Below are 115,343 nucleotides of genomic sequence, written 5' to 3' on the forward strand. Positions count from 1 at the left end.
TCAGAAAACGTCATGCTTCCCTCTGCTTTATGTCTAAGACATTATGGGCGTTATTATACGCATAATGACCGGCATAGTGAATTAAATTTGTGGCGTGACATCGCTATCGCGCCTCATTTCAATCCAAATTTATCACTATAAAACAAAGTTTTTCAGCGTTATCATTGATTTTCAACATAAAAGAGCGTGTAAGGAAACTTACACGCTCTTATTTGGCTGGGGAGGAAGGATTCGAACCTTCGCATGCTGGAATCAAAATCCAGTGTCTTAACCGCTTGACGACTCCCCAATAAAGGGTGCTGGCTGGGGAGGAAGGATTCGAACCTTCGCATGCTGGAATCAAAATCCAGTGTCTTAACCGCTTGACGACTCCCCAACAAAGGGATTTGGCTGGGGAGGAAGGATTCGAACCTTCGCATGCTGGAATCAAAATCCAGTGTCTTAACCGCTTGACGACTCCCCAACTTTATCAAATCATTTGAAACAAAGGATGAACGTCTAAACCTTCAACACAATATGCTTCATATGATTGTGAAACTTGTTGGTATATATTGTTTGCTTCTTGCTGGCTATCCGTAGAGAGAAATATACACGCTCCAGATCCTGTCATTAATGCAGAACCATATTTGGATAATTCACAATAAGCTTTCCAAACTTTAGGATATTCCTCAAAAACAACAGCCTGCATATCATTTCTAAACGGCTGCAAAGAATGGAAAGTCGGCATTATGCTTGGTTTGGAATTTCGTGTCAAGTTTTCATGCGAGAAAATTTTGGGAGTGGAAACATGGGCCTTGGGTTTGATGACGACATACCATTGCTTCGGTATGTCAATAGGGGATAATTGCTCGCCTATGCCTTTGGCAAAGGCATTTTTGCCAAAAATGAAGAAGGGAATATCTGCCCCCAGGGTCGCACCTAAATCAATTAACTGTTGGCGGGATAATCCGCATTCCCACCAATGGTTCAATACGGTGAGTATGGTTGCTGCATCTGAGCTGCCCCCTCCCAAGCCGGCTCCTGTCGGGATTTTTTTATCCAACCAAATTTCAACACCTAATTTTGAGTTAGTGTGTTTTTGCAGTAAAGATGCGGCACGGTATGCCAGGTCTTGTTCCGGTGGAATATCGCCTGTCGGTGTGTGAAGTATGATAAGGTCGTCTGAGCGTGGTTTCAGATAAACGGTATCGCATAAGTCAATCAGGCAGAAAATGCTTTCTAGGTTGTGGTAGCCATCTGCGCGTTTTCCGGTGATTCTGAGATCTAGGTTGAGTTTGGCAGGAGCCGGGAAGGCTTGTGCTTCGTTTGGAATCATTTTGTTTACGGTTGTCTGGCAAGATAGTTATTTTCTGGCGGCACATTGGGTTTGGGTGTCGCCCTCGGGATGATCGTCGAGATTGTCAAATGCCAAGCGCAGAGTGAGTTTCGGGCTTTCCAATAGGAGGGTTTTGGGTTTGCCGTTGCTGTTGAGTGTGCGGGAAATTGTCCAGTCGAATTGTTGCAGGCGGCTGTCCGGGAGCAGTTGGTATGGTGCGCTGGCTACACGTTTTCCGCTTGCCCAAATGTGTAGGTATTGAATGGGGAGTTCGAATCCCAATAGGCGGTTGCTAAGTTCTTGTGCCGTGGAGGCTTCATATGTACGGCCTTTGTTATCGACAGCCAATACGCCTTGATTGTCTTGACACAACTGCCCTACGGTGCTGCCGATTGGGGTGTTGATGTTGATGGTTTGGACTTGGTTTTGGTATGTCCAATCGAAGTTGGCGTAAGAGCCTTTGCCTTCAAGTTTGACGGCAATTCGTCCTTCGGCAGAAAAATCGTTGACTGTTTCAGCCGGTTGCCAACCATTTTGCTGCGGGAGATCGGGGCGGGCGCAGGCGGTGATGAGGAGGGTTAGGGCGGCTGCAGATAATATGTTGGTCTGTTTCATGATAAATCCTGTGCAGGGGAAGGGTCGTCTGAAAAGTTTTCAGACGACCTGTTTTTATTTTGTTTTAGCGGAAGGGTGTTTTTTGCGCGGGGGAACGGGGATGTTGAATCTGCGCATGGTTTTTTTCAATAAACCGATGTCGCCTTCTTGTTTCAAACCTTCGGTCCAAACGGCTTTGGCATCTTCTTGCTTGCCGAGCTTCCACAAGACTTCGCCCAAATGCGAGGCGACTTCGGCGTCGGGATATTGCTCGAAGGCGTATTGCAGGTAGGGCAGGGCGGTTTCGGCATCACCTTTCAGATAATATGCCCAACCGAGACTGTCGTTGACGGCGGGATTTTCCGGCTCAACCTGATACGCGGTCTGAATCAGTTTGAATGCTTCGTTTAAATCATATTTCGGGGAAGAAAGCATGATGTAGCCTAGTGCGTTCATGCCGCTGGTGCTGTCGGGGGATATTTCCAACTGGCGGCGAAGGTCGGCAATGGCTTTGTCGCGCTCTCCAATTTTGTCGTAAACCATGGAGCGTTGATAGAGAATGTCGGGCAGCAATTGGTTGGCATCAGGCTGTTTGGAAGCTTTTACCATGAGTGTATTCAACTCTGATAGTGCTTTTTTTGGGTTGTCATGTTTGGCGATGGCGAACAGGGAAACACGTTGCAATTCGCGCGCACCGAAAAAGCGTCCTTGCTGCTCGGGCAGTTTGAGCGCACGTTGTACCAATTCCCACGCGGCTTTGCCGTTGCCTTGTTCGGCTTCGAGCGAGGCGCCGAGAACGGTTTTGTCGAAAATGTAATCCGCAGAATTGATTTTGCCGAGCCATTGTTTGGCCTTGACGTAATCTTTGGCATCGGCATAAGTCATGGCGCCGATCAGGGCGGCACGGCTTTGTTGTTGGCTTGTGCCGGATTGGTAGGCTTTTTCGAGGTAATGGTTGACAACGGATAAGTCATCTTTACGGCTGGAGGATAGTATCGCAGCCTGTATAAACAAATCGGGCGAGGGGTTGTCTTCCAGTAACGTTTTCAGACGACTGTATGCCTTGTCGGGACGGTGGTTGGCAACCAGGTTGGTGATTTCAAGCTCCTGCCATACGGATGACAGTTTGCGCGTGTCGGTTTGTTCGAAGAATCCGTTGAGGATTTCCGGACTGCGTTGCGCCATCAGGCGCAAGGTGAGCATGGTCGGGGGCAGGATTTCAGAATCCAGTTTGGCAAGTCTTTGCAGGGCGGCAATGGCATTTTTTTTCTTGCCGTCGTATGCGCTGTAAATGGCATCTGCAATCGCCGCTTCAGGCATTTCAGGGTATTTGAGTGTTTCTTTATGAACTTGTGCCGAGGCCTTTTCTGCCAAATCAGGCTGCTGGACGGCGGTTTGGGCGAGAAGCAGGAAAATACGGCGGTTTTGTTCTTCAGTAGCGCCTGCAAGGACTTCATCCAAGCCGCTGAGGTGTTTGTCGTTTTTTCCGAGCAGAAGGTCGCGCAGCCAGGTCATGCGTTTTTGTGCTGCACCCGGAACAGGTTCGATTTCCCGCCATTTTTGATAAATCAATTCGGCCTGTTCAAATGCATTGAGTGAAACCGCCATTTCCAATGCGCGTTCTGCTACGTCGGGTGATTTTGTGCGGTCGAGCATATGCATATAGGTGCCCAAGGCCATACCGGCATCCCCTTTTTGCAAAGCCATCTCGCCGCCTAAAAGCGTGAAAACTTTCCAAGCGCGATCGTTTGCAGCAATCAAGCGTTCTTGTTCGGCGAGCCTTGCTTCAGGCGTACGGCGGTTTTTTTTCTGAATGGTTTGGGATTGGATTTTGACTTCTGGTACAGATTCTTGTTTGGCGGCGATGGTTTGGGTAGAAAAAAGCAGCATGACGGCGGCTGTCAGTGTGCGGATATGGGACGGAGACAAAAACATGATAAGCCTTTATTCAAAAAAAACGGACTGAAGCGCAGATAATCCGTCGTGAAAACAGCCGATACTTTATCACAAGCGCTTGTCTTTGTAGATTCGTGAGCTTTAAGCAACCGTAAACCTAATGTAATATTCTTTTTTCAGACGACCTATCAATCATTGTTTTCGGAGTCTGTATATGGAGATGAGGCAGACCGATCTTGTGGATTTTTTCGGGCAGGCATTTCGTTATGCCAGCATAGCGCAAGAGGAACGAAACCGTTTTGTCCGGCAGAAAGGTAAAACAGCCGCCGTTTTGCTGGCTATCGTTCGGCGGGAAGGGCAGTGGCAAATTGTGCTGACGCGTCGCGCCGATACCCTGCGACACCATACCGGGCAGATTGCTTTTGCCGGCGGCAGGTCAGACGAAGGGGATAAAGACTTTATCGTGACGGCATTGCGTGAAACTGAAGAGGAGACAGGAATTACACCGCATTTTTGGCAGGTTTTTCCACTGTTGCCGCCTTATTACACGCCGTCCGGTTATGAAGTGCATCCGGTTTTGGCACTCTGTCCGGAAAATCCGCCAACTTGCGTCAATAGTGGTGAAGTGGCTGAAATCTTCTACTTGCCATTGGATTTTGCATTAGATATGGACAACTATGGCAGCCGCAGCTTCATCTATGAAGGCAATATGATCGCTACGCCTGTTTTGCCGTATTTGCATTACGATATTTGGGGATTAACTGCACTGATATTGTATGGGTTGGCAGAACGTTACCGGTATTATTGTGCCGGTCGGAAGGGCATAAAGTGAAAATACGGACACAGGATTTTGCTGTGCTTTACTGTTGGAGTTGTTACAGTGAAATTGTGTCATGATAAAATTAACACATTGATGATTATTACAAAATCATTTTTTTTGACAATGTGGTCTGGGAATGAAGCCGACGAATTATTGTGCGCCCGGATAGCTGGTACTTTGAAATATAAAGTAAGAGGAAAGTTTATGAGACCGATTAAAAAAGCCGTTTTCCCCGTAGCCGGTATGGGTACGCGCTTTCTGCCTGCCACCAAAGCCAGTCCGAAAGAAATGCTGCCTATCGTCGATAAGCCGTTGATTCAATACGCGGTAGAAGAAGCAGTAGAAGCCGGTTGCACAGAAATGGTGTTCATTACAGGCCGCAACAAACGCAGCATCGAAGACCATTTCGACAAAGCCTACGAGCTGGAAACCGAGCTGGAAATGCGTCAAAAAGATAAGCTGCTGGAACACGTCAAAGACATTCTGCCTTCTAACATTACCTGCCTTTACATTCGTCAAGCCGAGGCTTTGGGTTTAGGACACGCCGTATTGTGCGCCCGTGCCGCAGTGGGCGACGAACCCTTTGCCGTTATTCTCGCCGACGACCTGATTGATGCACCCAAAGGCGCACTGAAGCAAATGGTTGATATTTATAATCAAAGCGGTAACAGCGTTTTGGGCGTGGAAACCGTTGATCCGTCACAAACCGGCTCTTACGGCATTGTAGAAGTGGAAAAATTAAACAGCTTTCAACGGATTACCAATATTGTAGAGAAACCGAAACCTGAAGAAGCACCGTCCAATCTTGCCGTTGTCGGCCGTTATATCCTGACTCCTCGCATTTTCAGCCTTCTGGAAAACCTGCCGCGCGGTGCAGGCAACGAAATCCAACTGACCGACGGCATTGCCCGCCTGTTGGATCACGAGTTCGTTCTCGCACATGCCTTCGACGGCAAACGCTACGACTGCGGCAGCAAACTGGGTTATCTCGAAGCTACCGTTGCCTACGGCTTGAAACATCCGGAAACCGGCGTGCAGTTCCGCGAACTCTTAAAACAATATTCTTAAGCCTGATCTAGTCTTGAAAAGATAAGGTCGTCTGAAAGAGTCTCTTGATTTCTTTTCAGACGACCTTTCCTATTGCAGTGATATAATCCGTTTTCTCTTTTAAATTCAGACATATTATGGACAATACATCCGAAGAAACCATGCGTCTTTCCAAGCGTATGGCGCAATTAGGCTTATGCTCGCGCCGCGAGGCAGACAGCTACATCGAGCAAGGCTGGGTCAAGGTCAACGGGCAAACCGCCGTACTCGGTCAGAAAGTAACCGAACGCGACCGCATCGACCTCAACCGGCAGGCGCATGAAAGACAGGCAGAGCGCGTTACCATCCTGCTCAACAAGCCCGTCGGCTACGTCAGCGCGCAGGCGGAAAAAGGCTACAAATCCGCTGCCGAGCTGATTACTGCGGACAACCGTTGGGAAGGCGACGACAGCCGCATTCCGTTCAGCGAAAAACACAAATTCGGCTTGGCGCCCGCCGGACGGCTGGACATCGATTCCGTCGGATTGCTGGTGTTGACGCAGGACGGGCGCATCGCCAAGCAGCTTATCGGCGAAAACAGCGGCAGTGAAAAAGAATATTTGGTGCGCGTGCGCGGCAAATTGGACGAAAAAGGGCTTGCCCTGCTTAACCACGGATTGAGTTTGGACGGCGAGAAACTGCGCCCCGCCAAAGTAGAATGGCAAAACGAAGACCAGTTGCGTTTCGTGTTGAAACAAGGCAAAAAGCGGCAAATCCGCCGTATGTGCGAACTTGTCGGTTTGCGTGTCGTCGGGCTGAAGCGGATTCGGATGGGTAAAGTCAAACTGGGCAAACTGCCGCCCGGAAAATGGCGTTATCTGCGGGCGGATGAGTCGTTTTAAACGTGTTAACCGCTGCTGCTTGCAGTACAATAGGAATAGGTCGTCTGAAAATTGTGGCACATTTTCAGACGACCTTGTTTTTGGGAAAACCGATTATTTGTTTTGTAATAAAGAAGGATTTTTTCGTATTAAATGGATGATTTAGGTAAGTTGGGTATGTGGTAGAAGAGTGGTGCTTTTAAAGTGATTTCTTATTGGTTTTTGAGTATTTTATTTTAGATGTTTGTATTGTATTTTCTAGAATCATTCCCAGACTTCCAAATAGCACCCTGTTTAATTTTTGTCATAAATGTTTAAATTTAATCATCATTCTTGAAAATTAGCTTATAATAGGCAAGTTTCCGTTGAAACAGTTACAAAAATTTTAATAAGGTAACGGCAAAGTCTGAAAAGGGATGCGAGGTTTGTCCGGGTTTGCCATAGAATTTAAATTACCTACATGAAGATAAGACGTTTTCTCCTACATTTTCTCAACCGCCACGCCGTTGCCCGCATTTTGGTATACGGCAAGCTGATGCGCATCGACAAGCCCATTGGCACGTTGTTGCTGCTTTGGCCGACCTATTGGGCGTTATGGGTTGCTTCGGAAGGCATTCCGCAAGCGGATATTTTTTGGGCATTTACCGCCGGTACATTCTTTATGCGCAGCGCAGGCTGCGTGATCAATGACTTTGCCGACCGCAATTTTGACGGCTCGGTCGAGCGCACGAAAAACCGCCCCTTTGCCCGCGGGCTGGTTTCTAAAACCGAAGCGATTCTGCTGACGATCATTCTTTGTCTGCTCGCCGCCCTCTGCATGACACCGCTGAACCTGTTGACTTGGGTAATGAGCGTTCCCGCGCTGTTTCTGGCGATGACTTATCCTTTTACCAAGCGTTTTTTCCCGCTGCCGCAGTTTTATTTAGGGCTGGCGTTTTCTTTCGGGATTCCGATGGCGTTTGCCGCCGTCCGCAGCGGCGTGCCTTCTACGGCGTGGCTGATGTTTACCGCCAATGCTTTATGGACGCTTGCCTACGACACGATTTATGCGATGGCGGACAAGGAAGACGATTTGAAAATCGGGATCAAAACTTCGGCAATCACGTTCGGCGATCACGATATTTCCGCTTCCATGCTCTGTCATTTTTGGTTTACCGCGCTGATAGCGGTGTTGGGCGTGAAAATCGGTGCGACATGGCCGTATTGGATCATGCTGCCTGCGGTAGCGTGGCTGCAAATCGGTCAATACCATGCCATCAAAACCCGCGACCGCCAGACTTGTTTTAAAGTGTTTTTGGATAACAACCATATTGGTCTGCTCTGTTTCTTGGGTCTGTCGGGGCATTATTTGTGGACTGTGGCTGCTACACGATTGTAAGGCAATAGAATGGATAACACGTCGTCTGAAAAGGGTTTCAGACGACGTTTTGTGTTTTTAGGGAAGGGCGGATTGATGATGGCGCTGGGTTTTATAGTGGATTAACTTTAAACCAGTACGGCGTTGCCTCGCCTTAGCTCAAAGAGAACGATTCTCTAAGGTGCTGAAGCACCAAGTGAATCGGTTCCGTACTATCTGTACTGTCTGCGGCTTCGTCGCCTTGTCCTGATTTAAATTTAATCCACTATATCTGGTATCCGAACCCGTAATAAACCACTTGCCGCCGTTTTCAGACGACCTTGTGTATGGGTTAAGAAATATCAAAGAAGCAGCGTTTCTTGTTAGCAATCTGAGTGTAAATTGCGTGTTCAGGATTGAGGTTTGTACAGACAGTCGGTACAATTCCATTTCATTTTGCCACATCAAAAGAGATTTCTATGAGCCTTATCGGCGAAATTTTGCCTTTGTCCCATATCGTTTTAGACTTGGAAGTCGGCAGCAAAAAACGCTTGTTTGAAGAAGCGGGCCTGCTGCTTGAACATGAAGCAGAATTACCTCACGGCGATGTCTTCGATTGCCTGTTTGCCCGCGAAAAGCTGGGTTCGACCGGCTTGGGTCAGGGCGTCGCCATTCCGCACGGCCGTCATGCCTGCGTGAAAAAAGCTACCGGCGCGTTTATCCGCACGAAAGAACCGGTTGCTTTCGATGCGCCCGACGGCAAACCCGTATCCCTGATTTTCACTTTGCTGGTGCCGGAAAATGCGACCAGCGAGCATTTGGAAGTCTTGTCCAAACTGGCGGGCAGATTCTCGCAAAAAGCCGTCCGTGAAGCCTTGATGTCCGCAACCTCTGCCGAGGAGGTGCGCAAACTTCTGGCAGAAGAGTAAAAAATGCCCAGTATATCGGTCCGCCGCCTGTTTTCCGATAATCAGCACAAGCTCCAACTTGCTTGGGCGGCAGGCAATTCGGGTGCGGACAACCGCATCGGAGTAGAGGCCGACAAACCCGTTTTGGCGTTGGTCGGCCATTTGAATTTTATCCATCCCAATCAAATCCAAGTCGTCGGCGTTGCCGAAGCCGAATATCTCAAGCGCCTCGAATCGGGCGAGTTGAATTACGACTTCGGCGAACTCTTTGATATTCCCATGTCGCTGGTCATCGTTGCCAACGGTCTGGCGGTTTCGCCCAAATTGCGCGACTACTGCCATAAAAACGACATCCCGCTGCTGACTTCCAAGCTCGAAAGCCCGTATTTGATGGATGTGTTGCGGATTTATCTGCAACGCACGTTGGCGACTTCCATCGTCAAACACGGCGTATTCCTCGATGTATTTGAAGTCGGCGTGTTGATTACCGGTCATTCCGGCTTGGGTAAAAGCGAGTTGGCGTTAGAATTGATTTCGCGCGGACACAGTCTGATTGCCGATGATGCGGTCGAGCTGTTCCGTACCGGCCCCGAAACGCTCGAAGGCCGCTGCCCGCCGATGCTGCGCGATTTCCTTGAAGTGCGCGGTTTGGGCATACTCAACATTCGCCACATTTTCGGCGAAACTTCTATCCGTCCGAAAAAAATCCTCCAACTGATCATCAACCTTGCCGCTGCCGACGACGATTACATGAAGCAGCTTGACCGCTTGAGCATACGCACGGAAACCGAGTCCATCCTCAATGTGAACGTCCGTTCCGTCACCCTGCCAGTCGCCGTCGGTCGAAACCTTGCGGTATTGGTTGAAGCGGCGGTGCGCAACTACATCCTCCAGTTGCGCGGCAAAGACAGCACCAAAGAATTCCTCGAACGCCATCAAACACAACTCAAAGAAAACGAACAAAACCATGAAAATCGTCCTGATTAGCGGATTGTCCGGCTCGGGTAAGTCCGTTGCCCTCAAGCAGCTCGAAGACCTCGGCTATTTTTGCGTGGACAACCTGCCGCTGGAAATGCTGCCCTCGCTGGTGCTGCACCACATCGAACGTGCCGATGAAACCAAACTCGGCGTGAGCGTCGATGTCCGTTCCGGCATCAATATTCAGGAAGCGCAAGAGCAAATCCAATACCTGCGCGATGAAGGGCATCAGGTCGAAGTATTGTTTGTCGAAGCAGAAGAAAGCGTGCTGGTGCGCCGTTTTTCCGAAACGCGGCGCGGCCATCCGCTGTCCGGATTGAGCCTTACCCTGTTGGAAAGCCTGCAAAAAGAACGCGAATGGCTATTCCCGCTCAAAGACATTGCCTATTGCATCGACACATCCAAAATGAACGCGCAGCAACTGCGTTATGCCGTTCAACAATGGCTCAACATCGAACGCAGGGGGCTTTTGGTAATCCTTGAGTCTTTCGGTTTCAAATACGGCGTGCCGAACAACGCCGATTTCATGTTTGATATGCGCAGCCTGCCCAATCCCTATTACGATCCCGAGCTGCGCCCCTACACCGGCATGGACGCTCCCATTCAAGCGTATCTCGACCAACAGCCCTTGGTGCAGGAAATGGTGGACGACATCGACCACTTTATGAACCACTGGCTCCCGCGCCTGCAAAAAGAAAGCCGCAGCTACGTGACCATCGCCATCGGCTGTACCGGCGGGCAGCACCGTTCCGTCTATGTCGTCGAAAAACTCGCCCAACGCCTACAAGGGCATTACGAATTGCTGGTCCGTCACAGACAGGCGCAAAACCTGTCCGGACGCTGATTCCCCTTTTCAGACGACCTTTTCGATATATAGTGGATTAACAAAAATCAGGACAAGGCGGCGAAGCCGCAGACAGTACAAATAGTACGGCAAGGCGAGGCAACGCCGTACTGGTTTAAATTTAATCCACTATAAAAGGAGAAACCCATGAAACACATCCTCACCCTCGCACTCGCCTGCACGCTCGCCGCCTGCGCCGCAGAAATCCCCGCCTACCGTTGGCACCGCACCGGCGCGAGCGAATCCGAAGTTTCCCGCCAAATCAACGTTTGCAAATCACAAGCGCAACACGACGCCAAACATGGGCGCGAATCCAAATCCCTCGAACAATGTATGGACGAAGCCGGCTACTACCGCTACGAACGCGGCAACCTCTAAACCTTGAGCACCCTCAACAAAAAGGTCGTCTGAAAAACCGCGAAGGCTTTCAGACGACCTTTGCACAGAAAACGGACAAACCTCAAGGTCGTCTGAAAATCCCCCCCCCTAACCACTTTTCAGACGACCCCACCGCAAATCAGACAGAAAGAACAAAACATGGCAATCCAATGGTTTCCCGGCCACATGAACAAAGCAAAAAAAGCCATCGCTGAGCGCGCCAAAAGCGTCGACATGGTGATTGAAATGCTGGACGCGCGAATGCCTGCCTCCAGCGAAAATCCCCTGCTTGCCCAGCTTTCCAAAGGCAAACCCAAACTCAAAATCCTAAATAAACAAGACCTTGCCGACCCTGAGCGCACCAAAATCTGGCTCGAACACTACAACAGCCGCCCCGACACCCGCGCCATCGCCCTCGATTCCTCCGAAACCGGCGCACACGGCAAAATCACCCAAGCCTGCCGCGCCATGATTCCCCACCGCCAAGGCATAGACAAACCCCTGCGCGTCCTCATCTGCGGCATCCCCAATGTCGGCAAATCCACACTCATCAACGGCATGATAGGCAAAAAATCCGCCAAAACCGGCAACGAACCCGGCATCACCAAAGCCGAACAACGCCTTTTCCTCGCCGACGACTTCTGGCTCTACGACACACCCGGAATGCTGTGGCCGAAAATCATCGTCGAAGAAGGCGGCTACAACCTTGCCGCCGGCGGTGCAGTCGGACGCAATGCGCTGGACGAAGAAGAAGTCGCCCTCGAGCTCCTAGACTACCTCCGCCGCCACTACCTGCCCATGTTGCAAGAACGCTACCAAGCCGACAAAGACCCCAGCAGCCACTGGGACGACAATTCATGGCTCGAATGGATAGCCAAAAAACGCGGCGCAGTCTTGAGCGGCGGACGGGTCAACTACCAAAAAGCCGCCGAAAACATCCTCACCGACTTCCGCGAAGGCAAAATCGGCAGAATCACCCTAGAAACGCCGAACCAATGGGAAACATGGCTCAAAAAAGCCCGCCAAAAAGAAGCCGAACTCAAAGCCATACGCGAAGCCAGAAAAGCGGAACGCAAAGGGCAGAAGCCTGCGGACGAGTAGGGCGGTGTGGTGGGCTAAAATAGAAAATATTCCGTGTCTCCATTTCCGTATAGCAATGAATTCAAGCATCGGACGCTATATAATTTGCTATAAAAAGGTCGTCTGAAACCCGAAACTGATTTTCAGACGACCTGTTCCAAATATTCACAATCAACAAGAAAACCAAAAAATGACCGAAACCCAATCCCTAGAACTCGCCAAAGCGTTGATTTCCCGCCCGTCCGTTACCCCCGACGACCGAAATTGCCAAAAACTGCTTGCCGAACGCCTGCACAAAATCGGTTTTGCGGCTGAAGAACTCCATTTCGGCGACACCAAAAACATCTGGTTGCGACGCGGCACGAAAGCTCCTGTCGTCTGTTTTGCAGGGCATACCGACGTCGTGCCGACAGGCCCTGTTGAAAAATGGGATTCGCCCCCGTTCGAGCCGACCGAGCGCGACGGAAGATTATACGGGCGCGGCGCGGCGGACATGAAAACCAGCATCGCCTGCTTCGTTACCGCCTGCGAACGCTTTGTTGCCGAACATCCCGACCACCAAGGCAGCATTGCGCTCCTGATTACTTCCGACGAAGAGGGCGACGCGCTGGACGGTACGACCAAAGTCGTCGATGTATTGAAAGCGCGCGACGAGCTTATCGACTACTGCATCGTCGGCGAACCGACCGCCGTGGACAAATTGGGCGATATGATTAAAAACGGCCGACGCGGCTCGCTGTCGGGCAACCTGACCGTCAAAGGCAAGCAAGGCCATATCGCCTATCCCCATTTGGCAATCAACCCCGTCCACACTTTTGCCCCGGCCTTGTTAGAGCTGACGCAGGAAGTCTGGGACGAAGGCAACGAATACTTCCCACCGACCAGCTTTCAAATTTCCAATATCAACGGCGGCACAGGCGCGACCAACGTCATTCCGGGCGAGCTGAACGTCAAATTCAATTTCCGCTTCTCCACCGAGTCCACCGAAGCAGGGCTGAAACAACGCGTCCACGCCATTTTGGACAAACACGGCGTGCAATACGATTTGCAGTGGTCGTGCTCGGGGCAGCCCTTCCTGACCCACGCGGGCAAACTGACCGACGTGGCACGCGCAGCCATTGCCGAAACCTGCGGCGTAGAGACCGAATTGTCCACCACCGGCGGCACTTCGGACGGACGCTTCATCAAAGCCATTGCGAAAGAACTCATCGAATTAGGCCCGTCCAATGCCACCATCCACCAAATCAACGAAAACGTGCGGCTGGACGATATTCCGAAGCTGTCGGCGGTGTATGAGGGGATATTGGCGCGGTTGTTGGCTGAAAAGGCCGTCTGAAAAGAAGATGGGCTATCGGATATGGATGTCCGATAATTTGATTAGATCTAACGTGAGTTTGAGATAACGCATTGATTTTTATGTAGAGCGATTTATTTGAACGGCAATCCATTCCCTCTCCCGTGGGAGAGGGTTAGGGAGAGGGTATTAGGGCGGCAACGGAAATATTGTCTGTATCTGCCCCGTTTTACCCTCTCCCCGACCCTCCCCCGCAGGGGAGGGAGCCAAGTTGCAGGCACGCCGACGGAATTTGGCTTTGCATCAACTGCCTTATTTCGAACGCACGTCAAACTTAAATTTGTAAGGCCGTCTGAAAAGCAGATTGCTTGTCGGATATGGATGTCTGACAATTTGATTAGACCTAACGTGAGTTTGAGATAACGCATTGATTTTTATGTGGAGCGATTTATTTGAACGGCAATCCATTCCCTCTCCCGTGGGAGAGGGTTAGGGAGAGGGCATTGGGTCGGCAACGGAAATATTGTCTGTATCTGCCCCGTTTTACCCTCTCCCCAACCCTCCCCCACAGGGGAGGGAGCCAAGTTGCAGGCACGCCGACGGAATATGGTTGAAACCCGGCCCCTCAGGGCAGTAGAATTTTGTTTATTTTTTGGGAAGTAACCCCTTCCAAATCAGGGTAAACAGGGCTGCGCCTTATGTGCAGCCCTGTGTGTTGAAACATTGAGGAATATAACCGTGCCGTCAAATTACTTTCATACGCGTGAACGATTGGGTGCTTTAGGCGGCATCGTGCAACATCATACCGCCTTGTACCGCAGCGTGGCGGTACATGAACCGACCATGGTTATCGTGCGGCGCGGATGCAAGAAGCTGCGGTGGGCGGGGCGCGAATTGAGGATTGCGGCGGGTGAGGTTGTTGCGTTGGCAGGCGGGCAGACGTTTGACGTCATCAATATTCCTGATTCAGACGACCTCTATCAGGCGCAATGGATTGCTTTCGAACAGGAAGCCATAGAAAGGTTTGCCGCACAATACGGGACGGCGCAGGCAGTGTGCGATGCGGTGAAGCTGCCGCACCCCGGGCGGATGAACGCGGCGTTTGATTATGCGGCTGCGGTACTGGCGGATGAAGAAGTGCCGCACAATGCGGCGGAGGCCGCGCTTTGCGGCGTGTTGGCGTGGTTGCAGCATGACGGCATCGGTTTTGCCGTGTACGAAGGCTTCAACCTGATGCGGCAAATCCGCAAACTGATTACCGCCGATATGGCTGCGGACTGGTCGTCGGCGATGCTGGCGCAGCGGCTTAATTGCAGCGAGGCTGCGTTGCGGCGGCGGTTGGCGCGGCAGGACACGAATTTCCGTACGCTGCTGACGGATGTACGCATGATGCGCGCGCTGACGCTGTTGCAGGTTACGCAATGGCCGGTGGCGCAGATTGCCGGCGCGGTCGGCTATGACTGCCCGTCCCGTTTCAGCGCGCGCTTCAAAGAGCGGTTCGGTTGCGTACCGTCGGCGGTCTGATCGGAAGCGGAGCCGGCGGCATATCGGCGCACGGGGCAGGTCAGCGTTGGTGTTCGACCGTGAATTTCGCTTCGCCCAAGCTGTTTGCCCTAGTAAAGAAACCGACCAGCGCGGGTGTGGATTCGGCGGTGATGTTCGGCAGCTTGGCGACTTTCAGCGCGGTGAGTGTGAATTCGTAGCGGTGTTTCCTGCCTTCGGGGGGACATGCGCCGCCGTAGCCCGGAGTGCCGAAGTCTGTGCGGGTTTGCAGCGCGCCTTTGGGCAGCCTGCCGCCTTGCGCGGTAATGCCTGCGGGCAGGCGGCGGACATCGGCGGGGATGTCGGCGACCACCCAGTGCATCCAGCCCAGACCGGTCGGCGCGTCTTTATCGTAAACGGTCAGGACGAAACTTTTTGTCCCTGCGGGCGGATTTTTCCACGACAGCGCGGGCGAAGCATTGCCGCCCGAACAGCCGAAGCCGTAAGGCGCGCTCAAAAGCTGGTTTTGCGTGAAGCCGCCGTCTTTGGACGGGTTGTCGAATTGCAGCGTGAATGCGCCCTCGGCAAAGGCAGCGGTTGAAAAAGCCATCAGTACGGCGGAGAGGATGCGGGTTTGCATAGATGATTCCTTTGCTTGATGAATAAGTGGATTCATTATAGGCTGTCAATGGCGGCAGGAATGTGCCGAAACGGTTGGATGATGTGCCGAAATGCGCAAATGTAAAAATCCGTGGTTTCAGACGACCCTTTGCAGGTCGTCTGAAATCTTTAATTCCTTTCCCTGAGGCTTTAGAAATATCGAATATTTAGGAATCGCCGCAACCTGACCCACAAGATTTACGTCATAGCCCGTTCCTGCGCCGGCGTTCGGGAATGGTGAAAATTGGGGATTTTGCCGTCAAATCCATGATAGAGATACGGAGCAAACGAATGATTACCCTGCCTTCCTTAAACAACCTGCCGTCAAAATGGGATGAAATCCGCCATTGGCTCGAAACCCAAGTTTTTGAGTGTGAAGTCATGCCGTATCCCAATCTGACGGAACACGAGGCCAAACAGTTCGAGCAGGATTTTATCGACCGTATCGGCTGCGCGCCCGAAGAATATGTCCGTATCCGCCGCGCCATCTGTCTGTTGGAAGCGATTTATCCCGACAGCTTGAACGAACTGACCGCTGCCGCCATTGCCACGCCTTTGGGCGAGATGCTGGCGGTGTTCGGCGGTAAGGGCTTGTGTTTGCTGGAGTTTGTCGGGCAGAAACATATGGAGCAGGAAATTACCGCCGTCCAAAAAGCCTTGCACGGACGGTTTGTGTTTCGGGAAGATGAGCAAACGCAACTTCTGCGGCAGGAATTGGACTTATACTTCAAGGGTCGTCTGAAAACCTTTGCTACGCCTTTGGAGCAGATCGGTACCGAATTTCAAAAGCAGGCATGGGATGCGCTCTTGGCGATTCCTTACGGCGAAACGCGCAGCTACAAGGAGCAGGCGCAGCGTTTGGGCAATCCCAAAGCCGTCCGTGCCGTTGCCGCCGCCAACGGGCAGAACAAGGTTTCTATCCTGATTCCCTGCCACCGCGTCATCGGCAGCGACGGCAAGCTGACCGGCTACGCAGGCGGTCTGAACCGTAAACAGTCGCTGCTTGCTTTGGAACGCGGCGAAGTTCAGACGACCTTGTTTTGATTTCGGAGCAGGCTTCGCACTCTGAAAAACGGTCGGCAATGATGCCTGACAAAATCCGCATACAAAACAATATCGGGCATCAATGCCCGACCTGCCGGAAAGGAGAAATACGAATATGAACCTGAAAAACCGCCATTTCCTGAAACTTTTAGACTTTACGTCCGAAGAAATCACCGCCTACCTCGACCTTGCCGCCGAGTTGAAAGCCGCCAAAAAGGCAGGGCGCGAAGTGCAGCGGATGAAAGGGAAGAACATCGCCCTGATTTTTGAAAAAACATCGACCCGCACCCGCTGCGCGTTTGAAGTCGCCGCGCGCGACCAAGGGGCGGGGGTGACTTATCTGGAGCCGTCCGCCAGCCAAATCGGGCATAAGGAAAGCATCAAAGACACCGCCCGCGTGTTGGGCAGGATGTACGACGGCATCGAATATCGCGGCTTCGGGCAGGACGTGGTCGAAGAATTGGCGAAATACGCCGGCGTGCCCGTGTTCAACGGTCTGACCAACGAGTTCCACCCCACCCAAATGCTCGCCGACGCGCTGACCATGCGCGAACACAGCGGCAAACCCTTGAACCAAACCGCGTTTGCCTACGTCGGCGATGCACGTTACAACATGGCAAATTCGCTGCTGGTGTTGGGCGCGAAGCTCGGTATGGACGTGCGCATCGGCGCACCGAAAACCTTGTGGCCGTCTGAAAATATCGTTGCCCGCGCACGCGCCGTCGCCGAAGAAACCGGCGGAAAGATTTTGCTCACCGAAAACGCGGAAGAAGCCGTCAAAGGCGTCGATTTCATCCATACCGACGTGTGGGTCAGCATGGGCGAGCCGAAAGAGGCATGGCAGGAGCGTATTGATTTATTGAAAGATTACCGCGTTACCCCCAAACTGATGGCGGCATCGGGCAACCCTCAGGTCAAATTCATGCACTGCCTGCCCGCCTTCCACAACCGCGAAACCAAAGTCGGCGAATGGATTTACGAAACCTTCGGTTTAAACGGCGTGGAAGTAACGGAGGAAGTATTCGAAAGCCCCGCCAGCATCGTGTTCGACCAGGCGGAAAACCGGATGCACACGATTAAAGCGGTGATGGTGGCGGCGCTGGGGGATTAATCTCAACGTAATGCCGAAATAGAAAACGGTTAACCGCGGCTGTCCACACATAGATGGAGATGGCGGCAGAGGGTTATCCTATTTTTTATAGTGGATTAACTTTAAACCAGTACGGCGTTGCCTCGCCTTACCGTACTATCTGTACTGTCTGCGGCTTCGTCGCCTTGTCCTGATTTAAAGTTAATCCACTTCGTCGCCTTGTCCTGATTTAAAGTTAATCCACTATAGAATCACCATCATTCATTACATAGACAAAGGTCGTCTGAAAACTTTTCAGACGACCTTTGTCTATGGGGAATGACTTACATCACATCCAACACATCAATGCCCAGTAAATCCAAGCCTTGTTTCAGCGTGTCGCCGGTGAGCTTTGCCAGTTGCAGGCGGTTGTTGCGGGTTTCACCTTCGGCTTTGAGTATCGGGCAGGCTTCGTAGAAGCGGCTGAACAGGGTGGCGGTTTGGTAGAGGTAGGCGGCAAGGTAGTGCGGATATGCCGTGTCTGCCACGCTTTGCAATACGTCTTCGAATTTCAGCAGCTCGGCAGCAAGCTGTTTTTCCAGCGGTTCGGTCAAAATGGTTGGCGCGGTTGCGTCCCATTCGCCTGCTTTGCGGAACACGCTTTGCACGCGGGTGTAGGCGTATTGCAGGTAGGGGGCGGTGTTGCCTTCAAACGAGAGCATGGAGTCCCAGTCGAACACATAATCGCTGGTGCGGTTTTTGCTCAAATCGGCGTATTTGACCGCGCCGATGCCGACGGTTTTGCCGATTTTCGCCGCTTCGTCCGCGCCCAATTCGGGATTTTTTTCTTTCACCAAAGCAGTGGCGCGCTCAACGGCTTCGGTCAGCAGGTCAACCAGCTTCACGGTGTCGCCGCTGCGCGTTTTGAACGGTTTGCCGTCTTTGCCCATCATGGTGCCGAAGCCGATAAACTCGGCTTTTGCATCTTCCGGCAGATAGCCTGCCTTGCGGGAAGTGGTGAAAAGTTGTTCGAAGTGCAGGGCTTGGCGGTGGTCGACGACGTACAGCAGGCGGTCGGCTTTCAGACGACCTATGCGGTAGCGCAGGCATGCCAAATCGGTGGAGGCGTAGAGGAAGCCGCCGCCTTGTTTTTGCACGATAAATGCGGCGGGTTCGCCTTCTTTATTTTTAAACTCATCCAAGAACACGACTTTCGCGCCGTCGTCCTCAACCGCCAGACCTTTTTGAACCAAGTCATCGACCACGGGCTGCAAATCGTCGTTGTATTTCGATTCGCCCGCCACGTCCTCAGGGCGCAGTTTCAAGCCCAGCGTGTCGTAAACGGCTTGGGCGTGCGAGAGCGAAATATCGACAAACTGTTTCCACAAAGCCAACACGGTTTCATCGCCGCCTTGCAGCTTCACAACGTATTCGCGCGCGGTGTCGGCAAAGGCAGGGTCTTCGTCAAAGCGCACTTTGGCGGCGCGGTAAAACTGCTCCAAGTCCGCCAGCTCGAACGCGGCATTGTCTTTTTGCTGCTCAACCAAATAAGCGACCAACATGCCGAACTGCGTACCCCAGTCGCCGACGTGGTTTTGGCGGACGACGGTGTTGCCCATAAATTCCAACACGCGCGAAATGCTGTCGCCGATGATGCTGGAACGCAGATGGCCGACGTGCATCTCTTTTGCTAGATTGGGCGAGGAATAGTCGATAACGACGGTTTGCGGTTTGTCGGTTTCCGCTATGCCGAAACGCGCGTCGTTTAAAGCCGCATGAATGTTTTGGGCGAGAAATTCGGGGCGCAGGCGCAGGTTGATGAAGCCGGGACCGGCCACTTCTGCGCTTTCAATCACGGCGTTTTCCGCCAATGCTTCGGCGACCTTTTGCGCCAATTCGCGCGGATTTTGTTTGGCTTTTTTCGCCGCGCCCATCACGCCGTTGATTTGAAAATCGCCGTGTTCGGCGTTTTTGGTCGGCTGCAAGACAACGGGGCTGTCGGCGATGCCTGCGGCGGCAAAGGCGGCAGCGGCTTCGCGTTCGACGGTTTGATGTAGGTTCATGAAGTTCGGTCTTTCGGTTAAATTCAAATCAGGCGGTATTTTAAAAGAATTTGGGGTGTTGAAACAGGGCTAAGGTGAAAGGTCGTCTGAAAAAATGTGGATGGTTTCGGCGTAACCCGCCATGCCCGTTTTCAGACGACCTTTTAATGATGGCAGCTTTTGGAAAAATTCAACGGACAAGGTTCCAAGCCATTTTTATGGCAATCAGCAGCAGCATGATGCCGAAGGAGATTTTGAGCTGGCGGGCGGGGAGTTTGTGCGCGGTTTTGACGCCGAGCGGAGCAAAAATCATGGTGGCGATGCTGAGGATGGCGACGGCAGGCAGATAGAGGAAGCCGCCGGAACCGTGGGGCAGGTCGGGAACGTTCCAGCCGGTAACGAGATAACCGATTGTGCCTGCAAGCGCAATCGGCCAGGCGAGGCCGGAGGATGTGCCGATGGCGCGGTGGGCGGGGAAGTTGCAATACATCAGGAAGGGGACGGACAGTGAGCCGCCGCCGATGCCGACCCAGCTCGAAGCTGCGCCGAACAATGTGCCGACAGCACTTAGGCCGGGTAGGCCGGGCAGGTGGCGCGAGGCTTTCGGTTTGGAGTCGGTCAGGGTTTTGAGGGCGATAAGGGTCAGGAATACGATAAAGAAGATTTGCAGGGAGCGGGTAGGCATGTATTTGGCGGTTACTGCGCCAATCAGTACGCCGAATATCATGGAGGGGGTCATACGGCGGACGGTCTGCCAGTCGATGGCGCTTTTTTTATGCTGGGCGTACATGCTGGAGAAGGTCGTGAACACCATCACGGCGAAGGATGTGCCGATGGCGAGATGTTGGGCGTAGGGGTGGCTGCTGATGCCTTGCAGTTGCAACGTCCACAAGACGACGGGGACAATCAATGTGCCGCCGCCTACGCCGAACAATCCTGCAATAAAGCCCGCCGCGCTTCCGACGGCGAGCAGGGAGAAGATGATGTCCCAAGTCCACATTTTTCAGACGACCTTTTTGGTTTTACGGCGTTTTTTCAACCAACGCCATACTGCCATGATGTAGCCGGAGAGGCTGTAACCCAGGAAAAACAGGAAAAGTACAAGCGAAGGTTTCCAGTTGATGAGCAGCAATACCAACACGGCAAGCACCATGCCCATAAACGGGACTTGGCGGCGGATGTTGATTTCTTTGAAGCTCCAAAACGGGATTTGGACAATCATGGAAATACCGGCGAAAAGCGTGATGCCCAAAGCCCACCAATGCACGCCGGGGAAGCGTTCGATGCTGTGGTTGACCCAAATCAGGCCGACAATCAACGCGGCGGCGGTCGGACTGGGAACGCCGATGAACCAGCGTTTATCGACTTTGCCGATAAGCGTATTGAAGAGGGCGAGGCGCAGGGCGGCGCAGGCGCAGTAGATGAAGGCGACGGAATAACCGATTTTGCCAAACTGCCAAAGCTGCCATTTATAGGCAATCAAGGCGGGCGCAACGCCGAAACTGACCATGTCGGCAAGGCTGTCGAGCTGTTCGCCGAACGCGCTTTGGCTGTTGGTCAGCCGTGCCACGCGACCGTCCATGCCGTCGAGCAGCATGGAGAGGAATACTGCAATCGCTGCCGTCTCATAACGCCCGTGCATGGATTGGGTGATGGCGAAAAAGGCGCAGAACAACGCGGCGATGGTAAAGGAGTTGGGCAGCAGGTAAATACTGTTCCGACGCAGAGAATTGCGCGGCGGGATTGGCGGTTGGTTTTGCATGTTGTCCATAATCGTTTGATGATGCAGTACAAAGCAGATGGAGGGATTATACCGTATTGAGATGAAAATGATTCCGGAATGTGCAGGAGGTCGTCTGAAAATGTGTGAATACCGCTTGGTTTGTTCATTTTCAGACGACCTTTTTACCGAAATATGAGTTTTGCTGTCTTTCTAAAAACAGGAACAATCAGCCGTAAATTGCCGTATTTTTACCAAATCCGAACAACCGAAGAACAGCGTATAACGTAGGCTTAGCCCGCGAAAATCATCATCGGTCTGCTGGCTCGGCATTTGTGCCATATCGGAAAACTGGATTCGTGCGGGACGGGTCGTCTGAAAACAGGTGGATCAAATTTTGTCAAAGCAAATGTTCAAATAATAAGCGCAAAGAAAAAGCATCAGAACCATCATTCCCGCGCAGGCGGGAATTCAGATTTTTGGTTTTCGGAAGGATTCGGAACGCCATTATTCCAAATCTCCGGATTCACGCCTGCGTGAGAATGACGGCAAGAGCAGTTTCTATTTTAATCGACTCTGTTTTCAGACGACCTTCTTCAGTCAAGCCGACGATTAATCAAACAATTCCCGCTGCGCCTGCTCTTTGGTCACGCGCACGTCGGTTTCACCTTCGGCAAAAATAATGTGCAGTTTCTGCCCTTGTTTCAACGCGTTGGCGTTGCGGATGACTTGTCCGCGTGTGTTTTTGACGACGGAAAAGCCGCGCTCCAGAATCTGCTGCGGCGAGACAGCTTCGAGCAGGGCGGTTTGGGCGGTCAGGCTTTGACGGCGTTGGACGAGCAGTTGACGGAAGGCGTGCGATAAGGTCGTCTGAAAGCGGTCGATGTCTTGCCGGTAAACGGAAATATCGGGGCGGAAATGTTGCAGGGCTTGGGTTTGGCGTTCGAAACGGACGGTGTGGGCGCGGACGTTTTGCGTCATCGAGTAGGACAGGGTTTGCGCCAGTTTGTGGATGTAGGTGCGCTGTTCGTCGAGTTTTTGGCGCGGGTGGCGGATTTGCCGCGCGAGCCAGTCAAGCTTTTGGCTGGCATCGAAATAGCGTTGTTCCAAAACGGTTTTCAGACGACCTTTAGCTTGGGCGAGGCGGTGTAACGATTCTTGGCGGTTGGGGCTGACCAGTTCCGCCGCGCCGGTCGGCGTGGGCGCACGCACGTCGGCGACGAAATCGGCGAGCGTGAAATCGGTTTCGTGTCCCACGCCGCTGACGACCGGAATTGGGCAGACTTCGATGGCGCGCACGACAGGTTCTTCGTTAAACGCCCACAAGTCTTCAATGCTGCCGCCGCCACGACAGACAATCAACACATCGCATTCGGCGCGTTGCGATGCGGTTTTAATCGCTTGGGCAATCTGAAACTCGCTGCCCGCGCCCTGAACGGCGGTCGGATAAACGATGACGGGAATTTCGGGCGCGCGACGTTTCAAGGTGGTAACGACATCACGCAAAGCCGCCGCTGCCAGACTGGTTACGATGCCGATACATTGCGCTCGGGCGGGCAAAGGTTTCTTGCGTTCCGCCGCAAACGCGCCTTCCGCCTGCAACTGCGCCTTCAGCCGCTCGTAGGCTTCGTAAAGCTGCCCCAAGCCTTTGAGCCGCACCTCGTTCACGGTAATCTGAAATTCGCCCCGCGCCTCGTAAATACTGATTTTGCCCGCCACTTCGATATGGTCGCCTTCTTTCAAAGGTTTCGCCAAACGCGCCGCCGCACCCTTGAACATCGCGCAACGCACCTGCGCGCGGCTGTCTTTGAGCGAGAAATAATAATGCCCGCTGGCGGCACGGGTCAGATTGGACACTTCGCCCGCAATCCACAAGCCGGCAAGATGGTCTTCCAGCAAGGCTTTGGCGAGAGCGTTGAGTTCGGATACGGAAATGGAGGAGGGCGCGAAGAGTTCGGACATTGGGAGGCAGGAAGAATGGGGAAAGGTTGGATTATAAGGGGTTTCGGGCGGCATTTATAGCCGATAGGCTTGTGTTATATAATCTTCAGTCGAATATTTCAAGGTTGTCTGAATGCCCAAACTCCACCAAATCATCGAACGCCATTGGCAACGCCCCAATCCGTTTTTATCTTTACTGCTCAAACCCTTATCCATGCTATTTGCCAAAATTGCGGCGAAACGGCGCGATGATTTCGTTTCAGGTCGTCTGAAAAGCGAAAAGCTGCCCGTGCCTGTGGTCGTGGTCGGCAATATCCACGCGGGCGGGACGGGGAAAACGCCGATTGTCGCCGCGCTGGTGTCGGGTTTGCAGGAAAAAGGCATCAAGGTCGGCATCATCAGCCGGGGCTACGGGCGCAAGAGCAAGGCAGTTCATGTATTGAATGCCGCGAGCCGTGCGGAAGATGCGGGTGACGAGCCTTTGCTGCTGTTCCGCAAAACCGGCGCACCGACGGCGGTGGGCAGCAGCCGTGCGGAGGCAGGCAGGGCGTTGCTGGCGGCGCACCCTGACATCGGGCTGATTGTGGCAGACGACGGTTTGCAGCATTATGCCCTGCGGCGGGATGTGGAAATCGCGGTGTTTCCGGCGGCGGATACGGGGCGGACGGATTTGGATTTACTGCCCAACGGCGGTTTGCGCGAACCTTTGTCGCGTTTGGATTCGGTGGATGCGGTCGTCGTCAGCGGCGGTCAGGCGGATGCGTCGTTTGCGCCGTCTGAAAACATGTTTCACAGCAGTATCGAAACGGGACGGATTTACCGTTTGAACCAGCCGTCCGAAATACTGGATACAGGTCGTCTGAAAAACCAAACCGTCGCCGCCGTGGCAGGTATCGCCAAACCGGAGCGTTTTTTTGATTCGCTGCGGAACATGGGCATCACGTTGAACCAAACCGTCGCACTGCCCGACCATGCCGATATCGCTGCGACAGACTTGCCCAATGCGGACGCGGTCATTATTACGGAAAAGGATGCAGTCAAGTTTTTAGACGATCTCAATCTGAATCATGTATGGGTATTGCCTGTTTGTGCGATAATCGAACCTGATTTGGCGGAATTTGTGTTGGAGCAGTTAAGTCTTGCCGAAGAGGTCGTCTGAAAATATTCTGTAGGTCGGGCATTCATGCCCGACAAGCCGTCTTATTTGGGAAACATCGTCTGAACATTTGTATTTTTGTTTTTAGAAGGAGAGGAAGATGAAATTGAAAACCCTGTTGCTGCCCCTTACTGCCTTTGCATTGTGTGCCAACGCATTTGCCGCTACACCCAGCGACGCGTCGCTGGAGCGTCTGTTTGAAGTACAGAAGATGGATGCCTTGTTGGAACAGTCTTTCCAAAGCATGGAAGGCATCGTGCTTTCCGATCCGAATGTACAGAAATTTTTGAAAGATGCGCCGGAAGACAAACGTCCGCAGTTGGAAGCAGTCTTGAAAAAGTATGCAACCCGGTCGATTGCCGAAATCAACACGCCGCAAGTGCGCGCACAGTTGCGTAAAGCCGCTTTAGACGGCATGAAGACGGTTTATACGCAAGAAGAAGTCAACGCATTGATTGGCTTTTACAGCACGGCGGTAGGTCAATCGATAATGGACAAAACGCCGCGCTATCTTGAGGCGACGATGAAACCTATGATGGACATCCTTGCCGGCAAATACACCCAATCCAACGAAAGCGCAAACTTGAGGCGTGAAATCCGCCAAATCATGTGCGAAGGCAAAAATCCTGCCCAAGCCTGCGCCAAACAGCCTAACAAACCGGCACGGAAAAAATAATGCCGCTTGAGGTCGTCTGAAAACGAGCGAAGCAAGTTTCGCCAAAACGAGCGAAGCGAGCTTCGCTAAAACCATCAAACCCGAAAGAAACCCATGGAAAAAAAATTCTTAGACATCCTCGTCTGCCCCGTTACCAAAGGCAGGCTGGAATATCATCAGGACAAACAAGAGTTGTGGAGCCGTCAGGCGAAGCTGGCTTATCCGATTAAAGACGGCATTCCCTACATGCTGGAAAACGAAGCGCGAGCGTTGAGCGAAGAGGAACTCAAAGCATGACCGAATTCGTCGTATTGATTCCGGCGCGGCTGGATTCATCGCGCCTGCCCGGAAAAGCCTTGGCGGATATTCACGGCAAACCGATGGTCGTGCGCGTTGCCGAACAGGCGGCAAAAAGTAAAGCCGCGCGTGTCGTCGTTGCCACCGACCATCCCGATATTCAGACGGCCTGTCAGGCACACGGCGTCGAAGTCGTCATGACGTCAAACCGACACGAAAGCGGCACGACGCGCCTTGCCGAAGCCGCCGCCGCACTAAAACTGCCGCAACATCTGGTCGTCGTCAACGTACAGGGCGACGAGCCGCTGATTGCCCCCGAACTCATCGACCGCACCGCCGAAGTCTTGGTGGAAAACAACGTACAAATGGCGACCGCGGCACACGAATTGCACGATTTCGACGAATTTATGAATCCCAACGTCGTCAAAGTCGTCCTCGACAAAAACCGCAATGCCATCTACTTCAGCCGCGCTCCGATTCCCTATCCGCGCGATGCCATGCGCGCCGAAAAACGCGAATTGCCCGCCGAAACCGCCGTCCTGCGCCATATCGGCATCTACGCCTACCGCGCCGGTTTTCTGCAACGCTACGCCGAAATGAGCGTCTCGCCGCTGGAAACCATCGAATCGCTGGAGCAACTGCGCGTCCTGTGGCACGGCTACCCGATTGCCGTCGAAACCGCCAAACAAGCCCCCGCAGCCGGTGTGGATACGCAGGAAGATTTGGACAGGGTCCGAGCCGTCTTTGAGGCCGTCTGAAAGGAAAAACATGACCGATTTACGCCATTTGAGCCGCGAAGAGCAAAAACTGCTTGCCGATGTTGCCCTGCTGGTTCAAAACGACGACCAAGAGTTTAACTATGAGATGTTGAAAGCCGCCGCGCCGGATGAAGCCAGCGGCGAGTTTTGGTTCCGTATGGCGGAAACGCTCAGTACGCTGCCGCCGAACCGTTCGCTGGATTTGCGTTTGAACGGGGGCAGGCTGACAGTTGCCGTGTCGATTTTGTCGGTTTTGCTGCAAGACAGCCCTGAGATTCCGCAGCTTTGGGCGCAAAAGGTGATTGCACTCAACTACTTGGCACACGGGCATCAGACCCGCGCGCTCGGTTTGGCGCAGCAGGCGGACAAGGCGGCGGAAGCCAACGAGGAAGAGTATCTGGCGAAGACTTTATCGCAAAACCTGCTTTCCACTTTGAAAGACGCATTGGCGCGTTTCCCCGAAGACACATGGTTTGCCGAAATGCGCGATGACGCATGGAAACATTTCGGCGCGGAACAGGCCGTCTGAAGTTTTGAACGATAAACGCAAGCCGTGTAAAATCATTTGAATCACGTTTCAAATCTATATCACTTAATAAGAAGGAACACCCATGAAAGTATTATTGTTAGGCGCGCCGGGCGCGGGCAAAGGCACTCAGGCACAATTCATCACCGCTGCGTTCGGCATTCCGCAAATTTCTACCGGCGATATGCTCCGCGCTGCGATTAAAGCAGGCACGCCGCTGGGTTTGGAAGCGAAAAAAATCATTGACGAAGGCGGCTTGGTGCGCGACGACATCATCATCGGCATGGTCAAAGAGCGCATCGCGCAAGACGACTGCAAAAACGGTTTCCTGTTCGACGGCTTCCCGCGCACGCTGGCACAAGCCGAAGCGATGGTTGAAGCGGGTGTGGATTTGGACGCGGTCGTTGAAATCGACGTACCCGACAGCGTGATTGTCGACCGCATGAGCGGCCGCCGCGTCCACTTGGCTTCCGGCCGTACCTACCACGTTACCTACAATCCGCCCAAAGTCGAAGGTAAAGACGACGTAACCGGCGAAGATTTGATTCAGCGCGACGACGACAAAGAAGAAACCGTCAAAAAACGCCTTGCCGTGTACCACGAGCAAACCGAAGTGTTGGTTGATTTTTACAGCAAACTGGAAGGCGAACACGCGCCGAAATACATCAAGGTTGACGGCACTCAGCCGGTAGAAGCCGTAAAAGCCGAAGTATTGGGCGCATTGGGCAAATAAATCGAAAAGGTCGTCTGAAAACAGGAAATCAGGTTTCAGACGACCTATTTTTGATAAACAGCGTGTTGCAACCGAAAAATAATCATTCGGCGTCATTCCCGCGCAGGCGGGAATCCATTTCTGAATTTGGGCAATCGCTATTTAAATCTGATGAACTGAGTTTTATCAATGGATTCCTGCCTGCGCGGGAATGACGGCTGATGTACCGGTTCAAATTTATCCGAAACAGTTTGTCGGGGGCTTGAATCCGCTTAGGTCGGACATCAATGCCCGACCTACGGTTTGAATTTACGTTGTTATAGTGGATTAACAAAAATCAGGACAAGGCGACGAAGCCGCAGATAGTACAGATAGTACAGATAGTACAGATAGTACAGATAGTACAGATAGTACAGATAGTACAGATAGTACAGATAGTACGGCAAGGCGAGGCAACGCCGTACTGGTTTAAAGTTAATCCACTATACTGCGAAAAAGACGATAAAGGTCGTCTGAAAACCCGAAACGAAAACACCATGAATCCTTTAATCACCGACTTCCAAACTCCGCAACAACGCACCCCCGTCATCGTTGCCCTTGATTTTGCCAACGAAAAAGACACGCTCGGATTCGTTCGCAACCTGGATCCGGCGTTGTGCCAAATTAAAATCGGCAAAGAGCTGTTTACCGCGACGGGGCGCAGTTTAGCGGAAAGCCTGATTCATCAGGGTTTCAAACTCTTTCTCGATTTGAAATACCACGACATTCCCCACACCGTCGCGCAGGCGTGCAAAGTCGCCGCCGACATGGGCGTGTGGATGGTCGATATGCACGCATCGGGCGGCCGCCGCATGATGGAAGCCGCCGCCGAAGCCGTTGCCGGATACGGCACGAAGCCGCTCCTAATCGGCGTAACCGTGTTGACCAGTATGGAACAAAGCGATTTGGCGGAAATCGGTTTGAACATCGCCCCTGAAGAGCAAGTCATCCGTTTGGCGAAACTGGCGCAAAGTTCGGGCTTGGACGGCGTCGTCTGTTCCGCCCAAGAAGCCGCGCCGCTGCGCCGCGAATTGGGACAGGATTTTGTCTTGGTCACGCCGGGCATCCGCTTGGACGTTGCCGGCAACAACGACGATCAACGCCGCATCATGACGCCCGCCGAAGCATTGGCGGCAGGTTCGACTTATCTGGTAATGGGACGCCCTGTTACCCAAGCCGCCGATCCGGTAGCCGTATTGCGCGAAGTGAACCGCGTGGCGAACGCTTGAACATCAACAATTTTGATACCGTTCAAAGGAAACTACCTTACTTTGATACGATAGATAAATAACCAAAAAATTTCAGCTTAGAAAGGAAATTATTCGATGTCTCAATGTGGTTCAGATGTGAGCAATATTTTTGATCATGATGCATTTCCAGAAGATGATTTACTTGTAAAGGATACCCCTGTTGGATGGTATGCGATTGTGTCACATAAAATTGTTGAAGAGGGGCTTCCTATTAGATTTATGTATCGGGAACATCAAGGGGATTTACCATTTGATAGCGGATGGCGAGTATTTTCCGGAACAGAAGATGATGAATACATGAATAACTCTGAAAACTTCTCCTTTCAAAGCTTGACGCGACTTACTCATTATCAAGCAGATGTTGGGGAGCTGTTTTGGGCGGATATAGGTAGCGTTTTTGAAAAAAAAGAAGGAGAGGATTGTTTTTCTCCTGTTACCGATTGGTCTCCTTTCGATTTTGAAGAATAATAAAAAGTCAGATTTTATTTTTAATCAGTAGATCTGCAGGTGAGTGCGCTGAGAATACATTGAAGTTTTCACACACAAAAAATAACTTATTTTGGAGTGCAGAAAATGCCCACCAAGTTCCAACAAGAAACCCTCAAATCCCGTTTCGCGCAAGCCAAAGTCCTTGTTGTCGGCGACGTGATGCTCGACCGTTATTGGTTTGGCGATGTGTCCCGTATTTCGCCCGAAGCCCCCGTGCCGGTGGCGAAAATCGGACGAATCGACCAACGCGCGGGCGGGGCGGCTAATGTTGCGCGCAACATCGCTTCGTTGGGTGGCAAAGCTGGGCTGTTGTCCGTAACCGGCGACGACGAAGCCGCCAATGCGCTCGACGCGTTGATGGCGCAAGACGGCGTCGCCTCCTATCTGATGCGCGACAAACAAATCGCCACCACCGTCAAACTGCGTGTCGTCGCCCGCAACCAGCAGCTTATCCGCCTTGATTTTGAAGAGCATCCCAACCGTGAAGTGTTGGAACAAATCAAGCAGCGATACCGTGAAATCTTGCCCGAATACGATGCAATTATTTTTTCAGACTACGGCAAAGGCGGCCTGTCGCACATCTCCGATATGATAGATTGGGCGAAACACGCGGGCAAAACCGTCTTAATCGACCCCAAAGGCGACGATTACGAAAAATACGCCGGCGCTACGCTGATTACGCCCAACCGCACCGAATTGAAAGAAGTGGTCGGCAGTTGGAAAAACGAAAGCGAGCTGACCGAAAAAGCGCAAAACCTGCGCCGCCACCTCGACCTGACTGCCGTTTTACTGACCCGAAGCGAAGAGGGCATGACCCTGTTCAGCGAAGGCGAACCCATTTACCAGCCCACCCGCGCCCAAGAAGTTTATGACGTATCCGGCGCAGGCGACACCGTCATTGCCGGAGTGGGTTTGGGGCTGGCAGCAGGCTACACCATGCCCGAAGCCATGCACCTCGCCAATACCGCCGCCGGCGTCGTCGTCGCCAAACTCGGTACGGCGGTTTGCTCGTTTGCAGAGTTGAACAAAGCATTGGAAGAGCAGTAATTTCTTTTTCAGACGACCCCGTCTTTCCAAGGTCGTCTGAAACGAGTGCAACGAGTTTCGCCAAAACCAAAAAACAAAGGAAACCCAATATGACCATCATCGTAACAGGCGCGGCCGGCTTCATCGGCAGCAACATCGTCAAAGCCCTCAACCAACGCGGCATTACCGACATTATCGCCGTTGACAACCTGACCCGTGGCGAAAAATTCAAAAACCTTGCCGAGTGCGAAATCGCCCACTACCTCGACAAACACGAATTCATCCGCCAAGTGCGCGGTCATCTTCTGCCTTACGAAAATATCGAAGCCGTCTTCCACCAAGGCGCGTGTTCCGACACCATGAACCACGACGGCCTCTACATGATGGACAACAACTACCAGTACACGCTCGACCTTTTGGACTGGTGTCAGGACGAACGCATCCCCTTCCTCTACGCTTCCAGCGCCGCCGTGTACGGCAAAGGCGAAATCTTCCGCGAAGAGCGCGAACTCGAAAAACCGCTCAATGTGTACGGCTACTCCAAATTCCTGTTCGACCAAGTATTGCGCCGCCGCATGAAAGAAGGCCTGACCGCCCAAGTCGTCGGCTTCCGCTACTTCAACGTTTACGGACAACACGAACAACACAAAGGCCGCATGGCATCCGTCGCCTTCCACCATTTCAACCAATACCGCGAACACGGTTACGTCAACCTGTTCGGTGCCAATGACGGCTACGGCAACGGCGAACAAACCCGCGACTTCGTCAGCGTCGAAGACGTCGCCAAAGTCAACCTCTACTTCTACGACCATCCCAACTTCTCCGGTATCTACAACCTCGGCACCGGCCGCAGCCAACAGTTCAACGAACTCGCCGCCGCCACCGTCAACGCCTGCCGCGCCGCCGAAGGTAAGCCTGAAATGAGCTTGAAAGAGCTGGTAGAAGAAGAACTTATCCGCTACGTCCCCTTCCCCGACGCGCTCAAAGGCAAATACCAAAGCTTCACCCAAGCCGACATCACCAAACTGCGCGAAGCCGGATACAAGGAAGAATTTTTGGATGTCAAAGCAGGCGTAGCCCGCTACGTCAAATGGATGCTGGAAAATTTGGCTTGATTTGAAATGTCCATAACAAAGGTCGTCTGAAAACTCGGATTTGAGGTTTTCAGACGACCTTTTATTGAACTGCACCCTTGTTCAGCGATACAGGGAAACGATGGTTTCGGCGGCTTTGACGCAGCTGTCGACATCGGCGACCAAGGCGATGCGGACGTAGCCTTCGCCTGGGTTGCCCCATTCGGTATCGCGGGCGAGGAAGCGGCCGGGGAGGACTTGGATGGCGGCTTTTTGCCAGAGGTTTTTGGCAAATGCCAAATCGTCGCCGTCCGGTACTTTCAGCCAGATGTAGAACGATGCGTCGGGCAGTTTGACATCGAATGTCTGTTGCAAAATGGGGATGACGCGGTCGAATTTTTCCTGATACAGGCGGCGGTTGGCGATGACGTGTTCTTCGTCGTTCCATGCGGCGATGCTGGCGCGTTGGACGGGGATGCTCATTGCGCTGCCGTGGTAGGTGCGGTAGAGCAGGAAGTTTTTAAGCAATTCGGCATCGCCTGCGACAAAACCGGAGCGCAGTCCGGGGACGTTGGAGCGTTTGGAGAGGCTGGTGAACATGACGATATTGCGATTGCTGCGACCTAATTGCGCTGCTGCCTGTAAGCCGCCTATGGGTTTGTTGCCGTCGAAATAGATTTCGGAATAGCATTCGTCAGAAGCGATGATGAAACCGTATTTGTCTTGCAGATCAAAGATTTCTTTCCAGTCTTCCACTTGCAGGACGCTGCCGCTGGGGTTGTTGGGCGAGCAGACGAACATGACTTTGGTGCGTTGCCATACGTCTTCGGTGATGCTTTTCCAATCGGGCTTGAAGGACGGGGCAGGGCAGTTGGCAAAACGGATTTCGCCGCCGCCGAGGATGGCTGCGCCTTCGTAGATTTGGTAGAACGGATTGGGGCTGAGGACGACGGGTTTGAGGTCGTCTGAAACGGGGGTTAAGACGGTTTGAACGAAGGAAAACAAGGCTTCGCGGCTGCCGAGTACGGGTAGGACTTCTGTATCGGGGTTGACGGTCAGTCCGTCATAACGGCGGCGCATCCAGTCGGCACAGGCTTGACGCAGTTCGGGCAAGCCTGCGGTCAGGGGGTATTTTTCCAGTTCGTGCAGCGAGGCGGTTAGCGCATTGGTGATGACTTCGGGAGTGGGGTGTTTCGGCTCGCCGATGTGCAAAGGGACAGGCGCGACACCTTCGGGAGGGTTAATGCCCTGCATGGCTTCGCGCAGGCGGGCAAACGGATAGGGTTGGAGCTGGTCGAGTAGTGGGTTCATGGGTGTTCCAAATGTCTATCGAGACGGTCATCTTAGCATTTTTTATGCGGATTTTGTTGACAATGTGTCCATAGAAAGGGAGGTGGCGTTGGGAAAAGGTCGTCTGAATATCGGTTTCAGACGACCTTTTTAAGCATCACACTATTTGTAGGCACGATAAAAGGGCACATTGAAATATGCCCTTTTTTAGCGTTCATCTGCGGGTATGAATTATTTGGCTGCTGCGGGAAGAGCGCCGTTGAGCAGATATTGGATGGTTTCTTGCACCGTGCGGATGGCGTTGCCAAACGGCAGCGGGTCTTTACCTCGGAAAAACAAGCCTTTATCGACTTCGCCACGGAAGGCGGCGGAAAGTTGGATGTCGATGCAGAATTGTCCGGCTTTTGCCAAACCGTCGCGCAGGCCGCAGCTGGTCAGACAGTTCAAGCCTTGCGTACAGCGGCGCGGGTCGGCTTTGGCATTGGCTTGAAGCTTGGATTCGCGCTTGATGTAGCTGTCTAGAAATTTGGTGCGCACCCCGCGTGCGGGCAGTCCGGCGACGGACATAAATTCGACAACATGCTCGGTTTCCGCGCCTGCCAGCGTTTTTTTGAAGTTGATGTGGGCATCGCCTTCTTCGGTAACTGCAAACGCCGTGCCGATTTGGACGGCGGATGCGCCCCAGTTTTTCAGCGCGGTTTTGACTTTCTCAAAGTTCGCCATGCCGCCGGCGAGGATGAGTGGGATTTTTTCGCTTTCAAGGCCTAAGTTCTTGAATACTTCAAAAGTTTCTTCGATGACGCGTTTGAATTCAAACTTGGCATCGTTCACACCTGCCACGCTTGCCGCGCCCAAGTGTCCGGCAGCGTGCGCGGGATGCTCGATAACGATAGCATCGGGCAAAACGCCTTTTTTCATCCAGCGTTTCAATACGATACCGATACCGCGCGATTCGGACAAAATCGGGAACAGGGCGACATCTTTGTGATAACCCTCAGTCATTTCAGGCAAATCCAGCGGCAACCCCGCACCCATCACAATCGCGTCCGCACCCGATTCGCAGGCTTGGCGGACATAGGCGGCGTGGTCTTTGACGGCTTTCATGACGTTGACGGCAATCATGCCTTTGCCGTTTGCGTCGGCTTTGGCTTTTTGGATTTCACGGTCAAGCGCGGTACAGTTGAGTCGGGTGTATTTTTCTTCACTCGGGTTGATTTTGGATTCGGCGAGCAAGTCGTCGTGCAAGTGGCGCAAATCGACGCTGGCAATCGTGCCAACACCGTTTTCACGGGCGACTGCGCTGGAGAGTTTCGATGCGGAAACGCCCACGCCCATTCCGCCTTGAACGACGGGAATCAATGATTTGCCACGGATGAGCAATGGGTCGAAGTTGCTTTGCATGTATGGGTTCCTTGATGGTTGCGGGTGGTGTTTTTAATAGACGGGTATCTGTATCGAGGTTGCTTTTATCGGCTGAATGACGCCTGTTTTAAAATTTTAGGAATTATACTCTAATCAAATGGGAAATTAGAGTTTTAATACAGTTTCTTTGTTAAAATAATCTTAATATATTGTTAATTAAGAAATTATTATTTTGAGTGTTGGCGGTGTGCTGCGGCATTTTTGGGACGAATGTGTCGTTTAAAAATCAAAAAGGTCGTCTGAAAACCTGATTGGGCTTTTTCAGACAACCTATGCTTTGCCGGTGAAGATTCGGGTTGTTTATGGACGGTTGGCTGCTATATGGTAGCGCGTTTCAAATGCGGCTTCTTCTCCCGCGTCCAGCTTGATTAACCCTAAGCCGTTGTTGAAACAGTCGGGTGCGCCGCTGAGGTTTTCGATGGCGATGGAGTCGCGGGTCGGCGGGGTGAAGATTTGCAGGTAGGGATAGGATGCGTCAGGGTAAATGCTCAGGGTCAGTCCGTTGCCTGAAAGTGTGCAGGCGGCGGGTTTGCTGCGTGCCAAGACAAAGCTGTTGTCCAATTCGATGCCTGTCAGGCTTGAGGTCGTCTGAAAACGGGTATCGTCGATGATGCTGCCGTCAGGAACCAAATCGGCATCGAAGCCCAAGTGTTTGCTGCTGTCGATTTCCAGCGACCAATCGTCGGCTTTGCCGCCGAGCGTGAAATAGGGGTGCCAACCGTCTGCGAGCGGCATGGCGGTTGTGCCTTGGTTGTGTACGGTGGAGCGGATGCTTAAGCCGTCTGCACTGAGGCGGTAGCGGACGGTCAGGCTGAAGGGGAAGGGGTAGCCGCTGTCGTCTTGTGCGTAATCTGCGCGGATTTCGACTTCGGCGGATTGGTCGTCGGCATGGCTGTTGACGAGGGCAAACTCGCGGTCATACATCAAACCGTGTGCCGCGTGTTCGGCGAGTTTGAATTTGCCGCACTGATACGCTTTGCCGTCAAAGCTGTATTTGCCGTGGCGCAGGCGGCAGGCGTATGGGCTGAGTTTGCCGCTGCGGAACCATTCGGTCAGGCTCTCGCGGGCGTGTTGCGGGGTGTCGTAGGCTTTGACGATGTTGAACCATGTACCATCGGGGCGGCGGATTTCGTAGCGGTTGAGCAGTCCGCCGTAAAGATAAATTTCCGCGCGCAAATCGGGGGAGGCGAGCAGCAGGCGGTCGTTGTCGGTTTTGAGTGTGAACATGAGGCGGCTCCTGATTGGGGTTGGGGCAGGGTGTATAAAAGGTCGTCTGAAAAGTTTTCAGACGACCTTTGCGGTCAGGACTTCTTCCGGCGGCGTTCGCCCGGCAGTAGCATGTCCGCCCATTTGATGATGTTGGCGACTTCGGCGGGGTTGAGTTCGTAGAACTGTCCGCGTTTGAGGCGGTTGGGTAGGCCGATGGGGCCGAAGCCGACGCGCACGAGGCGGCTGACGGTGAGGCCTTGGCTTTCGAATATGCGGCGCACTTCGCGGTTGCGGCCTTCTTTAATCACGACGTTGTACCATTTGTTCGCGCCTTCGCCGCCTTGTTCGTAGATGCGTTCGACTTTTGCCAAGCCGTCTTCGAGCATCACGCCTTCTTCGGTGAGGCTGCGCATTTGTTCGGTGGTCAGCCCGCCCAGTACGCGCACGGCGTATTCGCGTTCGACTTCAAAGCTGGGATGGGCGAAACGTTGGACGAGTTCGCCGGAGGTGGTCAGGATGAGCAGGCCGCTGGTGTTGATGTCCAAGCGTCCGATGGCGACCCAGCGGCTGCTGGCGGCCTGCGGCAGGCGGTCGAAGATGCTGACGCGGCCTTGCGGGTCGTCGCGGGAAACGATTTCGCCTTCTTGTTTGTAATACAGGATGATGCGGGGCAGGCGGTCCGCCCATTTGAGCTTAATGATACTGCCTTTGACGGTAACGTGGTCGTCGGGGGTGACTTTGTCGCCCAACTGCGCGGTTTTGCCGTTGACCGTTACCCAGCCGTTGTTGATCCATTCTTCCATTTCGCGGCGGGAGCCGACGCCGGACGCGGCAAGCACTTTTTGCAGGCGTTCGGGTTCCATGCGCGACAGGTCGCTGCGGCGCTCTTTCAAATCGCGCGCGCGTTCCATGATTTTTTGGTTGGGATTGCGGACGACGAGTTTTCTGGCTTTGGCGGCGCGCTGTTTGGGGGCGTTTTGCGGCTTGAGGTCGTCTGAAACTTTTTGTCCGTAAGGTTGTGAAGCGGCTTTGCGCGTTTCGTCTTTGGGACGGGCTTTGTTTTTGAAAGGTTTGGCGGTTTTCTTGGCAGACGGGGCTGCGCCGTCTCGCCATTGGCGTTTGCTGGTGGGTTGCTTGGACATGGAGTTCTCCTAACGCGTTTGATGGCAGCGGGTTGAATTTGAAGCAGGACAAGGCAAGTCAAATTCAACCCGCTGCGGAAAACGGTTCTTCTGCGGCGGTGGCGGCAGGATAAGTTACGGATAAAAGGCCGCCTGAAAACGAATGAAACGAGTTTTGTTAAAACGTTTTTATATTTCAGACGACCTTTTGCTGGAGTCGGGATTTTACCCTATCGGCTTGAAGCTGTGGGAAGTTTAAGGCGACAGCCGCTCGCGTATCCAGTTGCCGTCAACCAAGCGGTATTGGATGCGGTCGTGCAGGCGGCTGGGGCGGCCCTGCCAGAATTCGATGCGGTCGGGAATGACGAGATAGCCGCCCCAATGCGGCGGACGCGGGACGTGCAGCGGGTGTTTCGCGCCTACGGCAGTGGCTTTGGCAACCAACATCGCTTTGCTCGACAACACTTCGCTTTGCGCGCTTGCCCATGCGCCGATGCGGCTGGTGTAGGGGCGGCTGTCGAAATATTCGTCCGAAGCGGCGGCATCCAGTTTTTCGATGCGTCCTTCAACGCGCACCTGCCGCTCCAGTTCCGGCCAGAAAAACGTCATGGCGGCAAACGGATGCGCGTCAAACGAACGTCCTTTGCGGCTTAAGTAATTGCTGAAAAAAACGAATCCCCGCGGATTGACCTCTTTCAGCAGCACCATGCGGCTGTTCGGCCTGCCGTCTTCGCCCACGGCGGCGACGTTGACAGCGGTCGGCTCGTTGACTTGCGAATGAATCGCCTCGTTCAGCCATTGCTCGAACTGGACAATCGGGTCGGCATGGCATTCCGATTCCGACAGTTCGCGCTTGCTGTAATCTTCGCGGATATTGTGCAAATCCATGATGTCCTCCGATACTCACGTTTGTTTGAATGAATCATACCCCGTTTTTTCAGACGACTCCAACGATAGGGAGGGGGAAAATGTGTATAATCCGCGTCAAATCAAATGAAACGGAAAAAATCATGCAAACCGAAGTCGAACTGAGAATCCTCAATCCGAAAATGGCGGACAAACTGCCCGCCTACGCCACGCCGGGTTCTGCCGGACTGGACCTGCGCGCTTGTTTGGACGAAGCCGTGACCCTGCAACCGGGCGATACCTACCTTGTTCCGACCGGTCTGGCGGTGCACCTTGCCAATCCCGACTACGCCGCCGTTTTGCTGCCGCGTTCCGGTCTGGGACACAAACACGGCATCGTCTTGGGCAACTTGGTCGGACTGATCGATTCGGACTATCAGGGCGAACTCAAAGTCTCCGTGTGGAACAGGGGCAAAGAAGCGTTCACCATCGAGCCGATGGAACGCATCGCGCAAATGGTCATCGTTCCCGTCATCCAAGCCTCGTTTAAAGTCGTGGACGAATTTGCCGCCAGCGAACGCGGCGAAGGCGGCTTCGGCAGCACGGGCAAGGCGTAAACCGCCTGTTCACATACAAAGGTCGTCTGAAAACTTGCAATGCCGGTTTTCAGACGACCTTTTGCCGTATTTGTATTGCAGGCTGAAATTGATAGAACGTGCAGTATTGGTTACAATTTCGTTTCTTAAAATTTTTTAACGTTTGACAACAGATAGAAAGACTGCAATGGCTGGAACAATGAAAAAACAGGCGGATTCGCCTGATTTGGTGTACGGTTTGGAGGATAAACCGCCATTCGGAAATGCCTTATTAAGCGCGATCACGCATCTTTTGGCGATTTTTGTGCCGATGATTACGCCCGCGCTGATTGTGGGCGGCGCGCTGGAATTGCCGGTGGAGATGACGGCGTATCTCGTGTCGATGGCGATGGTCGCGTCAGGTGTCGGCACTTATTTGCAGGTCAACCGATTCGGGCCGGTTGGTTCGGGGATGCTGTCCATCCAGTCGGTGAATTTCTCGTTCGTTACCGTCATGATTGCGCTCGGCGCGGGGATGAAAGAGGGCGGATTGACCAAGGATGCGATGATTTCGACGCTGTTGGGCGTGTCGTTTGTCGGCGCGTTTTTAGTGTGTTTCTCGGCGTGGCTTCTGCCGTATTTGAAAAAAGTGATTACGCCGACGGTCAGCGGCGTGGTCGTGATGCTGATTGGTCTGAGTTTGGTACACGTCGGCATTACCGATTTCGGCGGCGGCTTTGGTGCGAAGGCGAACGGCACGTTCGGCTCGATAGAAAACTTGGGGCTGGCGTCGCTGGTGTTGCTGATTGTGTTGATCTTCAACTGCATGAAAAACCCGCTGTTGCGCATGAGCGGCATCGCGGTCGGGCTGATTGTCGGCTACATCGTCGCGCTGTTTTTGGGCAAGGTAGATTTTTCCGCGCTACAAAACCTGCCGCTGGTTACGCTGCCCGTACCGTTTAAATACGGTTTTGCTTTTGACTGGCACGCGTTTATTGTGGCGGGCGCGATTTTCCTGTTGAGCGTGTTTGAGGCGGTCGGCGATTTGACCGCGACGGCAATGGTGTCCGACCAGCCGATTGAAGGCGAAGAATACACCAAACGCCTGCGCGGCGGCGTGTTGGCGGACGGCTTGGTATCTGTCATCGCGACGGCTTTGGGTTCGCTGCCGTTGACGACTTTTGCGCAAAACAACGGCGTGATTCAGATGACCGGCGTGGCTTCTCGTCATGTGGGCAAATATATTGCTGTGATTTTGGTGTTGCTGGGTTTGTTCCCCGTGGTCGGACGCGCGTTTACGACGATTCCGAGTCCGGTTCTTGGCGGTGCGATGGTTTTGATGTTTGGCTTGATTGCGATTGCGGGCGTGCGGATTTTGGTCAGCCACGGCATCCGCAGGCGCGAAGCGGTGATTGCGGCAACGTCGGTCGGTTTGGGCTTGGGCGTAGCGTTTGAGCCGGAAGTGTTTAAGAACCTGCCCGTCTTGTTTCAAAACTCCATTTCCGCCGGCGGCATCACGGCAGTTATCCTGAACCTGCTTTTGCCGGAGGATAAAACCGACAAAGTCGTCGAAATCAATACCGAGGGGCTGGAGCATTAAGTTTCAAGCGTAAACAAAAAGGTCGTCTGAAATTTGATTTTCAGACGACCTTTTTGATAATCCTATTACATAAATATGACGTTCGTGGAATAATCCGCAAACTTTAAAAATCAGGTAACTATATGATTAAAAGAAAGAAAATAATTTTTGCGATTTTAACTTCAGTTATCTTGTTCTCAATTTATTTTTTCAGCAATTACCGTATCTTCTTTTCACCTTTTGAAATCCTCAGCAACAAAACCATAGAGCAGAACCTGCAAGGGATTTGCGTGGATGAGGGAAGGAAATTGAGCAAGGAAGAGCTGCTGAGGCGGGCTTTGGTCAGCTATTTCACGCATGAGTCGTCGGGGCAGTATTTCGATGACCCATCTGACTATGCCTGGAAGGACAGATGCCCTACTGAGAAATCGTGTCAGTTGTATATGATGCCCGCTATCGAGATGGGGGATTATATCTTTGACAAGGAAAAAAGAATCTCGCTATTAAAGGCGAGGAATAACGGAGTTACATTCAGCAGGGCGGATCAGTTTTTTCCAAAAAATGTCCGCTACCAATCGCACAAGCTCCCCTTCGGATTTTATGCCTCAAACAGGTTCAGTTCTTTTTACCCTTATGATTGCTGCGGTATCAAGGAAAAGTCAGAGTTGTTGAAAGCTGATTATCCGTTTCAAGGGACTCCCAGTTTTCTTTCAAAAAGAGGGGTTGGAAATTACTTCTTAGATTTGAAAGAAGTAGATTTTACGGGAGAAAGGGCTGAAACCTATTATCGCAGATATATTATTATTAATAACTGTGGATTATATCTTCCCGAAAAATATTCCTCTGTAACGGGAAATTATACAAAACATATGACTACAAGTTACGGATTTCTTCTTACACAGGATTTTACAAAATCCGTATCTACCCCCCCCCCTACTGGTTGCTGGAAATGGATTAATGGCAAACCTGATGATTCTGTAATGAACTCCCTTTCAAAATCATTTGATTATATGTTTCATTACCAAACCCTTTGGGATGGTAATGATTTTTACAGTTGTCCTAAGAAACCTTAAATCACACGAGGAAATGCAATAATGTCTCAAACTAAAAAATTTGTTTTGGATTTGTCTGGAAATTATACAAGCGAAGTATTGTATGAGATGTATTCATTTGGTTGTTTAGGTTTAGTGTTGAAATGTTGTCTGAAAATTTCAGACGACCTTCTATATTAGAAATATAACTACTGGGTAAAAACGCTTTGTCTTTTTATTCCATTTGTGTAGAATATTTCAAGCTGATAGATATTTGATTATCCTAATGATCAATTAGGCAATTTTATTGTTAGATATGATGGAACGGTTATGGCAGCGGTTGCTTATTACATTTTTATTTTAGTCATTGGAATTATTCCTGGGTTTAGGATTGGGGCAAGGTTCTACAGAAAAAGGCATTCGGAGCATTCGGAAAGAAAGAGAAAGGTAGGAACTTAATTATGATAGGTATTCTTTTCCTGATTCTTCATATTATTGTCTTTGGGGCGGTCGGGTTTGTGCTTGGGGTGGCATTTGAGTGGCAGTATGCAAAGCAGAATACTCTACTTGATTGTAAAAAAACAAAGTTATATCTCTTTATAAGCCTCATTCTAGGATTTGGATTTATGTTCTTTGATGAGCTAATAGGATTGATTCAGTTTAAAAAATTATGTAATCAATCCAGTATTGTATTTCTGCATAATCCTAATGAGATAAAAAATAAGAATTTAATAAAAGTAAGATATAAAAAAAGTAATGTTAGATTTTCTTTTTTAGAAATTTATTATTATAAGAAAGAATATGTTGATTCTCATGGAGAAAAATATATTATCGTTTATCCTTATGTAGCTAAAGGGGGGTGGGTTTCAAAAGTATTGAATGGAGCTGTGGGAGCGGAGAAAACCCCTTTTCTTTTCTCTAATAGATACTGTAATCTTCATTATATTAACTCAATTGATAAGTTATATAATTTTAATATAGTCAAAGAGATTGATTTCTAGGTGTATATATATTTTAAAATCATACTATGGAAATTATTATCAATACTATTAAAAATATGCGTATTAACTCATTATTGAGTGGTGCGGTTTATACAAAATTAATTGAAGCTGCTAATTCAGGTTCAACAGGATTGAGAGACATTGTAAGGGAAAGCAAGACGTAGCCTGCATAAAGTCTCTGTTTCATCAGATAGGATGTGTGCGGAATGCATGCATGCGGTTGTTTGTATTTGGTATTGCAAGGTCGTCTGAAAATTTCAGACGACCTTTTCAGTAATTCTATTGTATAAATATGACGTTCGTGGAATAATCCGCAAACTTTAAAAATCAGGTAACAATATGATTAAAAACAAGAAAATAATTTTTTCGATTTTAACTTCAGTTATCTTGGCTAGCTGATGCAGTTTATACAGATATTCAAAAACTTAGGGATAATAGTGCTCGGGATAATATGGAGGATATAATGTCAGAACGTATGTCCTCGTATCGAGTGAAATTCATTGCTAATAATTTTGAGATTGTTGCTGCTTTAGAAAAAAGTAACCTCTATCAAAATGGTTTCGCAGCAGCAGTATGGAAAGGAAAGGGCGGCACCTCTTACAAAGGTAAGCTCTTTCGTAAATAAAAAGGTCGTCTGAAACCTGAAACATGGTTTTCAGACGACCTTTTTCTTTGAATCGGTTTTATCCGTCCGTTTTCAGCATCCGCAAGAAGTTTCGTCCGATGTCTGAAGGCTCAAAGCTTTGCGTTTTTTGGCTTTTTCGTAACGGCAGCGTTGACGCTCGGTAGTAATTTCCAGCGGCGGGACGGGAACGGGTTTGCCGTCTTCAACCGCGACCATGGTGAAGTAGCAGCTATTGGTATGGCGCACTTCGCCGGTGCGGATGTTTTGCGCTTCGACGCGGATGCCGATTTCCATGGAGGTTCTGCCCGTGTAGTTGACGCTGGCGTAGAAGGTTACCAAGTCGCCGACGTGTATCGGCTCTTTAAACAAGACTTTATCGACAGACAGGGTAACGCAGTAGTTGCCGCTGTAACGGCTGGCGCAGGAATAAGCGACTTGGTCGAGCAGGCGCAAAAGTTCGCCGCCGTGAACGTTGCCGCTGAAATTGGCGGTGTCCGGCATCATCAGCTCGGACATGATGAGTTCGTGTGAAGGGAGTTGGCGGGCTTGTTCCATGATGTTCCTCTTTTTGAAATAAATGTTTGTGTTGAAACGGGCGGTCTGAGAGTAGTTTGAATGGTTTCAGACGACCTTAACGAGTGTATTTAATATATGAACATACGGCAATTGGATTTTTTTATGGGTTTATAACCATTTTCTGCGCGAGAAGAAAATCAGCAGCCCGACGATGATACACAACATCAAACCCAAGACCATAAAATAGCCGTAATGCCAATGTAGCTCGGGCATATTGTCAAAGTTCATGCCGTAGATGCCGGTGATGACGGTCAGCGGCATGAAGATGATGGTGATGACGGTTAGGACGCGCATTTGCTGGTTCATGCGGTTGGACTGGAAGGAAAGGTAGATGTCCATCATGCTCAACACCATGTCGCGCGAGGCGTCGAGCGATTCGAGAAGCTGCATGTTGTGGTCGTACACGTCGCGCAGATAGACGGTGGACTCGCCTTCGAAAATGGCAAAATCGCCGCGCACGGCAAGCTGATAGAACACGTCGCGCAAAGGTAAGAGCGTGCGGCGCAGGCGGACGGCGTCGCGCTTGAGGCGGTGGATTTTGCCGAGAATGTCGCTGTTTTCATTTTTAAACAGGGATTTGTCTATGGATTCGACGCGGTTGTTGTACTCTTCCAAGACGATGAAATAGTCGTCCACGATGCGGTCGAGCAGGCAATAGGCGAGGAAGGCTGTGTTTTTGCCGAGGATACCACGCGGGTTTTCGCTCATTTGACGGCGCAACTGGCTGAACAGTCCCAGCGGTTTTTGCTGGAACGACAACACGAAATCCTTGCCGATAATCAGATACACCTGGTCGGAATTCAGTTTGCCGGCGGCGGTGTAGTGATAAACTTGCGCGGCGATAAACAGATAATTGCCGTAGTCTTCGATTTTGGGGCGCTGTTTGCGGCTGAGGATGTCTTCGATGACCAGCTCGTGGATGCCGTAAGGTTCCAGCGCGTGTTTGAGGAGCGCGGCGTTGTTGATGCCGACAAAGTGCAGCCAGTTAATCTGCCCCGCTTGCGGACGGACGATGTCGGGCAGTTTTTTACCCGCGAGATAATCGTGCTGGGCAAACGTATCGGCGGAATAAAGCGTCTGGTGGATGGCGGAACGCGGCGCGTTGTCGGTATTGCTGCGTGGGACGGTTTGGTCTTGCGGGATTTCTGCGGGTATTGTCTCGGGAGCGGGTGGTGTGTTCATCATGATTGAAAAGGTATGTCTGAAGGTCGTCTGAAAACGGAATGTTTTTTCAGACGACCTTGGTTTTAAATTATTAGCATTGTAACAGAGTAGGGCAGGTACCAAGGTCGTCTGAAAATTCAAAGGCGGCGCATATTCAAAGCATGTCGTTTCGGGTATAGTATCGCTTATTGGTACACGGTTGTTTCCTTTGCAGGAAAAGATTTTGGAGCTGTAAAAATGTTTAAACGTCCTGAAGAAATCATTGTTTTGGTGCTGGCTGTTTTATGGGTGGTTTTGACGTATTTTCTGGCCGCATTTTGTGGGGCGGATGCTTATACGGTGATGTTGATCACCGGGCTGACTTTGATTTGGACGGCGGTATGTTTCCGCTTTTGGCAAAAGGGCTGGGAGCGCAACATTTGGCCTGTTTTTTTAGGATGTCTTGTTGCTTGCTGGTGGCCGATGTTGGATTGGCTTGCCGTCAAAGATATTATTGTGCCGAATTCTGAAGCAGCGGCGATTGTGGTTGCAAAACCTTGGTACGCAAACTGGATTTTCAAATCTTTTCTGGCTTTGCTGCCTGTCGTTGCCGGATATGCATTGAAATGGAAAAGATCGCGTCATGCCCGAAATTTGGTTGGTTAAGCATCCAATCACTTTGTAAAAACGCCGTTTGCCGAAACGGCGTTTTTTACTTCCGTCCGACTTGATTTTAGAGCGATTGCCCTTAACTACAAATCCAATAAAAATTTTGGATATTATTAATCAAAGGAATAACATGGCAGAAAAAAATTATTACGAAATATTGGGCGTCGCTAAAGATGCGGATGAAGCCGCTATTAAAAAAGCCTACCGCAAGCTGGTGCGCAAATACCATCCTGATGTGAGCAAAGAACCGGATGCCGTTGAGCGTACGGCGGAAATCAACCGTGCTTACGAGACGCTTTCCGATAAGGAAAAACGTGCCGAGTATGATGAAATGTTGGCAAACCCTTATGGCCGCAACGCAGGGGGCAATCCGTTCGGACAAGGCGGGAACCCGTTCGGCAACGGTTTTGACGGCGGAGGTTTCCGTTATGAGTACCGGGAAGGAGAGCCGTTCGGCGCGGGTGACTTTAATTTCGAAGACTTGTTTTCATCGTTCCGCCACGCCGGCTCACGTCCCGAGCAGCCGCGCGGTCCCGTCAAGGGAGAGGATCAACACGCCGAATTGAGCATTGATATTTATGCAGCCTATACCGGTGCGGAGCGCAGTCTAACTTTGAATGTGCCGACTTTGGACGAATACGGCCGTATGGTTTACCAAAGCAAAACCCTCAACGTCAAAATCCCCAAAGGCATCGCCGAAGGCCAGCAAATCCGTTTGGCAGGGCAGGGGTTGCCGGGCAGCAATGGCGGAGCGAACGGGGATTTGTACTTGAAAATCAAGTTCCACGACCGGCCGGACCTATACGTCAAAAACAGAAAAGACGTATATCAGACGATAGACGTCAAACCGTGGGAGGCAGTATTGGGTGGCAAAATCATCGTTCCTACTGCATCCGGCCGCTTACAGGTCAATCTGCCTGCCAACACTCAGAGCGGCAAAACCATCCGCCTTAAAGGCAAGGGTATTCCGGCAAAAGAGGCGGGAGACCTATACTTGAATATCCGCATCAATGTCCCTGTTGCGGAAAGTGAAGCCGACCGTGCCGCATGGGAGAAACTGGCAGAACATTTCGCTGCGAAACACGCATGAAAGAAAGGATAAACCATGACGCAATCCACCGACATCACATTGACTTTTGAAGAAATCATTGCTGTCAGCCATTGCCGCCGCGATTGGCTGTTGGAACTCATCGAGGAAGACATCATCAGCATAGGCGGCAAGCCCGAACAAACTACGTTCAGCGGTTTCCACCTTGCACGCATCCGCCGCGCACAGCGTCTGAGCCGTGATTTTGAGGCCGGCATCCCGGCGTTGGGCTTGATTATGCGGCTTTTAGATGAAGTGGAGGAGCTGAGGAAAGCACAGCGGCCATCGGTGTTACTGGAAGAGGAAGGATAATAAGGCGTTGTTATGTGTGAAGAAAGGTCGTCTGAAAACGAAACAGGTTTTCAGACGACCTTTTAAGTATGGCCAGATAACAAGGGTCTGGGACAAATCGAAATATAGCTTGGGCTTTATCTGAAAACTCCCAATACAATCAGAATCGACGTTGTACCGTCTGTTTATTTGCTGGATTTGATGGATTCCCACCTATGTCGGCATTGCGGTTTTATATTTACTTTTTCTCATATTTTTTGTACAACTTGGGTTTAATCTTATTTAAAGAGGTCGTCTGAAATGCCTGTCATGCTGATTGTCCGTCCGTCCGCGCGTGCGGGAGATGATATACGCACCTGTTCACAGGCTGGGTGGCGTGCGCGGGTGTTGAGTCCGGTTGAAATCGAGCCGGATGAAACGGCGTTACGTGGCTTGGAAGAACAGTTTTCCCGTGCGGACGCGGTGTTTTGGGTCAGTCCGACGGCGGTTGAAACCGCTGCGCCGTATGTGGATTTTTCAGACGACCTGAAGGTTCAGATTGCGGTCGGGCAGGCAAGCGGTCAGGCTTTGCAGCAGTGTGGCGCGAAAAATGTGTCTGTGCCGCAAGAAGGCAACGACAGCGAGGCAGTGTTGCGGCTGCCGGTTTGGGATAGTTTGCCTCAGGGCGCGCGCATATTGATTGTGCGCGGACGCGGCGGGCGCGATTTTTTGGCGGAGTCGTTAAAGAAAAAAGGCTTTGCGGTGGAAATCGCGGAAGTGTATTTCAGACGACCTAATGAATTGAATTGGCAGGATTTTGATGCCGAATCCATTGATGCCGCCTTTATCGCTTCGGGCGAACTGGTACGCGGGCTGTTTGCGCAGGTTCCGCCGCAATTTTCCCGATTCTTCGAATCCTTGTTATACTTCACCCATCATCCACGCATAGCCGACGCGCTTCGCGAGGCGGGTGCGCGCCACATACGGGTCGTCGCTTCTCTGAAAGCGGCACTTTCATCATTTCCTAAGGAGCAAACCGATGAGCCGGTCTGAAGACAATCCATCCGAAGCAAACGAAGCCGGTCGGCCGATTATCGTCGACAGTCAGGGCAACGCGGAGTCGTCTGAAACAGCGGCTCCAAAAAAGGCAAAACAGCCTAAAACCTCCGAATACTCAGGAACACACATGTCTGAATCTAAAAATCTTCCTCAAAACCAACCCGCCCCCGTCATCATCAAACAATCCGGCGGCAGAGGGCTGGCGGTAGGCGCGCTGGTGCTGGCGCTGCTGGGTTTGGGCGCAAGCGGCTTTTTGTTTGTGCAAGGACAAAATGTCTTGAAAAACCAAGAGCTTTCGTTTAACCAAAAGCTCGATAAAGCCGCCTTGGGCGAATCTGAAAACGCTTTACTCCTGAAAGACCATCTAAACCGCCAAACCGCCATCCAAGCCGAATTGGAGCGCTTGGGCAAAGCCCAAATGGCAAACAGCGAACAAATTCTGTTAATGCAAAAAGCGTATCAGGAGCTGACCAAAGGGCGCGTCAACTGGCTGGTTGACGAAGCGGAAACCATGTTGAACCTCGCCTCGCAGCAACTGCTCTTATCAGGCAATGTACAAGGCGCAGCGGCGGTATTGGAACACATCGATGGTCGCCTGAGCCGTTTCGACCAGCCCGAACTGCTGTCCATCAAACAAGCCGTCAGCCATGATTTGGCGGCATTGAAAAACCGTCCTTATGTCGATATTTCCGGCACGGCGTTGCGCCTTGATCGTTTGGAAACCGCCGTTTCCGGCCTGCCGCTGGTGTTGGACGGCGTATTGCAGCCGGGCGAGCAGGCGCAAAGCAACGGCGCATCTTCAGGCTCTTGGTGGCAAAATACTTGGGATAAATCTTTGGTTGCACTGAAAGGGCTGGTGGAAGTCCGCCGACTCGACAATAAAGACGCGATGCTGCTTTCGCCCGAACAGGCGTATTTCGTCCGCGAAAACCTGCGCCTGCGCCTTTTGGATGCGCGTACCGCGCTGATGCAGCACAACGGCGAGGTTTATCAAAGCGATTTGAACTACGTCGAAGCGGCGGTCAAACAATACTTTGACGGCAAATCGCCCGCAACACAGGCATGGCTGAAAGAGTTGTCCGAATTGAAAGCGCTGGATGTACGCATGATTTCAGACGACAGTTTGAAAGCCAGCCTCAGCGCAATCCGCGCCTATCAAGACGGTACGCGCACTCCGGTTGCGCTGCCCGAACCCGTAACAACCGCCGCGTCCGCGCCCCTGCCCTCCGCCGCGTCCGAAGCTGCCGCTCCTCAAACCGCCTCGCAGGTGAATGAAACTGCTTCCGCACCGAAAACCGCACCGGCTCCAAGGGCTCCCCATCCTGCCAAAGCAAGACCCGCCCCTGCCGCCCAAACAGACGCGAAGCCTTTAGAAGCTCCGGCGCTGCCTTCCGAGGCCAAACCGCAAAACATTTCCAAGCCGGAAAAGAAAGCGGCTCCTGAGAAACAAAGCCATCCTGCCGCCGATGCTGAGACCAAAGGAGGCCGTGCATGAAAGCCGTCGTCTGGATTGTCGTTTTATTTGCTGCCGCAGTCGGTATCGTCCTAACTTCCGGTATTTACACGGGTAATGTCTATATCGTCGTCGGACAGGTCATGATGCGGGTCAACCTGCACGCCTTTATCTTAGGGCTGGTCCTGTTTGTCGTTACCCTGTATTTCCTAATCAAATTCATCGTCGGCCTGATGAACATCCCCGCCCGTATGCAGCGTTTCGGCACGGCGCGCAAAGGCCGTCAGGCAGCCGTCGCTTTGAACAGCGCAGGTTTGGCGTTTTTTGAAGGCCGCTTTGAAAAAGCGGAGCAGGAAGCCGCCAAAGTATTGGAAAACAAAGAAGCCGGCGACAACCGCAACCTCGCGTTGATGCTGGGCGCGCACGCCGCCGACCAAATGGAAAACTTCGAACTGCGCGACCACTACCTGAAAGACATTGAAAAACTGCCGAACAAACAGCAGCTTTCCCGCTATCTGTTGTTGGCAGAGTCCGCACTCGGCCGCCGCGATTATCCGACCGCCCTGGAAAATCTGAACGCCGCCGCGCGTATCCATCCCAACCTTTCCCGCCTCGCCCGCCTGCAACTGCGTTATGCCTTTGACCACGGCGATGCAGAAGATGTGTTGGCGAAATCCGAAAAATTGATGAAAGTCGGCGCGATTAACGATTTTGAAGCGGAACAATACCAAAGCTGGGCATACCGCCGCCTGTTGGCGGAAGCATCAGACGCAGCCAGTCTGAAAATCTGTCTGAAGCGCATTCCCGAAGCACTCAAAGCGGACGAATTGTGTGTCGCCATTGCCGAAAAATACGAGCGTCTCGGACTCTATACCGAAGCCGTCAAATGGGTGCGCCAATACTACCCGCAAAACCGCCGCCCCGAACTTTTGGAAGCCTTCGTCGAAAGCGTCCGCTTCTTCAACGAACGCGGCCAGCAAAAAGCCATCGACCTTGCCGATTCTTGGCTGAAAGACAAACCCGACGACGCGCCGCTCTTGATGTACCTCGGACAGCTTGCCTATGGCCGCAGCCTGTGGGGCAAGGCGCAAAGTTACCTCGAAGCCAGCATCGCCCTGCAACCGAGCATCGCCGCCCGCCTCATGCTGGCGCGCGTACTCGACGAAACCGGACAACCGCAAAAAGCTCAGGAACAGCGGAAATTGGTTTTGGAAGCCGTCTCCGATGACGAACGCCACGCAGCGTTGGAGCAGCATAGCTGAGTTTGGGAAACATCTTTATCTATCTCCTTTTCAGACGACCTTTCATTGCGGAAACCGCCGCAAAGGTCGTCTGAAAACCGTTTTCCTTCCCCGTTTTACAAACAAACCGAAAGCCCCACATGACCTCTTTGAAAAACGACACCTTTCTCCGCGCCCTGCTCAAACAGCCCGTCGAATACACACCGATTTGGATGATGCGTCAGGCGGGGCGTTATCTGCCCGAATACAAAGCCACACGCGCGAAAGCGGGCAGCTTCCTCGATTTGTGTAAAAACACCGAATTGGCGACCGAAGTCACCATCCAGCCCTTAGACCGCTTCGATTTGGACGCGGCGATTCTGTTCTCCGACATCCTGACCGTCCCCGACGCAATGGGCTTGGGTCTGTATTTTGCCGAAGGCGAAGGCCCGAAATTCGAACGCGCCTTGCAACACGAAGCCGACATTGCCAAGCTGCAAGTTCCCGATATGGAAAAACTGCAATACGTCTTTGACGCCGTCGGCTCCATCCGCAAAGCATTGGACGGCCGCGTACCGCTTATCGGTTTCTCCGGCAGCCCGTTCACGCTCGCCTGCTATATGGTCGAAGGCGGCAGCAGCAAAGAATTCCGCACCATCAAAACCATGATGTACTCGCGTCCCGATTTGCTGCACAAAATCCTCGACACCAACGCCCAAGCCGTTACCGCCTACCTCAACGCCCAAATCGACGCGGGCGCGCAGGCCGTGCAGATTTTCGACACTTGGGGCGGCGTCCTGAGCGATGCGGCGTTTAAAGAATTCAGCCTCAAATACATCCGCCAAATCGTTGCTGGTTTGAAACGCGAAAGCGAAGGCAGACGCGTTCCCGTTATCGTGTTTGCCAAAGGCGGCGGGCTGTGGCTGGAGGGCATGGCGGAAATCGGCGCAGACGCATTGGGCTTGGACTGGACGTGCAACATCGGCGAAGCACGCCGCCGCGTCGGCAACCAAGTCGCCCTGCAAGGCAACTTCGACCCGTTTGCCCTCTTTGGCACGCCTGAATCCATCCGCACCGAAGTCGCGCGCATCCTAGCCGACTACGGAAACGGCAGCGGCCATGTCTTCAACCTCGGACACGGCATCAACCAACACGCCGACCCCGAACACGCCAAAATCTTAGTCGATACCGTACACGAACTGTCGCGCCAATATCACGCTTGATTGAGCGTGTAACGTAAAAGGTCGTCTGAAAAATCGCCATACTCGTTTTTCAGACGACCTTTGTATATACTCATCATCTGAACCTTACCGCCTCAAACCAGTCAGACTCAAAAATATAGTGGATTAACTTTAAACCAGTACGGCGTTGCCTCGCCTTAGCTCAAAGAGAACGATTCTCTAAGGTGCTGAAGCACCAAGTGAATCGGTTCCGTACTATCTGTACTGTCTGCGGCTTCGTCGCTTTGTCCTGATTTAGTTAATCCACTATACATCCGCTCCCGACATTCCTCTACCGCCTATCGAACATGACTTTTCTAAAAGACATCACCTGGACAGAAATCTTCATTTTCGCCCACACCTGCGCCGCGCTCGGCTGCGTCTTGCGCGTGTTGTACAAACAAAAAAACATTGGCTCCACGTTTGCCTGGCTGATTATCCTCTTCCTTTTCCCTGTCTTCGGCACCATTGCCTACCTGCTTATCGGCGAGCCGCGGCTCGGCACGGCGCGGGCAAAGCGTACGGACGAGATGAACCGTTTTTATCAAGGTTTCGTCGAAACTTACCTGTCTAACCTTTACCTTGATATCGGCGACAAAGTCAAATCCCGTTATCACGGCATCAGCAAAGTCGCTGCGAGCGGAACGGGACTTGGCGCGACGCGCAACAACGCCATGACGCTGCTGTCCACCACCGATGAAATCATCGACACCATGCTTGCCGACATCCGCGCCGCCCGCCATTCCTGCATGCTCGCCTTCTACATCATCGAACCCGAAGGCAGGATAGAAGAACTGTTAAACGAACTCCTCGCCGCCGCCGACAGAGGTTTGGATTGCGCCATCCTCGCCGACGCCGTCGGCAGCAGCCGCTTTTTCGACAGCGGCTGGGTAGAAACCCTGCGCGAAGCCGGCGTAGAAGTCCACGCCTCATTGCCCGTCGGCGTCTGGCGCACCTTCTTCACCCGCACCGACCTGCGCAACCACCGCAAAATCCTCGTCATCGACAGCAAAATCGGCTACACCGGCAGCTTCAACCTCGTCGATCCCCGCTTCTTCAAAAAAGATTCAGGCGTCGGCGAATGGGTGGACGTCATGATGCGCTGCACCGGCCCGCTGGTACTCGAACTCTCCGCCGTCTTCTTTGCCGACCTCGCCGTCGAAACAGACGAAAACCTCGAAGGCGTACAGCAATATCTGACACAGGCACAAGAGCGCATTCCCGAAATCCTTCCCGAAAAAATGCAGCAGGGCGACATCGTTGCCCAAGTCATCCCCTCCGCGCCAGAACAAGGCAGCCACGTCATTTACGAAACCATCATCAGCGCGATTTACGCCGCCACCAAACAAATCACCATCACCACCCCCTATTTCGTCCCCGACGAACCCCTCCTGATGGCATTGACCATCGCCGCCAAACGCGGAGTCAAAGTTACCCTGATCCTGCCTGCCAAAGTCGATTCCCTCATGGTACGCTACGCCTCCCGCGCCTACTACCCCATGCTGCTCGACGCAGGCGTCAAAATCGCCATGTTCGAAGGCGGGCTGCTACACGCCAAAACCATGACCATAGACGAAGACTACGTCCTCTTCGGCACGGTCAACATGGACATGCGCAGCTTCTTCCTCAACCTCGAAATCAGCCTCGCCATCTACGACCGCGACATCACCAAACAAATCTGCAACCTCCAACGCGACTACCTCAAAAACAGCAGCTACATCACCGTCAAAGCATGGCAGCAACGCTCCAAATTCCGCGGGCTGATAGAAAATACCGTCCGCCTGATGAGTCCGCTGTTATAGGCAGGCTTACCGTTCGTACAAAACCAAAGGTCGTCTGAAAAGCTTGGAACCTTTTTCAGACGACCCTTTTGTTTGGATATAGTGGATTAAATTTAAATCAGGACAAGGCGACGAAGCCGCAGATAGTACAGATAGTACGGAACCGATTCACTTGGTGCTTCAGCACCTTAGAGAATCGTTCTCTTTGAGCTAAGGCGAGGCAACGCCGTACTGGTTTAAAGTTAATCCACTATAACAGTTGTCAGCCCAAAGACAGATGGATAATATAAACCGAATATTTTTCATCTCGCCCGCGCCCCGTAAACGAATATTCCCGGGCTTGGTGCTTGTAAAATTTGAGTCAAGAGGCAAAAAAAATGAAAAAGAATTGGAACCAAATACTTGAATCAGCGCAACCCGTGGTTGATTTTTTGTCGTCAGACAGTTTCTTTTCCCGTCCTTATGATGGAGATCGTGAAAGATTTATCGTTACCGCCTCTCCAACAAATTTACTTGTAACTCAGCACCAAATGTTAGAGCATGTTAAAACTGCTAAATAATTAACACGGGATTATTGATATGAATATAACAGGAATAGAATACTTTGTTGTCTCAAATAAAAAACCTGATATTGTTTTGAATGGTTTCAATAAAGCAATAGCTGAGCTATGGCCAAATTGCATTATTTATGAGGATGACAAACTATTTGATGGCAGTTTTTTTTATGGGTATGTTAAAGATCATGAAATGGAGAATTTCTCAGAAGAGAATGCTTATAAACTCGATCAACATGGAGAAGGCCAAATATCATTGGCATGCCAGTACTATCGTTCATTAAGAATGAATACAATGGCAGATTATGCGTATTATGATGGATATGAAGACCTATATGATGACTGTCCTAAAGACAGTATCTTGAGAAAGAATATTTTTATACTTCATGAAATGTATTACTACACTCTTATATTACCGGATACACATGAACATCCTTTTAGCAGAAAAATAATTAATATTTTAGAGGAAATTCTTTTATAAGAATCTGAAATATAATTCAATTAACCAAGAATATAGAGATGATTTTTAAAAATTTTGAAGAGTTTGAATCGAAGTTAGATAACCTATATGATAATGAACAATACGACATAGCCGATAGAAGCATGGAAAATCAGATAGATAATATTTGCAAACTATCTTCCTTTGAGGAAATTGATCAGTATCTATGGTTTTATGCTTCTGTCGCCGGAGATTGCGAATCTTTCGGTAGATTTCAGAAATTATGTAGAAAATTAGTGTCTTTAAACAAGATAAAATCGAGTGATTTAGCCAAATATGAAGAAAAATGTCCTGTTAACAGGTGGTTTTAGTTAAGGATAGATCGGCTCAAAACCTAACATTTAAAAAGGTCGTCTGAAAAGCTTGAAATCCGTTTCAGACGACCTTTATCAAAAACAACCCTATCGCTACAACTTAAAACCGCTTTCAAACATCCGTGCCTGTCCGCTGACAGGATCGGTAAACTCAATTCGTTTTGCCAAAAGTTTTAAAGGTTTCCCATAATCCTCATCACCCGCCGCAGACGGAACGGGATAAAGCGCATCGTTCATCAGCGGCATGCCCAGGCTCATCATATGCACGCGCAGTTGGTGTTTCTTCCCTGTATGCGGCGTAAGGCGGTAGAGGCTGAACGCGCCGCGGTTTTCGATAAGCTCGATTGTTGTGTGCGCGTTCGGCTCACCTTCCACTTCAAGTGTCGTAAAAAACTTTTCCCCACGCACCATGCGTGAAGAAACATTTAGCGGATAAGCCAAATCCGTCCGCGTCGGCGCGATTGCCTCATAAGTTTTGCAGACAGTTTTATTTTGGAACATGGTTTGATAATCTCGGCGTGTGGCAGGATTGTGCGACAGTAGCATGACCCCTGCCGTATCCTTATCCAAGCGGTGAATCGGCGTAATGTCCGCTACATTCAAATGCTGCAATTCCGGCCGCAGGCGCAGGCGGGTCAGCAGCGTTTCACGCAAAAAACGCCCGCTGGGGATGACGGGTAGAAAATGCGGTTTATCAACCACAATAAGATGCTCATCAACAAACAGAATCTTCTCTTCAAACGGAATCCGCGGTTCGCTATCTCTGCTGGTTTCACGGTAATAAAACATCATCTTGCCCGCTTCAAACACCGTATGCTCGTTAAACGGTGCCCCGTCCGCACCTACCACAAAACCGCTGTTCAGCCGCCTGCGCCAATTTTCTTCACCGACAAAAGGAAAACGTGTGCAGAGAAAATGCAGGAGCGGCAGGCCGTAAAACTCTTTTTCATGCGGCAGCACCAAATAGCTGGGCTTTACACCGTTTAAAAGGGGGAGGGGATTAGAAGGTTTTTTCATGTGGCGGATTGCTTATAGAAAAAATTGTCTGAAAATGATTGAATGGTTCTGTAATTGATAAACTCAACTGTCTAAACGGCTTTAAGCTTTTAATTTGGATTTTGTCATCATTTATTTTAAAAAATTTACAAAAAAAATTGTTGACAATAAATATTTGAGAAATTAATTTTTGAAAAAATATGGTGAGAAATAGAGAAAGACATGAAAAATATTTTAATCCCAATTTTTCCCTTGTGCCGTCTGTTGCTTTAGCTGAACTTCCTTTAAATTTAGAGTCATTGTAGATTGATAGGGGAAAGGTCAAATCATGATATGCTGTCAGTTATGTATAGTGGATTAAATTTAAATCAGGACAAGGCGACGAAGCCGCAGACAGTACAGATAGTACGGCAAGGCGAGGCAACGCCGTACTGGTTTAAAGTTAATCCACTATAAGTAGTGAAAGTCGGCATTCGGAATTATCTTCTACTATCTATATCCAAAAAGGCTCAGCAAGTTTTATTTCCATTCCAGCTGAACTTCGAAAAAATAATCGAAATACGAATATGGGTTTGAGTATGGTAGGCATACGTTATGTCATAAGCGAAAAGGCAGAATTGTATGATAACGTCAGTTATTTATGGGTGGAAAGCCGTAATTTAAATGGTATGCTAAAAATAAAGCCAAGGATAAGAGCCTATCAAATATCAATTAGGGATTAATTATAATGCTGTTTAGGACGGTAAAAATCCGGCTTTATTAAATCATTTGTTGGCTGTTGGCAGAGTTGTAGAAGGAGCTGTCGGTGGATATGCACCATCATATTGATCCGAACCTTCTCCATCAAGAAAGCAGCCGCTGACTCCTAGTTGAATGGTGATGCGAAATGTCAAATTTTTACATAACATTTGCTTTGATGATTGCATTCAATATTATTTTACGCAAATTATATATAAAATTTGCTTGTAAAAATGGTTGGTGTGAGTTCATCTATTATTTTGTTATCTTTTTTATTAATGTTCACATATTTGTTCGTTATGTGAAATGGTGAGATACACGGCAGTCAAGATGATATATGTTGCGTATATTTATTTTTTATGAATATTATGCTGATAGTGTTAACTTTTATACAAATTATTTATAGAGAGGATGCTGAACGTGATACGTCGTTTTTTACTCGAAGTCCGAAACGTCAGACGGAGTTCGCAGTCTGACAGATAAAATGGTGGCGTGCATTTTGAATTTGAGCGAAAAGGTCGTCTGAAAATTTTTTCAGACGACCTTTTCGCTCAAATCCTTCGTTGCCCAAACCTCACAACTCCTTAAAAATCAGCTATAATTGCCGACTATTTTGATTCCGGTATCCCTATTTGAAATGGCACAAAAAATCCAATCCGTCAAAGGCATGAACGACCTTTTGCCCGTCGAACAGAAAGATTTCAAGCTGACCGCTGCGTTTTGGCAGGCGTTTGAAGATGTGGTCGGCAGCTGGACGCGTGCTTATGGTTATCAGCAAATCCGTACGCCTATTGTCGAGCAGACGGGTTTGTTTGTCCGCTCCATCGGTGAAGAAACCGATGTGGTCGGCAAGGAAATGTATACTTTTTCCGATTCCAACGATTCTTTGAGCCTGAGCCTGCGGCCGGAAGGTACGGCATCCTGCCTGCGCGCGGTGGTCGAACACAATTTGTTGTACAACAGCCCGCAAAAGCTGTGGTACATGGGGCCGATGTTCCGCCGCGAACGCCCGCAAAAAGGACGCTACCGCCAGTTTCATCAAGTCGGCATCGAGGCGTTGGGTTTTGAAGGTCCGGACATCGACGCCGAAATCATCGCCATGTCGGCGGATTTATGGGACAAGCTGGGTATCCGCGATTACCTGACTTTGGAAATCAACAGTTTGGGCAATCGCGAAGAACGTGCGGCGCACCGTGCGGCTTTGGTCGAATATCTGACCCGTTATGAAAACAAATTGGACGAAGACAGCAAACGTCGTCTGAAAACCAATCCGTTGCGCGTTTTGGATTCCAAAAATCCCGATTTGCAGGAAATCTGCAATGCCGCGCCGCATCTGACCGATTATCTGGGCGAAGAGTCGCGCAATCATTACAGCCGTTTCAAAGCCATGCTGGAAGGCTTGGGCATCCGATATGTTGAAAATCCGCGACTGGTGCGCGGCTTGGATTATTACAACCAGACTGTTTTTGAATGGACGACCGACAAACTCGGCGCGCAGGCTACGGTGTGCGGCGGCGGACGCTACGACGGTTTGATTGAAGAACTCGGCGGCAAGCCCGCTCCGTCCATTGGTTTTGCAATGGGTATCGAGCGTTTGCTGCTGCTGGTTAGCGAATACGGTTCGCTGGAAGTCAATGCCGCGCCTGACGTGTACGCCATGCATCAGGGCGAGGGCGCGGATTTGCAAGTGATGAAATACGCACAAGCCCTACGCGCACAAGGTTTCAACGTGATGCAGCATTCCGGCTATCAAAGCCTGAAAGCGCAAATGAAAAAAGCCGACAACAGCGGCGCGCGCTTTGCCCTGATTGTCGCGCAAGACGAATTGGCGAACGGTACGGTTACACTTAAAGATATGAACGGTGCACACGGTCAGCAAACCGTCGCCACCGACGATTTAATCCACACTTTACAACAATGGAAGAACGCATAAATGGCAGCCCATCTCGAAGAACAACAAGAGTTAGACAATTTTAAATACTTTTGGAAAACTACCGGCCGATGGCTGTTTGCCCTGCTGATGGCGGCGGCGTTGGGCTATTTGGGCTATACCATGTATAAAAGCCATAAAGCCTCGAAAAATCAGGAAGCTGCTGCGGTATTGGCGAAAATCGTCGATAAAATGCAGGCAAAAGCCTCGCAAGCCGAAGTTAACGCCGATTTGACCAATCTTCAGCAAAACTATTCTGATTCCATTGCCGCAGCGCAAGCGACGCTGATGGCAGCTGCGACCGAATATGATGCCCGCCGTTACGACGTGGCTGAAGGTCATCTGAACTGGGTGTTGCAAAACCAAAAAGCCCCGCTGGTTCAAGCATTGGCGGCGCAGCGTTTGGGTATCGTTTTGTTGCAGCAGAAAAAATACGATGCCGCGATTGCAGCATTGAACACCAAAGTTGAAGCCGATTTCGAGCCGCTGCTGTTGGAAGCGAAAGGCGATGTTTACGCCGCGCAAAACAAAACCAAAGAAGCCGCGCAAAGCTATCAGCAGGCTTTGGAAAAGCTGCCAAAAGACGCCATTGAACGCGAATTGCTGCAAATGAAGCTGGATTCGCAAAAATAAGGTCGTCTGAAAAATTGAGAGACGTATGCGGCTTGTCGGAATCTTTCCGGCAAGCCTTGTCTGTTTTAATTGTGTTCCACTTTATATAGCGGGAGACCTTTGCAATAACATAGGTTACTAAAATTTTATGCTCAATCTCATTTTCAAAATGCAAAATTTTTCTGATTTTTCCTAATTTTTGCTCAATATTAGGAAGGTTTTAGGCAATTGAAAATTTTTTGGCGCATTTTTATGCGTCAAATTTCGTTAACAGACTATTTTTGCAAAGGTCTCAGCGGATTAAAATAAAAATGAGACAAGGCGGCAATGTCCGCCGTGTATAGATCGTACATAAGGACGTTGGCAATGCCGTATCATTGCAATTTTCATCCACTATATTTTCAGACGACCCCTTATCCTTTTTAACCCACCGTGTTTTGAAAAACACCTGCTCGTGTTGCAGGTTCGCTTCCGAACCGACACTTGACACAGAAAGACTCCATCATGAAACCCACCATCGCCCTTGTCGGCCGCCCAAATGTCGGCAAATCCACCTTGTTCAACCGCCTGACGCGCACCAAAGACGCGCTTGTGCACGACCTGCCCGGCCTGACCCGCGACCGCCATTACGGACACGGTAAAATCGGCAGCAAACCTTATCTCGTCATCGATACCGGCGGTTTTGAGCCGGTTGTGGACAGCGGGATTTTGCATGAAATGGCGAAGCAGACTTTGCAGGCTGTCGATGAAGCCGACGCCGTCGTGTTCTTGGTGGACGGTCGCACCGGTCTGACCCCGCAAGACAAAATCATCGCCGACCGCTTGCGCCAAAGCCCGCGTCCCGTTTATCTGGCGGTAAACAAAGGCGAGGGTGGCAACAGAGCCGTGCTTGCCGCCGAGTTTTATGAATTGGCATTGGGTGAGCCGCACGTTATTTCCGGCGCGCACGGCGACGGTGTGTATTACCTGATTGAAGAAATTTTAGAAAAATTCCCTGAGCCAGAAGCCGAAGAAACAGAAGTCAAGCATCCTGTCTTTGCCGTTATCGGTCGTCCGAATGTCGGCAAATCTACGCTAGTTAACGCCATTCTCGGCGAAGAGCGCGTGATTGCCTTCGATATGGCTGGCACGACGCGCGACAGTATCCACATCGATTTCGAACGCGAAGGCAAACCGTTTACCATCATCGATACCGCAGGCGTGCGCCGTCGCGGCAAAGTTGACGAGGCGGTGGAAAAGTTCTCCGTTATCAAAGCCATGCAGGCGGTTGAGGCGGCAAACGTTGCCGTTTTGGTATTGGACGCGCAGCAGGACATCGCCGACCAAGATGCCACGATTGCCGGTTTTGCCTTGGAAGCAGGGCGCGCGCTGGTGGTTGCCGTCAATAAATGGGACGGCATCAGCGAAGAGCGCCGCGAGCAGATCAAACGCGACATTTCCCGCAAACTGTATTTCCTCGATTTTGCCAAGTTCCACTTCATTTCCGCATTGAAAGAACGCGGCATCGACGGATTGTTCGACAGTATTCAGGCAGCCTACAACGCCGCCATGATCAAAATGCCGACACCGAAAATCACCCGCGTCCTGCAAAGCGCCGTCGAACGCCAACAGCCGCCGCGCGCAGGTTTGGTGCGCCCGAAAATGCGCTATGCCCACCAAGGCGGCATGAATCCGCCCGTGATTGTGGTGCACGGCAATTCGCTGCACGCGATTTCCGACAGCTATACGCGCTACCTGACCCAGACGTTCCGCAAAGCCTTCAATCTGCAAGGTACGCCGCTGCGGATTCAATACAATGTTTCGGAAAACCCGTATGAAAATGCGGAAGACAAGCCGAAGAAAAAACCGCTGCGCCGCGTCAGCCTGAGCAACCGTATCGAGAAACGCGAAGGCCGTAAGGAAGAGAAAAACCGTTTTAAAAAGAAAACCAAAGTCAGCGTGAAAAAACAGCACAGCAAATAAATCTGACGAAACAAGGGGCGCGCCGCGAGGTGCCCCCCCTTTTAGATTGCAGCCGGAACGAGTAGGGCGGTTGGGGATGAAGCCTTTTTGGAGTTGGTTGGCTAAGATTTTGTAATAAAAGGATTTTGTTTAATGGCAAGGTCGTCTGAAAATCCAAATCCTCCGCCGTATGTCTGATTGCAAAAATTGTTTGTATTGAAATGAATTTTTAATACATTAGGGTAAAAAATCGTTGAGAAGCCCGTTGTTTGATAGATGTTTGCATATTCTTACGGAAAAATAGTTGGTAATTTTTCTTGTTCGGGTCTACAATCCGACTCATGTTCGTTTTCAAAACGATTTCAAAATCATAATAATGGAGCTTATGAATATGACAGCTAAAGGACAAATGTTACAAGATCCTTTTTTGAATGCGTTGCGTAAAGAGCACGTTCCGGTTTCGATTTATTTGGTCAACGGTATCAAACTGCAAGGCCAAGTCGAGTCGTTTGACCAATACGTCGTTCTGCTGCGTAATACTTCCGTTACCCAAATGGTTTATAAACACGCGATTTCAACTATCGTTCCTGCCCGTGCCGTGAGCCTGCAACACGAGAACAAACCCCAAGCTGCTGCGGCTGCTCCGGTTCAAGTTGAGACCGTGCAACAACCTGCCGAATAATGTATGTAACGCATTAATCGATTCTGATACCTTACCGCTTGGTCGGTAAGGTATTTTTATTTTCAGACGACCTCTGTACGGTTTCATCTTATGCAGCTCGAAAACATCCTCCCTTTTGCACACGCGCTTCTTAAACAAGCCTTAAAACCCGATGCCCGCGCTTTAGACGGCACGGCGGGAAACGGCAACGATACGCTGATGCTGGCGCGGTCGGTCGGCAGCGGCGGGAAAGTGTGGGCATTTGACGTTCAAGAGCAGGCATTGGCAAACACGCGAATGCGCTTGGAAGAAGCAGGCATGGCGGATAGGGTGGAACTGATATGGGACGGACATGAAAACCTTGCCGCCCATATCCGCGAACCGTTGGACGCGGCGGTATTCAATTTCGGCTGGCTGCCCGGAGGCGATAAGAGTTGTACGACAGAAGCGGCAACCAGTATCCGCGCGTTGACATCCGCCTTATCGCTGCTGAAAACGGGCGGGCTGGCGGTTGCCGTCCTGTATCCGGGACATGAGGCGGGGCAGCATGAAGCGCAGGCAATCGAAGATTGGGCGCAGCGGTTGCCGCAGGATGAATTTGCCGTTTTGCGTTATGGTTTTATCAACCGCCGCAACTGCCCGCCGTATTTGTTGGCGTTTGAAAAGTTACGTCAAGAATGAATGTTTGGGGTAGAATAGGCGCTTCTTTCAAAAACAATAACGTGCGACCGCTATGCAATATCTGTTTGTAAAATACAGCCATCAGATTTTCGTCACCATCACCATTTTGGTGTTCAATATCCGCTTTTTCCTGCTTTGGCGGCATCCCGATAAACCTTTGGCGGGTATCTGGAAAGCCCTTCCCCATCTCAACGACACCATGCTGCTCTTTACCGGCTTGTGGCTGATGAAGATTACCCACTTTTCGCCCTTCAACGCGCCCTGGCTCGGCAGCAAAATCCTGCTGCTGTTGGTTTACATCGGCTTGGGCATGGTCATGATGCGCGCCCGTCCGCGTTCGCCGAAGTTTTATACCGTTTATGTTTTGGCAATGGCTTGCGTCGGTTGCATCGTCTATCTTGCTAAAACCAAAACGCTGCCGTTTTAAAAAGGTCGTCTGAAAATGCCGCAAACCCATTTTGCCGTCATCGCCTTGGGCAGCAACCTTGCCGAACCTGCCCGCCAGGTCTGCGCCGCCTTGTCCGCGCTGGAGGCGCATCCGCAGATTCAAATCGAAAAAACTTCCTCGCTGTATGTGACCGCGCCGGTCGGCTACGACGATCAGCCTGATTTCGTCAACGCCGTTTGTTCCGTCCGCACTTCATTAGACGGCGTTTCGCTGCTTGCCGTGTTGAACCGCATCGAGGCGGATTTCGGGCGGGAACGCACGTTCCGAAACGCCCCGCGCACATTGGACCTGGACATCATCGATTTTGACGGCATCTCCAGCGACGACCCGCATCTGACCCTGCCGCATCCGCGCGCGCACGAACGCAGCTTTGTGATGAAGCCGCTGGCTGAAATCCTGCCCGATTTTGTTTTGGGCGGACACGGACGGGCGGCTGCTTTGGCGGCTGCTTTGGGAGATGAAGGCATACGTCTGTTGGAAGCTGTTTGAAGCAAGGTAGTGAAATAAAAACGCCTGTTTGCTTTGATCGCGTGTCGAAGTTTCTATTTGAAGCAAGCTAGGTTCAAGAGGTCGTCTGAAAAGGGAAATGGCTTGGCAGTTTCCTTTTTCAGACGACCTTTCAAGAAGGACGGCGGCAGGTTTGGGCAAATTCCGTCGGTCTGATAAAATGCCTCTTTCCAAAATATCAAAACAAAATCATTAATCAAACCATGAACTACCGTTATATTGTCGTCGAAGGCTCCATCGGCAGCGGGAAAAACGCCTTGAGCCGCCGCCTTGCAGAACATTTCAGCGCGCTGTCGCTGGCGGAAAACCCCGAACACAACCCCTTCCTCATGAAGTTTTACGCCAACGCCTCCCATCACGGCTTGGCAACCGAGCTTTTTTTCCTGATGCGCCGCGCCGAAAGCGTGGACATCATCAAAAACGAATACGCACAAGGCGGCATGGTGGTCGCCGATTTCCTGTTGGAAAAAGACCGGATTTTCACGCCGGTCGTGTTGAATGAAGACGAGCAGCAGCTCTTCGCCGATTTGAAACAAAAAATCCTGCCGCAGTATCCCGCGCCCGATTTGGTGATCTACCTGCAAACCGCCGTGGACGGAAACCGCAAACGCCTGCAAAAACGCAGCGACGGCATCATCAATCTTTTCCCCGAAGGCTATTTGGGGCGGATACACGAGGGATACAGCCAGTTTTTCCACCTTTATCAAAACGCCCCGCTGCTGACCGTCAATGCTGACGAGTTGGACTTGCAAGGCAATGACGAACATTTCCAACTGTTGCTCAATGCGCTGAACGATTTGCAGGGAACGCGCAATTATCTGAATTTGAGCGAACGCTGACGCAGTTTGTAAGATTGTGGTGAAACGCCGAAGCGGCTATGTTGGGATTCATTTTATTCCTTGCCCGCTTCTACGTTTCCGTCTTAGGTCGTCTGAAAGGAGACATCATGACCCAATACCGATTCACTTTGCCCTCAAGCAGCGGCAACGACTTCGATTCTGCCGAACATCTGCCGCTGATTGTTTATTTCTACCCCAAAGACAGCACGCCCGGCTGCACCACCGAAGGCTTAGATTTCAACGCCCGTTTACCACAATTCAAAGAACTCGGCTACACCGTCGTCGGCATCTCGCGCGACGGCGTGAAATCGCATCAGAATTTCTGCGCCAAGCAAGGCTTCAATTTTGAATTGTTGAGCGACAAAGACGAAACCGTGTGCAAAATGTTTGACGTGATCAAGCTGAAAAAACTGTACGGCAAAGAGTCTTTGGGCATTGAACGCAGCACCTTCGTATTGGACGCAAACGGCGAAATCATCCATGAATGGCGCAAAGTCAAAGTCGCCGGACACGCGCAGGAAGTTTTGGAAACGCTGTCACGATAAACCGTAATGCAGCAAAAGGTCGGCGGATTCGCATTTGAAGTGCAACTTTCCCTAACAGAAAAAGGCCAGTATGCGGTAGCATACGGCCTTTCCTGCAAGAAAGATTGCCATGAGCTACACACAACTGACCCAAGACGAACGATACCATATCCAATACCTGTCCCGCCACTGCACCGTCACAGAAATCGCCAAACAGCTTAACCGCCACAAAAGCACCATCAGCCGCGAAATCAGACGGCACCGCACCCAAGGGCAGCAATACAGTGCCGAAAAAGCACAGAAGCAGAGCCGGACTATCAAACAGCGTAAGCGAAAGCCCTATAAGCTTGATTCGCAGCTGATTCAACACATCGACACCCTTATCCGCCGCAAACTCAGTCCCGAACAAGTATGCGCCTACCTGCGCAAACATCACGGGATAACACTCCACCACAGCACCATTTACCGCTACCTCCGCCAAGACAAAAGCAACGGCGGCACCTTGTGGCAACACCTCAGAATATGCAGCAAACCCTACCGCAAACGCTACGGCAGCACATGGACCAGAGGCAAAGTGCCCAACCGCGTCGGCATAGAAAACCGACCCGCCATCGTCGACCAGAAAGCCCGCATCGGCGATTGGGAAGCCGACACCATCGTCGGCAAAGGACAGAAAAGCGCATTACTGACCTTGGTCGAACGCGTTACCCGCTACACCATCATCTGCAAATTGGACAGCCTCAAAGCCGAAGACACTGCTCTGGCAGCCATTAGGGTATTAAGGGCACATAAAGCCAGAGTCCACACCATCACCATGGACAACGGTAAAGAATTTTACCAACACACCAAAATAGCCAAAGCATTGAAAGCGGAGACTTATTTTTGCCGCCCCTACCATTCTTGGGAGAAAGGGCTGAATGAGAACACCAACGGACTCATCCGACAATATTTCCCCAAGCAAACCGATTTCCGAAACATCAGCGATCGGGAGATACGCAGGGTTCAAGATGAGTTGAACCACCGGCCAAGAAAAACACTTGGCTACGAAACGCCAAGTGTTTTATTCTTGAATCTGTTCAAACCACTGATACACTAGTGTTGCACTTGAAATCCGAATCCAAGGTCGTCTGAAAACGAACATGGCGGGTTCTGCTCAAGCAGGTTTTCATTTTCAGACGACCTTTTATAGTGGACGTCAATCAGGGCAGGGTTGCTTGTCCTGATTCATATTAAATCCACGATACACACCATCTTCGGACTGCCCGTAAAACCCCATGACCGACGAACTCATAGACAAACTGCTCGAATCCCTGTGGCTGCAAGACCGTCTCAGCCATAACACCTTGCAAGGCTACCGCCGTGATCTGGAAAAAATCGCCGCGCGCTTGGAAGCGGGCGGACATACCTGGCTGGATGCCGAAGCCGCCGATTTAGCGGACGCCGTCTATGCGGCAGACGAAAAACACAGCTCGCAGGCGCGCGCCCTGTCCGCCTGCAAACGCCTATACGCCTGGTTGGAAGAGACCGAGCGGCGGACGGACAACCCGACCCGTTTCCTCAAAGCCCCGAAACAGACGCAAAAGCTGCCCACACTGATTACCGAAGCGCAAATCGAAAACCTGCTCGCCGCGCCCGATACCCATACGCCGCACGGCCTGCGCGACAAAGCCCTGCTCGAAGTCATGTACGCCACAGGTTTACGCGTAACCGAAGCCGTCAAGCTCCAACTGGGTGATCTCGACCTCAACCGAGGCTGCATCCGCACCATAGGCAAAGGCGACAAACTGCGTATCGTGCCTATGGGCGAAGAAGCCGTTTACTGGGTCGAACGCTATTGCGCCGAATCGCGCCCGCTGCTGCTCAAAAACAAAATCTGCGACGAAGTCTTCGTCAGCCAAAAACGCAGCGGCATCTCCCGCCAACTCGCGTGGATGATTGTTAAAAACTACGCCGAAACCGCCGGCATCACCTCTCTCAGCCCGCACGGCCTGCGCCACGCCTTCGCTACCCACCTCGTCAATCACGGCGTCGATTTGCGCGCCGTACAGCTCATGCTTGGACACACCAACATCAACACCACCCAAATCTATACCCACGTCGCCAACATCCGTTTGAAAAACATTGTTGACGAACACCATTCGCGAAACTAAACGAGCCGATTAAAAAAGGTCGTCTGAAAACGGAAATCTCGTTTTCAGACGACTTTTTTGTTGATATGGCATTAAACATTCAAAATAAGTTATTTTGGAAAATATCAATCGAAATATGGATTTCAATAGAAAATTACCAAGATAAACCAAGAGGTAAACCTTGCAATGCAAACAGTTTTTATTTATATTCATGTTTAAGAATAAAACACACTATCAATACCGAGCGAAAGAAAACACGGAGTACATTATGTTTGTCTGCATCTGCAACGCCATTACCGACCACGAAATCAAAGAAACCATCGCCGCCGGCGCAAGTACGATGAGCGATTTACAGGCTCAATTAGGAGTAGCTACTTGCTGTGGGTGTTGCAGCGAATTGGCTGCTTCGTTTCTGAATATCAACAATGCCCAAACTACCATTACCGCCGGCATTAATGTTCAGTCTTAATTTCATCTAGAATTCAAAAAGGTCGTCTGAAACCAAAATCTTTGGTTTCAGACGACCTTTTTATATCTACTCTAAAATAAAACGGTATATGCCGCACCGCCGTTTTGAAGTTAATCGGCTATACCTTACAATCTCGATTTCCGTTTACAGTAAAGAGTCTATTATGAAACTGACGTTGATGTTTCGCGAATATTGCAGCCTCTGCCACAAAATGCGCGAACAGCTTAAACCGTATCAAGAAAGATTTGGCTTTGAGCTGGAAATTCTTGATGTTGATGAAGATCCTGTCTTGGAAGAAAAATATAATGAACTTGTCCCTGTTTTGCTGGATGGCCAAACAGAAATTTGCCATTGGTTTTTGGATGAGGAAAAATTGAAAACCTTCTTGGAAACAAAATGTAATGGGTATAACTGCTGAAAGTATTTCTGTTTTGATAAGTTTGTTTCGATAATTGAAAACAGCTCGTCTGAAAAATTTTCAAAGAATTTCAAGATTTTGTTCTTACGCTACCGCTATATGAATAAAAGGCTGCCTGATTTTTTATTTCAGACAGCCTTTGAAATATCATGAGGGGTAAGCATCATCTCCTCTGTTTTGTTTAACCGGCTACGGGTGTAGTTGGAGCAACCGGTTTTCCGGTGAAGGAAGCACGTTTTGCGGCTTGGTAAATAGCCAGTCGTCTGCGATGTGGCATTATTTTTCCTTTCTGTGATTTAAAGGATTATTCTGAAACGGAAGATAAATCAAATCGTGCATTTACCGTTTAATAATCCTGTCGTTGATTGTTTATTGGTCTTTTATCGATTATTCAATATATTGTGAGATGTTAGGTTAGGATGATAGCTGTTTTTTATTTAGATTAAAAGATGAATTGTGTAAAGTTAAATACTTGTTTCGTAAGGTTTGACGTTCATATAAAAGCCCCTGTTATCAGGGGCTTTTTAGTGAGGATTAGTCCAATTTACCGATGATGTCGTTTAAGGCTTTTTGCCAGTCAGAGGGTTTGATGCCGTAATCGTTTTCGATTTTGTGACAATCCATAATGCTGTACTCGGGACGTGGTGCAGGAAGAGGATATTGGTCGGTGGTGATGGGTGTTAATTTCGGCATTTTGAAATTATTGTCATGTTTTAGTGCCGTTTGAAAGATAGCTTGGCTGAATTCATACCAAGTAACCGATTTGTTGCCGCCGAAGTGGTAGATTCCTCTGGAAGGTGATGGGTGTTGCAAAAGTGTAATGATGGCTTGCGCCAAATCCCCCGCATAGGTCGGGCATCCGATTTGATCGTTGACAACGGAAAGACTGTCTCGTTCTTTTGTCAAACGCAGCATGGTTTTAACAAAATTGTTGCCGTATTCGCTAAATAGCCAAGAGGTACGGATAATGGTGCTTTCAGGATTAGCGGCAAGCGCGAGTAGTTCACCGGCAGCTTTGGTGCGGCCGTATACGCTTTGTGGATTGGTGTAGTCATGTTCACGGTAGGGTGTTTTGCTTGTCCCGTCGAAAACGTAATCAGTCGATATGTGGATAAATCGGGCATGAACCGAACGTGCTGCGTCGGCAAGATTGTGAACAGCTGCAGCGTTGACGGCAAATGCGGCAGGGACGTTTGTCTCTGCACGATCAACAGCGGTATAGGCGGCGGTATTGACAATCGCATCGGGTTGAAAGCTTTGGACCATATTGCGAACGGCATCGGCATCCGTAATATCTAAAGAAGAGGAGTCAGTGGCAATCAGCTCCCAATTATCAGGAAGTCGGTCACGGAAGCAGTGTGCGAGTTGTCCTTTAGAGCCTGTCAGCAAAGTCCTCATGATATATCTCCTTAATGAATATTGTTTCAGCAAGATGCCCATCATTATAGAGCAAACATCAGCTCTTAACAGCATTTTACGCCTTCACCGTTTTGAACTTGTGTTTATCGGAAAATTTGAACGAGGGGAGATGAGAGCGTTGTAATATCTCGCTAATATTTGGTGGTAAGATAAGATGAATTATGAAAAATTTTGTTTGAAGGGGAAAAAAGGGATCCCTGTTGTGGAAAGTGAAATAAATAGTACGTTGAAATAAATAATATTATTTCAAAAAATAATCAATATCTTGTTTTTTAAAAAGGAATTATCATCAGGATAAATTGTCAATTTGGATTTGATTGTTTTAAAAAAGGTTTCCATTCGTCTGAAATTTCAACCGTTAGCGAATTGAAAAACAGTTAATCATGAAATATCACTAGAATAACAGTGTAGGCAGTTTGATCAGTTTTCATTTTGTCAAAAAGCCTATGCTTCTTAATTACATATATTCTGGGAGTGATTTATCATGACTTATCATTATGGCGGCTATTCTTCTAAAGCCCACTTCAACTCATACTGCCCTCCGGTTAAATCCTACAATCCTTACTGCCCCCCGAGCCATGGTGGTTTCGGTTACAAAGGTAGTTTCCATAACTACGGCTCTTCTCACGGTATCAAAGTACATCATGGCAAAATTGGTCATGGTGCGTACTGCCCACCTCCAAAAGTAGCTTACAAATGCGTTGTAATCAAGTTTGATTGCAATCCGGGTAAGCCTTATTATCCAAAACCGGCTCCAAAACCAGCTCCTCAGAAGCCTTTGGAACCAAACTTCCCACCGGTTGAACCACAAAAACCACAACCTCAACCACAACCTAAGCCGCAACCTCAACCTCAACCACAACCTAAGCCGCAACCAAAACCGCAGCCTAAACCTAACGATAAAGACTGCAAAGATTGCGTTGATGACCATAATCAAAACAACACTTATGGTAATGTTGATAAAAATCCAGGCAACATTATCCATGTTGACGGTTCAACTAAAGATAAAAAGGGTGCAACCAAAACTGTGGGTACCGATAAGAAAGATACTATCTACGGTACCAGCGGCGAAGACGTAATTTACGGCGGTGACGGTGCTGACGTAATTTACGGTGGTGACGGCAATGACACTCTGCAAGGCGGTAACAACGGCGACTCCCTGTATGGTCAAGCCGGTAAAGACTACCTGCAAGGTGGTGATGGTAACGACTATCTGAACGGTGGTGCTGACGCTGACATCATGCGTGGTGGCGACGGTAATGACGTTTACTTTGTTGACCACAAAGGCGACGAAGTTATCGAATACGGTAATCTGAACGGCGGTATCGATACTGTTCGCAGCGTAATCGACTACACTCTGACCGACAACGTTGAACACCTGTTCTTGCAAGGTTCCGGCAACCTCAACGGTACCGGTAACGCTCTGAATAACGACATCAACGGTAACTCCGGCGACAACCACTTGTACGGCTTGGCAGGCGATGACTGTCTGGTTGGTAAAGACGGTAACGACTACCTCGACGGCGGCATTGGCAATGATGTCCTGATTGGCGGTACCGGCAACGACACTTACTTCTTCGACAAAGGTTACGGCCGCGATACCATCCAAGACGAAAGCGGTAACGATACCCTGCAATTCGGCAAAGGTATTTCTGCTTCCGACGTATTGTTGAGCAAATCAGGCAACAACCTGACCGTATCTGTCGGCGGCGGTGACACTGTTACCATTGATGACTGGTTCTCCGGTAACAACCATAAGATCGAAAACTTCAAGTTTGCCGATGGCAGCACTTACGAAGTAACCGGTCATGGTGATTACTACTCTCTGTCAGCTGTAAACAGCATCCAACAACAAACCCAGGTTCCTAACATCTAATCTTTGATTATTAGTTATACTTAGGCTTGATAAGGTCGTCTGAAAGCGTCTGCATTCATGCAAAACGTTTTCAGACGACCTATTTTGTAAACAATCTGACCCCAAAATCCAAATTCGGATAAAATAACGGAATCCTGTTTAAACCAAGTCAGTGAAGGGAGAAGCCCGAAATGTCCGAAATTAGCTTGAAAAAAATTTACTCTGGAAAAGTGCGCGATTTATACGAGATCGACAGTAAACGCATGTTGATGGTTGCGTCAGACCGCTTGTCTGCATTTGATGTGATTTTAGACAATCCGATTCCGGGGAAAGGAGAAATGCTGACGCAGATTTCCAATTTCTGGTTTAAAAAACTGGCGCATATCATGCCTAATCACTTTACCGGCGATACGGTTTATGACGTGTTGCCCGAACATGAAGCCAAAGCCATCGAGAAACGTGCGGTTGTTGCCAAGAAACTGACCCCTGTCAAAGTAGAGGCGATTGTGCGCGGTTATTTAGCGGGCAGCGGGTGGAAAGATTACCAAAAAAACGGTTCTGTCTGCGGCATCAAACTTCCCGAAGGGGTGAAAGAAGCGCAGCAGCTTCCGGAAGTGATTTTTACTCCGTCTACCAAGGCTGCCGTTGGCGATCATGATGAAAATATCAGTTTTGAAGAATGTGAACGCATTATCGGTAAAGAGCTGGCGGCTCAAGTACGCGCTAAAGCGATTCAGCTTTATACGGAAGCCGCAGAATATGCAAAATCACGCGGTATCATCATATGCGATACCAAATTTGAATTCGGGCTGGATGAAAACGGTACGTTAACCCTGATGGATGAAGTACTGACACCCGATTCCAGCCGCTTTTGGCCGGCGGATCAATATCAAGTCGGCACCAATCCACCGTCTTTTGACAAGCAATTTGTTCGAGATTGGCTGGAGCAAAGCGGTTGGAACAAAAAAGCTCCGGCACCGGAAGTCCCTGGCGATGTTATTCAGAAAACAGTTGATAAATATCGGGAAGCATTAAATCTTTTAACCAGAGAATCATAAATTTGATAAAAGGTCGTCTGAAACACAGAAGTCTGTTTCAGACGACCTTTGCTGTCATGAATGCTTGGATTTACTTACATTTGCTATTATAATGCGCGTTTGGATTGACCGTTTGAGGTCGTCTGAAAAATATAGTTTTTACCAACCGCCGCACACCTGAAACCCTAACTATGCACATTCTCACTTTTAGTGTGCATTATTAGTGTTTTAGCGTGCGGCATTTCGAAAGGAACAAAATGTTCGATAAACACGTTAAAACCTTCCAGTACGGCAATCACACCGTTACTTTGGAAACCGGCGAAATCGCACGCCAAGCCGCAGCGGCTGTTAAAGTATCGATGGGCGATACCGTTGTTTTGGTCGCTGTGACCACCAATAAAGAAGTCAAAGAAGGTCAAGACTTTTTCCCTCTGACTGTTGATTACCTCGAGCGCACTTATGCCGCAGGTAAAATCCCCGGCGGTTTCTTTAAACGCGAAGGCAAACAAAGTGAAAAAGAAATCCTGACCAGCCGTCTGATCGACCGTCCTATCCGTCCGCTATTCCCCGAAGGTTTCTACCACGACATCCAAATCGTTGCGATGGTGGTTTCCGTTGATCCTGAAATCGATTCCGATATTCCTGCCATGCTCGGCGCATCCGCTGCGCTGGTGTTGAGCGGTGTACCGTTTGCCGGTCCGATTGGTGCCGCTCGCGTAGGTTATGTAAACGGCGTGTACGTATTGAACCCGACCAAAGCCGAATTGGCTAAATCCAAGCTGGACTTGGTGGTTGCAGGTACATCTAAAGCAGTTTTGATGGTGGAATCCGAAGCCAAAATCCTGCCTGAAGATGTGATGCTCGGTGCCGTAGTTTACGGTCACGACCAAATGCAGGTGGCGATTAATGCTATCAATGAATTCGCCGATGAAGTAAACCCTGAAGTATGGGATTGGAAAGCGCCTGAAACCAATGAAGAATTGGTTGCCAAAGTACGCGAAATTGCCGGCGAAGCCATTAAAGAAGCGTTCAAAATCCGTCAAAAACAAGCGCGTTCCGCTAAATTGGACGAAGCTTGGAATGCAGTAAAAGATGCGCTAATTACCGAAGAAACCGATACTCTGGCTGCCAATGAAATCAAAGGCATTTTCAAGCATTTGGAAGCCGACGTTGTCCGCACCCAAATTTTGGATGGTCAGCCGCGTATCGACGGTCGCGATACCCGCACCGTCCGTCCTTTGAACATTCAAACCGGCGTACTGCCGCGTACACACGGTTCTGCCCTGTTTACCCGTGGTGAAACCCAAGCCCTTGCAGTAGCGACTTTGGGTACTTCTCGCGACGAGCAAATCATTGATGCGCTTTCCGGTGAATACACAGACCGCTTCATGTTGCATTACAACTTCCCGCCATATTCTACCGGTGAAGTGGGTCGCGTCGGCGCGCCGAAACGTCGTGAAATCGGACACGGCCGCTTGGCAAAACGCGCACTGGTTGCCGTATTGCCGTCTCCTGAAGAATTCAGCTACACCATGCGTGTTGTTTCCGAAATTACCGAGTCCAACGGTTCGTCTTCTATGGCTTCCGTCTGCGGCGGCTGCTTGAGCCTGCTGTCTGCCGGTGTGCCTTTGAAAGCACACGTTGCCGGTATCGCGATGGGTCTGATTTTGGACAACAACAAATTCGCCGTGTTGACCGACATCTTGGGTGATGAGGATCACTTGGGCGACATGGACTTCAAAGTTGCCGGTACGACCGAAGGCGTGACCGCGCTGCAAATGGACATCAAAATCCAAGGTATTACCAAAGAAATCATGCAGATTGCCTTGGCGCAAGCCAAAGACGCTCGTCTGCACATCTTGGAACAGATGAAAGCCGCCGTGGCAGGTCCGCAAGAATTGTCTGCCCATGCTCCGCGCCTATTCACCATGAAAATCAACCAAGACAAAATCCGCGACGTTATCGGCAAAGGCGGCGAAACCATCCGCGCGATTACTGCTGAAACCGGTACTGAAATCAATATCGCGGAAGACGGCACCATCACTATTGCCGCAACCACTCAAGAAGCAGGCGATGCAGCGAAAAAACGCATCGAAGAAATCACTGCCGAAGTGGAAGTGGGCAAAGTATACGAAGGTACTGTGGTTAAAATCCTCGACAACAACGTCGGCGCCATCGTCAGCGTGATGCCGGGTAAAGACGGTTTGGTACACATCAGCCAAATCGCCCACGAGCGCGTACGCAACGTCAGCGACTATCTGCAAGTCGGTCAGGTTGTAAATGTGAAAGCATTGGAAGTGGACGACCGCGGCCGCGTGCGCCTGTCTATCAAAGCTTTGGTCGAAGCTCCTGCCCGCGAAGAAAAAGCACCTGAATAATCGTTGAGTCGATTTTGATTGATGAAAGGTCGTCTGAAAAATTTCAGATGACCTTTTTTACTGAATGTAGATGAAAAAGTAGGGGGGAGGAATATTAAGTTGAATTGTCTTGTGTCGGAACTTTGATTCCACATTCCCTTTTAAGCAGTAGTTAGGGTGAATGTTGAAAGGTCGTCTGAAAACCATTTTTCTTGGTTTCCAGACGACGTTTTATATCAATAATATTCGGGACAATCAGATATATTGGACCGAAATAATGTCGTATTCGCGAACGCCGCCGGGAGCTTGTACTTCGGCTACGTCGCCTTCTTCTTTACCGATTAGGGCGCGGGCAATAGGGGAGCCAACGTAGATTTTACCTTCTTTGATGTCCGCTTCGTCTTCGCCTACGATTTGATAGGTAACGTGTTCTTCGGTTTCTAAATCTTCCAAAGTTACGGTCGTACCGAAGACAATTTTGCCTTCTGCGTGGATTTCGGCAGGGTTGATGATGTGTGCCATGGACAATTTGTGTTCCAGTTCGGAAATACGACCTTCAATAAAGCCTTGTTTTTCTTTGGCAGCTTCATATTCGGCGTTTTCGGACAAGTCGCCGTGTGAACGGGCTTCGGCGATGGCTTCGATGATTTCGGGACGGGCGACGCTTTTGAGGCGTTGCAATTCTTGTTTGAGCAGTTCTGCGCCGCGTGCGGTCAATGGAATTTTTTGCATGGTTTGTCGTCTCCGCAAAAGCGTTTGGCTGCTTTTGCCTGGTAAATACGCGGTAAATATAATCCGCAAAATGAAAATAAAAATACAAGCCGCCTAAATCCCGGCGGCTTGTCTGTATAAGAATGAATGGCGGTATTGTACCAAAACCAGGGGAAACTGCAACGGCAATCGGCTTTTCTCCTACTTTGGTGTGGCTTTAGTCCAAATGTTCGCTGCTTTGTGCCAAAACGGTACGGTTGCCGTTGGTTTCGGCAGGCGAAACGATGCCGTCTGCTTCCATTTGGTCAATCAGGCGGGCGGCACGGTTATAGCCGATGCGTAATTGACGCTGGATGCCGGAAATGCTGGCTTTGCGCGTTTTCAGAACGACAGAGACTGCTTCGTCATACATCGGGTCAACTTCGCTGTCGCTGCTGCGGCTGATGCCCGGCAGATCGTCGGTTGTGCCGCTCATCAGAATATCGTCAATGTAATCGGGCTCGCCGAATTGTTTCAGATATTCGACCACACGGTGTACTTCGTCGTCTGAAGCGAATGCACCGTGAACACGTTGGGGATAGCCTGTACCGGGCGGCAGGAACAGCATATCGCCTTGTCCGAGCAGGTTTTCCGCGCCCATTTGGTCGAGAATCGTGCGGCTGTCGATTTTGCTGGATACTTGGAAGGCGATGCGTGTCGGGATGTTGGCTTTAATCAGACCTGTGATGACATCGACGCTGGGGCGTTGCGTGGCAAGGATCAAATGGATACCTGCTGCGCGGGCTTTTTGGGCAAGGCGGGCAATCAGTTCTTCGATTTTCTTGCCTGCGGTCATCATCAGGTCGGCAAATTCGTCAACCACGACGACGATAAACGGCAGTTTTTCCAAAGGTTCGGGATCGTCGGGCGTCAGGCTGAACGGGTTGGCAATTTTCATGCCTTGTGCGGCAGCTTCCATGATTTTTTGGTTGAAGCCCGCAAGGTTGCGAACGCCTACATGACTCATCAGACGATAGCGTTTTTCCATTTCGTTGACGCACCAGTTGAGCGCGTTTGCCGCCAGTTTCATATCGGTAACGACAGGCGCGAGCAGGTGCGGAATGCCTTCGTAAATGCTTAATTCCAGCATTTTCGGGTCAATCATAATCATGCGCACGTCTTCAGGCGTTGCCTTGAAGAGCATGGACAGAATCATGGCGTTGACGCCGACCGATTTACCCGAGCCGGTCGTACCGGCAACCAACAAATGCGGCGCTTTGCCCAAGTCGGTAACGACGGGCTGTCCGGTAATATCCTGACCGAGCGCAAGCGTGAGCTTGGATTTGGATTCGGCAAACGCAGGCGAATTGAAAATTTCGCTCAGACGTATCATTTGGCGTTTCGGGTTCGGCAGCTCCAAGCCCATACAGGTTTTACCGGGTATGGTTTCGACGACGCGGATAGAGGCAACGCCGAGCGAACGGGCGAGGTCTTTTTCGAGGTTCATGACCGAATTGCCGCGCACGCCGACATCAGGTTCGATTTCGTAACGCGTAATCACCGGACCAGAATAGGAATCCACGACTTTGACTTTGACCTTGAATTCCGCCAGTTTTTCTTCGATGGTGATGCTGTTGTTCAGCAATTCTTCTTCGGTCTGCGTCGCGGCAGGGTCGAATTGAGGCGGAAGGAGCAGGGCGGTAGTCGGCAGATGGATACTGTTCGTCTGCGGGGCGGTGAGGTCGTCTGAAGCCGCGTCCCAATCATCGTCACCGTCAAACCATGGTGTTTCATTGGTTTCAATGTTTTCAGACGACGTTTGCTCATGTGGCAGGTCGTGTCCGAATACATCCACGGTATCGTTGTCTGCTTCGGAATCAACGTCATTAATTGTGTCGCTTGCCGATTCGCGAATCAGGTAATCATGTATAGAGATTTCCGGATTGTTGCTGATGTGTGCGTTAACTTCCGACTCAAATACGGAAACGGACGGATGGTTACGGAACACGGGCGGTTCGGGAATATCGATTTTGTTTTCAGGTATATCAAATTTGGGCGGTTTCGGAATATCGACCGCAGGTGCCGGTACGGGCGGTACGGGAGGTGGTTCGATAACGGTTGCGTCAGGAGCGGGCGGACGGGAGATGAAAGTGTTTTCACGAACGGCGCGGGACAGTTTGGCGGGAACCGCCGCTTTTCGGCTGAGAACAGGAGCTTGGTTTCTTGCTGTAAAGGATGAGGTGGGTTTCGCCGTTGATTTTTCAACACTTTCTGCTTCTTGTTTAGACAGTTGACGACGGGTCATTTTTTCTGCGGCAGCTTCGGAGTGCTTGAGCGTGCGGCGGCGGTTTGCGGGCAGTTTCAGATTGGCAAAAATATCCTCATCTTCAATAATTTGAGGCTGGTATCCGCGCACAGGGGCAACGGCTGCGGCAAGTTTGTCGCGAGCGGCACGGCGCATGGCGAGATTGTTTTGGATGTCGATGACGTTGATTTCGTCTTTTTGACCGTAATAGTTGGCCGTAGAGGGGATGGATTCACGTTCGGCAGTACGCAAAGCGGTTTGTGCCGTTTCGATATGGGGTCGGCCGGCTTTTTCCAGATGGATGCTATCCACATAAGATTTGACACGTTCGCGCGTACGGCGTAAGACAGGGTCGTTGAAATCAATGACTTCCAAACCTTTCATCGGTGTAACCGATGTCCGCACCAAACGGATTTCCGGTTCGCTTTCAGCGGTGATGGCAACGGGGTTTTGTTTGGCGGTTTGATGCTCTTCCCATTCTTGAACGGCGGCTTCGGTCAGAGAGCGGGTGGCTTCTTCCAAAGTAATCTCTTCGAAGGAGCTACCTGTTACCAAACCGGGCGTATATTCCGGCGTATCGGACGTTTCAAACGGTACGATTTCCGGATATTGCTCAGGTTTGTGGGCATTTGGGCGGACTTTAGGGAGAGGATTGTCGCGCGTTGCGGGAAATTCAGGCTCGTGGAGGTATTCCGGCTCGAAATCGGTTTCAGACGACGTTTCGTATGTGGGTGATGAATCTGCCTCATCTTCTTGTACGGAAGGGGAAACTTGAAATGCGCCCATAGCCTCCGCCAGCGAGCTTGGAGAGAAAGAGGAGTCGTCTGAAAGCGTTTGCGTACGTTTCTTATAGTCGTGTTGCGCCGCCAAAAGACGCTGGCGGGCGATGGTTTTGTTGCCTGCGGTTTTTGCTTCTTCTGCAAGTTCGTATGCTTCGTCCGGATTTTCGTCAAAATCCCTGCCGCGTTTCAGACGGACCAGCTCGCGTTCCCAATCTTGTTCTTGTTTTTTGTGCAGTAAAAACACGATGCCGATGGCAAGCAATAAAATAATAATCAGCACGCTCCACAACATATTGAAATTTTCCCGAGTCAAAAAAGCAAAGTCCGTTATTCTAACGCTTTTCAGGATGAAACAAAACCGACAAGGCTTTGTTTCCTTTCGGTTGTGCGAATCCACTATAATCAGGTCGTCTGAAACGCTTTTTAAACATTGAGGATATATGCTTTTCCAAACGGGATGGTTTTCGGGTTTAATTTTGGCTGCTGCGTGGTGCGTGTTGGTTTTATTGTTGGCATTATCCGCGCCGCAGGCTTATCGTGATTTTCGAAAACATGGTTCGGCAGCCGCATTGGCAGGGATTATTTTGGCGTCGGTCTGGAGCTTGAATGCCACCCCTGACGGCGGGCAGCTTGCGGGAATGAGCTACCATCTGTTGGCGGTAAACCTGATTGCCTTGATGCTCGGTGTACCGCTGGCATTTTGGGTCTGTGCGTTGCTGTATTTGCCCTATGTTTGGATATTCGGCTCAGATTGGCAGGCTTATCCGGTCAATGCGCTTGCGTTGTTTCTGCCTGCGCTGGCGGTCAATTTGCTGTCGCGCGCCTGGGTTAACCGGCTTCCCGCCAATATTTTTATCTTCATTTTTGTCAATGGTTTTTTAGCATCCGCAGCGGGCATGCTGCTGACCGGGGGTGTTTTGGTCGGCATATTGGACAGGGTGCGGGCTTTTCCTGAAACGGCATTGTGGAGTACGGCATTTCCCGTGTTTTTCCTCATTGCATGGGCGGAAGCGTTTTTAAGCGGTATTACCGCTGCTATTTTTATTGCGTTAAGGCCGCAGTGGATTAATACGTTTGATGACGGACGCTACCTGAAACCGTCAAATAAGATTTGGTAAAAGGTCGTCTGAAAACCTGATTTGGGCTTTTCAGACGACCTTTTGTTTGGGCAGGTATCAATAAACGTCGCGTTGGTAGCGTTTGTCTTCGCGCATTTCGTTGAGATAGTCTTCGGCATCGTCGCGACTGAGTTTGCCTTGGGTTTCGATGACGTCGAGCAGGGCGGTTTCTACGTCGCGTGCCATGCGGGTGGCGTCGCCGCAGACGTAGAGGTGTGCGCCTTGTTGCAGCCAGTTCCAAACTTCGGCGGCGTGTTCGGCGATTTTGTGTTGGACATAGACTTTGTGTTCGCCTTGTCTGCTCCATGCCAAGTCGGCGCGGGTGAGGATGCCGTCTTTGCGGTAGTCGCTCCATTCAAGCTGGTAGAGGAAGTCGTCGGTGAGGCGTTGGTTGCCGAAGATGAGCCAGTTTTTGCCACTGTCGCCGTTGGCGGCGCGTTGCTGCATGAAGGCGCGGAAGGGGGCGATGCCTGTACCTGCGCCTATCATGATGACGGGGGTGTTGCCGTCGGCGGGCAGGCGGAAGTTGGGGTTGGGTTCGACGAAGACGCGTACTTCGCCGCCTTCTTCAAGGCGTTCGCCCAGATAGCCTGAGGCTGCGCCGGTGTAGGTGCTGCCGTGGTGTTCGAAGCGGACGACGCCGACGGTCAGGTGTACTTCTTCGCCCACTTCGTCTTGTGCGGAGGCGATGGAGTAAAGGCGCGGAGTTTGCGGGCGGAACAGTTGGAACAGGGTTTGTGCGTCCAACGGATGGGGGTGGGCGGTGAAGACGCCGACGGGCGGGGTGGCGGCGAGGTAGGCGTCCAAGCGGGTTTTGTCGGAGGCTGTGGTTTTGAGTGCTTCGCTGCCGGACAATTCGGCGTACTGCTGCACGAGTGCCGGCGTGTTTTGCGTGATGTCTGCGGACTCGGTCAGGGCGGTGCGGATGTCGGTTTCGAGGTCGTCTGAAAGTCGGACTTTTTCTTCTCCGCTTAATTGGTGCAAATCGAGGATTTCTTGAACCAAAGCCGAATCGTTGAGCGGGAGTACGCCCAATGCGTCACCTGCTTGATAGTGCAGTCCGGAGCCGGACAGGTCGATTTCGATGTGTTCCACGTCTTTCTCGGCGGAACGGGACGTGATTTTTTGGCGGACGGACAGGGTGGCGGTATAGGGTTTGTCTTTGGTATAGACAGTGCCAGCGGTTTGGTTTGTGGCTGGTGTGGCGGTAGGCGCAGCAGCTTGGGCAGCAAGCTCGGCAACTTTGGGGACAACGGCTTTGACCCAAGCATCGGCAGCGCTTTGAAACTCTAAATCGCAGATGCCCAAGTCGTTCAGACGACGTGCGCCCAGTTCGGCGAATTTGGCGTCAAAGTCCTTGCCCGCTTGGCAGAAATTGGGATAGGAGGAATCGCCCAAACCTAAAACGGCAAAAGTGAGTTTGCCCAAATCGGGGGCTTTTTTGCCGAAGACGAATTTATACAGCGGCAGGGCTTCTTCGGGCGGCTCGCCCTCGCCTTGCGTGGATGTTACCAATAACACGATGTCTTCATCGGGCAGGGTTTTGCTTTTGAAGTTCCCCGCGCTGCTCAATACGGCTTCTACGCCGGCGTTTTTGAGTTTGGCGTGTAAAGATTCGGCAACGCCGCGCGCATTGCCCGTTTGCGAGGCAGATAAGACCAACACGCGTCGCGCGGGGGCTGCAACGGCGGGAGCTACGGAAACACTCAAACCGCCCGCCGCCCCTTGACTTTGCGCCCAGCAGTAGCCGGAAAGCCAAGCGAGCTGTGTAGGCGAGAGGGCGGCGAGTTGTGCGGAAAGTTCGATGGGAAGCGGGTTGGCTGGGGTCATGTCGGTTCCTTTGTGCGGACGGCTGCTTGAGGCAGAACGTTTGCCTGCGCGGCTTTAATTGTTTGGTTGAATGGTGATTTTTCTGAAAACAGTGGCGATACTGTAAACAGGTCGTCTGAAAAACGGAAAGAATGCTTGGTTTTAATTTAATGCGATTTCGTTATATTCTGGATTGGGAGAGGGGGAGAGAAATGGTGATGGGGTTGGATTTCAGACGACCTGGTTATCATCTTTCAGATTGGCAAAATATGAATGGATAAGAAATTTTTTCAATGAAATTAGTGGTTTTATTGCGTATCGCTGCCGACGGTTTGGATAAGGCAAAAAATATTCTGTCCAATCCTGCAAAATAACCGATGATCCGAATTGTGCAGAATATTCCTGCAAAGGCAGCGGGTATTTGAAGGGGAGTGAACTAAAGCTGAATTTTGTATGGCCAGATAGAAAAGGTCGTCTGAAAACCTACAATATTGGTTTTCAGACGACCTTTCGAGCTTTAAAGCGTTAACCGTTTACAGTGGCCATTTCAGCGCGGGATTGCTTTCTATGACGGCTTTGAACTGGTTTTGAATCCGCCCGATGGCTTCGTCGGAATCTGCTTCGAAGCGCAACACCAAAATCGGCGTGGTATTGGAGGCGCGCATCAGGCCGAAGCCGTCGGGGAATTCTACGCGCAGGCCGTCGATGGTGATGATTTCGGTCGCGCCTTCGAATTTGGCTTTGGCGGCGAGTTCTTTGATAACCTGATGGCCGTTACTGCCTTCGGGCAGGTCGATATTGAGTTCGGGCGTGGAAATGCTTTGCGGCAGGCTGTTCAAGACTTCAGACGGATTGTCGAAGGCAGACAGGATTTCCAAGAGGCGCGCGCCGGCATACAGACCGTCGTCGAAGCCGAACCAGCGTTCTTTGAAGAAGACGTGTCCGCTCATTTCGCCGGCAACCAGCGCGCCGGTTTTTTTCATGGCGGACTTGATGAAGCTGTGACCGGTTTTTTCCATGACGGGTTCGCCGCCGTGTTCTTTAATCCACGGAGCCAGCAGACGGGTGGATTTGACGTCGAAGATGACTTTCGCGCCGGGGTTGCGGCTCAAAACGTCTTGGGCGAACAGCATGAGTTGGCGGTCGGGATAAATAATGTTGCCGTCTTTGGTCACGACGCCCAAGCGGTCGGCATCGCCGTCAAAAGCCAAGCCGATTTCGGCGTCGCTGTTTTTCAGTGCGGCAATCAAATCTTGCAGGTTTTTCGGTTTGGAAGGGTCGGGATGGTGGTTGGGGAAATTGCCGTCCACTTCGCAGAAAAGTTCGGTCACTTCGTTGTCCAAACCTTTGTAGAGTTTGCCTGCGAATGCGCCGCCGATGCCGTTGCCCGCGTCGATGGCGATTTTCATGGGGCGTTTGAGTTTGACGTGACCGACGATGTGGTTGTGGTATTCGCCGGAGATGTCTTTTTCGGTTACGCTGCCTTTTTTATCAGAAGCGGTCAGTTTGTCGGCTTCGATCAGGGCGAGCAACTCTTGGATGGCTTCGCCTGCGAGGGTGTCGCCGCCGAGCATCATTTTGAAGCCGTTGTAATCAGGCGGGTTGTGGCTGCCGGTAATCATCACGCCGCTGCCGCCGCATTCGTTGATGGCGGCGAAATAAAGCATGGGGGTGGCGACCATGCCGACATTGAGGACGTCGATGCCGCCGTCGGTAAAACCGCGTTGGATGTGTTCCATCAGTTCGGGACCGCTCAAGCGTCCGTCGCGTCCGAGTGCGATGCGGGTGATGCCTTTTTCGGCAGCTCTGGTGGCGATGGCTTTGCCGATAAGGTAGGCGGCTTCGTTGGTCAGGGTTTTGCCGACAATGCCTCGGATGTCGTAGGCTTTGAAGATGTCGCGGGCAATGTTTGCCATGATGGTTTCCTTTGTGATTGTGAATGGAAAACGGGCTTATTCTAACATAGGCAAAGGTCGTCTGAAGGCTTTCAGACGACCTTTGGGGGTTATATCAAATAACCATTTACTGCGGTTTCAATCAATTGCCGAAAGTGTTGCATTGATTGATGTCGCCGCTGTCCAAACCGCGTTTGAGCCATGCCATGCGCTGTTCGGACGAGCCGTGTGTAAAGCTGTCGGGAACAACATAGCCCTGCCCGTCTTTCTGCAGGCGGTCGTCGCCGACGGATTCGGCAGCCAGCATGGCTTTGGGGATGTCTTCGGGTTTGAAGATATTATTGTTGACGGCGTAATGCCCCCAAATGCCCGCGTAGCAGTCCGCCTGCAATTCGAGTTTGACGGAAAGGGCATTGGCTTCTTTTTTGCCGACCTGCTGCTGCATTCTGTGGACTTTAGGCAGGATACCGAGCAGGTTTTGGACGTGGTGTCCGACTTCGTGTGCGATGACGTAGGCAAACGCGGCATCGCTGGCAGAGTTGAGTTTGGTCTGCATATCCCTATAAAAGTCTAAGTCGAGATAGACTTTTTGGTCGCCCGGGCAGTAAAACGGGCCCATTGCCGATTGGCCCATGCCGCAGGCGGTGGATGTACCGCCGTTGTATAACACCAGCGTGGTCGGGGTGTAATTTTGTCCGTGTTGCTTGAAATAGCTGCCCCAGGCTTTTTCCGTATCGGCGAGGACGACGCGGGCAAGTTCGTTCAGCTCGGCTTCTTCTTGAGGTTTGAGTTGGGAGGTTTGGGTTGAACCCGTACCAATGGAAGGCGTGCCGACCAAGCCGCTCAAATCGACGCCGTAATAAGCGCCGATCAAAACGACAATGATACCGAGGATGCCGGGCGTTCTACCGCCGCCGCCTCCGCCGCTGCTGCCGCGTCGGTCTTCTACGTTTTGACTCTGTTCGCGTCCTTTCCAATCCATCTTGTGTGTTCCTTGTTGTGAAGTGATATGGGGCGGATTATACCGTGAAGGGGCGGCGTGATGCCTGCCTATATTGAGAAAAGGTCGTCTGAAAACACCAAACGGAGTTTTCAGACGACCTTTTTGCTATGTCAAAATCGGATTATTCCGCCTTCAAACCTGCCACACATTGCTTGTCGCGATCTTCAAATGCTTGCGCACCGCCGAGCAGGTCGAGTTGCTCTTGCGGGCTGAGTTTGCCCAATGAACGGATTTGCTCTTCGGAAAGTTTGTCCAAAGGCTTGTCCCACATACAGGTGCAGTAATCGGTGGCGAGTTTGCTGTTGTTTGAATCCAAGCCCCTTTCTTTCAAATCGTTTTGCCATTTTTCGGCAAAGGGGATGTTTTTCACGCAAGACTCAAAGATGTTCTGCTTTGCCTGCGGTTTGGACATGGTGCATTGGGAGAGCAGGGCGGTCGCGGCGAGCAGCGCCAAAATGACCCACGCCCAAATGCGGATGGTGCGGATTTTGGCTTTCGCTTTTTTACGCGCCGCGGCTTGCTCTTCGGCGGACATTTCGTTTTTCGGCTCAGTCATGCAGGCTTTCCATGCGGATCATGGTGATCGGTTTTTCCACGCAGCTTAATGCTTCGATGGCGGCAATGGCGCGCTTGATGTTTTTCTCGACCGTGCTGTGGGTCAGAATCACGATTTCGGCGGTGGTTTGGTCGATCACGCCTTTTTGGATTAAGGCTTCGATGGACACGTTTTCTTTTGCCAAAAGCGCGGCGATTTGCCCCAGCGTACCCGGTTCGTCTTTGGCTTGGACGCGCAGGTAGTAGCTGCTGGTGATTTCGTCCATAGGCAGGATGGTTTGCGCTTGGACTTGGGAGGGTTGGAACGCCAGATGCGGTACGCGGTGGTCGGTATTCGCTTCAATCAGGCGTGCGATGTCGATGATGTCGGCGACGACGGCGGAAGCGGTCGGCAATGCGCCCGCGCCCGCGCCGTAATATAAGGTTTCGCCAACCATATCGGCGTTGACGCGCACGGCATTCATCACGCCGTTGACGTTTGCCAAGAGGCGGCTTTCGGGAATCAGGGTCGGGTGGACGCGCAATTCGATGCCTTTGTCGGTTTTACGGGTGATGCCCAAAAGTTTGATGCGGTAGCCGAGTTCTTCGGCGTATTTGATGTCGCGGCTGTCGAGTTTGCTGATGCCTTCGAGGTAGCAGGCGGGGAAGTTCATCGGCGTACCGAATGCCAGCGCACTCATGATGGTGATTTTATGGCCTGCGTCGTTGCCTTCGATGTCAAAGGTCGGGTCGGCTTCGGCATAGCCCAATGCCTGCGCTTCTTTCAATACGTCGGCAAACGCGCTGCCTTTTTCGCGCATTTCGGAGAGGATGAAGTTGCTGGTGCCGTTGATGATGCCGGCGATGCTGCGGATGCGGTTGGCGGCAAGGCCTTCGCGCAGGGCTTTGATAATCGGGATGCCGCCCGCTACTGCCGCTTCAAATTGCACCATGACGTTTTTTTCTTCCGCCAGCGGGAAGATTTCGTTGCCGTATTCGGCGAGCAGTTTTTTGTTGGCGGTAACGATGTGTTTGCCGTTTTCAATGGCTTTCAACACGGCATCTTTGGCGATGCCGGTACCGCCGAACAATTCGACGACGACATCGACGTCTTCACGCGCGACCAGTTCGAACGGGTCTTTGACGAAGGCTGCGGACGGACAGGTTTGGTGGGCTTTTTCTTCGCTCAAGTCGCATACGGCACTGATGCGCACTTCGCGTCCCAAACGGCGGCTGATTTCCGCCGCATTGTCCTGCAACACGGCAGCCGTACCGCCGCCGACCGTACCTAAACCTAAAAGACCGATGTTTACTGGCTTCATTGTGCCTCCTTGTGAGCCGATTCTCTTAAATCAAAAAGTAAAAACAGAAATTCAGAAAGCCCGAAACGCACCGCCGCCGCAGATTGATATAATGCTGATTTTGCAAGGGCGGAAGGCGCAGGCTAAAGTCGCCCATCCTACCTGAAATTGCCTGATTTTGCACCTTTTTTACGGAACGCGGCGAAAGGGCGGCAAGCCTGTTTGAAATTGATATATCAAGCCGAGAAAGAAACGGAAGAAAAATGCTGATTGAAGAAAACAAAACCGATGAAACCCTAAGCCTGACCGCTTATCGGGCGGGCGCAATCGAGGCGGGCGGCAAAACCTACACTGCGCCCATCATCTGGCGCAACGGCAAAATCGAAGCAATGAACGTGCAAACGCCGTCCGAGCTGACTGCCGCCGACCTGTTTCAGACGACCTCCGATTTAGATGATTTGCCCGAAGTCATCATCATCGGCACAGGGGAGAAGCAGCAGTTCCTCCATCCGAAAATCGCCGCCGAACTTGCCGCACACGGCATCGGGCTGGAATGTATGAACACAGCCTCCGCCTGCCGAACGCTGGTGTTGCTGCAAGGTGAAGGACGCAGCGTTTGGGCTTGGCTGTGGGTGTGAACGGGCATGACAAAGGTCGTCTGAAAATTTTAGACGACCTGTTTTGAGCATATCGCCTTTAATCCTTTAATTATGTATCGCTTGGCAAACAGATAAAAACCTTCTATCCTCGTCAATATTTTTCCGTCAACCCCAAAAAGGAAACCCTTATGGCTCAAATTACCTTCCAAGGCAACCCTGTCCACACTTCCGGCGACCTGCCTGCCGTCGGTCAAACCGCGCCTGCATTCAGCCTGGCTGCTGTTGATTTGACTGACAAAACTTTGGCAGATTTTGCTGGTAAGCGCAAAGTATTGAATATTTTCCCATGCGTAGATACCGGCGTATGCGCCCAATCCGTGCGTACGTTTAACCAACGCGCGTCTTCTTTGGACAACGCGGTTGTGCTGTGCATTTCAGCCGATTTGCCGTTTGCCCAAGCACGCTTCTGTGGTTCGGAAGATTTAGATGATGTTGTGAACCTGTCTACGTTCCGCAGCAGCTTTGCCGCCGATTACGGCGTCGCTCTGACCGACAGCCCGTTGCGCGGACTGACTGCGCGTGCCGTTGTGGTTTTGGACGAAAACGACAAAGTCCTGCACAGCGAACTGGTTGCTGAAATTGCCAACGAGCCTAATTACGACGCGGCTTTGGCTGTTTTGTAAACCAGGGTTTTAAAGCTGAAAAAGGTCGTCTGAAAAGTTTCAGACGACCTTTTGTCTTTCTTCCTAAACTATTTTGCAGGCGGCTTCAATTCAAACACTTCGGGATGCGCCTTGAAATATTCTACGGCGATAAATCCGCTGCCGATGATGATCACCAGGAACACCGCCATGACAATCATGGCAAGGATGAATTTATCCGAAGGATGGGCGTCGGGCTTTTGTTTATCCGCCATTATTGCATCTCCGAGAGCCAGTCGCGGGCGGTGAGAAACTCGTTCAGCCGCGCTTCGGGCGAACCTTCTTCCGGCGCGTATTGATACTCGAAACGCACCAAAGGCGGCATAGACATCAAAATACTTTCCGTGCGCCCGCCGCTTTGCAGGCCGAACAGCGTACCCCTGTCCCAAACCAAATTAAATTCCACATAACGCCCGCGCCGGTAAAGCTGGAAATCGCGTTCGCGTTCGCCGTACGGCGTGTTTTTGCGTTTCGCCACAATCGGCAAATACGCTTCGATGTAGCCTTCGCCGACCGCCTTGATGAAATTCAGGCAGGTGTCGAAATTCCAGCGGTTCAAATCGTCGAAAAACAAACCGCCCACGCCGCGCGTTTCGCCGCGGTGTTTCAGGTAAAAATACTCGTCGCACCATTTTTTGAACTCGGGATAAACCGCTTCCCCAAACGGCGCGCACACGTCCCGCGCGACCGTGTGCCAATGCAAAATATCTTCTTCAAACGGATAAAACGGCGTCAAATCAAAGCCGCCGCCGAACCACCACACAGGCTCGCCGCCTTCCGGATACGCGATAAAAAAGCGCACGTTCGCATGGCTGGTCGGTACATACGGATTTTTCGGATGAATCACCAGCGACACGCCCATCGCCTCAAACGCCGCGCCCGCCAGTTCAGGGCGGTGCGCCGTTGCCGAAACGGGCATTTTACTGCCCTTCACATGCGAAAAATTCACGCCCGCCTGCTCGAATACCGCGCCGTTTTTCAATACGCGGGTTTCGCCCACGCCCAACTTGCCCGTCCATTCTTCACGCGCAAACACCGCCCCGCCGTCTTCTTGCTCAAGCGCGGTGCAGATTTGGTTTTGCAGGTTTTTCAATACGGTTAAAACGGCTTCGGTATGCATGGGTATTCCTTGCTTTTATGATGAGACGGAGTTCGTCGGGTTGATGAGAGAATTTAATTCGGTATTGTAGTCTGAAATGAACAAATAAGGTCGTCTGAAAACCCTTTTTCAAGATTTTCAGACGACCTTTCCGTGTGACAAGATGCTTAAACGGGCAAGCCGATTACGCGCCGTAAACGGGATATTTGTCGCAAAGCGCGGTGATTTGTTTGCGGACGTTTGCCAAATTCGCTTCGTCTTCAGGATTTGCCAAAACATCGGCAACGAGGTTGGCGAGGACTCGGGCGTCGGCTTCGTTAAAGCCGCGCGTGGTCATGGCGGCGGAGCCGATGCGGATACCGGAGGTAACGAACGGTTTTTCCGGGTCATTCGGAATGGCGTTTTTGTTGACGGTGATGTTTGCTTTGCCCAATGCGGCTTCGGCGGCTTTGCCGGTGATTTTCATCGGTTGCAGGTCAACGAGGAAAACGTGGCTTTCGGTGCGGCCGGAAACGATGCGCAAACCGCGTTTGACCAATTCTTCCGCCATCGCTGCGGCGTTGATTTTCACCTGTTTCGCGTATTCTTTGAACTCGGGTTGCAGGGCTTCTTTGAACGCAACGGCTTTGGCGGCGATGACGTGCATCAGCGGGCCGCCTTGCAGGCTTGGGAAGATGGAAGAGTTCAACGCTTTTTCATGCGTGTTGTCGCGGCACAAAATCACGCCGCCGCGCGGGCCGCGCAGGGTTTTGTGGGTGGTGGTGGTCACGAAGTCGCAGAATGGGACGGGGTTGGGGTATTCGCCGCCGGCAATCAGACCTGCGTAGTGCGCCATATCGACAAAGAGGTAGGCACCGACTTTGTCGGCGATTTCGCGGAATTTCGCCCAGTCGATTTGCAGTGCGTAGGCAGATGCGCCGGCAACGATCATTTTGGGTTTGTGTTCGAGCGCGAGGCGTTCGACTTCGGCGTAATCGAGGACTTCGTTTTCATCCAAGCCGTAGGTAATGGCGTTGTAGAGTTTGCCGGAAATGTTGACGCTGGCACCGTGGGTCAGGTGTCCGCCGTGGGCGAGGCTCATGCCGAGGATGGTGTCGCCGGGTTTGAGGACGGAGGCGTACACGGCTTGATTGGCTTGGGAGCCGGAATGGGGTTGGACGTTGGCGTATTCTGCACCGAAGAGTTCTTTGACGCGGTCGATTGCCAGCTGTTCGACGATATCGACGTATTCGCAGCCGCCGTAGTAGCGTTTGCCGGGGTAGCCTTCGGCGTATTTGTTGGTCAATTGCGAACCTTGTGCCTCCATCACGGCGCAACTGACGTAGTTTTCGGAAGCAATCAGTTCGACGTGGTCTTGCTGGCGTTGGTCTTCTTGGGCAATGGCGGCTGCCAGCTCCGGATCATATTGGGCTAGGTTGACGCTTTTTGAAAACATCTTCTCGACTCCTTTGTCGGTTGGGAAACGGGGATTGATAAGTGTTGAACAATGTACCAAATCGGTTTGGATTGTCAACGATTTTATCTTTCAGACGACACCTTTGCTGCTTGGAGGGTCGTCTGAAAAGTTTTATTTGAACAGATTATCTTGTTTCAAATGAAATTCGATTTTTTCAAGCAGGGCTTCGAGGTCGGTCTCGGCTTGGGCGGCGGCGAGGTTTTTGCCCAACTCTTCCAAAGCCAGCGCATCGAGCCTGCGGCGTTCGAGTTTGCGCGCTTCTTCGTTGAAGATTTTGATGTTGTCGGGCAGGATGAGCGGCGGCACGCTGCCGTCGGTCGTATAGAACGCTTCATCCGCAAACACGAACCCCTCCGGCAATGCAGGCGCATTGTCGTAGTCGGCATCGTTGACCGGCATCCACTCGGAATGCTGTTCCAACAGGATGAATTGCCCGTTCATGCCGTAAATATGGGCAAAATGGGAGAGCTTGGGGCGTTTGGTGTTCATGCAAAGATTGTATGCCGATGATGCGGGAGCGTCTAGGGCGGAATTTTGTGTCGTCGCAGTAGGAAGGTCATCTGAAAGTAGTATAATTACAAAATCGATAAATTTTTGAAGACAAATATAAAAAGGGAAACCCCAATGTCAGCAAACACAAACAAGCAATGGCTAAGCGTCATCGCCCTGGCAGTTGGCGCATTCATTTTCAACACCACCGAATATATCCCGATTGCCCTATTGAGCGACATCGGCGCGACCTTCAATATGCCGCCGACCGAAGTCGGTATCATGATTACCGTGTATGCGTGGATCGTCGCACTGCTGTCGTTACCGCTGATGCTGGCAACGAAAAACATCGAACGCCGAAAGCTGCTACTCGTCCTCTTCGCGTTCTTTACCATCAGCCACATCGTTTCCTATTTCGCCCGAAGTTTCGAAATCCTGCTCGTCAGCCGCATCGGCATCGCCCTGACGCACGCCGTGTTTTGGTCGATTACCGCCTCGCTGGCAGTGCGCGTTGCGCCGCAAGGCAAAGGCAATCAGGCTTTGGGGCTGCTCAGTACGGGTACGGTTATGGCGATGGTAGCGGGCATCCCGCTGGGGCGAGTTATCGGGCAACATTCAAGCTGGCAGTTCAGCTTTTTGCTTATCGGACTTTGCGCAGCAGCAGTCATGGGCATATTGGCGAAAAACCTGCCGCTGCTGCCCAGCGTAAACACAGGTTCGCTCAAAAGCCTGCCCGGATTGCTCAAGCGCAAAAACCTCATGCTGCTCTACGCGCTGACCGTCCTCCTGATTACCGCCCACTTTACGGCATACAGCTATATCGAACCCTTCATCCTGCAAGCCGGCGGCTTCGCGCCCGAACAAGTGACCATCGTTTTGAGCCTGTACGGGCTAGCGGGATTTGCCGCGTCGTATCTGTTCGGCAAATGGTTTGCCAAACACCAACGCGCATTCCTGCTCACCTCGGTATCCGTCATCTTGGTTGCGACGCTCTGCCTGCTTCCCCTTGCCGCTTACCCGATAGCCGTTTACGCGCTGGTGTTTGTCTGGGGTATCGCCATTGTCGTCCTGAGCCTCGGCATGGTATCCAAAGTATTGGACTTTGCCTCGGATGCGACCGATGTTGCCAACTCGATTTACTCCGGCCTATATAACGTCGGCATTGGTGGCGGCGCGCTTTTGGGGCATTACGTTACCGTGTGGGCAGGTATGTCCAACATTGGCTTTGCCGCTGCAATCTTGGCGGCAGCGGGATTGGTTGTGTGTCGGATGTTGGTTGAGATGCGGAAATAAGGGGGTTGTATAAAAAGAGGTCGTCTGAAAACGTTTCTTTTTTATTTAAATACATCGCCCCGCTGCCGGTACGCTCCGTCCGCGTAGGCATCAGAATGAATTTCTAAGTTTGGAATAAAACAAACCGGATTCCTTTGATGGAAATCCGGTTTTTCTTTTCGATGATTGGATTTTCAGACGACGTTTGGGTTCGTCTGAAACCTTATCCATGCCATTTACTTCTGCTTATTCAACGCCTCTTCATCCAGCGATTTCAACCATTCCAGCTTTTCGCCGATTTTGATTTCCAGCCCGCGCGGGACGGGTTGGTAGAAGTCCGGTTCGTCCAAGCCGTCGGGCATATAGCTTTCGCCGGCGGCGTAGGCGTTCGGTTCGTCGTGGGCGTAGCGGTATTCGCGTCCGTAGCCCAATTCCTTCATCAATTTGGTCGGGGCGTTGCGCAGGTGGACGGGTACTTCGTCGCTGGCGTTTTCTTTGACGAAGCGGCGCATTTGGTTGTATGCCTTGTAGCCCGCGTTGGATTTGGCGGCGGCGGCAAGGTACAGCACGGCTTGCGCCAGCGCGAGTTCGCCTTCGGGTGAGCCTAAGCGTTCGAAGGTGGCGGCGGCATCGTTGGCGATTTGGAAGGCGCGCGGGTCGGCAAGCCCGATGTCCTCCCACGCCATGCGCACGATGCGGCGGGCGAGGTAGCGTGGGTCGGTGCCGCCGTCGAGCATACGGCAGAACCAATACAGCGCGGCGTTCGGATGCGAACCGCGCACGGATTTGTGCAGGGCGGAGATTTGGTTGTAGAAACTCTCGCCTCCTTTGTCGAAACGGCGGATTTGCGCGCCCAAGCTGTCAGCGAGAAATTCGGCGGTCAGAGTTTTCAGACGACGTGTGTCAGCGGCGCGTAAAAGTTGTTCCAATAAATTCAACAATCTGCGCGCATCGCCGTCGGCGGTATTGACGAGCAGCTCTTGCGCATCGGCTTCAATCGTGAAATCCCGGTATTCGGGCAACGCCAAGACTTTGGCAATCAGCTTTTTGAGGTCGTCTGAAGACAAGGATTGCAAAACATACACCTGCGCGCGGCTCAACAGCGCGGGATTGACTTCAAACGAGGGGTTTTCCGTAGTCGCGCCGATAAAGGTCAGCAAACCGCTTTCGACATGCGGCAAAAACGCGTCCTGCTGCGCCTTGTTGAAACGGTGGACTTCATCGACGAACAAAATCGTCGCGCGTCCCTGCTGCAAAGCGATTTCAGCCTTATCGATTGCCTCGCGTATGTCCTTCACGCCGGAAAACACAGCGGAAACAGGCAGAAACTGGGCATTGAAACTCTGCGCCAAAATCCGCGCCAACGTCGTCTTGCCCACACCCGGCGGCCCCCACAGCAACATAGAATGCGGCTTCCCGCCTTCCACCGCCACGCGCAGCGGCTTGCCTTCGCCGATTAAATGCTGCTGCCCGATAACATCATCAAGCGTATGCGGGCGCAGGCGTTCGGCAAGCGGCGCATCAGGTTGGCGGGTAAAAAGGTCGGACATGGCGGTTTCCGTGAAAAGGGTTTTCAGACGACGTGGATTATAGCAGGTCGTCTGAAAACGGACGGATGGTAAAGGGAACAATAAAGACAGGATACATCACAACCGTAATTCCCGCGCAGGCGGGAATCCGATTGTGAATTTCAGTTGATTGATTTTTATGGCTTTGCTTTTCGTCAAAGATGGATTCCCGCCTGCGCGGGAATGACGGCATGGGTTTGCCATAACTTACTGGCAGATTTTTTTGTCCGTGTATCCTATATCAGGATGACCATCCTTGTTTCTTGGCGAATCATGATTACAGCTGCCGTAATTAATCTGGATTGACATATTTTTTGCATTGGATTGTATCGGCAGGATAGGTTGGACATTGAAATTATTCAAGCCGGCATTGGATTGGGCGTTAAGGTCATTTTTGAATCTAACGTCAGTATTAATATCAATTGCAGGATTGTCATGACCGGTATTGTCAGGATTATTGTCGTCATTGTCATCGGTATCGGTGCTAAGATAATTTTCCGGCATGATTTGCAGGGCTTTTCCGCTGATGACGATACATTCTTTACCTAATTGTTCTTTTTTTCTGTTTCTTTCTTTTTGTTGTTCTTCTTCTGTTTTGGTGTCATCAACAGTTAGGGTATTGTCAACAGTTGGCGGACAGAAAACTTTGGTATCACCTAAATTCCAAGCCATGTAGCCGAATAGTGCATTATTGCGTGTTTCAGGAGAACAGGTAATTTTCCTCTTTTTTCTTACTTCTTCTGGAAGGGCAGAACATTTGAATTTTTGTTTTAATTTAAGTAAGTCATTTTTATCAATGCCGTTGGTTTCTTGAGAGCCATTGTTTTGTTGGAAGTTGTTGTGTAATAAGTACCATGAGGAATCTTGTTTTGTTCTATGAAATGGAAAAAAGATAGTATGCCTATTTTATTGCTAAGTAAAATTAAAAATATTAAAATATTTAATGCGCAAAAATTAATTAAAAAATAAATAATTTTTTCATATTTTTTATTTTTTAATATAAAAGATAATATAAAAATGCATGCAATATAGAGAACAAATAAACCTATAAGTATAAGATCGTTTGAGGATAAAGGTGCTAATATAAGTACAATAAATAAAATAATTGCTCCAATAATTGTTCCGCAGAGAAGTAAAATTATAATTTTTTCATATTTTTCAAGATTACTGTTAATAATTATTAATGATGTAAGATTAGTGATAAAAAAACTAAATAAATTAATAGTGCCTGAAATCCAAACCAAATACTAATAGTTATAAAGCTAGAAGCATTAGTTGCCAACTCAGGGAAAATGCTTAATTGCCCTATACTTTTAAGATAAATATATGTAATAGTTCCTCCTAATAATGTGCCAAATACTGCCGAAATTCCCAATAATTTGCTAATGCTTTCTAATTTGTTGCTGTTTCCTAAATAATCAGACAGTTTTCTTTGCTCTTTTGTTTGCTCAACTGTATCAGCTTGTTTCATTTCTTCCTGTTTTGCAGCATCATCGTTTTTTGCGGCATTTTCATCTGCATTATTTGAGTTTTTATTTTTTCTTGCGCATATCCATTCTGCAATCTTTTTAAAAAATTGACATAAGCATGTAGATTCATCTTTTTTCTGTGCATTGTCTTTTGATTCAGGCTGTTTATTTTCAGCGGTATGCTCTGAATGCTTTTGAATACCTTCGTCAGTCGTTTTCTCTTGATCGTCTTTAGGGTTTTGCGTGTTTTCGTTTGAGTTAGCCATTGATCAATCCTCTATTTTCCCAAAAAAAAACGGATTATACCCCGACTCTCCCCAATCCCCCATCTCACACTGCTTACGGTATAATACGCGTTTGTTTAAAGACTTTGCGGGGCGTTTCAGACGACCTTGCGGCAAGAGATGGCTATGAATATGAAAAAGATTGTTGCCGTTGCTTCTGTGGCGGCGTTGTTGGGCGGTTGCGCTTATGATTCTGACTCGGCGTTCGGCGGTTTGGGCGGCGGTACGGGTATCGGCGGCAGCGTGGTGAAAATGGCGGTCGATCATCAATGCCGTTCGGAATTGAACAAGCGCAATGAGTGGCGTTTGATTGCGCTGACGATGAGCGCGGACAAACAGCGCGAGTGGGAAGACAAAATCTGCGGCTGCGCGAGCGAGGAAGCGCCGAATCAGGTGTCTGCGCAAGAGTTGATGGATGTTTTGAATCCTTCTTCGCGCGATCGGGCGATTGCGTCGGTAACGGTGAAAACCGTCAATGCTTGTTTCAAGCGTTTGTATAGATAATGTTTTTCAGACGACCTCTGTGTATCGGGGTCGTCTGAAAGTTTATAGTGGATTAAGGTCGGGATAGGGCGGCTTGCGGGATGGTTCGCAGGCGGGTTTCTTATTTTGATCGGCAATATTTTTGTTTTTATAGAGAAGAAATCATGAAATATATCAGTACGCGCGGCGAGACGGCGCATAAACCGTTTAGCGAGGTTTTGTTGATGGGGCTTGCGCCCGACGGCGGTTTGATGCTGCCGGAGCGTTATCCGCAGGTCAGCCGCGAGACTTTGGACAAGTGGCGCGGTTTGAGTTATCCGGAGCTGGCGTTTGAGGTGATGAGCCTGTTTGTTACGGATATTCCGGCGGACGATTTGCGCGATATTGTGAATCGTACTTATACGGAAGCGGCGTTCGGCTCTAAGGAAATCACGCCTGTGCGTACTTTGTCCGACGGCATCAAAATCCAAGCCTTGTCCAACGGTCCGACGCTGGCGTTTAAGGATATGGCGATGCAGTTTTTGGGCAACGCGTTTGAATATGTGTTGAACAAAAAAGGCAGGGAACTCAATATCTTGGGCGCGACCAGCGGCGATACGGGTTCGGCTGCGGAATATGCGTTGCGCGGCAAAAAGGGCGTGAATGTATTTATGCTGTCGCCCGACGGCAAAATGAGCGCGTTCCAACGTGCGCAGATGTACAGCCTGCAAGACGAGAATATCCACAATATCGCCGTGAAGGGGATGTTTGACGACTGTCAGGACATTGTGAAGGCGGTGCAAAACGATGCCGCGTTCAAGGAAAAATACCATATCGGTACGGTCAATTCGATCAACTGGGGACGCATCGTCGCGCAAGTGGTTTATTACTTTGCGGGCTATTTCAAGGCGACGCAAAGCAATGACGAGCAGGTCAGCTTTTGCGTACCGAGCGGCAACTTCGGCAACGTTTGCGCGGGACACATCGCCAAACAAATGGGCTTGCCTATCCGCCGCCTGATTGTCGCGACCAATGAAAACGATGTGTTGGACGAGTTTTTCAAAACCGGCGCATACCGCCCGCGCAACAGCGAGCATACTTATGTTACCTCCAGCCCGTCTATGGACATTTCCAAAGCGTCCAACTTCGAGCGTTTTGTGTTCGACCTGATGGATCGCGATCCTCAGGAAATCAATACGCTGTGGGCGGAAGTGGCGGCGGGCAAGGGCTTTGACTTGCAGTTTGCCTTGGAAAAAGTCGGCGGCAAATACGGTTTTACCTCCGGCAAATCCACCCACGCCGATCGCCTCGCCACCATCAAGCAGGTTTATGAGCAAGATAAAGAACTCATCGACCCGCACACTGCCGACGGCGTAAAAGTTGCCCGCGAAGTGCGCGAAGAAGGGGAGACGGTTGTGTGTTTGGAAACCGCGTTGGCAGCGAAATTCGATGCGACCATACGCGAAGCCGTCGGCGATGTCGCCATTCCGCGCCCCGCCGCGCTGGAAGGTTTGGAAAACCTGCCGCAGCGCGTCCGAGTCGTGCCGAACAATGCAGCCGCCGTTAAAGAAATCATCCGTGAAACCTTAGACAAGTAATGCGTTGACCGAGAGGTCGTCTGAAAAGTTTCAGACGACCTCTGCCAGACAGCAAGCATTGTGATGATAAATATTTTCGTTTAAAATTGCGCGTTTGCTCTAATTCGGCATTATCTATTCACAGGCGAGAGAGGTCGTCTGAAAACCCTTTTAAACCATCATCCGCCCGACCCGCGTGTTCAGACGGATTTACCGACAGGAAACTCAAATGGCAGCATTCAATACCCAAAAAGTATTGTCCGTACACCACTGGACGGATGCGTATTTCACCTTTACCTGCACCCGCGACGAATCGTTGCGCTTCGAAAACGGCCAATTCGTCATGGTCGGATTGATGGTGGACGGCAAGCCGCTGATGCGCGCATACAGCGTTGCCTCCGCCAACTGGGAAGAACACCTCGAATTTTTCAGCATTAAAGTCCAAGACGGCCCCCTGACCAGCCGCCTGCAACACCTCAAAGTCGGCGACGACGTGTTAATCAGCAAAAAACCGACCGGAACCTTGGTTGCCGGCGACCTGAATCCGGGCAAACACCTTTACCTGTTGAGCACCGGTACCGGCATCGCCCCCTTCTTGAGCATCACCAAAGACCCCGAAATTTACGAGCAATTTGAAAAAATCATCCTCGTACACGGCGTGCGCTACAAAAAAGATTTGGCGTACTACGACCGCTTCACCAAAGAATTGCCCGAACACGAATACCTCGGCGACTTGGTTAAAGAAAAACTGATTTACTACCCGATCGTTTCCCGCGAAGACTACGAACACCACGGCCGCCTGACCGACCTGATGGTAAGCGGCAAACTGTTTGAAGACATCGGCCTGCCCAAAATCAACCCGCAAGACGACCGCGCCATGCTGTGCGGCAGCCCTGCCATGCTGAAAGACACCTGCAAAGTTCTGGATGATTTCGGTCTGACCGTCTCCCCGAAAACCGGCGTACGCGGCGACTACCTGATTGAGCGCGCGTTTGTGGACCAATAAGGGTTTTGTTTTTTAAGGATAGATAAAGGTCGTCTGAAAAGTTATGAAAACTTTTCAGACGACCTTTTGGCTTTTAAACCGATAATAGGTAAACGAATGAAAGAATCAGGTGGGAGAATTTATATCACATCGGCTTTGTGATACATTTCATATCTTTACAAACCGCTATATGAAAGGCGGCGGGTAGGCAGTTTGACTGTTTGACAGTGGCTTCAAATAGAAAATATTTGTACCGTGATTGCCGCGGCAGGTATTTCTTATTTGAATTTACTCCTTTCCAATCTGCCGTTTCATTCCCGATTATCGCGCCCTTCGTTATTGCACATCAAAAATACAGGAAAACAAATGTTTTGGTACATCATAGGTTTTTGCGCCTTTGTCGTTTCGCTTCTCGCGCTTTGGGTCAACGCCAGCGCATTCGGTATGCAGGATGACGATACGCCGCAATCGGAATACGAAAAACGCCTTGGTCTGGGAACGAAATTGAAAGACAAGGAAACCGCCGCCAAAGAGCGTGCCGCCGCGCGTTTCCATCCGGACGATTGAGCCGTTTGGCAATATGGGTTTCAGACGACATAAGGAGTCCGAACAATGAAAAAATGCGTTGTCCTGACCGGTGCAGGAATCAGCGCCGACAGCGGGTTGCTGACTTTCCGCGATGCGGGCGGTTTGTGGGAAGGGCATAAGGTGACGGATGTCTGCACGCCCGAAGCCTTGGCGCGTAATCCCAAGCTCGTCATCGATTTCTACAACCAGCGCAGGCTTCAGGCAAATGCCGCCGAGCCGAATGCCGCGCATCTGGCGTTGGTCAAGCTGGCGCAATATTACGATGTGCACATCATTACGCAGAATGTGGACGCGCTGCATGAGAAGGCGGGCAGCAGCAAAGTATTGCACCTGCACGGCGAGCTGAACAAACTGCGCAGCACCGTCGATGAAGACGAAATCATCGAATTTACCGGCGAGCAGACCGATGACGTGCGCGACAGCCAAGGCAATCCGATGCGCCCGCATATCGTGTTTTTCGGTGAGCAAGTGCCGATGTTTGACGCGGCGGTCGAGGAAATGCGCGATACGGATGTGGTCATGATCGTCGGCACATCGATGCAGGTTTATCCGGCAGCTTCGCTGATTCATTACGCGCCGCCCGATGCAGAACGCTATCTGGTCGATCCGAATCCGCAAGGCGTGGGCGCGGATGTCGAAGTGATTCCGAAACGCGCGGCAGAAGGCGTGCCGGCATTGGTGGAGTATTTGATTTGTCGGGTTTGAGAATTAATTAAGGAAAGGTCGTCTGAAGAAGTTTCAGACGACCTTTGGTATTGTATGTGGCTATCCGGTTGGAGATTGTTTGGCGGGAAGTTTAAATGTTAAGTGTGGATATTGTCTTCACTCTCGCCCCTATATGACTAACCTATCGTCGTCATTCCCGCGCAGGCAGGAATCCGGAAGTTTAAAGTTATGGCAGCTTTGAAATCATTCCGAAATGCCGAGGTCTGGATTCCCGCCTGCGCGGGAATGACGATGGATAAGGGTTTCTTTGAGTTTTTTAAAGTTATATCGGCGGTGGTTTTCGTGGGCAAAGCCCACGCTACGGTTGGGTTTTTTGATTGAATTCGAGATAAAAGGTCGTCTGAAAGCTTAAATCCGTTTTCAGACGACCTTTGTTTTTCATCAGCATTATTGTCCGCGTAAGAACAGTGCGTCCAATTCTTTCAGCGTCAGTTTTACCCAGGTCGGGCGGCCGTGGTTGCATTGGTTGCTGCGCGGGGTGTTTTCCATGTCGCGCAGGAGGGCGTTCATTTCGGGCAGGGTGAGCTGGCGGCCGGCGCGGACGGAGCCGTGGCAGGACATGGTGGCGAGGATGTGGTTTTCGTGTTCTTCGATGGTTTGGCTGCTGCCGACTTGGGCGAGTTCGCCCAATACGTCTTTGGCGAGCGAGACGACGTCGGCTTTGCCGAGCATGGCGGGGACGGCGCGGACGGCGATGGTGTTGCCGCCCATGTCGGACAGTTCCAACCCGAAGCCTGCCAGTGTGTCGGCGTGGTCAGAAAGGGCGGCGCATTCTTCGTGGGACGCGGCGAAGGTAACGGGGATGAGCAGGCGTTGGCTTTGCAGGTTGCCGTTTTCCTGCCGCTGGCGTTTCATTTTTTCGTAGTTGACGCGCTCGGCGGCGGCGTGCATGTCGATGAGCAGCAGGCTGTCTTCGGCTTGGGCGAGGATGTAGATGCCTAATAGTTGGGCGATGGCGAAGCCGAGCGGCGGCAGTTCGGGTTTGGGGTCGTCTGAAAAGCTGCGTGCGGGGATTTCAGACGACGTGGCGGATGTGCTGCCGAAGCGGGCTTGTTCGAATTGTGCCAACTCGATGTCTGCTTCATCGGCTGCGGTGTTTTTGAAGAGTTCGGCGTAGGTGTTGAGGGCGGCACGGCTTTCGCGCAGGGACAGGCTGCGCTGCTGAGGCGCGCGTGCTGCCTGATAGGGCATGGGGGCGGTTTTGTCGGAACCGAAGGCGCTGCGCGGTTCGGAAACGTGTGTGTTTGGTGTGGCGGCGAAAATGTTTTCAGACGACGTGGTCGTGTTTTGGAGAAACTGATTATGCTCGTTTTCAGACGACGTTGATGCGGGACGGATGCCTGTGATTTCGTGCAACACTTCGCCTGCGTTGCCGACGCTTTCGGTCAAGTCGGCGCGGGTGTCGGCGAGGGCTTTGTTGAGGGTGTGGAACACGAGTTGGTGTACCTGCTGGCTGTCGCGGAAGCGGATTTCGGTTTTGGTGGGGTGTACGTTGACGTCCACGGCTTCGGGCGGCAGGCTGAGGAAGAGGACGAAGGCGGGGGTGAGGGCGTTGTGCAATACGTCGCGGTATGCTTGTTTGACGGCATGGAGCATGACTTTGTCGCGCACGAAGCGGTGGTTGACGAAGCAGTATTGTTTGTCGGTTTTGCCTTTGGCGAAGGTGGGTTTGGCGATGGCGCCGTAAAGCCGCAGCGCGCCGTTGCCGCTGTCGATTTCTAGGGATGCCGCCTGAAAGTCTTCGCCGACGATGGCGGCTATGCGTTCGTGCAGGCTTTGGGCGGGGAGTTTGAACACTTGTTTGCCGTCGCGTTTGAGCGAGAAGGCGATGTGCGGATGCGCCAGCGCGAGGCGTTCGAGCATGGTGGCGCAGTGGGCGTATTCGGTGTTTTCGGATTTGAGGAACTTGCGCCGCGCGGGAGTGTTGAAGAAGAGTTCGGCGGCTTCAATGGTGGTGCCGACGGGATGGGCGGCGGCGGTGGGGCTGCTGAGTTTGCCGTCTTCGGCTTTGACTTGGGTCGCGTGTGCGCTGCCGTCTTGGCGGCTGGTCAGGGTCAGGCGGCTGACGGAGGCGATGCTTGCCAAGCCTTCGCCGCGAAAGCCCATGCTGGCGACGTGTTCCAAGTCGTTTAAGGTTTTGATTTTGCTGGTGGCGTGGCGGTGGAGTGCGAGTTCGATGTCGTCGGGGTGGATGCCGCCGCCGTTGTCGCTGACGCGGATGAGGCGGATGCCGCCGCCTGCCAGCTCGACTTCAATCGCCGTCGCGCCTGCGTCTATGCTGTTTTCGACGATTTCTTTGAGGGCGTTGGCGGGGCGTTCGACCACTTCGCCGGCGGCGATTTGGTTGACGAGGTGGTCGGGCAGGGCGGCGATTCGGGACATGGGTTTCTTCCGTTTTCAAACTGGCGGGTATTATAGCAAAAGGTCGTCTGAAAACCGGAATCGGGATTTCAGACGACCTTTTGATCAGACGGGCGGTTTATTTGTTTTCTGCTTCTTCAAAACCGACGACTTCCAAGCCGAAGCCGGTCAGGCCGGTGAAGGCGGAGGGTTGGCCTAACACGCGCAGTTTGCCGACGTTGAGGCCGGCGAGGATTTGCGCGCCGATGCCGTAGCTTTTGCTGTCCCATTTGTAGGCTTGATTGGCGCCTTTGGGCAGGGTGCGGTCGAGCAGGGTGGCGCCGTCTTCGGTACGATGCAGGAGGATGACGACGCCGCTGTCGGCTTGCTGGATGCGTTCAAGGGCTTTGGGCAGTGACCAGGAATGGCGCGGGTTGGCTTGGATGAAGTCCATGACGCTGAAGGGTTCGTGTACGCGGACGAGGGTTTCGGTGTCGGCGGTGGGCTTGCCTTTGACGAGGGCGAGGTGGGTTTCGCCGGAGAGTTTGTCAACGTAAACGTGTTGCTGGAATTCGCCCCACGGGGTTTGTACGGGGGCGTTGCCCATGTCTTCGAGCAGGCTTTCGGTGCGGCTGCGGTATTCGATAAGGTCGGTAATTGTGCCGATTTTGAGGTTGTGTTCTTCGGCGAACTTCATCAGTTCAGGCATACGCGCCATGGTGCCGTCGTCGTTGATGATTTCGCAGATGACGGCGGCGGGGATTAGCCCGTTCATTTGTGCCAAGTCGACGCCGGCTTCGGTGTGTCCGGCGCGTACTAGGACGCCGCCTTTTTGCGCACGCAAGGGGAAAATATGACCGGGTTGGACGATGTCTTCGGGTTTGGCGGTCGGGGAAACGGCGGTTTGGATGGTCAGGGCGCGGTCGGCGGCGGAAATGCCGGTGGTGATGCCTTGCGCCGCTTCGATGGAAACGGTGAAGTTGGTACCGTATTGCGCGCCGTTTTTCTGGGTCATCATGGGCAGGCCGAGCCGCTCGACCATGCTGCCTTCCATCGGCAGGCAAACCAGTCCGCGCGCGTGTTTGATCATGAAGTTGATGGCTTCGGGGGTAACAAACTGCGCTGCCATTAGCAAATCGCCTTCGTTTTCGCGGTCTTCCGCGTCGGTGATGATGACCATTTTGCCGGCTTTGATGTCGGTGAGGATTTCGGGGATGGAGGAAATGTGGGGCATGGTGCGTCTTTCTTGATGGTCGGATTGGGCTATGGCGTGTTCTTGATCCAGCCACATGGCGGGCATTTGCGCCGCCTGTTCGATTTTGCGGGCTTTTTTCTCGCCGAAGGATTTGTTTTTCAGAAGGGCGGACAATTCGCCTTGGTTGATGGCGATGGCTTCGGCAAAACGGGTTTGCTGGCCGCCGTATTTGTCCGCTATCCATTGCCGCAGGTTGCGGCGGCGCAGGTCGGTGGTGTTCATGATGTGTGGTGTGGCTGAAAGGATGTAGGCGATTGTAGTCTTGTCTTTACCAAAAGGCAAACTGTGTTTAACGGCGGATTTTCATTACCTTTTGGTAATGTTTTGACAGGAGGTCGTCTGAAAAACAAAAATGGCGTTTTCAGACGACCTTTGCTTGAAATCTGAACATTTGAAAGAATATGGGCGTTATAGTGGATTAAAATAAAAATGAGACAAGGCGGCAACGCCCGCCGTGTACGGGTAGTACATAAGGGCGTTGGCAACGCCGTATCATTGCAATTTTAATCCACTATAAGTTTAACGCAACCGAAAAGGGTCTAACCTGATGAAAATGGTTTACCGATTGATTTTAATATCTATTTTTTGCGCAGTCGCAGCAGCGGGCGGCTGGTTTTATGCCCAGCACCGCAACGACAACGCCCATGAAGCGATTTCGCGCGAAGGCGTTTTGATGCAGATTAAGCAGATGAACCGCTTGGAAAGCACGGCTTTTTACATCGACACCATCATCCGCACCGAGAAAAAAGGCGACTGGCGCAGATTGTGGCAGGACTCGCAAAGCGGTCTGTTTATCGTGCGCGGCAAAGTGTTGGCGGGCTTGGATTTGGACAAACTTCACGCCGACAACGTCAATATCGTGGACGGAAAAGTCCTCATCAGCCTGCCGCCCGTAGAAATCCTCAGCGTCGATTTGGAAAATATCGAGGTGTACGACATCCAAACCGGCTCGTTCAACCTTTTGCCCGTGGATAAGGCAGTGTTCAAAACCGTGCAGGACGAAGCCAAAAAACAAGTTCTCGCCAGCGCGTGCAAAGCCCAAATTTTGGATCACGCCAACCGCCAGGCGCAAACGCAGCTTGAAAACCTGTTTGCCCTGACGCAGACGCAGGTATCGGTTTATCCGGCGGCAGTGGGGCAGTGCAACTGAACGCTGGATGACGTTTGACAGCATAATATTGCGAGTGGGTAACCAAAAGTGTATTTGGATTTGCATACCTTTTCCCAATAAGGTGTTTCGGTAGGCGAGACTTTTTGAGAAAATACATTGCCTTTTGCAAGGTATTTGAAGAATTCATTTTTTACATAACAAACAAATTTAAAGGAACACTGGTGAAACGTGTCTTTCTGTTTCTCGTAACCAATATCGCGGTTTTAGTCGTCATCCGGATTGTTTTGGCAGTCCTCGGTATCAACAGTACGGACCAAGTCGGCAGCCTGCTGGTGTATTCTGCCGTCGTCGGCTTTACCGGTTCGATTATTTCTTTGCTCATGTCCAAAACCATCGCTAAAAACTCGGTGGGTGCGGAGGTTATCGTTCAACCGCGCAGCGAAGAAGAAGCATGGCTTTTGGCAACTGTTGAAGCGCAGGCCCGTCAATGGAGTCTTAAAACCCCCGAAGTGGCGATTTATCATTCTCCCGAACCGAATGCTTTTGCAACCGGCGCGACACGCAACAGCTCTTTAGTCGCCGTCAGTACCGGCCTTCTCGATCATATGACCCGGGACGAGGTCGAAGCGGTTTTGGCGCACGAGATGGCGCACGTCGGCAACGGTGATATGGTTACGTTGACGCTGATACAGGGTGTCGTCAATACGTTTGTGGTTTTCTTGGCACGCGTCGTTTCCGGCATGATTGCCCGCAATAACGACGGCAGCACTTCCCAAGGCACATATTTTATGGTGAGCATGGTGTTGCAGATTGTGTTCGGCTTTTTGGCAAGTATTATCGTCATGTGGTTCAGCCGTCAGCGCGAATACCGTGCGGATGCGGGTGCCGCCAAGTTGGTCGGTGCGCATAAAATGATTGCCGCGCTGCAACGTTTGAAAGGCAGCACGAGTGATTTGCCCGAGCAGATGAATGCGATGGGTATTGCCAGCGATGCCAAAGATTCCCTGCTGAGTACGCACCCTTCTTTGGATAACCGCATTGCGCGCTTGAAAAATCTGTAATGCGAAAAAACAAAAGGTCGTCTGAAACTAAATTTGGTTTCAGACGACCTTTTTTTCATGAGTGTTTCGGATAGACGGCCGCAGTATGGGGACGATACAATAGCATCCCTTTTCAGAGAGCTATAACAATGAATATCTTGATTTCCAATGACGACGGGTACTCTTCGCAGGGCATAGCCATTTTGGCGAGGGTAGCGGCGGAGTTTGCCAATGTCCGCATCGTTGCCCCAGAACGCGACCGAAGCGGCGTCAGCAATTCTTTGACGCTCGACCGCCCTTTGCAAATGAAGCAGGCGGCAAACGGGTTTTATTATGTTGACGGTACGCCCACCGACTGTATTCATGTGGGTTGTCATGTGCTTTCGGATTTTAAACCCGATTTGGTCCTTTCAGGCATCAATAATGGTGCGAACATGGGAGATGATACGCTTTATTCGGGAACGGTTGCCGCAGCGACCGAAGCCTTCCTGATGGGCATTCCTGCCGTTGCGTTGTCTTTGAACGATACGCGGGGGCGTTATTGGCAGACGGCGGAACAGGCCGCTTGGATGATATTGGAGCGGTTGTTGAAAAATCCGCCTAAAACGCCTGTCCTTTGGAACATCAATATTCCCGCCGTACCGCCGGATGCGGTGCAAGGTATCAAAACAACGCGGTTGGGGCGGCGGCATCATGAGCAAAGCGTTATCCCGATGAAGAATCCCCGCGGTGAGTCTATTTATTGGATAGGCCCCGTCGGCGATATTTCCGACCGGGAGCAAGGTACGGATTTCGGGGAATGTGAATCAGGCTTTATCACGGTTACACCGCTGCAAATCGATTTGACTTCCTACCGCCATATGGATGCAGTCAGCGGATTTTGGCAGGATGGCAAAGAGGAATAAGCACACAGATTTCTGTTTTTGTCGAATGCTTTCAGACGACCTTTTTGTTCTGAAACAGGCGCGGCAAGCCGATTTAACAGTCCCTAACCGCCCCGATACTTGAGGGGCGGGCTTATTTTTATTATGATATGCACCAATCAAGACAATAACCCCGATATAAAGGTCATCGATTATGTTGAAAAAAACCGCATTTTATGCCGCTTTCGCCCTGACATTGGGCGCATGTACCAGCCAGCAACCCGCCCCCGTCGTCGTCGGTAATGCCGGTTCCGGTACTTCTTCCAATCCTTATGGTGCGACCCCTTACGGCACAAATGCGCCGGCAGCCAACGATGCCCCTTATACTCCTCCGTCCGCTCCGGCTGCCAACAGCAGCTATACGCCTCCTGTTTCCGGTGGTGCCTATGTTCCGTCCTATGCTCCGGTTGACATCAATGCAGCAACGCATACTGTCGTCCGTGGCGATACCGTTTACAATATTTCCAAACGCTACCATATTACCCAAGACAATCTGCGTGAATGGAATGGTTTGACTGACAATAACATCAGCGTCGGACAAAATCTGCGCGTCAAACCGGCCGGTTATACTGCCCCTGCTTCGACTGCGGCAGCCAAACCGTCATATTCTGCACCTGCACCCGTTGCCAAGCCTGCTCCTGCACCTCTCAATACGCCGACAGTTGCTACCGGTGCAACCCGTACAGTCAGCGGCATCACATGGCAACGTCCGACCAATGGTAACCTCCTTGCCAACTTTGGCGGCAGCAATAAAGGCGTGGACATCGGCGGTAATGCTGGTCAGCCCGTCGTAGCTGCTGCAGACGGTAAAGTGGTTTATGCAGGCTCGGGTTTGCGCGGTTATGGTAACCTTGTCATCATCCAACATAACTCCTCATTCTTGAGCGCATACGGACACAACCAACGTCTGCTCGTCAATGAAGGACAAAATGTCAAACGAGGACAAACCATTGCACAAATGGGTAATACCGATGCCAACCGTACCCAACTTCACTTCGAAGTCCGTCAAAACGGCAAACCGGTCAATCCTGCCACTTATATTGCATTCTGATGAACAAATTGAAGGCCGCCCGATTATTCGGGCGGCCTTTTAAATTAAATCCGTTAGGTCTCCCTGTTTCAGCAATGATTGTACCTGTGCTGGTAATTTATCAAGGGGGCTGTTTGAGTAGAACTTTATACCGATATGCTGCCCTAAATATTGGTTTTCAATAATACATACTATGAAAACAGCCGTATGTTCTCAGTTTTTGAAAATGTAAAAATGGAAAAGGAGCGATTATGAAACAATATACCTTAGACCCCAAAGCCCTGTTGGGCGGTGTGATCAGCAGTGATGCCGATCAGGAAATCGTCCAGCTTTCTTTGCAGAAAGACAATGAAATTCCGCCCTATGAAGCCGATGCGATTATTTTGTTGATCGTGTTGAACGGTAGTGCGCAAATCTCGACGTCGTCTGAAACTTTACATACCGAAGGCCTGCAAATTGTCCGGCTCGAACCTGGCGAGACGCATAGCATCCGTGCGCTTGAAGATTATACGAATATCTTGGTGATTAAGCAGTTGACTTACGTTGCGGGCTTAAACAAAAAATTGCGTTTCGGAAAATGTTGCCTGTGAAAGTTTTTGCAGTATGGCGGTACTGTCGCGGTGAGTTTGGTGATTTCCATAAAGAACCAGATAGTAGGTGATGTACTGTATAAAGGTCGTCTGAAGAACAGATAAAGTTTTCAGACGACCTTAATCCATAACGTTTAAACAGGAATCCCCATGCGTACCCTGAAAAACATTCTGACTCTGATGCTCAAAGAGTTCCGCAGCGTGTTGACTGATCCGGTGCTGATGGTGCTGATTGTGTACATCTTCACCGCCACGATCTATCAGATGGCGCAGGTGGGCGCGGATTTGAAAAATGCCACCGTCGGCATCATCGACCAAGATCGTTCGGTCTTGTCCATGCGTATCCGCGATGCCGTGCAGCATCCGTTTTTCAAACCGGTAGAGGACGTGCGGCGCGAAGATTCGGACGAATTGATGGATAAGGGCGAATTCACCTTTATTTTGGAAGTACCGCCCAATTTTCAGCGCGACATGGCGGCGGGGCGCAATCCTGATTTGCAGCTTTTGGTTGACGCGACGTCGATGACGCAGGCGGGGGTGGGCGCGTCTTATCTTTCGCAAATTATCAACCGTGAAATTTACGAATTCACCGGCGTGACGCGGCCGGAGTTAATCAGCCCCGTCATCAATACTTATTACAATCCCAACGGCGAAAGCGCGTGGTTCATGCCGACTTCGCAAATCGGATCGATGTCGTGTATGTTGCTGATTTTATTGACGGGGGCGGCGGTTATCCGCGAACGCGAACGCGGTACAATCGAGCATCTGCTGGTGATGCCGGTCAATGCGTTCGAACTGATGATGGGCAAAGTGCTGGCAAATGCTGCCGTGATTTGGGTGGCGGCGTTGTCGTCGCTGTGGTTTATCGTGCATTTGAGCATAGGCGTGCCGCTCATCGGCTCAGTACCGCTTTATGCGGTAGGGCTGGCGTTGTTCCTGTTTTCGGTGGCGTCGCTGGGCATCATGATTGCCACGTTCGCATCGACGATGGGGCAGTTCGGTATGCTGATGCTGCCGGTGTATATCGTGATGAACCTGTTTGCCGGCGGCGCATCCCCGCGCAGCAATATGCCTTACGCGGCGCAACTGATCAGCGAATATTGGCCGCTGACGCAGTTCGTCAAATTCTCGCAAGACATCCTGTTCCGAGGCGCGGGGATTGAAATTGTCTGGGGACATATGCTGATCATGGGCTGTATCGGCGTAGGATTCTTGTGGCTGGCATTGTTGCGGTTTCAAGGGATGTTGGAACGGCAGGGTTGATGAGGTCTTCCTGCCGAGGATCGCTAAAAAGCAAACCTGACGGTTCGTTGCCCTCTCCCTAACCCTCTCCCATGGGGAGAGGGGATTGAGGATGCTGAAACCCAACCGTGTTTTAGATTTCCAACCGATTTGTCCCCTCTCCCCGAGGGAGAGAGTTGAGGATATAGAAACCCTACCATGTTTTAGATTTTCTGCCAATTTGTCCCTTCTCCCCGCGGGAGGGGGAGTTGAGGATACCGAACCTCAGCCACTTTGGGATTTCAGCCAATTTTGCCCCCTCTCCCCGTGGGAGTGGGGTGGGGAGAGGGCGGTAAGCCGCAGGCTTACATTGTTTCGCAAAAAATCTTCTGAAAGGTCGTCTGAACGGTTGTCCCGTCGAGAGGCTGCGCACTCTGAAAACGAGCGAAGCAAATTTCGCCAAAACGGAACGCTAAAACCTTTTCAAAAAGGAAAATACGATGAAATTCAATCAAATCCATTTATTGTGTATTGCCGCAGCCTTGGCGCTTGCTGCCTGTAAAAACACAGAAGTTCCGTTAAACAGTCAGGTTGAGTTGCCTGAAACGTTTACGCAGGATGCGGCGGCAAAGGGTGATGCGGACATCGGGGCGTGGTGGCAGCAGTGGAACGATCCGGTGTTAAGCGGATTAATCGCGCAAGGTTTGGCGCAGGGGCATGATGTGAAAATCGCTGTCAGCCGTCTGAACGAAGCCCGTGCCGTGGCGGGGGCGGCGCGTGCCGATTTGGGGCCGACCGTTGGACTGAGCGGCAAGGTGGGGGCGAATTACAGCCAAATGGATAACCCGCTCGACAGCAATGCCAGAGCGTTGCTCTCGCGTTATCCGCAGGCCTCGTCTTTAAACGGCGATACCATCGAGTCCACAGGCACCAGCATGTACGGCGGACTGGCCGCTTCGTGGGAGCCGGATATTTTCGGCAAGAAACGCAGCGATGCCGATGCCGCCCGTTATGCCGCACTCGGGCAGCAGGAGCTGGCGTATGGCGCGCAAATGCTGGTGGCGGGCGATATTGCCGACAATTATTTCAAGGCGCGTGCGGCACAAGGCCGTCTGAAAACCGCCGACCAAACCGTTGCTACCTTGCGGCGTATGGTGCGCTATATCGAAGGTCGGTTTAAGGCGGGACATGTCAGCGGCTATGAAGTGAACGAGGCGAAAGTGCAACTGACCGCAGCGGAAGCCAAACGCGCCACGATAGCGGCGGAATACGCCGCTTATGTGCGCAGTATCGCCGTTTTGACCGGTAACGTGCCGCAGACGTTTACGCTGCCCGAATCGTCTGTCGATGCGTTGGCGCACCAACCTTCCGCTCCAAGCGGGCAAACGCCGCAAGGCTTGCTGGAACGCCGCCCCGACCTGCGCGCACAGGTGGCGCAAGTTAATGCCTACGCCGCCAAATTCGCCAGTGCCAAAGCCGATTTGCTGCCGCGCTTCACCATCAGCTTTATGGGACAGGGAGGGCGCATCGGTGTGGACGGCGACCGTTCGCTGACCGGCTGGGCAAGTTTGCTGTCGGTGGGCATACAGACGCCGCTGTTCACCAACGGCCGCATCAAAGCCAACATCAAAGCCGCCGACGCGCGCCTTCAGACGGCATTGCTGGAATACGACAAACGGCTCCTGACCGCACTGGGCGAAGTCGATAGTGCGTATCAAGGCGTGGAATCGCTAAGCCGTCAAACCGAGCTGCTGCAGACCGCCCATAATCAGGCAGCACGCCATGCTGCCGATACGGAAAAAATGTTCCGCAACGGCTACAAAACGCTGGATGTCTCCCTCAAAGCCCATATCGCTGAAGACCAAGTGCAGGAAAACCTGATTGCGGCGCGACTGGCAAGGGCGCAGATGCTGGTGTCGCTGTATAAGGCATTGGGCGGCGGTTGGTCGAAATAAAGAAGCAAAAAGGTCGTCTGAAAAATTTCAGACGACCTTTTTAAGCTGATGACTATTGTTCTCTATCCGGCAACAGTATATTCAAAATAATGGCCAATATTGCGCACAAGCCCACTCCGGCAAAGCTCAACGTACCGATTTTGATGACCATACCGCCGATACCTGTCGTCAACACAGAGCTGACGATAACCAGATTTTTAGGCAGCATCAAATCAACCTTCGAATCAATCAGCGTTTTCACACCCAAAGATGCAATCGTACCGAACAAAAGCAGCATAATGCCACCCATGACAGGCATCGGGATGGAAGCTAAAAACGCATTGAATTTACCGAAAAACGCCATTGCAATGGCAAAAATCGCCGCCCAAGTCATAATGACAGGATTGCTGTTTTTCGTAATCATCACCGCGCCTGTAACCTCGCCGTAAGTCGTTACCGGCGGTCCGCCGATCAAACCGGCTACGCATACGCCCAAGCCGTCGCCCGCCAGCGTCTTATCCAAACCCGGATCTTTCGTATAGTTTTGACCGGTAACATTTCCAATAGCCATGATACCGCCGATATGCTCGATGGCAGGTGCAATCGCCACCGGTAGCATAAACAGCGCAGCCTGCCAGTTTACTTGCGGCGTTTCAAAATGAGGCACTGCAAACCAAGGCGCATTGACGATGGCGGCAGTATCTACCAAGCCCATTATCAAAGCCAATGTGTAGCCCGAGGCCACACCGATCAAGATCGGCACCAGTTTCATCATGCGACTGCCGAAAACCGACACCACGACCGTTACCGCAAAAGTAAAGCCCGACAAAATCAACGAGTCTGCATAATCAATTACCTGTTTGCCGTCAGCCTGCCCCATAGCCATACTGCTTGCCGCAGCGGCTACCGACAAACCGATGACCATAATCACCGGCCCGATGACTACCGGCGGCAGCAAGCGGTGAACCGCCGCCAACCCTCGCCACCTGATTAAGCCCGCGAATACAAAATACATAAAGCCGGCCGCAAACAGGCCAAACATCGTTGAAGGCAGCCCCCATTCACCAATCGAGTAAATAATCGGTGCGATAAAAGCAAATGAAGAACCCAAAAAAATCGGCACCTTACGCCGAGTAACCAATTGGAACAGCAACGTCCCAATCCCGGCGCCTAACAATGCCAGTGCAGGGTTCAACCCCGTCAGAAGCGGCACAAGCACCATCGCACCGAACGCCACAAACAAAATCTGCGCGCCCGAAACCGCCAATTTAAGCTGATTCATCCGAAACCTCGTATATTCGATTCAAACGGCGGGAATTATACTGTCTAGGCAGCCGAATGAACATTAATTTAACGCGGATTGGAGGTAAAACAGATTGGTAAAGATGGCAATGGGTGCAAGATGGGTAGAGACCTTTGCAAAATTCCCCAAAATCCCCTAAATTCCCTCCCAAGACATTTAGGGGATTTCTCATGAGCACCTTCTTCCGGCAAACCGCACAAGCCATGATTGCCAAACACATCGACCGCTTCCCACTATTGAAGTTGGACCAAGTGATTGGTTGGCAGCCGATCGAGCAGTACCTGAATCGTCAAAGAACCCGTTACGTCCGAGACCACCGCGGCCGTCCCGCCTATTCCCTGTTGTCCATGTTCAAAGCCGTCCTGCTCGGACAATGGCACAGCCTCTCCGATCCCGAACTCGAACACAGCCTCATCATCCGCATCGATTTCAACCTGTTTTGCCGCTTTGACGAACTGAGCATCCCCGATTACAGCACCTTATGCCGCTACCGCAACTGGCTGGCGCAAGACAACACCCTGTCCGAATTATTGGAACTGATCAACCGCCAACTGACCGAAAAAGGCCTAAAAATAGAGAAAGCATCCGCCGCCGTCATTGACGCCACCATTATTCAGACCGCCGGCAGCAAACAGCGTCAGGCCATAGAAGTCGATGAGGAAGGGCAAGTTAGCGGCCAAACCACACCGAGTAAAGACAGCGATGCCCGTTGGATCAAGAAAAACGGCCTCTACAAACTCGGGTACAAACAACATACCCGTACCGATGAGGAAGGTTATATCGAGAAACTACACATTACCCCCGCCAATGCCCATGAGTGCAAACACCTGTCGCCTTTGTTGGAAGGGCTGCCCAAAGGTACGACCGTCTATGCCGACAAAGGCTACGACAGTAAGGAAAACCGGCAACATCTGAAAGACCATCAGTTGCTGGACGGCATTATGCGCAAAGCCCACCGCAACCGTCCGCTGACGGAAGCGCAAACCAAACGCAACCGATATTTGTCGAAAACCCGTTATGTGGTCGAACAAAGCTTCGGTACGCTGCACCGTAAATTCCGCTACGCCCGGGCAGCCTATTTTGGGCTGATTAAAGTGAGTGCGCAAAGCCATCTGAAGGCGATGTGTTTGAACCTGTTGAAAGCGGCTAACAGGCTAAGTGTGCCTGTTGCCGCCTAAAAGGCGGCCCGGATGCCTGATTATCAGGTATCCGGGGAGGATTAAGGGGGTATTTGGGTAAAATCAGGAGCAATTAGTGGCAGAAACAGCCGAAAACCTGTGTTTGGGTTTCGGCTGTCGGGGAAAGGGCTTTTTTGCAAAGGTCTCGGGTAATCTGTTGTTTAGCAACAATACGCTTCGCAGATTGAGCTTTAGTAGCGGTTTCACACGAGCATTTGGTAAAAAATCAAAAGGCCGTCTGAAAACTTTCTTCAGACGACCTTTTGGATTTCTGCAGCTGGGTTTGCCGCACATCAAGCAAGAATCTTAGTCTAAGTTATCATATCAGGATAAAGGCACTGAGGATAAAGGCACCTGATACGGATAAAAACCGTCAGAAAACTGATAGGCAAATTCGGTGTTTAACCATAATTTAACTTTTGAAAAACCATCGTATTGAATACTATTAGCTACTTCAAACCTATAGGCCGTCTGAAAAGTTTTCAGACGACCTTTGATAGTATTTACAGTTGTAATGATACGTTTGTCTGAGTTAAATACCGTTTATCTGAAATGGGTTGTAGGTTTATGGGAATGTGGCATTTTATTGGAAATTTTATTTTGAAGATGGATATTCTTGTGGAAAAAACAAAAGCCGTTCCCTTTAATCCTAAACAGATTTCTTTTTTCTTTTTCTTTTTCTCTATTCCATTTTTTATTGTCAGCTTCCAGGATTTAAAAAATTATAGTTATTATCTATATAATCAACCTAAATATAAAAGTTTGCATACTATTACTGGAGAAGTTATCCATGATGACCGCCTACCACCTGGAAAGTATAAAGAAAGATTGGATGGAATTTATATTAAAACAAAGAATAAAAACATAAATATTTACTGTGGTAATGTGAATAAGCTCCTAGTAGGGTATGGAGCTAGAGGTATAGGAGGAGTTTATGCGCCGGGTAGATGTGATTGGATTGCGGTAAAGCTAGAAAGGGAAGGTAAGTGCATATCAGACTCAAATAAAATATTTTGTGAAAATCCAAGAAACTTATATGGTTATAAAGTATATGCTAAAGTAGATGATAATATGACAATTTATGAGCTAAAGCTAAATGATAGTATTTTTTATACTTATGGAGAAATGGTTTCGCTTTATAGGAATAGATATATTGCAAATCTAAAATCAGATTTATCTTTTTGGTTTATTTTTTTTATATTGTCTCTATTATTTTTTATAATTAGCCGTAATGATAAATATAAAAATCTTAGAATTTTGTCAAGCAGTAAGTAACTAAAAATTAGGAGTTTGTTTTCATATCAAGAGTTTCTGAAGCTATAAATATTGGTAATGGTGTCGTTAATGCGAGCAATATTTCAAGCAATAATCTTGTACTTCCCAATCAAGATAACTCATCAAGAGAATATACTAGTCAGGATTGGATAAATGCGGCTGGTGCTACATATGGTTATTTAGACAATTTATTGCAAATTGGTGGGAAATCATTGCCATTTGCAAATTCGGCTGCTATTGGTTCTGCTTCCTATAATCTGTGTTGATGATGAAAGGTCGTCTGAAAACCTTGGAAACAGGGTTTCAGACGACCTTTATTATTTTTTAGGCTTATTTTAGATATTTCGATTACTTTTTAATGAGTGATTATCGAGTTACATAAATTCTTTTTCGTTCAGGCTGTCTATTTAGAAAGGATTGCATGGAGTTATCTAAGTTTGCTATATAATCGCGTTTCTTTGATGATGAACAAACGTCGTCTGAAAACGTACCTTGTTTTTCAGACGACCTAAAATAAAACCGACATACAAAGGATCCGAACCATGTTTCACAGCATCAATGCCTATACCGGCGAAACCCTTTGTCGCCGACCTGCGCAAAGTTATGCCGAGTTTGCACAAGAATTGGCAGCGTTGAGAGTACGTCGGCAGGCGTTTGCGCGATTGGGCGTTACCGGGCGGACTGCTTTGCTGCAAGCTTTTGCCGAGCGTTTGGCGCAAAACAAAGAGCGGCTTGCGGAAATGGTTTGTGAAGAAGTCGGACGCTGCCTGCATGAATGCCGTGCTGAATTGGATAAATCCGTCGAACTCATCCGATATTATGTCCGCCTTGCCCCCGAGTTGCTGGCGCATAAGACCATTGCCACGCAGGCGAGCCTCAGTCAGGTGCGTTTTGAGCCGTTGGGTGTTGTGCTTGCCGTCATGCCGTGGAACTATCCTGTCTGGCAGGTTTTGCGTTTTGCTATTCCCGCGCTTTGTGCGGGCAATGCTTGTGCCGTCAAACCTGCGCCCAGTGTTGCGCGGGTCAGCGCGGCACTGCTGGAACTGGTTTCAGACGACCTCCCGTTGATTGGTGCGTGGCTGGATAACGACGATACCTTGAAAGCCATCGAAGACACCGATGCGATGGCGTTTACCGGCTCGACGCAGACCGGCCGCCTGCTCGCCGCCCATGCGGGATTGCACCTCAAGAAAACCGTCCTCGAACTCGGTGGCAGCAATCCTTTCATCGTCATGCCCGATGCGGATCTCGAACGCGCCGCTGCGGAAGCCTGTTATTCGCGTTTCCGCGACGCCGGTCAGTCTTGCAACGCCGCCAAACGTATTATCGTTACCGAAGCCATCGCCGACCGCTTCATCCCCCTGTTTCTTGCCGAATGCGCCAAATTGCAAACAGGCGATCCTAAAGACCCCGCAACCACACTCGCACCGCTGCACCGCGAAGACTTGCGCGCAAACGTACACGCTCAAGTGCAGGACGCAGTCGCACACGGCGCAGAAGTTTTGGTAGGCGGTTTCATTCCCGAAGGAAAGGGCTGGTTTTACCCTGCCACCGTGTTGGACAAAGTAAATCCTGACTGCCGCGTTTGGAATGAAGAGGTTTTCGGGCCGGTTGCCATGATTTTGCGGGCGAGGGATGAAAAACATGCCATCGCCCTTGCCAACGATACGCCTTACGGACTGGGCGCAAGCATTTATACCGCCGATACCCGCCGTGCATGGGAGTTTGCCGAAAAAATCCAAGCAGGCTCGGTCTTTATCAACCGCCACACCAGCAGCGACCTGCGCCTTCCCTTTGGCGGCGTTAAAGCCTCAGGTTACGGACGGGAATTGTCTGAATTCGGGTTGTATGAATTTGTGAACGTGAAAACGTATTGGCAGAAATAAAAATGGATTGAAAAAGGTCGTCTGAAAACGCTGGATTGTCTATATTGCGTTTTCAGACGACCTTCTTTTTGTTGAAGCGGTAGTTTGTTTTTCTCAATATTCTCCGTAGGAATGATGTATTTGGAAATTTCCGATTATTGAATAAGGATTT

At 51.0% G+C, this 115,343-nt stretch carries 108 protein-coding genes, 3 tRNA genes and 4 pseudogenes; 77 read left to right on the plus strand and 38 right to left on the minus strand.

The window, feature by feature from the left end; all coding sequences use genetic code 11:
• Positions 1-213 precede the first annotated feature (213 nt).
• The 6 genes from J7445_RS02165 to J7445_RS02190 form a co-directional block, all read right to left on the minus strand.
• Positions 214-289 (minus strand) — tRNA-Gln (locus J7445_RS02165).
• 11 nt (positions 290-300) lie between these two features.
• Positions 301-376, minus strand: a tRNA-Gln gene (locus tag J7445_RS02170).
• Positions 377-387: 11 nt separating this feature from the next.
• Positions 388-463, minus strand: a tRNA-Gln gene (locus tag J7445_RS02175).
• Positions 464-469: 6 nt separating this feature from the next.
• On the minus strand, positions 470-1,315 hold the full coding sequence (gene ispE / locus J7445_RS02180; protein ID WP_070655993.1) for a 4-(cytidine 5'-diphospho)-2-C-methyl-D-erythritol kinase: 846 nt from the start codon (positions 1,313-1,315) through the stop codon (positions 470-472).
• A 27-nt stretch (positions 1,316-1,342) separates the two neighbouring features.
• Positions 1,343-1,930, minus strand: coding sequence for a lipoprotein insertase outer membrane protein LolB (gene lolB / locus J7445_RS02185; protein ID WP_070655995.1), 588 nt, complete (start codon positions 1,928-1,930; stop codon positions 1,343-1,345).
• A gap of 54 nt (positions 1,931-1,984) precedes the next feature.
• Entirely contained in the window at positions 1,985-3,844 is a 1,860-nt protein-coding gene (locus tag J7445_RS02190) for a tetratricopeptide repeat protein (RefSeq protein ID WP_070655997.1), read from the minus strand.
• A gap of 175 nt (positions 3,845-4,019) precedes the next feature.
• Between J7445_RS02190 and J7445_RS02195 the strand changes: the two genes are divergently transcribed.
• The 11 genes and pseudogenes from J7445_RS02195 (at position 4,020) to J7445_RS02245 (ending at position 14,937) form a co-directional block, all read left to right on the plus strand.
• Complete coding sequence (locus tag J7445_RS02195) at positions 4,020-4,637, plus strand: CoA pyrophosphatase (protein ID WP_209283114.1); 618 nt, start codon at positions 4,020-4,022, stop codon at positions 4,635-4,637.
• A gap of 192 nt (positions 4,638-4,829) precedes the next feature.
• Positions 4,830-5,693: a UTP--glucose-1-phosphate uridylyltransferase GalU gene (galU, locus tag J7445_RS02200; RefSeq protein WP_070491298.1), complete on the plus strand. Its 864-nt coding sequence runs from the start codon at positions 4,830-4,832 to the stop codon at positions 5,691-5,693.
• Between the two features lie 116 nt (positions 5,694-5,809).
• A complete protein-coding gene (locus tag J7445_RS02205) occupies positions 5,810-6,553 on the plus strand; it encodes a pseudouridine synthase (protein ID WP_070491300.1) in 744 nt (247 codons plus the stop codon).
• 439 nt (positions 6,554-6,992) lie between these two features.
• Complete coding sequence (ubiA, locus tag J7445_RS02210) at positions 6,993-7,910, plus strand: 4-hydroxybenzoate octaprenyltransferase (protein WP_070655999.1); 918 nt, start codon at positions 6,993-6,995, stop codon at positions 7,908-7,910.
• Positions 7,911-8,347: 437 nt separating this feature from the next.
• Positions 8,348-8,797: a PTS IIA-like nitrogen regulatory protein PtsN gene (gene ptsN, locus J7445_RS02215; protein WP_070656001.1), complete on the plus strand. Its 450-nt coding sequence runs from the start codon at positions 8,348-8,350 to the stop codon at positions 8,795-8,797.
• Between the two features lie 3 nt (positions 8,798-8,800).
• Positions 8,801-9,763, plus strand: coding sequence for an HPr(Ser) kinase/phosphatase (hprK, locus tag J7445_RS02220; protein ID WP_003743927.1), 963 nt, complete (start codon positions 8,801-8,803; stop codon positions 9,761-9,763).
• Positions 9,744-10,598, plus strand: coding sequence for an RNase adapter RapZ (rapZ, locus tag J7445_RS02225; protein WP_070656003.1), 855 nt, complete (start codon positions 9,744-9,746; stop codon positions 10,596-10,598). Before hprK ends, rapZ begins: the two co-directional genes overlap by 20 nt.
• 147 nt (positions 10,599-10,745) lie before the next feature.
• The gene (locus J7445_RS02230) at positions 10,746-10,976 is read left to right on the plus strand and encodes a protocatechuate 3,4-dioxygenase (protein ID WP_070656005.1); all 231 of its coding nucleotides are present in this window, start codon (positions 10,746-10,748) and stop codon (positions 10,974-10,976) included.
• A 159-nt stretch (positions 10,977-11,135) separates the two neighbouring features.
• Entirely contained in the window at positions 11,136-12,077 is a 942-nt protein-coding gene (ylqF, locus tag J7445_RS02235) for a ribosome biogenesis GTPase YlqF (RefSeq protein ID WP_049225888.1), read from the plus strand.
• A 169-nt stretch (positions 12,078-12,246) separates the two neighbouring features.
• Positions 12,247-13,392, plus strand: coding sequence for a succinyl-diaminopimelate desuccinylase (gene dapE / locus J7445_RS02240; protein WP_070656007.1), 1,146 nt, complete (start codon positions 12,247-12,249; stop codon positions 13,390-13,392).
• Between the two features lie 729 nt (positions 13,393-14,121).
• Positions 14,122-14,937: pseudogene (locus J7445_RS02245) on the plus strand (helix-turn-helix transcriptional regulator).
• Here the strand turns inward: J7445_RS02245 and J7445_RS02250 are convergent.
• The gene (locus J7445_RS02250; protein ID WP_045074312.1) at positions 14,915-15,472 is read right to left on the minus strand and encodes a YbhB/YbcL family Raf kinase inhibitor-like protein; all 558 of its coding nucleotides are present in this window, start codon (positions 15,470-15,472) and stop codon (positions 14,915-14,917) included. The pseudogene J7445_RS02245 and the gene J7445_RS02250 overlap by 23 nt on opposite strands.
• Positions 15,473-15,726: 254 nt before the next feature.
• Between J7445_RS02250 and J7445_RS02255 the strand changes: the two genes are divergently transcribed.
• Together J7445_RS02255 and J7445_RS02260 are read left to right on the plus strand one after the other, a co-directional pair.
• The gene (locus J7445_RS02255) at positions 15,727-16,536 is read left to right on the plus strand and encodes a methylated-DNA--[protein]-cysteine S-methyltransferase (RefSeq protein WP_083310427.1); all 810 of its coding nucleotides are present in this window, start codon (positions 15,727-15,729) and stop codon (positions 16,534-16,536) included.
• A gap of 115 nt (positions 16,537-16,651) precedes the next feature.
• Positions 16,652-17,647: an ornithine carbamoyltransferase gene (locus J7445_RS02260; protein ID WP_070656012.1), complete on the plus strand. Its 996-nt coding sequence runs from the start codon at positions 16,652-16,654 to the stop codon at positions 17,645-17,647.
• A 130-nt stretch (positions 17,648-17,777) separates the two neighbouring features.
• On the opposite strand, the pseudogene J7445_RS12410 reads toward J7445_RS02260, so the two are convergent.
• From J7445_RS12410 to xseA, 5 genes and pseudogenes are all read right to left on the minus strand, one after another.
• Positions 17,778-17,843, minus strand: a pseudogene (locus J7445_RS12410) (transposase); the annotation flags it as partial.
• Positions 17,844-17,949: 106 nt separating this feature from the next.
• Positions 17,950-19,668 (minus strand): arginine--tRNA ligase, encoded by a 1,719-nt coding sequence (gene argS / locus J7445_RS02265; protein WP_070656014.1) that lies wholly within the window; start codon positions 19,666-19,668, stop codon positions 17,950-17,952.
• Between the two features lie 169 nt (positions 19,669-19,837).
• Positions 19,838-20,647, minus strand: coding sequence for a sulfite exporter TauE/SafE family protein (locus J7445_RS02270; RefSeq protein ID WP_209283115.1), 810 nt, complete (start codon positions 20,645-20,647; stop codon positions 19,838-19,840).
• Positions 20,648-20,650: 3 nt separating this feature from the next.
• Positions 20,651-21,418, minus strand: coding sequence for a CDP-diacylglycerol--serine O-phosphatidyltransferase (pssA, locus tag J7445_RS02275; RefSeq protein WP_101809640.1), 768 nt, complete (start codon positions 21,416-21,418; stop codon positions 20,651-20,653).
• A gap of 561 nt (positions 21,419-21,979) precedes the next feature.
• Positions 21,980-23,329: an exodeoxyribonuclease VII large subunit gene (gene xseA / locus J7445_RS02280; RefSeq protein ID WP_209283116.1), complete on the minus strand. Its 1,350-nt coding sequence runs from the start codon at positions 23,327-23,329 to the stop codon at positions 21,980-21,982.
• A 112-nt stretch (positions 23,330-23,441) separates the two neighbouring features.
• Between xseA and lpxK the strand changes: the two genes are divergently transcribed.
• From lpxK to rfaD, 11 genes and pseudogenes are all read left to right on the plus strand, one after another.
• On the plus strand, positions 23,442-24,467 hold the full coding sequence (lpxK, locus tag J7445_RS02285; protein WP_209283117.1) for a tetraacyldisaccharide 4'-kinase: 1,026 nt from the start codon (positions 23,442-23,444) through the stop codon (positions 24,465-24,467).
• A gap of 97 nt (positions 24,468-24,564) precedes the next feature.
• Entirely contained in the window at positions 24,565-25,140 is a 576-nt protein-coding gene (locus tag J7445_RS02290) for a DUF2059 domain-containing protein (protein WP_209283118.1), read from the plus strand.
• Between the two features lie 93 nt (positions 25,141-25,233).
• Positions 25,234-25,416 (plus strand): Trm112 family protein, encoded by a 183-nt coding sequence (locus J7445_RS02295; protein ID WP_002221286.1) that lies wholly within the window; start codon positions 25,234-25,236, stop codon positions 25,414-25,416.
• Positions 25,413-26,174: a 3-deoxy-manno-octulosonate cytidylyltransferase gene (gene kdsB, locus J7445_RS02300; RefSeq protein ID WP_060974493.1), complete on the plus strand. Its 762-nt coding sequence runs from the start codon at positions 25,413-25,415 to the stop codon at positions 26,172-26,174. The genes J7445_RS02295 and kdsB overlap by 4 nt, the downstream gene beginning before the upstream one ends.
• A 10-nt stretch (positions 26,175-26,184) precedes the next feature.
• On the plus strand, positions 26,185-26,703 hold the full coding sequence (locus J7445_RS02305) for a 3-deoxy-manno-octulosonate cytidylyltransferase (protein WP_209283119.1): 519 nt from the start codon (positions 26,185-26,187) through the stop codon (positions 26,701-26,703).
• 82 nt (positions 26,704-26,785) lie between these two features.
• Positions 26,786-27,433 carry an adenylate kinase gene (gene adk / locus J7445_RS02310; RefSeq protein ID WP_002232195.1) on the plus strand — a complete coding sequence of 216 codons (648 nt, stop codon included), beginning with the start codon at positions 26,786-26,788 and terminating at the stop codon, positions 27,431-27,433.
• 305 nt (positions 27,434-27,738) lie between these two features.
• Positions 27,739-27,927: pseudogene (locus J7445_RS12415) on the plus strand (hypothetical protein); the annotation flags it as partial.
• 21 nt (positions 27,928-27,948) lie between these two features.
• Positions 27,949-28,680 (plus strand): orotidine-5'-phosphate decarboxylase, encoded by a 732-nt coding sequence (gene pyrF / locus J7445_RS02315; protein ID WP_049227774.1) that lies wholly within the window; start codon positions 27,949-27,951, stop codon positions 28,678-28,680.
• Between the two features lie 96 nt (positions 28,681-28,776).
• Positions 28,777-29,169, plus strand: a complete 393-nt coding sequence (locus J7445_RS02320; protein ID WP_070656030.1) for a DUF2185 domain-containing protein — start codon at positions 28,777-28,779, stop codon at positions 29,167-29,169.
• Positions 29,170-29,274: 105 nt separating this feature from the next.
• On the plus strand, positions 29,275-30,237 hold the full coding sequence (gene hldA / locus J7445_RS02325; RefSeq protein WP_070656033.1) for an ADP-heptose synthase: 963 nt from the start codon (positions 29,275-29,277) through the stop codon (positions 30,235-30,237).
• An 89-nt stretch (positions 30,238-30,326) separates the two neighbouring features.
• Positions 30,327-31,331: an ADP-glyceromanno-heptose 6-epimerase gene (gene rfaD, locus J7445_RS02330; RefSeq protein ID WP_070656035.1), complete on the plus strand. Its 1,005-nt coding sequence runs from the start codon at positions 30,327-30,329 to the stop codon at positions 31,329-31,331.
• An 81-nt stretch (positions 31,332-31,412) separates the two neighbouring features.
• Here the strand turns inward: rfaD and dapC are convergent, their stop codons facing one another.
• The 5 genes from dapC to pdxH form a co-directional block, all read right to left on the minus strand.
• A complete protein-coding gene (gene dapC / locus J7445_RS02335; RefSeq protein WP_070656037.1) occupies positions 31,413-32,600 on the minus strand; it encodes a succinyldiaminopimelate transaminase in 1,188 nt (395 codons plus the stop codon).
• Positions 32,601-32,810: 210 nt separating this feature from the next.
• The gene (locus J7445_RS02340; RefSeq protein WP_016688209.1) at positions 32,811-33,980 is read right to left on the minus strand and encodes an NAD(P)H-dependent flavin oxidoreductase; all 1,170 of its coding nucleotides are present in this window, start codon (positions 33,978-33,980) and stop codon (positions 32,811-32,813) included.
• 321 nt (positions 33,981-34,301) lie between these two features.
• Positions 34,302-35,228 (minus strand): aldose 1-epimerase, encoded by a 927-nt coding sequence (locus J7445_RS02345; protein WP_070656039.1) that lies wholly within the window; start codon positions 35,226-35,228, stop codon positions 34,302-34,304.
• A gap of 74 nt (positions 35,229-35,302) precedes the next feature.
• Positions 35,303-36,352, minus strand: coding sequence for a pseudouridine synthase (locus J7445_RS02350; protein ID WP_049231437.1), 1,050 nt, complete (start codon positions 36,350-36,352; stop codon positions 35,303-35,305).
• Between the two features lie 234 nt (positions 36,353-36,586).
• Positions 36,587-37,219, minus strand: coding sequence for a pyridoxamine 5'-phosphate oxidase (gene pdxH, locus J7445_RS02355; RefSeq protein ID WP_070656041.1), 633 nt, complete (start codon positions 37,217-37,219; stop codon positions 36,587-36,589).
• 122 nt (positions 37,220-37,341) lie between these two features.
• On the opposite strand from pdxH, the gene dut reads away from it, so the two are divergent.
• The 5 genes from dut (at position 37,342) to J7445_RS02380 (ending at position 41,988) form a co-directional block, all read left to right on the plus strand.
• Entirely contained in the window at positions 37,342-37,794 is a 453-nt protein-coding gene (gene dut / locus J7445_RS02360) for a dUTP diphosphatase (protein WP_070656081.1), read from the plus strand.
• A 166-nt stretch (positions 37,795-37,960) separates the two neighbouring features.
• Positions 37,961-39,352 carry a nucleobase:cation symporter-2 family protein gene (locus J7445_RS02365; protein WP_070656043.1) on the plus strand — a complete coding sequence of 464 codons (1,392 nt, stop codon included), beginning with the start codon at positions 37,961-37,963 and terminating at the stop codon, positions 39,350-39,352.
• 122 nt (positions 39,353-39,474) lie between these two features.
• A complete protein-coding gene (locus J7445_RS02370; RefSeq protein WP_146736255.1) occupies positions 39,475-40,404 on the plus strand; it encodes a hypothetical protein in 930 nt (309 codons plus the stop codon).
• A 419-nt stretch (positions 40,405-40,823) separates the two neighbouring features.
• Entirely contained in the window at positions 40,824-41,363 is a 540-nt protein-coding gene (locus J7445_RS02375; protein ID WP_070656047.1) for a hypothetical protein, read from the plus strand.
• A 463-nt stretch (positions 41,364-41,826) separates the two neighbouring features.
• A complete protein-coding gene (locus J7445_RS02380; protein WP_186805549.1) occupies positions 41,827-41,988 on the plus strand; it encodes a hypothetical protein in 162 nt (53 codons plus the stop codon).
• A gap of 72 nt (positions 41,989-42,060) precedes the next feature.
• On the opposite strand, the gene J7445_RS02385 is transcribed toward J7445_RS02380, so the two are convergent.
• Together J7445_RS02385 and corA are read right to left on the minus strand one after the other, a co-directional pair.
• Entirely contained in the window at positions 42,061-42,543 is a 483-nt protein-coding gene (locus tag J7445_RS02385) for an acyl-CoA thioesterase (protein ID WP_070538991.1), read from the minus strand.
• A gap of 129 nt (positions 42,544-42,672) precedes the next feature.
• Positions 42,673-43,749, minus strand: coding sequence for a magnesium/cobalt transporter CorA (gene corA, locus J7445_RS02390; RefSeq protein WP_390614083.1), 1,077 nt, complete (start codon positions 43,747-43,749; stop codon positions 42,673-42,675).
• Between the two features lie 216 nt (positions 43,750-43,965).
• On the opposite strand from corA, the gene J7445_RS02395 reads away from it, so the two are divergent.
• From J7445_RS02395 to J7445_RS02445, 12 genes and pseudogenes are all read left to right on the plus strand, one after another.
• Complete coding sequence (locus J7445_RS02395; protein ID WP_019270559.1) at positions 43,966-44,373, plus strand: hypothetical protein; 408 nt, start codon at positions 43,966-43,968, stop codon at positions 44,371-44,373.
• A gap of 133 nt (positions 44,374-44,506) precedes the next feature.
• Positions 44,507-45,466 (plus strand): DnaJ C-terminal domain-containing protein, encoded by a 960-nt coding sequence (locus tag J7445_RS02400; RefSeq protein ID WP_019270560.1) that lies wholly within the window; start codon positions 44,507-44,509, stop codon positions 45,464-45,466.
• Positions 45,467-45,481: 15 nt separating this feature from the next.
• Positions 45,482-45,775: a chaperone modulator CbpM gene (locus J7445_RS02405; RefSeq protein WP_070656051.1), complete on the plus strand. Its 294-nt coding sequence runs from the start codon at positions 45,482-45,484 to the stop codon at positions 45,773-45,775.
• Between the two features lie 279 nt (positions 45,776-46,054).
• A complete protein-coding gene (locus tag J7445_RS02410) occupies positions 46,055-46,786 on the plus strand; it encodes a uroporphyrinogen-III synthase (protein WP_070656052.1) in 732 nt (243 codons plus the stop codon).
• Positions 46,773-48,287 (plus strand): uroporphyrinogen-III C-methyltransferase, encoded by a 1,515-nt coding sequence (locus tag J7445_RS02415; protein WP_070656054.1) that lies wholly within the window; start codon positions 46,773-46,775, stop codon positions 48,285-48,287. The genes J7445_RS02410 and J7445_RS02415 overlap by 14 nt, the downstream gene beginning before the upstream one ends.
• A complete protein-coding gene (locus tag J7445_RS02420) occupies positions 48,284-49,507 on the plus strand; it encodes a heme biosynthesis protein HemY (RefSeq protein WP_070656056.1) in 1,224 nt (407 codons plus the stop codon). The genes J7445_RS02415 and J7445_RS02420 overlap by 4 nt, the downstream gene beginning before the upstream one ends.
• Positions 49,508-49,626: 119 nt before the next feature.
• Positions 49,627-50,688, plus strand: coding sequence for a uroporphyrinogen decarboxylase (gene hemE / locus J7445_RS02425; protein WP_039409976.1), 1,062 nt, complete (start codon positions 49,627-49,629; stop codon positions 50,686-50,688).
• 305 nt (positions 50,689-50,993) lie between these two features.
• Complete coding sequence (gene cls, locus J7445_RS02430) at positions 50,994-52,487, plus strand: cardiolipin synthase (RefSeq protein ID WP_070656057.1); 1,494 nt, start codon at positions 50,994-50,996, stop codon at positions 52,485-52,487.
• A gap of 77 nt (positions 52,488-52,564) precedes the next feature.
• Positions 52,565-52,627: pseudogene (locus J7445_RS12420) on the plus strand (transposase); the annotation flags it as partial.
• Positions 52,628-52,843: 216 nt separating this feature from the next.
• Entirely contained in the window at positions 52,844-53,026 is a 183-nt protein-coding gene (locus J7445_RS02435) for a hypothetical protein (protein WP_083310428.1), read from the plus strand.
• A gap of 19 nt (positions 53,027-53,045) precedes the next feature.
• Positions 53,046-53,501: a hypothetical protein gene (locus J7445_RS02440; RefSeq protein WP_070656059.1), complete on the plus strand. Its 456-nt coding sequence runs from the start codon at positions 53,046-53,048 to the stop codon at positions 53,499-53,501.
• 38 nt (positions 53,502-53,539) lie between these two features.
• Complete coding sequence (locus tag J7445_RS02445) at positions 53,540-53,830, plus strand: hypothetical protein (RefSeq protein ID WP_070656061.1); 291 nt, start codon at positions 53,540-53,542, stop codon at positions 53,828-53,830.
• Positions 53,831-53,926: 96 nt separating this feature from the next.
• Here the strand turns inward: J7445_RS02445 and J7445_RS02450 are convergent, their stop codons facing one another.
• The gene (locus J7445_RS02450; protein WP_070656063.1) at positions 53,927-54,850 is read right to left on the minus strand and encodes an RluA family pseudouridine synthase; all 924 of its coding nucleotides are present in this window, start codon (positions 54,848-54,850) and stop codon (positions 53,927-53,929) included.
• 1,354 nt (positions 54,851-56,204) lie between these two features.
• Between J7445_RS02450 and hisS the strand changes: the two genes are divergently transcribed.
• The 13 genes from hisS to J7445_RS02520 all read left to right on the plus strand — a co-directional run bounded on the left by hisS (position 56,205) and on the right by J7445_RS02520 (position 66,726).
• Positions 56,205-57,500 (plus strand): histidine--tRNA ligase, encoded by a 1,296-nt coding sequence (gene hisS, locus J7445_RS02460; RefSeq protein WP_070656065.1) that lies wholly within the window; start codon positions 56,205-56,207, stop codon positions 57,498-57,500.
• Positions 57,501-58,130: a YfgM family protein gene (locus J7445_RS02465; protein ID WP_019270571.1), complete on the plus strand. Its 630-nt coding sequence runs from the start codon at positions 57,501-57,503 to the stop codon at positions 58,128-58,130.
• A 483-nt stretch (positions 58,131-58,613) separates the two neighbouring features.
• The gene (gene der, locus J7445_RS02470) at positions 58,614-60,071 is read left to right on the plus strand and encodes a ribosome biogenesis GTPase Der (protein ID WP_070656067.1); all 1,458 of its coding nucleotides are present in this window, start codon (positions 58,614-58,616) and stop codon (positions 60,069-60,071) included.
• A 370-nt stretch (positions 60,072-60,441) separates the two neighbouring features.
• On the plus strand, positions 60,442-60,732 hold the full coding sequence (gene hfq / locus J7445_RS02475) for an RNA chaperone Hfq (RefSeq protein WP_003755341.1): 291 nt from the start codon (positions 60,442-60,444) through the stop codon (positions 60,730-60,732).
• Positions 60,733-60,822: 90 nt separating this feature from the next.
• A complete protein-coding gene (mnmM, locus tag J7445_RS02480; RefSeq protein ID WP_070656069.1) occupies positions 60,823-61,392 on the plus strand; it encodes a tRNA 5-(aminomethyl)-2-thiouridylate-methyltransferase MnmM in 570 nt (189 codons plus the stop codon).
• Positions 61,393-61,444: 52 nt separating this feature from the next.
• On the plus strand, positions 61,445-61,819 hold the full coding sequence (locus J7445_RS02485; protein WP_049226782.1) for a SirB2 family protein: 375 nt from the start codon (positions 61,445-61,447) through the stop codon (positions 61,817-61,819).
• A 15-nt stretch (positions 61,820-61,834) separates the two neighbouring features.
• A complete protein-coding gene (folK, locus tag J7445_RS02490) occupies positions 61,835-62,329 on the plus strand; it encodes a 2-amino-4-hydroxy-6-hydroxymethyldihydropteridine diphosphokinase (RefSeq protein WP_070492956.1) in 495 nt (164 codons plus the stop codon).
• 221 nt (positions 62,330-62,550) lie between these two features.
• Positions 62,551-63,186 carry a deoxynucleoside kinase gene (locus J7445_RS02495; RefSeq protein WP_209283120.1) on the plus strand — a complete coding sequence of 212 codons (636 nt, stop codon included), beginning with the start codon at positions 62,551-62,553 and terminating at the stop codon, positions 63,184-63,186.
• Between the two features lie 107 nt (positions 63,187-63,293).
• Positions 63,294-63,731 (plus strand): peroxiredoxin, encoded by a 438-nt coding sequence (locus J7445_RS02500; RefSeq protein WP_003742666.1) that lies wholly within the window; start codon positions 63,294-63,296, stop codon positions 63,729-63,731.
• Positions 63,732-63,840: 109 nt separating this feature from the next.
• On the plus strand, positions 63,841-64,806 hold the full coding sequence (locus tag J7445_RS02505) for an IS30 family transposase (RefSeq protein ID WP_209282829.1): 966 nt from the start codon (positions 63,841-63,843) through the stop codon (positions 64,804-64,806).
• 178 nt (positions 64,807-64,984) lie between these two features.
• On the plus strand, positions 64,985-65,860 hold the full coding sequence (xerD, locus tag J7445_RS02510; RefSeq protein ID WP_209283121.1) for a site-specific tyrosine recombinase XerD: 876 nt from the start codon (positions 64,985-64,987) through the stop codon (positions 65,858-65,860).
• 247 nt (positions 65,861-66,107) lie between these two features.
• The gene (locus J7445_RS02515) at positions 66,108-66,308 is read left to right on the plus strand and encodes a (2Fe-2S)-binding protein (protein WP_016686532.1); all 201 of its coding nucleotides are present in this window, start codon (positions 66,108-66,110) and stop codon (positions 66,306-66,308) included.
• A 163-nt stretch (positions 66,309-66,471) separates the two neighbouring features.
• Entirely contained in the window at positions 66,472-66,726 is a 255-nt protein-coding gene (locus J7445_RS02520; RefSeq protein ID WP_070655321.1) for a glutaredoxin family protein, read from the plus strand.
• Positions 66,727-67,260: 534 nt separating this feature from the next.
• Here J7445_RS02520 and rfbD read toward each other — a convergent pair.
• Positions 67,261-68,124 (minus strand): dTDP-4-dehydrorhamnose reductase, encoded by an 864-nt coding sequence (gene rfbD / locus J7445_RS02525; protein ID WP_070655323.1) that lies wholly within the window; start codon positions 68,122-68,124, stop codon positions 67,261-67,263.
• Positions 68,125-69,172: 1,048 nt separating this feature from the next.
• On the opposite strand from rfbD, the gene J7445_RS02530 reads away from it, so the two are divergent.
• From J7445_RS02530 to pnp, 3 genes are all read left to right on the plus strand, one after another.
• Positions 69,173-70,021, plus strand: coding sequence for a calcium-binding protein (locus J7445_RS02530; RefSeq protein WP_070655327.1), 849 nt, complete (start codon positions 69,173-69,175; stop codon positions 70,019-70,021).
• 170 nt (positions 70,022-70,191) lie between these two features.
• Positions 70,192-71,058: a phosphoribosylaminoimidazolesuccinocarboxamide synthase gene (locus J7445_RS02535; RefSeq protein ID WP_070655329.1), complete on the plus strand. Its 867-nt coding sequence runs from the start codon at positions 70,192-70,194 to the stop codon at positions 71,056-71,058.
• A 236-nt stretch (positions 71,059-71,294) separates the two neighbouring features.
• Complete coding sequence (gene pnp, locus J7445_RS02540) at positions 71,295-73,415, plus strand: polyribonucleotide nucleotidyltransferase (protein ID WP_070655330.1); 2,121 nt, start codon at positions 71,295-71,297, stop codon at positions 73,413-73,415.
• Positions 73,416-73,649: 234 nt separating this feature from the next.
• Here the strand turns inward: pnp and greA are convergent, their stop codons facing one another.
• Positions 73,650-74,126, minus strand: coding sequence for a transcription elongation factor GreA (gene greA, locus J7445_RS02545; protein WP_016686342.1), 477 nt, complete (start codon positions 74,124-74,126; stop codon positions 73,650-73,652).
• Between the two features lie 196 nt (positions 74,127-74,322).
• A complete protein-coding gene (locus J7445_RS02550) occupies positions 74,323-77,463 on the minus strand; it encodes a DNA translocase FtsK (RefSeq protein ID WP_070655331.1) in 3,141 nt (1,046 codons plus the stop codon).
• Between the two features lie 148 nt (positions 77,464-77,611).
• On the opposite strand from J7445_RS02550, the gene J7445_RS02555 reads away from it, so the two are divergent.
• Entirely contained in the window at positions 77,612-78,289 is a 678-nt protein-coding gene (locus tag J7445_RS02555) for an energy-coupling factor ABC transporter permease (RefSeq protein ID WP_070655333.1), read from the plus strand.
• 57 nt (positions 78,290-78,346) lie between these two features.
• Here the strand turns inward: J7445_RS02555 and J7445_RS02560 are convergent, their stop codons facing one another.
• The 5 genes from J7445_RS02560 to J7445_RS02580 form a co-directional block, all read right to left on the minus strand.
• Entirely contained in the window at positions 78,347-80,119 is a 1,773-nt protein-coding gene (locus tag J7445_RS02560) for an assimilatory sulfite reductase (NADPH) flavoprotein subunit (RefSeq protein ID WP_209283122.1), read from the minus strand.
• A gap of 512 nt (positions 80,120-80,631) precedes the next feature.
• Positions 80,632-82,014 carry a phosphomannomutase/phosphoglucomutase gene (locus J7445_RS02565; protein ID WP_070655334.1) on the minus strand — a complete coding sequence of 461 codons (1,383 nt, stop codon included), beginning with the start codon at positions 82,012-82,014 and terminating at the stop codon, positions 80,632-80,634.
• 121 nt (positions 82,015-82,135) lie between these two features.
• Entirely contained in the window at positions 82,136-82,975 is an 840-nt protein-coding gene (ypfJ, locus tag J7445_RS02570; protein ID WP_070655336.1) for a KPN_02809 family neutral zinc metallopeptidase, read from the minus strand.
• A 142-nt stretch (positions 82,976-83,117) separates the two neighbouring features.
• Positions 83,118-83,552, minus strand: a complete 435-nt coding sequence (locus tag J7445_RS02575; RefSeq protein ID WP_209283123.1) for a hypothetical protein — start codon at positions 83,550-83,552, stop codon at positions 83,118-83,120.
• Positions 83,545-84,852, minus strand: a complete 1,308-nt coding sequence (locus J7445_RS02580; protein ID WP_070655339.1) for a homoserine dehydrogenase — start codon at positions 84,850-84,852, stop codon at positions 83,545-83,547. The genes J7445_RS02575 and J7445_RS02580 overlap by 8 nt, the downstream gene beginning before the upstream one ends.
• A 242-nt stretch (positions 84,853-85,094) precedes the next feature.
• Between J7445_RS02580 and J7445_RS02585 the strand changes: the two genes are divergently transcribed.
• Together J7445_RS02585 and tpx are read left to right on the plus strand one after the other, a co-directional pair.
• Positions 85,095-85,469 carry an Mth938-like domain-containing protein gene (locus J7445_RS02585; protein WP_049223470.1) on the plus strand — a complete coding sequence of 125 codons (375 nt, stop codon included), beginning with the start codon at positions 85,095-85,097 and terminating at the stop codon, positions 85,467-85,469.
• Positions 85,470-85,618: 149 nt separating this feature from the next.
• Complete coding sequence (gene tpx / locus J7445_RS02590) at positions 85,619-86,113, plus strand: thiol peroxidase (RefSeq protein ID WP_045072554.1); 495 nt, start codon at positions 85,619-85,621, stop codon at positions 86,111-86,113.
• A gap of 68 nt (positions 86,114-86,181) precedes the next feature.
• On the opposite strand, the gene J7445_RS02595 is transcribed toward tpx, so the two are convergent.
• From J7445_RS02595 to J7445_RS02610, 4 genes are all read right to left on the minus strand, one after another.
• On the minus strand, positions 86,182-86,346 hold the full coding sequence (locus tag J7445_RS02595; protein WP_168165589.1) for a hypothetical protein: 165 nt from the start codon (positions 86,344-86,346) through the stop codon (positions 86,182-86,184).
• Positions 86,346-87,251, minus strand: a complete 906-nt coding sequence (hemF, locus tag J7445_RS02600; protein ID WP_146736511.1) for an oxygen-dependent coproporphyrinogen oxidase — start codon at positions 87,249-87,251, stop codon at positions 86,346-86,348. The genes J7445_RS02595 and hemF overlap by 1 nt, the downstream gene beginning before the upstream one ends.
• A gap of 163 nt (positions 87,252-87,414) precedes the next feature.
• Positions 87,415-88,665 (minus strand): serine hydroxymethyltransferase, encoded by a 1,251-nt coding sequence (gene glyA, locus J7445_RS02605; protein WP_070540608.1) that lies wholly within the window; start codon positions 88,663-88,665, stop codon positions 87,415-87,417.
• Between the two features lie 132 nt (positions 88,666-88,797).
• Complete coding sequence (locus J7445_RS02610; RefSeq protein ID WP_070540610.1) at positions 88,798-89,175, minus strand: hypothetical protein; 378 nt, start codon at positions 89,173-89,175, stop codon at positions 88,798-88,800.
• A 135-nt stretch (positions 89,176-89,310) separates the two neighbouring features.
• Here J7445_RS02610 and J7445_RS02615 point away from each other — a divergent pair, with 135 nt between their 5' ends.
• The gene (locus J7445_RS02615) at positions 89,311-90,468 is read left to right on the plus strand and encodes a sugar transporter (RefSeq protein WP_070540613.1); all 1,158 of its coding nucleotides are present in this window, start codon (positions 89,311-89,313) and stop codon (positions 90,466-90,468) included.
• A 215-nt stretch (positions 90,469-90,683) separates the two neighbouring features.
• On the opposite strand, the gene J7445_RS02620 is transcribed toward J7445_RS02615, so the two are convergent.
• From J7445_RS02620 to J7445_RS02630, 3 genes are all read right to left on the minus strand, one after another.
• The gene (locus J7445_RS02620; protein WP_003742707.1) at positions 90,684-91,997 is read right to left on the minus strand and encodes a replication-associated recombination protein A; all 1,314 of its coding nucleotides are present in this window, start codon (positions 91,995-91,997) and stop codon (positions 90,684-90,686) included.
• A gap of 225 nt (positions 91,998-92,222) precedes the next feature.
• A complete protein-coding gene (locus J7445_RS02625; RefSeq protein ID WP_070655343.1) occupies positions 92,223-92,687 on the minus strand; it encodes a hypothetical protein in 465 nt (154 codons plus the stop codon).
• Between the two features lie 508 nt (positions 92,688-93,195).
• Positions 93,196-93,750 (minus strand): hypothetical protein, encoded by a 555-nt coding sequence (locus J7445_RS02630; RefSeq protein ID WP_209283124.1) that lies wholly within the window; start codon positions 93,748-93,750, stop codon positions 93,196-93,198.
• Between the two features lie 144 nt (positions 93,751-93,894).
• Between J7445_RS02630 and J7445_RS02635 the strand changes: the two genes are divergently transcribed.
• The 6 genes from J7445_RS02635 (at position 93,895) to J7445_RS02660 (ending at position 98,427) form a co-directional block, all read left to right on the plus strand.
• Positions 93,895-94,272, plus strand: a complete 378-nt coding sequence (locus tag J7445_RS02635) for a hypothetical protein (protein WP_082156077.1) — start codon at positions 93,895-93,897, stop codon at positions 94,270-94,272.
• 143 nt (positions 94,273-94,415) lie between these two features.
• Positions 94,416-95,828 (plus strand): threonine synthase, encoded by a 1,413-nt coding sequence (gene thrC / locus J7445_RS02640; protein ID WP_070655346.1) that lies wholly within the window; start codon positions 94,416-94,418, stop codon positions 95,826-95,828.
• 208 nt (positions 95,829-96,036) lie between these two features.
• A complete protein-coding gene (locus J7445_RS02645; RefSeq protein WP_003756710.1) occupies positions 96,037-96,813 on the plus strand; it encodes a ferredoxin--NADP reductase in 777 nt (258 codons plus the stop codon).
• Between the two features lie 345 nt (positions 96,814-97,158).
• Positions 97,159-97,359, plus strand: coding sequence for a hypothetical protein (locus J7445_RS02650; protein WP_003742720.1), 201 nt, complete (start codon positions 97,159-97,161; stop codon positions 97,357-97,359).
• 45 nt (positions 97,360-97,404) lie between these two features.
• Entirely contained in the window at positions 97,405-98,085 is a 681-nt protein-coding gene (locus J7445_RS02655; protein WP_070655348.1) for an SIR2 family NAD-dependent protein deacylase, read from the plus strand.
• A gap of 189 nt (positions 98,086-98,274) precedes the next feature.
• Positions 98,275-98,427, plus strand: coding sequence for a hypothetical protein (locus tag J7445_RS02660; protein WP_209283125.1), 153 nt, complete (start codon positions 98,275-98,277; stop codon positions 98,425-98,427).
• A 66-nt stretch (positions 98,428-98,493) separates the two neighbouring features.
• Here J7445_RS02660 and mutL read toward each other — a convergent pair whose 3' ends face one another.
• Both mutL and ribBA read right to left on the minus strand, forming a co-directional pair.
• Complete coding sequence (gene mutL, locus J7445_RS02665; protein ID WP_070655350.1) at positions 98,494-100,488, minus strand: DNA mismatch repair endonuclease MutL; 1,995 nt, start codon at positions 100,486-100,488, stop codon at positions 98,494-98,496.
• A 97-nt stretch (positions 100,489-100,585) separates the two neighbouring features.
• Positions 100,586-101,923: a bifunctional 3,4-dihydroxy-2-butanone-4-phosphate synthase/GTP cyclohydrolase II gene (gene ribBA, locus J7445_RS02670; RefSeq protein ID WP_049227530.1), complete on the minus strand. Its 1,338-nt coding sequence runs from the start codon at positions 101,921-101,923 to the stop codon at positions 100,586-100,588.
• Positions 101,924-102,248: 325 nt separating this feature from the next.
• Between ribBA and J7445_RS02675 the strand changes: the two genes are divergently transcribed.
• From J7445_RS02675 to J7445_RS02705, 7 genes are all read left to right on the plus strand, one after another.
• On the plus strand, positions 102,249-102,851 hold the full coding sequence (locus J7445_RS02675) for a DUF4230 domain-containing protein (protein ID WP_039405574.1): 603 nt from the start codon (positions 102,249-102,251) through the stop codon (positions 102,849-102,851).
• 182 nt (positions 102,852-103,033) lie between these two features.
• Positions 103,034-103,873, plus strand: a complete 840-nt coding sequence (htpX, locus tag J7445_RS02680) for a protease HtpX (protein WP_070655356.1) — start codon at positions 103,034-103,036, stop codon at positions 103,871-103,873.
• A gap of 128 nt (positions 103,874-104,001) precedes the next feature.
• Complete coding sequence (gene surE, locus J7445_RS02685) at positions 104,002-104,757, plus strand: 5'/3'-nucleotidase SurE (protein WP_070655358.1); 756 nt, start codon at positions 104,002-104,004, stop codon at positions 104,755-104,757.
• Between the two features lie 172 nt (positions 104,758-104,929).
• Positions 104,930-105,826 carry a peptidoglycan DD-metalloendopeptidase family protein gene (locus tag J7445_RS02690; protein ID WP_070655360.1) on the plus strand — a complete coding sequence of 299 codons (897 nt, stop codon included), beginning with the start codon at positions 104,930-104,932 and terminating at the stop codon, positions 105,824-105,826.
• Between the two features lie 230 nt (positions 105,827-106,056).
• Positions 106,057-106,395: a cupin domain-containing protein gene (locus J7445_RS02695; RefSeq protein ID WP_016688167.1), complete on the plus strand. Its 339-nt coding sequence runs from the start codon at positions 106,057-106,059 to the stop codon at positions 106,393-106,395.
• A gap of 150 nt (positions 106,396-106,545) precedes the next feature.
• Positions 106,546-107,658 carry an ABC transporter permease gene (locus J7445_RS02700; protein ID WP_070655362.1) on the plus strand — a complete coding sequence of 371 codons (1,113 nt, stop codon included), beginning with the start codon at positions 106,546-106,548 and terminating at the stop codon, positions 107,656-107,658.
• A gap of 458 nt (positions 107,659-108,116) precedes the next feature.
• Positions 108,117-109,571: an efflux transporter outer membrane subunit gene (locus J7445_RS02705; RefSeq protein WP_070655364.1), complete on the plus strand. Its 1,455-nt coding sequence runs from the start codon at positions 108,117-108,119 to the stop codon at positions 109,569-109,571.
• Positions 109,572-109,623: 52 nt separating this feature from the next.
• Here J7445_RS02705 and J7445_RS02710 read toward each other — a convergent pair whose 3' ends face one another.
• Positions 109,624-110,832, minus strand: a complete 1,209-nt coding sequence (locus tag J7445_RS02710; protein ID WP_003742744.1) for a uracil-xanthine permease family protein — start codon at positions 110,830-110,832, stop codon at positions 109,624-109,626.
• A gap of 191 nt (positions 110,833-111,023) precedes the next feature.
• On the opposite strand from J7445_RS02710, the gene J7445_RS02715 reads away from it, so the two are divergent.
• From J7445_RS02715 to J7445_RS02725, 3 genes are all read left to right on the plus strand, one after another.
• Entirely contained in the window at positions 111,024-112,031 is a 1,008-nt protein-coding gene (locus J7445_RS02715) for an IS5 family transposase (protein ID WP_209283126.1), read from the plus strand.
• 618 nt (positions 112,032-112,649) lie between these two features.
• Positions 112,650-113,306, plus strand: a complete 657-nt coding sequence (locus tag J7445_RS02720) for a hypothetical protein (RefSeq protein ID WP_141752021.1) — start codon at positions 112,650-112,652, stop codon at positions 113,304-113,306.
• Between the two features lie 542 nt (positions 113,307-113,848).
• Complete coding sequence (locus J7445_RS02725) at positions 113,849-115,192, plus strand: aldehyde dehydrogenase family protein (RefSeq protein ID WP_070655118.1); 1,344 nt, start codon at positions 113,849-113,851, stop codon at positions 115,190-115,192.
• Positions 115,193-115,343: the final 151 nt, after the last annotated feature.

This window comes from Neisseria sicca (assembly GCF_017753665.1).
Taxonomy (GTDB): Bacteria; Pseudomonadota; Gammaproteobacteria; order Burkholderiales; family Neisseriaceae; genus Neisseria; species Neisseria flava.

Coding starts and splice junctions, on each gene's coding strand:
- ispE (WP_070655993.1), bottom strand. CDS start 1,315: ATGATTCCAAACGAAGCACAAGCCTTCCCGGCTCCTGCCAAACTCAAC.
- lolB (WP_070655995.1), bottom strand. CDS start 1,930: ATGAAACAGACCAACATATTATCTGCAGCCGCCCTAACCCTCCTCATC.
- J7445_RS02190 (WP_070655997.1), bottom strand. CDS start 3,844: ATGTTTTTGTCTCCGTCCCATATCCGCACACTGACAGCCGCCGTCATG.
- J7445_RS02195 (WP_209283114.1), top strand. CDS start 4,020: ATGGAGATGAGGCAGACCGATCTTGTGGATTTTTTCGGGCAGGCATTT.
- galU (WP_070491298.1), top strand. CDS start 4,830: ATGAGACCGATTAAAAAAGCCGTTTTCCCCGTAGCCGGTATGGGTACG.
- J7445_RS02205 (WP_070491300.1), top strand. CDS start 5,810: ATGGACAATACATCCGAAGAAACCATGCGTCTTTCCAAGCGTATGGCG.
- ubiA (WP_070655999.1), top strand. CDS start 6,993: ATGAAGATAAGACGTTTTCTCCTACATTTTCTCAACCGCCACGCCGTT.
- ptsN (WP_070656001.1), top strand. CDS start 8,348: ATGAGCCTTATCGGCGAAATTTTGCCTTTGTCCCATATCGTTTTAGAC.
- hprK (WP_003743927.1), top strand. CDS start 8,801: ATGCCCAGTATATCGGTCCGCCGCCTGTTTTCCGATAATCAGCACAAG.
- rapZ (WP_070656003.1), top strand. CDS start 9,744: ATGAAAATCGTCCTGATTAGCGGATTGTCCGGCTCGGGTAAGTCCGTT.
- J7445_RS02230 (WP_070656005.1), top strand. CDS start 10,746: ATGAAACACATCCTCACCCTCGCACTCGCCTGCACGCTCGCCGCCTGC.
- ylqF (WP_049225888.1), top strand. CDS start 11,136: ATGGCAATCCAATGGTTTCCCGGCCACATGAACAAAGCAAAAAAAGCC.
- dapE (WP_070656007.1), top strand. CDS start 12,247: ATGACCGAAACCCAATCCCTAGAACTCGCCAAAGCGTTGATTTCCCGC.
- J7445_RS02250 (WP_045074312.1), bottom strand. CDS start 15,472: ATGCAAACCCGCATCCTCTCCGCCGTACTGATGGCTTTTTCAACCGCT.
- J7445_RS02255 (WP_083310427.1), top strand. CDS start 15,727: ATGGTGAAAATTGGGGATTTTGCCGTCAAATCCATGATAGAGATACGG.
- J7445_RS02260 (WP_070656012.1), top strand. CDS start 16,652: ATGAACCTGAAAAACCGCCATTTCCTGAAACTTTTAGACTTTACGTCC.
- argS (WP_070656014.1), bottom strand. CDS start 19,668: ATGAACCTACATCAAACCGTCGAACGCGAAGCCGCTGCCGCCTTTGCC.
- J7445_RS02270 (WP_209283115.1), bottom strand. CDS start 20,647: ATGTGGACTTGGGACATCATCTTCTCCCTGCTCGCCGTCGGAAGCGCG.
- pssA (WP_101809640.1), bottom strand. CDS start 21,418: ATGGACAACATGCAAAACCAACCGCCAATCCCGCCGCGCAATTCTCTG.
- xseA (WP_209283116.1), bottom strand. CDS start 23,329: ATGTCCGAACTCTTCGCGCCCTCCTCCATTTCCGTATCCGAACTCAAC.
- lpxK (WP_209283117.1), top strand. CDS start 23,442: ATGCCCAAACTCCACCAAATCATCGAACGCCATTGGCAACGCCCCAAT.
- J7445_RS02290 (WP_209283118.1), top strand. CDS start 24,565: ATGAAATTGAAAACCCTGTTGCTGCCCCTTACTGCCTTTGCATTGTGT.
- J7445_RS02295 (WP_002221286.1), top strand. CDS start 25,234: ATGGAAAAAAAATTCTTAGACATCCTCGTCTGCCCCGTTACCAAAGGC.
- kdsB (WP_060974493.1), top strand. CDS start 25,413: ATGACCGAATTCGTCGTATTGATTCCGGCGCGGCTGGATTCATCGCGC.
- J7445_RS02305 (WP_209283119.1), top strand. CDS start 26,185: ATGACCGATTTACGCCATTTGAGCCGCGAAGAGCAAAAACTGCTTGCC.
- adk (WP_002232195.1), top strand. CDS start 26,786: ATGAAAGTATTATTGTTAGGCGCGCCGGGCGCGGGCAAAGGCACTCAG.
- pyrF (WP_049227774.1), top strand. CDS start 27,949: ATGAATCCTTTAATCACCGACTTCCAAACTCCGCAACAACGCACCCCC.
- J7445_RS02320 (WP_070656030.1), top strand. CDS start 28,777: ATGTCTCAATGTGGTTCAGATGTGAGCAATATTTTTGATCATGATGCA.
- hldA (WP_070656033.1), top strand. CDS start 29,275: ATGCCCACCAAGTTCCAACAAGAAACCCTCAAATCCCGTTTCGCGCAA.
- rfaD (WP_070656035.1), top strand. CDS start 30,327: ATGACCATCATCGTAACAGGCGCGGCCGGCTTCATCGGCAGCAACATC.
- dapC (WP_070656037.1), bottom strand. CDS start 32,600: ATGAACCCACTACTCGACCAGCTCCAACCCTATCCGTTTGCCCGCCTG.
- J7445_RS02340 (WP_016688209.1), bottom strand. CDS start 33,980: ATGCAAAGCAACTTCGACCCATTGCTCATCCGTGGCAAATCATTGATT.
- J7445_RS02345 (WP_070656039.1), bottom strand. CDS start 35,228: ATGTTCACACTCAAAACCGACAACGACCGCCTGCTGCTCGCCTCCCCC.
- J7445_RS02350 (WP_049231437.1), bottom strand. CDS start 36,352: ATGTCCAAGCAACCCACCAGCAAACGCCAATGGCGAGACGGCGCAGCC.
- pdxH (WP_070656041.1), bottom strand. CDS start 37,219: ATGGATTTGCACAATATCCGCGAAGATTACAGCAAGCGCGAACTGTCG.
- dut (WP_070656081.1), top strand. CDS start 37,342: ATGCAAACCGAAGTCGAACTGAGAATCCTCAATCCGAAAATGGCGGAC.
- J7445_RS02365 (WP_070656043.1), top strand. CDS start 37,961: ATGGCTGGAACAATGAAAAAACAGGCGGATTCGCCTGATTTGGTGTAC.
- J7445_RS02370 (WP_146736255.1), top strand. CDS start 39,475: ATGATTAAAAGAAAGAAAATAATTTTTGCGATTTTAACTTCAGTTATC.
- J7445_RS02375 (WP_070656047.1), top strand. CDS start 40,824: ATGATAGGTATTCTTTTCCTGATTCTTCATATTATTGTCTTTGGGGCG.
- J7445_RS02380 (WP_186805549.1), top strand. CDS start 41,827: ATGTCAGAACGTATGTCCTCGTATCGAGTGAAATTCATTGCTAATAAT.
- J7445_RS02385 (WP_070538991.1), bottom strand. CDS start 42,543: ATGGAACAAGCCCGCCAACTCCCTTCACACGAACTCATCATGTCCGAG.
- corA (WP_390614083.1), bottom strand. CDS start 43,749: ATGATGAACACACCACCCGCTCCCGAGACAATACCCGCAGAAATCCCG.
- J7445_RS02395 (WP_019270559.1), top strand. CDS start 43,966: ATGTTTAAACGTCCTGAAGAAATCATTGTTTTGGTGCTGGCTGTTTTA.
- J7445_RS02400 (WP_019270560.1), top strand. CDS start 44,507: ATGGCAGAAAAAAATTATTACGAAATATTGGGCGTCGCTAAAGATGCG.
- J7445_RS02405 (WP_070656051.1), top strand. CDS start 45,482: ATGACGCAATCCACCGACATCACATTGACTTTTGAAGAAATCATTGCT.
- J7445_RS02410 (WP_070656052.1), top strand. CDS start 46,055: ATGCCTGTCATGCTGATTGTCCGTCCGTCCGCGCGTGCGGGAGATGAT.
- J7445_RS02415 (WP_070656054.1), top strand. CDS start 46,773: ATGAGCCGGTCTGAAGACAATCCATCCGAAGCAAACGAAGCCGGTCGG.
- J7445_RS02420 (WP_070656056.1), top strand. CDS start 48,284: ATGAAAGCCGTCGTCTGGATTGTCGTTTTATTTGCTGCCGCAGTCGGT.
- hemE (WP_039409976.1), top strand. CDS start 49,627: ATGACCTCTTTGAAAAACGACACCTTTCTCCGCGCCCTGCTCAAACAG.
- cls (WP_070656057.1), top strand. CDS start 50,994: ATGACTTTTCTAAAAGACATCACCTGGACAGAAATCTTCATTTTCGCC.
- J7445_RS02435 (WP_083310428.1), top strand. CDS start 52,844: ATGAAAAAGAATTGGAACCAAATACTTGAATCAGCGCAACCCGTGGTT.
- J7445_RS02440 (WP_070656059.1), top strand. CDS start 53,046: ATGAATATAACAGGAATAGAATACTTTGTTGTCTCAAATAAAAAACCT.
- J7445_RS02445 (WP_070656061.1), top strand. CDS start 53,540: ATGATTTTTAAAAATTTTGAAGAGTTTGAATCGAAGTTAGATAACCTA.
- J7445_RS02450 (WP_070656063.1), bottom strand. CDS start 54,850: ATGAAAAAACCTTCTAATCCCCTCCCCCTTTTAAACGGTGTAAAGCCC.
- hisS (WP_070656065.1), top strand. CDS start 56,205: ATGGCACAAAAAATCCAATCCGTCAAAGGCATGAACGACCTTTTGCCC.
- J7445_RS02465 (WP_019270571.1), top strand. CDS start 57,501: ATGGCAGCCCATCTCGAAGAACAACAAGAGTTAGACAATTTTAAATAC.
- der (WP_070656067.1), top strand. CDS start 58,614: ATGAAACCCACCATCGCCCTTGTCGGCCGCCCAAATGTCGGCAAATCC.
- hfq (WP_003755341.1), top strand. CDS start 60,442: ATGACAGCTAAAGGACAAATGTTACAAGATCCTTTTTTGAATGCGTTG.
- mnmM (WP_070656069.1), top strand. CDS start 60,823: ATGCAGCTCGAAAACATCCTCCCTTTTGCACACGCGCTTCTTAAACAA.
- J7445_RS02485 (WP_049226782.1), top strand. CDS start 61,445: ATGCAATATCTGTTTGTAAAATACAGCCATCAGATTTTCGTCACCATC.
- folK (WP_070492956.1), top strand. CDS start 61,835: ATGCCGCAAACCCATTTTGCCGTCATCGCCTTGGGCAGCAACCTTGCC.
- J7445_RS02495 (WP_209283120.1), top strand. CDS start 62,551: ATGAACTACCGTTATATTGTCGTCGAAGGCTCCATCGGCAGCGGGAAA.
- J7445_RS02500 (WP_003742666.1), top strand. CDS start 63,294: ATGACCCAATACCGATTCACTTTGCCCTCAAGCAGCGGCAACGACTTC.
- J7445_RS02505 (WP_209282829.1), top strand. CDS start 63,841: ATGAGCTACACACAACTGACCCAAGACGAACGATACCATATCCAATAC.
- xerD (WP_209283121.1), top strand. CDS start 64,985: ATGACCGACGAACTCATAGACAAACTGCTCGAATCCCTGTGGCTGCAA.
- J7445_RS02515 (WP_016686532.1), top strand. CDS start 66,108: ATGTTTGTCTGCATCTGCAACGCCATTACCGACCACGAAATCAAAGAA.
- J7445_RS02520 (WP_070655321.1), top strand. CDS start 66,472: ATGAAACTGACGTTGATGTTTCGCGAATATTGCAGCCTCTGCCACAAA.
- rfbD (WP_070655323.1), bottom strand. CDS start 68,124: ATGAGGACTTTGCTGACAGGCTCTAAAGGACAACTCGCACACTGCTTC.
- J7445_RS02535 (WP_070655329.1), top strand. CDS start 70,192: ATGTCCGAAATTAGCTTGAAAAAAATTTACTCTGGAAAAGTGCGCGAT.
- pnp (WP_070655330.1), top strand. CDS start 71,295: ATGTTCGATAAACACGTTAAAACCTTCCAGTACGGCAATCACACCGTT.
- greA (WP_016686342.1), bottom strand. CDS start 74,126: ATGCAAAAAATTCCATTGACCGCACGCGGCGCAGAACTGCTCAAACAA.
- J7445_RS02550 (WP_070655331.1), bottom strand. CDS start 77,463: ATGTTGTGGAGCGTGCTGATTATTATTTTATTGCTTGCCATCGGCATC.
- J7445_RS02555 (WP_070655333.1), top strand. CDS start 77,612: ATGCTTTTCCAAACGGGATGGTTTTCGGGTTTAATTTTGGCTGCTGCG.
- J7445_RS02560 (WP_209283122.1), bottom strand. CDS start 80,119: ATGACCCCAGCCAACCCGCTTCCCATCGAACTTTCCGCACAACTCGCC.
- J7445_RS02565 (WP_070655334.1), bottom strand. CDS start 82,014: ATGGCAAACATTGCCCGCGACATCTTCAAAGCCTACGACATCCGAGGC.
- ypfJ (WP_070655336.1), bottom strand. CDS start 82,975: ATGGATTGGAAAGGACGCGAACAGAGTCAAAACGTAGAAGACCGACGC.
- J7445_RS02575 (WP_209283123.1), bottom strand. CDS start 83,552: ATGACTGAGCCGAAAAACGAAATGTCCGCCGAAGAGCAAGCCGCGGCG.
- J7445_RS02580 (WP_070655339.1), bottom strand. CDS start 84,852: ATGAAGCCAGTAAACATCGGTCTTTTAGGTTTAGGTACGGTCGGCGGC.
- J7445_RS02585 (WP_049223470.1), top strand. CDS start 85,095: ATGCTGATTGAAGAAAACAAAACCGATGAAACCCTAAGCCTGACCGCT.
- tpx (WP_045072554.1), top strand. CDS start 85,619: ATGGCTCAAATTACCTTCCAAGGCAACCCTGTCCACACTTCCGGCGAC.
- J7445_RS02595 (WP_168165589.1), bottom strand. CDS start 86,346: ATGGCGGATAAACAAAAGCCCGACGCCCATCCTTCGGATAAATTCATC.
- hemF (WP_146736511.1), bottom strand. CDS start 87,251: ATGCATACCGAAGCCGTTTTAACCGTATTGAAAAACCTGCAAAACCAA.
- glyA (WP_070540608.1), bottom strand. CDS start 88,665: ATGTTTTCAAAAAGCGTCAACCTAGCCCAATATGATCCGGAGCTGGCA.
- J7445_RS02610 (WP_070540610.1), bottom strand. CDS start 89,175: ATGAACACCAAACGCCCCAAGCTCTCCCATTTTGCCCATATTTACGGC.
- J7445_RS02615 (WP_070540613.1), top strand. CDS start 89,311: ATGTCAGCAAACACAAACAAGCAATGGCTAAGCGTCATCGCCCTGGCA.
- J7445_RS02620 (WP_003742707.1), bottom strand. CDS start 91,997: ATGTCCGACCTTTTTACCCGCCAACCTGATGCGCCGCTTGCCGAACGC.
- J7445_RS02625 (WP_070655343.1), bottom strand. CDS start 92,687: ATGGCTTGGAATTTAGGTGATACCAAAGTTTTCTGTCCGCCAACTGTT.
- J7445_RS02630 (WP_209283124.1), bottom strand. CDS start 93,750: ATGGCTAACTCAAACGAAAACACGCAAAACCCTAAAGACGATCAAGAG.
- J7445_RS02635 (WP_082156077.1), top strand. CDS start 93,895: ATGAATATGAAAAAGATTGTTGCCGTTGCTTCTGTGGCGGCGTTGTTG.
- thrC (WP_070655346.1), top strand. CDS start 94,416: ATGAAATATATCAGTACGCGCGGCGAGACGGCGCATAAACCGTTTAGC.
- J7445_RS02645 (WP_003756710.1), top strand. CDS start 96,037: ATGGCAGCATTCAATACCCAAAAAGTATTGTCCGTACACCACTGGACG.
- J7445_RS02650 (WP_003742720.1), top strand. CDS start 97,159: ATGTTTTGGTACATCATAGGTTTTTGCGCCTTTGTCGTTTCGCTTCTC.
- J7445_RS02655 (WP_070655348.1), top strand. CDS start 97,405: ATGAAAAAATGCGTTGTCCTGACCGGTGCAGGAATCAGCGCCGACAGC.
- J7445_RS02660 (WP_209283125.1), top strand. CDS start 98,275: ATGGCAGCTTTGAAATCATTCCGAAATGCCGAGGTCTGGATTCCCGCC.
- mutL (WP_070655350.1), bottom strand. CDS start 100,488: ATGTCCCGAATCGCCGCCCTGCCCGACCACCTCGTCAACCAAATCGCC.
- ribBA (WP_049227530.1), bottom strand. CDS start 101,923: ATGAACACCACCGACCTGCGCCGCCGCAACCTGCGGCAATGGATAGCG.
- J7445_RS02675 (WP_039405574.1), top strand. CDS start 102,249: ATGAAAATGGTTTACCGATTGATTTTAATATCTATTTTTTGCGCAGTC.
- surE (WP_070655358.1), top strand. CDS start 104,002: ATGAATATCTTGATTTCCAATGACGACGGGTACTCTTCGCAGGGCATA.
- J7445_RS02690 (WP_070655360.1), top strand. CDS start 104,930: ATGTTGAAAAAAACCGCATTTTATGCCGCTTTCGCCCTGACATTGGGC.
- J7445_RS02695 (WP_016688167.1), top strand. CDS start 106,057: ATGAAACAATATACCTTAGACCCCAAAGCCCTGTTGGGCGGTGTGATC.
- J7445_RS02700 (WP_070655362.1), top strand. CDS start 106,546: ATGCGTACCCTGAAAAACATTCTGACTCTGATGCTCAAAGAGTTCCGC.
- J7445_RS02705 (WP_070655364.1), top strand. CDS start 108,117: ATGAAATTCAATCAAATCCATTTATTGTGTATTGCCGCAGCCTTGGCG.
- J7445_RS02710 (WP_003742744.1), bottom strand. CDS start 110,832: ATGAATCAGCTTAAATTGGCGGTTTCGGGCGCGCAGATTTTGTTTGTG.
- J7445_RS02715 (WP_209283126.1), top strand. CDS start 111,024: ATGAGCACCTTCTTCCGGCAAACCGCACAAGCCATGATTGCCAAACAC.
- J7445_RS02725 (WP_070655118.1), top strand. CDS start 113,849: ATGTTTCACAGCATCAATGCCTATACCGGCGAAACCCTTTGTCGCCGA.